At 64.2% G+C, this 83,559-nt stretch carries 73 protein-coding genes (1 of these 73 only partly in view); 30 read left to right on the top strand and 43 right to left on the bottom strand.

Annotated features, from left to right (window positions below; translation table 11 throughout):
- Window positions 1-189 precede the first annotated feature (189 nt).
- From M9H71_RS09175 to M9H71_RS09100, 16 genes are all read right to left on the bottom strand, one after another.
- Window positions 190-1,032: an ABC transporter ATP-binding protein gene (locus M9H71_RS09175; protein WP_455404734.1), complete on the bottom strand. Its 843-nt coding sequence runs from the start codon at window positions 1,030-1,032 to the stop codon at window positions 190-192.
- Between the two features lie 196 nt (window positions 1,033-1,228).
- On the bottom strand, window positions 1,229-2,509 hold the full coding sequence (locus M9H71_RS09170; RefSeq protein WP_455404733.1) for an ABC transporter substrate-binding protein: 1,281 nt from the start codon (window positions 2,507-2,509) through the stop codon (window positions 1,229-1,231).
- Window positions 2,510-2,565: 56 nt separating this feature from the next.
- Window positions 2,566-3,639 carry a branched-chain amino acid ABC transporter permease gene (locus M9H71_RS09165; RefSeq protein WP_455404732.1) on the bottom strand — a complete coding sequence of 358 codons (1,074 nt, stop codon included), beginning with the start codon at window positions 3,637-3,639 and terminating at the stop codon, window positions 2,566-2,568.
- Between the two features lie 105 nt (window positions 3,640-3,744).
- Complete coding sequence (locus tag M9H71_RS09160) at window positions 3,745-4,638, bottom strand: branched-chain amino acid ABC transporter permease (protein ID WP_455404731.1); 894 nt, start codon at window positions 4,636-4,638, stop codon at window positions 3,745-3,747.
- A 112-nt stretch (window positions 4,639-4,750) separates the two neighbouring features.
- Window positions 4,751-6,682 carry an AMP-binding protein gene (locus M9H71_RS09155; protein WP_455404730.1) on the bottom strand — a complete coding sequence of 644 codons (1,932 nt, stop codon included), beginning with the start codon at window positions 6,680-6,682 and terminating at the stop codon, window positions 4,751-4,753.
- A complete protein-coding gene (locus tag M9H71_RS09150) occupies window positions 6,679-7,506 on the bottom strand; it encodes an ABC transporter ATP-binding protein (protein WP_455404729.1) in 828 nt (275 codons plus the stop codon). Before M9H71_RS09150 ends, M9H71_RS09155 begins: the two co-directional genes overlap by 4 nt.
- Window positions 7,507-7,790: 284 nt before the next feature.
- Entirely contained in the window at window positions 7,791-9,752 is a 1,962-nt protein-coding gene (locus M9H71_RS09145; RefSeq protein WP_455404728.1) for a glycosyltransferase family 39 protein, read from the bottom strand.
- A 56-nt stretch (window positions 9,753-9,808) separates the two neighbouring features.
- On the bottom strand, window positions 9,809-10,411 hold the full coding sequence (locus M9H71_RS09140) for a hypothetical protein (protein ID WP_455404727.1): 603 nt from the start codon (window positions 10,409-10,411) through the stop codon (window positions 9,809-9,811).
- Window positions 10,412-10,594: 183 nt separating this feature from the next.
- Window positions 10,595-11,011, bottom strand: coding sequence for a carboxymuconolactone decarboxylase family protein (locus M9H71_RS09135; protein WP_455404726.1), 417 nt, complete (start codon window positions 11,009-11,011; stop codon window positions 10,595-10,597).
- Entirely contained in the window at window positions 10,944-11,378 is a 435-nt protein-coding gene (locus M9H71_RS09130; protein ID WP_455404725.1) for a MerR family transcriptional regulator, read from the bottom strand. The genes M9H71_RS09135 and M9H71_RS09130 overlap by 68 nt, the downstream gene beginning before the upstream one ends.
- A gap of 102 nt (window positions 11,379-11,480) precedes the next feature.
- Entirely contained in the window at window positions 11,481-12,176 is a 696-nt protein-coding gene (locus M9H71_RS09125) for an ABC transporter ATP-binding protein (RefSeq protein WP_455404724.1), read from the bottom strand.
- Entirely contained in the window at window positions 12,176-12,925 is a 750-nt protein-coding gene (locus M9H71_RS09120; protein ID WP_455404723.1) for an ABC transporter ATP-binding protein, read from the bottom strand. The genes M9H71_RS09125 and M9H71_RS09120 overlap by 1 nt, the downstream gene beginning before the upstream one ends.
- Window positions 12,922-14,223, bottom strand: a complete 1,302-nt coding sequence (locus tag M9H71_RS09115) for a branched-chain amino acid ABC transporter permease (RefSeq protein ID WP_455404722.1) — start codon at window positions 14,221-14,223, stop codon at window positions 12,922-12,924. The genes M9H71_RS09120 and M9H71_RS09115 overlap by 4 nt, the downstream gene beginning before the upstream one ends.
- The gene (locus tag M9H71_RS09110; protein ID WP_455404721.1) at window positions 14,220-15,167 is read right to left on the bottom strand and encodes a branched-chain amino acid ABC transporter permease; all 948 of its coding nucleotides are present in this window, start codon (window positions 15,165-15,167) and stop codon (window positions 14,220-14,222) included. The genes M9H71_RS09115 and M9H71_RS09110 overlap by 4 nt, the downstream gene beginning before the upstream one ends.
- A 129-nt stretch (window positions 15,168-15,296) precedes the next feature.
- Window positions 15,297-16,529, bottom strand: a complete 1,233-nt coding sequence (locus tag M9H71_RS09105; RefSeq protein WP_455404720.1) for a branched-chain amino acid ABC transporter substrate-binding protein — start codon at window positions 16,527-16,529, stop codon at window positions 15,297-15,299.
- A gap of 264 nt (window positions 16,530-16,793) precedes the next feature.
- Window positions 16,794-17,639 (bottom strand): uroporphyrinogen-III synthase, encoded by an 846-nt coding sequence (locus tag M9H71_RS09100; RefSeq protein ID WP_455404719.1) that lies wholly within the window; start codon window positions 17,637-17,639, stop codon window positions 16,794-16,796.
- A gap of 133 nt (window positions 17,640-17,772) precedes the next feature.
- On the opposite strand from M9H71_RS09100, the gene purU reads away from it, so the two are divergent.
- Window positions 17,773-18,636 (top strand): formyltetrahydrofolate deformylase, encoded by an 864-nt coding sequence (purU, locus tag M9H71_RS09095; RefSeq protein ID WP_455404718.1) that lies wholly within the window; start codon window positions 17,773-17,775, stop codon window positions 18,634-18,636.
- Window positions 18,637-18,639: 3 nt separating this feature from the next.
- On the opposite strand, the gene M9H71_RS09090 is transcribed toward purU, so the two are convergent.
- Together M9H71_RS09090 and M9H71_RS09085 are read right to left on the bottom strand one after the other, a co-directional pair.
- Window positions 18,640-19,227: a DUF2939 domain-containing protein gene (locus M9H71_RS09090; protein WP_455404717.1), complete on the bottom strand. Its 588-nt coding sequence runs from the start codon at window positions 19,225-19,227 to the stop codon at window positions 18,640-18,642.
- A 51-nt stretch (window positions 19,228-19,278) separates the two neighbouring features.
- Window positions 19,279-19,530 (bottom strand): hypothetical protein, encoded by a 252-nt coding sequence (locus M9H71_RS09085; RefSeq protein ID WP_455404738.1) that lies wholly within the window; start codon window positions 19,528-19,530, stop codon window positions 19,279-19,281.
- Window positions 19,531-19,820: 290 nt separating this feature from the next.
- On the opposite strand from M9H71_RS09085, the gene M9H71_RS09080 reads away from it, so the two are divergent.
- From M9H71_RS09080 to M9H71_RS09055, 6 genes are all read left to right on the top strand, one after another.
- Window positions 19,821-20,999, top strand: coding sequence for an ABC transporter substrate-binding protein (locus M9H71_RS09080; protein ID WP_455404716.1), 1,179 nt, complete (start codon window positions 19,821-19,823; stop codon window positions 20,997-20,999).
- A 144-nt stretch (window positions 21,000-21,143) separates the two neighbouring features.
- Window positions 21,144-22,010 (top strand): branched-chain amino acid ABC transporter permease, encoded by an 867-nt coding sequence (locus M9H71_RS09075; RefSeq protein ID WP_455404715.1) that lies wholly within the window; start codon window positions 21,144-21,146, stop codon window positions 22,008-22,010.
- On the top strand, window positions 22,010-23,038 hold the full coding sequence (locus M9H71_RS09070; protein ID WP_455404714.1) for a branched-chain amino acid ABC transporter permease: 1,029 nt from the start codon (window positions 22,010-22,012) through the stop codon (window positions 23,036-23,038). The genes M9H71_RS09075 and M9H71_RS09070 overlap by 1 nt, the downstream gene beginning before the upstream one ends.
- Window positions 23,035-23,787, top strand: a complete 753-nt coding sequence (locus tag M9H71_RS09065; protein ID WP_455404713.1) for an ABC transporter ATP-binding protein — start codon at window positions 23,035-23,037, stop codon at window positions 23,785-23,787. Before M9H71_RS09070 ends, M9H71_RS09065 begins: the two co-directional genes overlap by 4 nt.
- 8 nt (window positions 23,788-23,795) lie before the next feature.
- A complete protein-coding gene (locus tag M9H71_RS09060) occupies window positions 23,796-24,512 on the top strand; it encodes an ABC transporter ATP-binding protein (RefSeq protein WP_455404712.1) in 717 nt (238 codons plus the stop codon).
- 16 nt (window positions 24,513-24,528) lie between these two features.
- Window positions 24,529-25,647, top strand: a complete 1,119-nt coding sequence (locus tag M9H71_RS09055; protein WP_455404711.1) for a cobalamin-independent methionine synthase II family protein — start codon at window positions 24,529-24,531, stop codon at window positions 25,645-25,647.
- A 230-nt stretch (window positions 25,648-25,877) separates the two neighbouring features.
- Here the strand turns inward: M9H71_RS09055 and M9H71_RS09050 are convergent, their stop codons facing one another.
- From M9H71_RS09050 to M9H71_RS09025, 6 genes are all read right to left on the bottom strand, one after another.
- Window positions 25,878-26,582, bottom strand: coding sequence for an ABC transporter ATP-binding protein (locus tag M9H71_RS09050; RefSeq protein WP_455404710.1), 705 nt, complete (start codon window positions 26,580-26,582; stop codon window positions 25,878-25,880).
- Window positions 26,575-27,357, bottom strand: coding sequence for an ABC transporter ATP-binding protein (locus M9H71_RS09045; protein ID WP_455404709.1), 783 nt, complete (start codon window positions 27,355-27,357; stop codon window positions 26,575-26,577). The genes M9H71_RS09050 and M9H71_RS09045 overlap by 8 nt, the downstream gene beginning before the upstream one ends.
- The gene (locus M9H71_RS09040) at window positions 27,354-28,298 is read right to left on the bottom strand and encodes a branched-chain amino acid ABC transporter permease (protein ID WP_455404708.1); all 945 of its coding nucleotides are present in this window, start codon (window positions 28,296-28,298) and stop codon (window positions 27,354-27,356) included. Before M9H71_RS09040 ends, M9H71_RS09045 begins: the two co-directional genes overlap by 4 nt.
- Window positions 28,299-28,301: 3 nt before the next feature.
- Complete coding sequence (locus tag M9H71_RS09035) at window positions 28,302-29,174, bottom strand: branched-chain amino acid ABC transporter permease (RefSeq protein WP_455404707.1); 873 nt, start codon at window positions 29,172-29,174, stop codon at window positions 28,302-28,304.
- 166 nt (window positions 29,175-29,340) lie between these two features.
- Window positions 29,341-30,522 carry an ABC transporter substrate-binding protein gene (locus tag M9H71_RS09030; protein ID WP_455404706.1) on the bottom strand — a complete coding sequence of 394 codons (1,182 nt, stop codon included), beginning with the start codon at window positions 30,520-30,522 and terminating at the stop codon, window positions 29,341-29,343.
- Window positions 30,523-30,788: 266 nt separating this feature from the next.
- Window positions 30,789-32,099 (bottom strand): UDP-glucose dehydrogenase family protein, encoded by a 1,311-nt coding sequence (locus tag M9H71_RS09025; RefSeq protein ID WP_455404705.1) that lies wholly within the window; start codon window positions 32,097-32,099, stop codon window positions 30,789-30,791.
- A 206-nt stretch (window positions 32,100-32,305) separates the two neighbouring features.
- On the opposite strand from M9H71_RS09025, the gene M9H71_RS09020 reads away from it, so the two are divergent.
- From M9H71_RS09020 to ahcY, 3 genes are all read left to right on the top strand, one after another.
- Complete coding sequence (locus M9H71_RS09020) at window positions 32,306-33,658, top strand: hypothetical protein (RefSeq protein ID WP_164603432.1); 1,353 nt, start codon at window positions 32,306-32,308, stop codon at window positions 33,656-33,658.
- A gap of 65 nt (window positions 33,659-33,723) precedes the next feature.
- A complete protein-coding gene (metK, locus tag M9H71_RS09015; protein ID WP_455404704.1) occupies window positions 33,724-34,920 on the top strand; it encodes a methionine adenosyltransferase in 1,197 nt (398 codons plus the stop codon).
- A gap of 260 nt (window positions 34,921-35,180) precedes the next feature.
- Window positions 35,181-36,590, top strand: a complete 1,410-nt coding sequence (ahcY, locus tag M9H71_RS09010) for an adenosylhomocysteinase (protein ID WP_455404703.1) — start codon at window positions 35,181-35,183, stop codon at window positions 36,588-36,590.
- Between the two features lie 110 nt (window positions 36,591-36,700).
- Here ahcY and M9H71_RS09005 read toward each other — a convergent pair whose 3' ends face one another.
- Entirely contained in the window at window positions 36,701-39,958 is a 3,258-nt protein-coding gene (locus M9H71_RS09005) for a hypothetical protein (protein ID WP_455404702.1), read from the bottom strand.
- 496 nt (window positions 39,959-40,454) lie between these two features.
- On the opposite strand from M9H71_RS09005, the gene M9H71_RS09000 reads away from it, so the two are divergent.
- On the top strand, window positions 40,455-42,092 hold the full coding sequence (locus M9H71_RS09000) for an ABC-F family ATP-binding cassette domain-containing protein (RefSeq protein WP_455404701.1): 1,638 nt from the start codon (window positions 40,455-40,457) through the stop codon (window positions 42,090-42,092).
- A 301-nt stretch (window positions 42,093-42,393) separates the two neighbouring features.
- Here M9H71_RS09000 and M9H71_RS08995 read toward each other — a convergent pair whose 3' ends face one another.
- The 3 genes from M9H71_RS08995 to M9H71_RS08985 form a co-directional block, all read right to left on the bottom strand.
- On the bottom strand, window positions 42,394-42,771 hold the full coding sequence (locus tag M9H71_RS08995) for a response regulator (RefSeq protein WP_455404700.1): 378 nt from the start codon (window positions 42,769-42,771) through the stop codon (window positions 42,394-42,396).
- Window positions 42,768-44,816 carry a GAF domain-containing protein gene (locus M9H71_RS08990; RefSeq protein ID WP_455404699.1) on the bottom strand — a complete coding sequence of 683 codons (2,049 nt, stop codon included), beginning with the start codon at window positions 44,814-44,816 and terminating at the stop codon, window positions 42,768-42,770. Before M9H71_RS08990 ends, M9H71_RS08995 begins: the two co-directional genes overlap by 4 nt.
- 71 nt (window positions 44,817-44,887) lie before the next feature.
- A complete protein-coding gene (locus M9H71_RS08985) occupies window positions 44,888-45,076 on the bottom strand; it encodes a DUF3606 domain-containing protein (protein ID WP_455404698.1) in 189 nt (62 codons plus the stop codon).
- Window positions 45,077-45,857: 781 nt separating this feature from the next.
- Between M9H71_RS08985 and M9H71_RS08980 the strand changes: the two genes are divergently transcribed.
- The 3 genes from M9H71_RS08980 to rpsU all read left to right on the top strand — a co-directional run bounded on the left by M9H71_RS08980 (window position 45,858) and on the right by rpsU (window position 47,068).
- Window positions 45,858-46,118, top strand: coding sequence for a hypothetical protein (locus tag M9H71_RS08980; RefSeq protein WP_455404697.1), 261 nt, complete (start codon window positions 45,858-45,860; stop codon window positions 46,116-46,118).
- Between the two features lie 29 nt (window positions 46,119-46,147).
- The gene (locus M9H71_RS08975) at window positions 46,148-46,510 is read left to right on the top strand and encodes a hypothetical protein (protein ID WP_455404696.1); all 363 of its coding nucleotides are present in this window, start codon (window positions 46,148-46,150) and stop codon (window positions 46,508-46,510) included.
- Between the two features lie 252 nt (window positions 46,511-46,762).
- Complete coding sequence (rpsU, locus tag M9H71_RS08970) at window positions 46,763-47,068, top strand: 30S ribosomal protein S21 (protein WP_455404695.1); 306 nt, start codon at window positions 46,763-46,765, stop codon at window positions 47,066-47,068.
- Between the two features lie 17 nt (window positions 47,069-47,085).
- Here the strand turns inward: rpsU and M9H71_RS08965 are convergent, their stop codons facing one another.
- The 4 genes from M9H71_RS08965 to M9H71_RS08950 all read right to left on the bottom strand — a co-directional run bounded on the left by M9H71_RS08965 (window position 47,086) and on the right by M9H71_RS08950 (window position 49,420).
- A complete protein-coding gene (locus M9H71_RS08965) occupies window positions 47,086-47,868 on the bottom strand; it encodes an anti-sigma factor family protein (RefSeq protein ID WP_455404694.1) in 783 nt (260 codons plus the stop codon).
- On the bottom strand, window positions 47,865-48,374 hold the full coding sequence (locus M9H71_RS08960; protein WP_455404693.1) for an RNA polymerase sigma factor: 510 nt from the start codon (window positions 48,372-48,374) through the stop codon (window positions 47,865-47,867). The genes M9H71_RS08965 and M9H71_RS08960 overlap by 4 nt, the downstream gene beginning before the upstream one ends.
- A 30-nt stretch (window positions 48,375-48,404) precedes the next feature.
- Complete coding sequence (locus M9H71_RS08955) at window positions 48,405-48,788, bottom strand: COG4315 family predicted lipoprotein (protein ID WP_455404692.1); 384 nt, start codon at window positions 48,786-48,788, stop codon at window positions 48,405-48,407.
- Window positions 48,789-49,282: 494 nt separating this feature from the next.
- Window positions 49,283-49,420, bottom strand: a complete 138-nt coding sequence (locus M9H71_RS08950; protein WP_455404691.1) for a hypothetical protein — start codon at window positions 49,418-49,420, stop codon at window positions 49,283-49,285.
- A gap of 482 nt (window positions 49,421-49,902) precedes the next feature.
- On the opposite strand from M9H71_RS08950, the gene M9H71_RS08945 reads away from it, so the two are divergent.
- Window positions 49,903-51,174 (top strand): acyl-CoA dehydrogenase family protein, encoded by a 1,272-nt coding sequence (locus tag M9H71_RS08945; protein WP_455404690.1) that lies wholly within the window; start codon window positions 49,903-49,905, stop codon window positions 51,172-51,174.
- A gap of 170 nt (window positions 51,175-51,344) precedes the next feature.
- Here the strand turns inward: M9H71_RS08945 and M9H71_RS08940 are convergent, their stop codons facing one another.
- Entirely contained in the window at window positions 51,345-53,411 is a 2,067-nt protein-coding gene (locus tag M9H71_RS08940) for a DEAD/DEAH box helicase (RefSeq protein WP_455404689.1), read from the bottom strand.
- A gap of 301 nt (window positions 53,412-53,712) precedes the next feature.
- On the opposite strand from M9H71_RS08940, the gene M9H71_RS08935 reads away from it, so the two are divergent.
- From M9H71_RS08935 to M9H71_RS08910, 6 genes are all read left to right on the top strand, one after another.
- Entirely contained in the window at window positions 53,713-54,750 is a 1,038-nt protein-coding gene (locus M9H71_RS08935) for a diguanylate cyclase (RefSeq protein ID WP_455404688.1), read from the top strand.
- 304 nt (window positions 54,751-55,054) lie between these two features.
- Window positions 55,055-57,211 (top strand): alpha/beta hydrolase fold domain-containing protein, encoded by a 2,157-nt coding sequence (locus M9H71_RS08930; protein ID WP_455404687.1) that lies wholly within the window; start codon window positions 55,055-55,057, stop codon window positions 57,209-57,211.
- Between the two features lie 49 nt (window positions 57,212-57,260).
- Complete coding sequence (locus M9H71_RS08925; RefSeq protein WP_455404686.1) at window positions 57,261-58,475, top strand: ABC transporter substrate-binding protein; 1,215 nt, start codon at window positions 57,261-57,263, stop codon at window positions 58,473-58,475.
- Window positions 58,476-58,582: 107 nt separating this feature from the next.
- Window positions 58,583-60,271 (top strand): long-chain fatty acid--CoA ligase, encoded by a 1,689-nt coding sequence (locus M9H71_RS08920; protein ID WP_455404685.1) that lies wholly within the window; start codon window positions 58,583-58,585, stop codon window positions 60,269-60,271.
- 96 nt (window positions 60,272-60,367) lie between these two features.
- The gene (locus M9H71_RS08915; RefSeq protein WP_455404684.1) at window positions 60,368-61,081 is read left to right on the top strand and encodes a TetR/AcrR family transcriptional regulator; all 714 of its coding nucleotides are present in this window, start codon (window positions 60,368-60,370) and stop codon (window positions 61,079-61,081) included.
- Window positions 61,082-61,236: 155 nt separating this feature from the next.
- On the top strand, window positions 61,237-62,091 hold the full coding sequence (locus tag M9H71_RS08910) for an NAD-dependent epimerase/dehydratase family protein (RefSeq protein WP_455404683.1): 855 nt from the start codon (window positions 61,237-61,239) through the stop codon (window positions 62,089-62,091).
- Window position 62,092: 1 nt separating this feature from the next.
- Here M9H71_RS08910 and M9H71_RS08905 read toward each other — a convergent pair whose 3' ends face one another.
- The 4 genes from M9H71_RS08905 to galE all read right to left on the bottom strand — a co-directional run bounded on the left by M9H71_RS08905 (window position 62,093) and on the right by galE (window position 65,992).
- Window positions 62,093-62,221, bottom strand: coding sequence for a hypothetical protein (locus tag M9H71_RS08905; RefSeq protein ID WP_455404682.1), 129 nt, complete (start codon window positions 62,219-62,221; stop codon window positions 62,093-62,095).
- 74 nt (window positions 62,222-62,295) lie between these two features.
- The gene (locus M9H71_RS08900) at window positions 62,296-62,997 is read right to left on the bottom strand and encodes a fumarylacetoacetate hydrolase family protein (protein WP_455404681.1); all 702 of its coding nucleotides are present in this window, start codon (window positions 62,995-62,997) and stop codon (window positions 62,296-62,298) included.
- A 57-nt stretch (window positions 62,998-63,054) separates the two neighbouring features.
- The gene (locus M9H71_RS08895) at window positions 63,055-64,857 is read right to left on the bottom strand and encodes an ABC transporter ATP-binding protein (RefSeq protein ID WP_455404680.1); all 1,803 of its coding nucleotides are present in this window, start codon (window positions 64,855-64,857) and stop codon (window positions 63,055-63,057) included.
- A gap of 121 nt (window positions 64,858-64,978) precedes the next feature.
- Complete coding sequence (gene galE, locus M9H71_RS08890; RefSeq protein WP_455404679.1) at window positions 64,979-65,992, bottom strand: UDP-glucose 4-epimerase GalE; 1,014 nt, start codon at window positions 65,990-65,992, stop codon at window positions 64,979-64,981.
- A gap of 182 nt (window positions 65,993-66,174) precedes the next feature.
- On the opposite strand from galE, the gene waaC reads away from it, so the two are divergent.
- On the top strand, window positions 66,175-67,119 hold the full coding sequence (gene waaC, locus M9H71_RS08885) for a lipopolysaccharide heptosyltransferase I (protein ID WP_455404678.1): 945 nt from the start codon (window positions 66,175-66,177) through the stop codon (window positions 67,117-67,119).
- Here waaC and M9H71_RS08880 read toward each other — a convergent pair.
- From M9H71_RS08880 to waaF, 3 genes are all read right to left on the bottom strand, one after another.
- A complete protein-coding gene (locus tag M9H71_RS08880) occupies window positions 67,116-67,658 on the bottom strand; it encodes an HAD-IIIA family hydrolase (RefSeq protein WP_455404677.1) in 543 nt (180 codons plus the stop codon). The genes waaC and M9H71_RS08880 overlap by 4 nt on opposite strands.
- Complete coding sequence (locus tag M9H71_RS08875) at window positions 67,655-68,242, bottom strand: D-sedoheptulose 7-phosphate isomerase (protein WP_455404676.1); 588 nt, start codon at window positions 68,240-68,242, stop codon at window positions 67,655-67,657. The genes M9H71_RS08880 and M9H71_RS08875 overlap by 4 nt, the downstream gene beginning before the upstream one ends.
- Window positions 68,243-68,313: 71 nt before the next feature.
- On the bottom strand, window positions 68,314-69,390 hold the full coding sequence (gene waaF, locus M9H71_RS08870) for a lipopolysaccharide heptosyltransferase II (RefSeq protein ID WP_455404675.1): 1,077 nt from the start codon (window positions 69,388-69,390) through the stop codon (window positions 68,314-68,316).
- A gap of 183 nt (window positions 69,391-69,573) precedes the next feature.
- On the opposite strand from waaF, the gene rfaD reads away from it, so the two are divergent.
- From rfaD to M9H71_RS08855, 3 genes are read left to right on the top strand one after another with little or no spacing between them, the layout of a single operon-like run.
- A complete protein-coding gene (gene rfaD / locus M9H71_RS08865; protein ID WP_455404674.1) occupies window positions 69,574-70,554 on the top strand; it encodes an ADP-glyceromanno-heptose 6-epimerase in 981 nt (326 codons plus the stop codon).
- A gap of 22 nt (window positions 70,555-70,576) precedes the next feature.
- Window positions 70,577-72,049, top strand: a complete 1,473-nt coding sequence (gene rfaE1, locus M9H71_RS08860) for a D-glycero-beta-D-manno-heptose-7-phosphate kinase (protein ID WP_455404673.1) — start codon at window positions 70,577-70,579, stop codon at window positions 72,047-72,049.
- Between the two features lie 40 nt (window positions 72,050-72,089).
- Window positions 72,090-74,015 (top strand): polysaccharide biosynthesis protein, encoded by a 1,926-nt coding sequence (locus M9H71_RS08855; RefSeq protein ID WP_455404672.1) that lies wholly within the window; start codon window positions 72,090-72,092, stop codon window positions 74,013-74,015.
- A 22-nt stretch (window positions 74,016-74,037) separates the two neighbouring features.
- Here M9H71_RS08855 and M9H71_RS08850 read toward each other — a convergent pair whose 3' ends face one another.
- Both M9H71_RS08850 and M9H71_RS08845 read right to left on the bottom strand, forming a co-directional pair.
- Window positions 74,038-75,048 carry an MraY family glycosyltransferase gene (locus M9H71_RS08850; RefSeq protein WP_455404671.1) on the bottom strand — a complete coding sequence of 337 codons (1,011 nt, stop codon included), beginning with the start codon at window positions 75,046-75,048 and terminating at the stop codon, window positions 74,038-74,040.
- A 54-nt stretch (window positions 75,049-75,102) separates the two neighbouring features.
- The gene (locus tag M9H71_RS08845) at window positions 75,103-76,062 is read right to left on the bottom strand and encodes a lysylphosphatidylglycerol synthase transmembrane domain-containing protein (protein WP_455404670.1); all 960 of its coding nucleotides are present in this window, start codon (window positions 76,060-76,062) and stop codon (window positions 75,103-75,105) included.
- Window positions 76,063-76,245: 183 nt separating this feature from the next.
- Here M9H71_RS08845 and M9H71_RS08840 point away from each other — a divergent pair, with 183 nt between their 5' ends.
- The 4 genes from M9H71_RS08840 to murJ all read left to right on the top strand — a co-directional run bounded on the left by M9H71_RS08840 (window position 76,246) and on the right by murJ (window position 81,297).
- Window positions 76,246-77,238 carry an NAD-dependent epimerase gene (locus M9H71_RS08840; RefSeq protein WP_455404669.1) on the top strand — a complete coding sequence of 331 codons (993 nt, stop codon included), beginning with the start codon at window positions 76,246-76,248 and terminating at the stop codon, window positions 77,236-77,238.
- Window positions 77,239-77,379: 141 nt separating this feature from the next.
- Window positions 77,380-78,375 carry a Gfo/Idh/MocA family oxidoreductase gene (locus M9H71_RS08835; protein ID WP_455404668.1) on the top strand — a complete coding sequence of 332 codons (996 nt, stop codon included), beginning with the start codon at window positions 77,380-77,382 and terminating at the stop codon, window positions 78,373-78,375.
- Between the two features lie 56 nt (window positions 78,376-78,431).
- Entirely contained in the window at window positions 78,432-79,583 is a 1,152-nt protein-coding gene (locus M9H71_RS08830; RefSeq protein WP_230763105.1) for a DegT/DnrJ/EryC1/StrS family aminotransferase, read from the top strand.
- Between the two features lie 184 nt (window positions 79,584-79,767).
- Window positions 79,768-81,297: a murein biosynthesis integral membrane protein MurJ gene (gene murJ / locus M9H71_RS08825; RefSeq protein ID WP_455404667.1), complete on the top strand. Its 1,530-nt coding sequence runs from the start codon at window positions 79,768-79,770 to the stop codon at window positions 81,295-81,297.
- Window positions 81,298-81,303: 6 nt separating this feature from the next.
- Here the strand turns inward: murJ and M9H71_RS08820 are convergent, their stop codons facing one another.
- Window positions 81,304-83,109 carry a carbamoyltransferase family protein gene (locus M9H71_RS08820; protein WP_455404666.1) on the bottom strand — a complete coding sequence of 602 codons (1,806 nt, stop codon included), beginning with the start codon at window positions 83,107-83,109 and terminating at the stop codon, window positions 81,304-81,306.
- 423 nt (window positions 83,110-83,532) lie between these two features.
- On the opposite strand from M9H71_RS08820, the gene M9H71_RS08815 reads away from it, so the two are divergent.
- Window positions 83,533-83,559: the beginning of a hypothetical protein gene (locus M9H71_RS08815; RefSeq protein ID WP_110788682.1), read on the top strand. Its footprint extends 261 nt past the window's final position; 27 of the gene's 288 nt are visible here — the first part of the coding sequence; the start codon lies at window positions 83,533-83,535; its stop codon lies off the right edge, out of view.

Genomic DNA, 83,559 nt, shown 5'->3' with positions numbered 1-83,559 from the left:
GACCGGCGTAAAAACCGCCGAGGCTCTAACTGTAGCTGGATGAAAGTTCGGTGGCAGGTCAACCCGGAGAGCAGCCCCTACTCGATTTCATCAATCGTTTTAAACGTCAACGGAGATCATCCCACCTTCCGTAACAAGAGAATGGTTGGAGTGAGTTGGTTTTGCACCGACCGAAGGAAGAGCCTCAGCCTACAGCCACCTCTTCCTCCTCTTGAAACTCTTCAAGTTCTTAAAGCTCTTCCTCTGATCCCCGGCGCCGCCGAGGTAGAATTCCTTGACGTCTTCGTTGTCGCGCAGCTCGTCGGCGGTGCCGTCGAGCACGACTTTGCCTTGCTCCATGATGTAGCCGTGGCTGGCGACGGAGAGGGCGGCGCGGGCGTTTTGTTCGACCAGGAGGATGGTGACGCCGAGGTCGCGGTTGATCTGCTGGATAATCGAGAACACCTCTTTGACCAGCAGCGGCGACAGGCCCATCGAGGGCTCGTCCATCAGGATCATCTTGGGCCGGGCCATCAGGGCACGGCCGATCGCCAGCATCTGCTGTTCGCCGCCGGACAGGTAGCCGGCGAGGCCGGTGCGCTCCTTCAGTCGCGGGAAGTAGTTATAGACCATCTCGATGTCGCGGCCGACCTCGCGGTCGCTGCGGGTGAAGGCGCCGAGCCTCAGGTTCTCCAGCGACGTCATGTCGGAGACGATGCGGCGGCCTTCCATCACTTGGAAAATACCGCGGCGGACGATGCGATCTGGATCGATGCCGTCGATGCGATCGCCGTCGAACACGATCTCGCCGCGGGTGACCTCGCCGTCCTCGGTCTTCAAGAGGCCCGAGATCGCCTTCAGCGTGGTCGACTTGCCGGCGCCGTTGGCCCCGAGCAACGCCACGATCGCGCTTTGTGGCACGTCGAGGCTGAGGCCGCGCAGCACCAGGATAACGTCGTCATAGACCACCTCAATGTTGCGGACGCTGAGCAGAGGGGGGGGCGCCGTGGAGGCGCCGGGCTGCGGAGGGTGAAGTTCGGCGGCTTCCGTCATGGTGGTCCTACGTTCTCGAACTCGCTGAACTTGATGGTGGGAAATCTGCACCCCAACCACCGCCGTCACCGCCCACGAAAGCGGGGGATGACGGTTGTTTGTGTTGAGGCGCCGCGGCTCAAAGCAGACGCGGCGCACGCTTTTCAGAGTTGCACAGCTGCGCTCAGCCGCCGCTGCGCTGGGCTAGGCGTTCAGCTCACCACCCCGCCCATTCCGGTTTGCGCGGCAGGTCGACGGTCTTGACCTTTTCGAGCTTGATGGTGCCCTTGGCGATCAGGTCCTTGAGGTCGCCGTCGGTCTGGCCCGACACCTTGGCGCGGTACAGGTCGATCTTCATGGTGCCGCGGTGGTCCTTAGCGGTCCAGGTCGAGGGATTGCAGACGCCTTCCATCCCGGCCGGCACCCAGTCCTTCTTCTGATAGAAGCCCTTGGCGACGTTCTCGCCGGTGGCGCCGCCGTTCTTGGCGGCCCATTCGATCGCCTCCTTCATGTACAGCGCCGAGCACACGCCGGCGATGTAGTGCACCGGCCGATACGCGGTGCCGGCGGGATCGGACATCTTGGAGATCGCCTCGACCGTCTTCATGCCGGGCGCATTGCCGCCCCAGGCGACCGCGGTGCGCAGCGGGAAGATCACGCCGTCGGCGGCATCGCCGGCGGTCTTGGCGGCGTTCTCGTCCATGCCCCAGACATTGCTCATGAACTGGACGTCGACCCCGGCCGCCTTGCAGGCCTTCATCACGGAGATGTTGGAAGCCGCGGTGTTGCCGAGATAGGCGTAATTGGCGCCGGAGCTCTTCAGGGACAGGCACTGGGCGCTGTAGTCGCCCGGCGACAGCGCGAACACCAGCGGCGGCAGCACCTCGAAGCCGAGCTCCTTGGCCATCGCCTCGCCCGCGGCCTTCGGCGCGTTGGGGTAGGGGTGATTGGCGCCCATGTGGACGAATTTCGGCTTACCTGGCTTGCCCTTGGCCTTCCAGTCTTCCGCGGCCCACATCAGCTCGGCGCGCACGGCATCCGAGTAGGACGGGCCGTAGAAGAAATTGTAAGGCGCCGGCTTGGCCTTGCCGCTGGTGCCTTCCGGATCGGTCAGCGCCGCGGCGTAGGAGCCGGAGATGTCCGGGATCTTGTCGTTGGCGAGGAAGCCGGTCAGCGCCTCGGTGTCGGCGGTGCCCCAGCCCATGATCGCCGCGACCTTGTCGCCGCTCGACCATTTCTTGTACAGCGCGATCGCGCGCGGCACCTGATAGCCGTAGTCGTTGGTGTCGACATTGAGCTGCTTGCCGGCGACGCCGCCGTTCTTGTTGACCCAGGCGAAGGTGTCGGCGACCGCGTGGCCATAGGGCGTGCCGACGTCCGAGGTGCCGCCCGAATAGTCGGCAAGATGGCCGATCGCGATCTGCGCCTGCGCGGTCGCGGAAGCCGCGGCCATCACCAACGCCAGCGACGCCGTGCTCAAAAGGGATTTCAGTTTCATGGGTCGTCCTCCGATCGTTTTGGTCGAGGTCTTGTTGTTGTTCCCCTGCGCCAACCTCAATGCGAGAAGGGGTAGAGTTTCCAGTACGCCTTGATCTGCCGCCAGCGGTGCGCCAGCCCGTCCGGCTCGAACACCAGGAAGGCGATGATGATCAGGCCGATCGCGATCTCGCGCAGGAAGGTCAGGTTGTTGTTGAGCGCCAGCACGCGGTCGATCGCGCCGCCCTTCAGCGCCTCGCTCAGCCATTCCATCACTTCCGGGAGCAGCACCACGAAGGCGGTGCCCATCAGCGTGCCCGAGATCGAACCGATGCCGCCGATGATGATCATCGCCAGGAACAGGATCGAACGCTCGATGCCGAAGCCTTCGTTGGAGACGACGAGCTGATAGTGCCCGTACAGCGCGCCGGCGATGCCCGCGAAGAACGCCGCCAGCCCGAACGACAGCGTGCGATATTTGGTGAGGTTGATGCCCATGATCTCGGCGGAGAGATAGTGGTCGCGCACCGCCACCAGCGCGCGGCCGTCCCGGGTCCGCATCAGGTTGGTGACCAGGATGTAGCTGACCAGCACATAGGCCAGCACGACGTAGAAATACTGCTTGTCGCCCTGCAGCACCCAGCCGAAAAGCGAGAACGGATTGGCCATCGCCGGCACCGAGCCGCCGGAGAACCATTCGGCGCGCGAGAAGAAGTCGATCAGAATGTACTGCGCCGCCAGTGTGGCGATGACGAGATACAGCCCCTTCAGCCGCGCGGCGGGCAGGCCGAACACCAACCCGACCAGCGCCGCGACGATCCCGGCGAGCGGAATCGCGAACGCCACCGGGATCGGAAAATGATTGTTCAGATATGCCGAGGTGTAGGCGCCGAGCAGAAAGAACGCGGCGTGTCCGATCGAGATCTGGCCGGTGAAGCCGACGAGGATGTTCAGTCCGAGCGCCGCGATGCCGAAGATGCCGATCTGGATCAGGATGCTGAGCCAATAGCTCGACAGCAGATGCGGCGCCAAGCACACCAGCGCAATGCCGAGGATCGCCGCGTTGCGGCTGGTCTTCGTCGGGAAGATCGTGGTGTCGGCGGCATAGGAGGTGCGGAAATCGCCGGCGGGGATCAGGGGAGTATTCGCCATGGCGCTGTCAACGCTCTCTCTGGGATAAAATCATCGTCATGCGCCATCTCTCTCTTTGGGCATGATCGTTCCGGAAAACCGGTGTCCACTTTTCCGCGATCATGCCTAGATCCGCTCGATGTCCTTGGTGCCGAACAGGCCGTAGGGCTTGATCATCAGGATGATGATCAGCACGTAGAACGGTGCGATTTCGTAGAGATTGCCCCAGTGCAGATATTCGCTGTCGACATACTGGGCGATATTCTCGAGCAGGCCGATGATGATGCCGCCGAGCACGGCGCCGCCGATCGAATCCAGACCGCCGAGGATCGCTGCCGGAAACACCTTGATGCCGTAGGCCGACAGCCCTGATGAGACGCCGTTCACCACGGCGACGACAACCCCGGCGACCGCCGACACCGTCGCTGAAATCGCCCAGGCCATCGCGAACACGCTCTTCACCGAGATTCCGAGCGATTGCGCGACCTGCTGGTTGAACGCTGTCGCCCGCATCGCCAGGCCGTATTTCGACACTTTGAAGAACCACGCCATACCGATCATCATCGCCACCGAGACGACCAGACTCATCACGTAAACGGTCTGGATCTGCAGGCTGCCGATCGTGATCGATTGGGTGGCGAACACTTGCGGGAACGGTTGCGGACTGACGCCAAAGATCCACTTCAACGCCGCCTGGAATACGGTCGACAGAGCGATCGTCACCATGATCACCGAGATGATCGGCTCGCCGATCATCGGCCGCAGCACCACGATCTGCACCGCGATGCCGAACACGAACATGAACACCAGCGTCAGCGGCATCCCGAGATAGAACGGCACCTGATATTTGGCGAGCAGCGCCCAGCACACCCAGGCGCCGATCAGCAACAATTCGCCCTGAGCGAAATTGACGACCTGGGTGGCCTTGTAGATCAGCACGAAGCTCATCGCGACCACGCCGTACAGCGTGCCGACCACGAGGCCGTTGACGAGAAGCTGGATCAGGAGGGTGGAGTTCATCTTCTTGCCTCCCACGTCATTGCCGGACTTGATCCAGCAATCCATCTTCTTTGAACGATGGATGCGCGGGTCGAGCCCGCGCATGACGCCTTCACACGTTGCGCTGCCGTGCTCATTCCGCCGCCTCCGCGTGCGCGGCGCCGCTGCCCAAATCCACGACCTTCAGGGAGGTGCGGATCCGCTGCGTCGTGCCGTCCTGGAACTGGATGGTGGTGTCGACCGGGATGTCGCTCTGGCCGCCATAGATGCCGTCGATGATCTCGGCGTATTTCTCGTTGATGACGCTGCGGCGGACCTTGCGGGTGCGGGTCAGCTCGCCGTCGTCGGCGTCGAGTTCCTTGTAGAGCAGCAGGAACCGCGCGATCCGCTGTGCGGGCGGGAGCGTGGTGTTGACGCTTTCGACCTCCTTGCGCAGCAGCTCGTAGACCTCCGGGCGCGAGGCGAGGTCGGAATAGGTGGTGAAGGAGATCCGCTTCCGCTCCGCCCATTTCGAGATGATCGAGTAGCGGATGCAGATCATCGCCGCCAGCATGTCGCGGCCGGCGCCGAGAATCACCGCCTCTGCGACGTAAGGCGAGAATTTCAGCTTGTTCTCGATGTATTGCGGCGAGAACCGCTCGCCGTGCGACAGTTCGGCGAGGTCTTTGATGCGGTCGATGATGACGAGCTGTCCGCCGGCGTTGAAATAGCCGGCGTCGCCGGATTGCATCCAGCCGTCCTTGATATCGGCAGTCGAGGCCTCCGGATTCTTGTAGTAGCCCAGGAACATGTTGGGATGGCGGACCACGACTTCGCCGATGCCCTGAACGTCGGGGTTTTCGATCTTGATTTCGATGTCGGCGCCCATCGGCACGCCGGTGGTGTCGGGATCGACCGCGTCCGGCTGGTGCAACGTATAGGCGCCGAGCAGCTCGGTCTGGCCGTACAGCGTGCGCAGCGGCACGCCCATCGCGCGGAAGAACCGGAAGGTGTCAGGTCCCAGCGCCGCGCCGCCGGTCGCGGCCGAGCGCAGCCGCGTGAAACCGAGCCGATCGCGCAGCGCTCGGAATAGCACGGCGTTTGCGAAGGCCGAGTGTCTGCCCTGCTCCAGCGCAGCGAGACCGGCTTTCATGCCGGTGTCGTACAGCCGCTGCTTCAGCGGCGAAGCGTCCATCACCCGCGCTCGCACGTCCGCGGCGATGCCTTCCCAGACGCGAGGCGCGAACAGCACGAAGGTCGGCGCGATCTCGCGAAAGTCGTTCATCAGGGTGTCGGGCTCTTCGACGAAGTTGACCTTCATCCGGCACAGCAGCCCTTTGCCGAGCGCGTAGACCTGCTCCATGATCCACGGCAGCGGCAGCACCGAAACGTATTCGTCGTCGGGCCCCTTGGGATCGAAGCTCAGATAGGTTGCACAGTGCCGCAGCACGCGGCCCGCGGCGAGCATCGCGAGCTTGGGATGCGCCGTGGTGCCGGAAGTGGTGCACAGGATGGCGACGTCCTCGCCGCCGGTGGCGTCGACCAGGCGGTCGTAACCTCCGGGCTCTCGCGCCGCACGATTGCGTCCCAATTCGGCTAGTTTATCGGCGGGCAGCAGCCGCGGGTCGTCGTATTTGCGCATGCCGCGCGGGTCGGAATAGACGATGTGCTTGAGGTGGGGCGCGCGCTCGGCCAGGACGAGCAGCTTGTCGACCTGCTCCTCGTCCTCGGCGAATACCAGCGCCGCCTCGCCGTAGTTCAGAAGATAATCGGCTTCTTCGTCGAGTACGTCCCGATACAGCCCGAGGCTCATCGCACCGATCGCATGGGTGGCGATCTCGGCCGCGACCCAATCGGGGCGGTTGTCGCCGATGATGCCGATCACGTCGCCGCGGCCGAGCCCGAGCTCGACCATGCCGAGCGCGAAATCGTGGACCCGCTTGTGATAGTCGGCCCAACTGTACTCGCGCCACAGCCCGAGGTTCTTTTCACGCAGCGCGATCTCGCCACCGAATTCGGTTGCGTTGAGGCGGAGCAGCTTTGGGAAGGTGTCGGCTGCCGCGACGCGGCCGGCGTAGTCCATCATGTCGCGTGCTCCGGAGCGGAGCTGCGCAGCGACGCTGCGTCTGGATCGACCAGCAGCTCATCCTCTTCGCCGAGATAGGCGCGCCTGACGTGCGGGTCGGCGAGTACCTCGGCGGGGTCGCCCTCGGCGATCTTGCGGCCGAAATCCAGCACCACCACGCGGTTCGAGATGTCCATGACGACGCCCATGTCGTGCTCGATCATCACCACCGTCATGCCGAACTCTTCATTGAGGTCGACGATGTAGCGGGCCATGTCCTCCTTCTCTTCGAAATTCATGCCGGCCATTGGCTCGTCGAGCAGGATCAGTTTGGGTTCCAGCGCCATCGCTCGGGCGAGCTCGACCCGCTTGCGCAAGCCGTAGGACAGCGTGCCGGCGGTCGCCTTGCGCACCGACTGCAGGTCGAGAAAGTCGATGATCTCCTCGACCTTCTGGCGGTGCTCCAGCTCTTCGCGCCGGGCGCCGAACCAGTACAACGCGCCGGTGAGGAAGTTGTTCTTGAGCAGGTGGTGGCGGCCGACCATGATGTTGTCGAGCACGCTCATGTGGTGAAACAGTGCGAGATTCTGGAAGGTGCGGCCGATGCCGAGCGAGGCACGGGCGTTCGGCTTCAGCCCGGTGATGTCGCGTCCGCGAAACAGCAACTGGCCTGCACTCGGCTGGTAGCGGCCGGAGATACAGTTGACCACTGAGGTCTTGCCGGCGCCGTTCGGGCCAATGATCGAAAACAGCTCGCCGTCGTTCACGGCAAAGCTCACCTCACTCAGCGCGCGGACGCCGCCAAAGCGCAACGACACATTGCGCACTTCCAATGCGTGTTCCAAACCCCGTTTCCTCCCGGGCACCGGCCGGCGCGTTGCTCGCGCCTGGATGTGATGCCGCAGCGTTCTTTGAGGCTCGCCTTGTTGCCAGGCGATGCCGTCGCTCAGCTAAGCCTATTCCGGCGACCAGACCAACGATATTCGACTATTTGAGTTTTGGAAGAGAGACTCGACGCAAGCCTGCGGACAAAGCCGGCTATCGTTACCAGCGACGCTGACGAATCGCCGAATGAGCGACGGGATGCCGCAGGGGATGCGATGCTTATCGCGTTGCAGCAATCCGCTCGCTAACGGCGGCGCCAGATCGTTGCGGTCGCATCTCCGATCGGGAGTGCGTAGCTGTTGCCACGAACGCAGCAGGTCTGCTCAGCCATGGCGTCCATGATCCCGACCATGTTGGCATGAACCCAGCCGAACGCAGGGCTTTCGTTGCGGCTGTGAGGCGCATCGATCGTCACGACGACATCGGCGGTCGCATGTTCGATGCGGTCGGCCATCAACGCCCGCGCCGCCTCGCGCGAGGGGACGCCTGCAATGAACGGATCGTCGACGATGGTGTGGCAGCGGCAGTGCTCGCGGATCACCCAGGCGAACAGCTTGCTCATGCCAAATGTGGTGAACATCGCCACTTCGCGCGCGCCGTTCAGCTCGGGCAGATAGGGGCGGATCAGCTCCAAGTCGCTCGGGCCGGATGCATCCTGCAGGGCATAGACCGAAGCGGCCTTCGGCGTCGGCGAAGCAAGATGGAGGACGAGCAGCGCGGCGGCCACCGCGCCGCGCCAAACCGGCGACAGCCAGGCGCGTGCCAGGGTCAGCAGGACGCCGGCTCCCGCACCGGCGCAGATCCACACCGCGAACACCCAGGTCGACATGAAACGGCCCTGGTGCTGCGGATGCACGATCACGCCGACCCAGGCCAGCAGGGCGAACACGAATACTGCCCGTGCGCCGGGCGTCAGCTTCGGGATCGCGATCGCGCCGATCAAGGCCAGGGCGATGGCGATCGGAGCGAGCCACGGCACCTGGTGGAAGCCATCGGCAAACACGGTCCAATAGAATTGGCCTCCCTTGATCAGGCTGTAATTGGGGTCGACGTTGTTGGCCGGGCCGACGAACCACAGAAATTTCGATAGTCGATGCGGCAGCAGAAACGAGATCGCGATCGGCGTCAGGTGCCAATACAGCATTGCCCGTCCAGCGGTGCCGAGCGTGCGGTCGATCGCGCCGCGATGCCGGAGCCAGGTGAGCGACCACCATAGAAACACCAGGGCGTAGGCTGCGGTGGTCAGGTTCTCCGGCGGATACAGCGATACCGAGCGCCCGAACAGGTCCAGGGCCATTGGCCCCTGCGCGTAGATCGCCGCCACCAAGCCGGTCACCAAGGCAGCCAGGATCAAGAGAGGGGAGCCTACGGTCGCTTTGAGCACCGTCCGCGCGTTTGTTGCCGCCCAGACCGTCCGCGCCCCTGTGGCGATCGCTCGCCAATGGCTGGTGACGTAGGCGACCGCCAGCGGTGCGATCAGGAGTCCCCAATAGTTGCCCTTGTGAAAGAACAGCACGGTCAGGATCAGTGCCAGCAGTCGCCAGCGCCCGGGCGAATCCGGCTTGGTCTCGGCGTGCAGATACGCCCACAGTCCCGCCGCCGACAGTCCGGCACCGAGCCCTTCCAGCATGACGTCGGTGCTGATCAGGCGGAAGGTCGGGCTCGCAGCGGTGAAAATTACGGCGACCGTCGCGGCGAACAGGCCGCTCGAGCGGTCGGCGAACAGCCGGCGCGCGATCAGCCAGACGAAGGCGACCGTCATCACCCAGCCGATCAGGCTCGGCACGACGCCGAAGCGATGGTCGATGCCACCGAGCAGCAATACGCCGGCGAGCACCAGTCCGTGGAAGGGCGGCCAGACCTTGGCCTTCTCAAGTTCGCTGAAGAACCATCCAGGCTCGAGGCCGCGGGCTGCCAGCGCCAGATCGAGCCCGAAGCTGTAGTGCGAGTTGCGGTCGTGGTAGAAGCCACGCCATAGCAGGTCGGGCGCTTGATCGTAGTTCGCGTACATTGCCCCGGCGATGCCGATCGCCGCGGCGAGCAGGATCAGGAATGCGGCTATCTCGGGCCAACGGCGAGTCGCGCCGAACGCCGGGCTCGGCACTTCTGCCGGTGTATAGGTCGTTCCGTCGTCCTGCCGCCCAACATAGACCATCGAGATCCCCAGCGATGGCGGCGCCGCTGCAATGTGAGCGACCGCAATCACCTGATATCACGCCCGAGGCGACGGTGATAAGGCAGGGATGTTTCTCGAATTCTCCGTTAGTGTCGGGATAGTGGTGCGCTGGATGAGTGGCCGGTCGGTTCTGTGAACAGCCGCGAGAACACCATCCCGATGAAGATCGAGATCATTGCGGCGCTGAACGCGTTCATCGACAGCAGGCCGGCGTATTCGGCCGGTTGATAGATGTGCGGCGGCGGCTCGTAGCGATTGTGCAGGAACAGATAGGCCGCGACCGGCAGGCCCGCGAGCGGGAGCATCAACAGCCGCTCGCTGGGACGGAACAGGACGCTGGCGAGCATCGCGCAAGGCAGCAAGAACAATTCGACACCGGAGGGCACGCCGAGCAGCCAGGTGCAGAAGATGGTGTTTCCGGTCGCCACCAAGGACAATGTCACGCGTCCGAGCCGCGAATTTGCCCGCGCCAGGGCCGGCACGGCGAGGAACAGCGGAAACGACAACAGCGTCAGCAACAGCCACGGCATTCCGCCGGTGCCGGCCACGAACGCGACGTAGAGCGGATAGAACGGGCCGTTGCCAGCCAGCACGAGCGCCACCAGATTGCCGGCGGCGGCGAGCGGATCGGAATTGTCGGCGTAGGCGCGAAACCAGTCGGTGGCGCGCATCAGGGCAGGTGGCAGCATCAGGCTCACGATCGATCAGCGGGTAAACCGAAATGGTAGCCTGGAAACCGTCCGTCGGCAAAGTGTCGCAGGAGAGCGAGGTACTCCGTCTTCATTGGTCTCTGCGTCAGATCGATTGGCTTCGCCAGCAAGATACAGCGGCTGCTGTCAGCCCCTCACGGGGCAGGACACGAACGAGATTGGTCATGCCGAGTGGTTTGGGCTCGCTGCGGCGCCGGCATCGAACACTTCCTTGGCTGCGAACAAGCCGTTCAGTGCCGCGGGGAAGCCGGCATAGACCGCCATCTGCATGATGATTTCGGTGACCTCTTGGCGGCTGAGCCCGACATTCAGGCCGGCCTGGATGTGAACCTTGAGCTGCGGCGCGGCGTTGCCCATCGCGGTCAGCGCGGCGATGGTCGCGATCTCGCGTGCGCGCAGGTCGAGGCCGGGGCGGCTATAGATGTCGCCGAACGGGAACTCGATCAGATAGCGGGCGAAATCCGGCGCGATCTCGGCCAGCGAGTCGACGACCTTGTGGCCGGCCTCTCCGTCAATCGCCGAGAGCGCGCGAAGGCCGCGCTCGAATCTTTCGTGCTGGTCGGTCGTGAATGGCGTCATCGTCGGTCTCCACCTTGCTGGCGCCGGCCGCATAGCCGGCGATCTTGGTGTCGAGGACGGTCAGGCAGGCCTGAAGTTCGGCGACATGCGCCTGAACCTTGTCACGGTGCTGCTGCAGCAGGATGCGACGCGCGTCTTCGGTTGCGGCTCCGCGTGCGCGCAGTCTGGCGTAAGCCAGCATATCCCGGATCGGCATCCCGGTAGTCTTGAGACGACCGAGAAACGCTATCCAGACCAGGATCGACGCGTCGTAGTCGCGCTGGCCGGATGAATCGCGAGAGGCGCGGGGCAACAGCCCGATCCGCTCGTAATAGCGCAGCGTGTGGGCCGTCAGTCCGGTTCGCCTCGCGAGGTCTCCGATCTTCATGGCCCGCTCTGTCCGTCACGACGCTCTGTTGCTACAGGTTAGAGCGCACTCCAAGTCAAGCGCAAATCGCTAGCGGATGGAGACGGCATCAGGGCCTCGGGCTCACACCTCCAGCCATTCCTTGCGGACGGCGGAGTTGGCCTTCAGATCGTCGGGGCTGCCTTCGAACACGATCTTGCCATGGCCCATCACATAGACCCGGTGCGAGATCCGCATCGCGATCGACAGCTTCTGTTCGACCAGCAGGATGGCGACGCCGCGTCGGGCGATCTCGGCGATCAGGTCGCCCACTTGCTGTACGATAATCGGCGCCAGCCCTTCGGTAGGCTCGTCGATCATCACCAGTTCGGGGTTGCCCATCAGCGTGCGGCAGATCGTCAGCATCTGCTTCTCGCCGCCTGACAGCACGCCGGCCGGGGTGTCGGCGCGTTCCTTGAGGTTGGAGAACATGTCGAGCATGTCGTCCAGCCGCCACTTGCCGGGATCGCGCGGATTCTTGACGCCGAGCATCAGATTCTGCCGGACGGTGAGGCCCGGGAAGATGTCGCGATGCTCGGGCACGTAACCGAGGCCGAGATGCGCGATCTTGTAGCTCGGCAGCCCGGCGATGTTCTTGCCCTTGAACAGGATGCTGCCGTGCGGCGGCACCTCGCCCATGATCGCCTTGACGGTGGTGGAGCGGCCGACGCCGTTGCGGCCGAGCAGGCTGACCACTTCGCCGGCGTCGATATGCATATCGACGCCCTGCAGGATGTGGCTCTTGCCGTAATAGGCGTGGAGATCCTTGATCTCGAGCATCAGGCCGCTTCCTCGCCGAGATAGGCTTCCTTGACCTTCGGATTGCCGCGGATTTCGTCCGGCGTTCCCGAGGCGATGATCTGGCCGTAGACCAGCACCGAGATCCGGTCGGCGAGGCCGAACACCACGCTCATGTCGTGCTCGACGATCAGCAGCGTCCGGCCTTCGGTGAGGCGGCGGATCAGGGTCACGGCACGTTCGGTCTCGGCATTGCTCATGCCGGCGGTCGGCTCGTCGAGCAGGATCACGTCGGCGCCGCCTGCGATGGTGATGCCGATCTCGAGCGCGCGCTGTTCGGCATAGGTGAGCAGACCCGCCGGCACGTCGCGGCGCGAGGTGAGGTGGATGTCCTCGAGGATCTGGGCGGTGCGTTCGCGCACCACCGGAAGATTGTCGACGTTCTTCCAGAACGCGTAGCGGTGTCCGGTCGCCCACAGCACGGCGCAGCGGAGATTTTCCCACACCGTCATGTTGGCGAACACGTTGGTGACCTGGAACGAGCGGGACAGCCCGCGGCGGTTGATCTGGAACGGCTTCATCCCGGCGATCTCTTCACCGCGCAGCAGGATGCTGCCGGTGGTCGGGCGCATATAGCCGCTGATCAGGTTGAAGGTGGTCGACTTGCCTGCGCCGTTGGGGCCGATCAGCGCATGGCGCTCACCCTGCGCGATCGTCAGGTTGATGTTCTGGATGACCTTGGTGACGCCGAAGCTCTTTTCGACGCCGCGGAGTTCGATCGCGGTGCTCATAGGGCGTGAACCTTGGCGCGGGCGGCGGTGAGGGTGGTGTCCCAGGTCTCGCCGACCCGGCTCCAGGCCCGCCGTGCGAGCAGGAAGCCGCCGACGATCAGCACGGCCGCGGTCACCCAAGTTATCGGGCTGGCGGCGTCGAACGGGATGCCGAACGCCTGGATATGCGGATCCTCGTTGGGATTGACCGTGTAGTGCACGATGGTCTCGATCATCAGCATTAAGCCGACGCACAGCGCCAGGGTCGGCAGCGCGGCCATGGCGTAGCTCGGCAGCATCCGGGTCAGCATCCCGGCGCGGACCAGTGGCCGGTGCATCATCAACAGGCCGGTGATGCCGCCGGGCGCGAACAGTACCACGGCGATGAAGAACAGGCCGAAGTAGAGCTGCCAGACCTGGGTCAGGTCGGACAGGCCGAGCGACAGGATGGTGACGAAGATCGCGCCGACGATCGGACCGATGAAGAATCCGATGCCGCCGATATAGGCGGCGAACAGCACGGTGCCGGACTGCACCGCGCCGAGATAGGCCGAGTTGGCGATCTCGAAATTGATCGCCGCCAGCGCGCCGGCGATGCCGGCGAAGAAGCCGGAGAAGCAGAACGCGATGTAGCGAACCACGTGCGGGTCGTAGCCAACGAACTGCACCCGCTCCGGGTTGTCGCGCACCGCGTTGCACATCCGGCCCAGCGGGGTGCGGGTCAGCGCATACATCGCGATGATCGCGATCAGCGTCCAGGCCGCGATCAGGTAATAGATCTGAATCTGCGGTCCGAACGACAGTCCGAACACTTTGAACAGCTTGGTGCGGTTGGCCGAAATGCCGGCCTCACCGCCGAAGAAGCTGCGCAGGATCAGCGCCGAGGAGGCGACCAGTTCGGCGAGGCCGAGCGAGATCATCGCAAACGCGGTGCCGGATCGCTGCGTCATCACCCAGCCGATCAGCGCGGCGAAGAACAGCCCGGCTACGCCGCCGATCAGCGGCACCAGCGGCAGCGGTATCGGCCATTTGTGGAAGCCGAGAATGTTGATGGCGTGGATCGCGAGGAAGCCGCCGAGGCCGTAATACACCGCGTGACCGAACGACAGCATGCCGGTCTGGCCGAGCAGGATGTTGTACGACAGTGCGAAGATAATCGAGATGCCGACCAGGCTGAAGGTCGTCATCGAGCCGCCGGAGGTGAACACCTTCGGCAACAGCAGCAGCACCAGCGCGGTGAGGATCCAGATCCCGTAGAATTTCACGCGGTCGGACAGCGTCGGCCGGGGCGGCGCGACGCTGGAGGCGAGGTCGGTCATGTTTCGCGGGTTCCCAACAGCCCCATCGGCCGGAAGATCAGAATGAGCACGAGCAGCAGATACGGCATGATCGGCGCGATCTGCGCCACCGTGACGTTCCAGATGTCGTTGAGCCAAGTGGTCGCCAAATCGGGGCCGAGAGGGCCGAACAGCGAGGCGGGCGATGCATTGATCGAAACTGCGAAAGTCTGCAGCAGGCCGATCAGCAGCGAGGCGATAAACGCGCCGGGCAGCGAGCCGAGGCCGCCGACCACGACGACGACGAACAGGATCGGGCCGAGCAGCGCCGCCATGTTCGATTGCGTCACCAGCGACGGCCCGGCGATTACGCCGGCGACCGCGGCCAGCGCCGTGCCGACGCCGAACACCAGCATGAAGATGCGTTCGACGTTATGGCCGAGATGGCCGACCATGTGCGGATGGGTCAGCGCCGCCTGCACGATCAGGCCGACACGGGTCTTTTTCAGCGCCAGCAAGAGCGCGATGAAGATCACCACCGAGACCGCCAGCATGAACATCTTGTAGGCGGGGTAGTTGGTCGAGAAGATCGTGAATGCGGGGAAGTCCAGAATGTCGGGCTGGCGGTAGTCGACCGGCACCTTGCCCCAGATGATGCCGACGATCTCTTCGATCGCGAAGGCGAGGCCGAAGGTGAACAGCAGCTCGGCGACGTGGCCGTTCTTGTGGACGCGGCGCAGACCGAAGCGCTCGACCGCGGCGCCGATCGCGCCGGCGAGCAGGGGAGCAATCAGCAGCGCGGGCCAGAATCCGAACCAGTGGCTGATCTGAAAACCGAAGAAAGCGCCGAGCATGTAGAAGCTGGCGTGGGCGAAGTTCAGCACCCCGAGCATGCTGAAGATCACCGTCAGGCCGCTCGCCATCAGGAACAGCAGCATGCCGTACAGGACGCCGTTGAGAGTTGAGATGACGATCAGCTCGAGCATGATGGGATTGGGCTGCCTGACGATATGAGGTCGTCATGGCCGGGCGTGTCCCGGCCATCCACGTTCGTTGGGTATTCACTGGAGACGTGGATGCCCGGCACGAGGCCGGGCATCATGGGTGCGGAGGCTTTACGGCCGGTCCATCTTGCAGGTGGTCGGCACGATGGTCTGCTGGGTGTCGACCTTGGCGACCTGAGTCCAGCCCCAGCCGGTGTTCTCTTCGTCGAACTGGCCCGGCTTGATCTCGCCGAACGAGGAAATGTAGATCGGCTGGAAGAACTGGTGGTCTTCGGCGCGCATGAAGCCCTCACCGCCGTCCAGCACCTCGAACTTCATGCCCTCGAGCGCCTTGCCGACCTTCACCGGGTCGAGCGACTTGGCCTTCTCGGCGGCTGCAGCGAACATCCGCATTTCGTTGACGGCGCGCGGATACCAAAGGCTCAGGCCGACCTTGGCCCGGAACGCCTTCTCGTAATCCTGGGACGCCTTGTGGTCGACGTTGGCGAAGCCTTCGGTGATCTGGAACACCTTGTGGTCGAGGCCGGCCTGCTTGATCGCGGTCGGGCCGCCGGCGCCGCCGGCATAATAGGTGTACCAGTTGACCTTGAGGCCGGCGTCGGCGGCAGCCTTCAGCAGCAGCGCGATGTCCTGACCCCAGTTGCCGGTCACCACCGAGTCGGCGCCGGACGCCTTGATCTTGGCGATATAGGGCGCGAAGTCGGTGATTTTCAGCAGCGGATGCAGCTCGTCGCCGACGATCTGAATGTCCGGGCGCTTCTTCGCCAGCATCGCCCGCGCGGTCGAACGCACCGACTGACCGAAAGAGTAGTCCTGATTGATCAGGTACACTTTCTTGATCGCAGGCGTGTCCTTCATATAGTTGGTCAGCGCCTCCATCTTGATGTCGGAGTTCGCGTCCCAGCGGAAGTGCCAGAAGCTGCACTTGTCGTTGGTGAGCACCGGATCGACCGCGGCATAGTTGAAGTAGAGCACTTCCTTGCCGGGATTGCGCTCGTTGTATTTGGTGAGGAAGTCCGACAGCGCGCCCGCGACCGAGGAACCGTTGCCCTGGGTGACGTAGCGCACGCCGGCGTCGATCGCCTTCTGCGCCTGAATCAGGCTTTCCTGCGGATTGGTCTTGTTGTCGAGCGGGACGATCTCGACCTTCTTGCCGAGGATGCCGCCCTTGGCGTTGAGCTCGTCGGCCAGATACTGGAACGTCTTCAGGCCGCCTTCGCCGACGCTGGCACCACCACCGGACAAAGGATCGATGTAGCCGAGCTTGACGGTCTCTTGCGCGACCGCCACTGAGCCGAGCATCGGCAGTGCGATGGCAACGGCCGCGAGCAGAGTTTTCCGCATATATCAGTCCTCCCTGAAACTTTGTTCGTTTGATCGTTGGCTTGGTGTTAGCGCAGATCAGTCATGCGTTTCAACCGCCGTCTGATGGTAAGTGGAAATAAGTAGAATGTTGTGAGTGACAAAAAGCGGAGCGACGTGTGATCGGTAGCTCGTTGCCGAGGATCACGCCGTGCCGTCCAAAAGATGGACAAAGCTCTTTCCTCAAATTCCGCTTAATGGAAATGCCTAATGTCGAGGCGCTGCGGTCCGGCAACGGGACGCACATCATCGAGCCTCGGCACCATCCTTGCGGCGACTGCCGAGCGCGACGATCATCGCGCTGATCAGCGGCTTCATGAAGAACGCCTCGTTGGCGGGGGTGATGGCGGGCGTGAAGCCGCGTGCAGCGAGTTCCTCGCTCACCACCGGCCCCACAGAGGCGATCGGCGTGAGGCGCAGCGCTTCGCGCAAGCGCTCCTCGCAATGGTGCGCCTTGGCGACATCGAACAATCTGCGCACCTGCCCGGAACTCGTCAGCGCCAGCGCATCGACGCGGCCCTGCGCCATTTCGTCGATCGCTGTCACCACCGTATCCTCGGCGGCACGGGCGTCGTAGGCATAAGGCAGCACCGCATCGACTGTCGCGCCTTGGTCCGCAATCGCGTCGAGCAGTCCGGCGTGATCGCGTTCGGGATAGAGCTGCACGCCGACGCGACGGCCGGCGAGCTCATAACGTTTCAGCGTTGCGGCGACGCCTTCCGAAGTCGGCGCGTCGGCGGTCACCTGCGGTTCGAGGCCGATCTCGCGCAAGGCCCGGCCGGGCTTCGGCCCTCGGATGAAAGTCCGCGTTCGGCCGACAGCGCTTATGAAGGCCTGTTCCCGGCCGGTGGCGCGAGCGAGCTTTGTCAGCCGCCGCAGCCCCTCGCCGGTGAGCAGCACCAGGTCGTCGAACGGCTCGGAGGTGAGCCGGTCGATCCAGGCCGAGACCGGCGCCGGGTCCGGCGCGTCGCAGATCTGGAACATCGGGCATTGCAGGACATCGGCGCCCTGGTCGGCCAGCAGCCGGGCGAATTGGGCCTCTTCGCGGGTCTCCAGGATCAGAATACGGGTGCCTTGGAGCCGTCCGGCCATTGAATTGCTCGTCCTTCGCCCTTTGTCGAAGCATCTTGCGCCGGCCAGCGGGATTGGCGCAAGCGATGCGGCGGTGCTACAGCAGGGCACCGCAACGAGTTCCAGCGCCCACGGCGCTGCTACCAAGATCGCCATGCCCCATCATCAATACGTTCTGACCCTGTCCTGTCCGGATCGCGCCGGCATCGTTTCCGCCGTGAGCACGTTCCTGTTCGATAACGGGCAGAACATCCTGGACGCGCAGCAATACAACGATACCGAGAGCGGCCACTTCTTCATGCGGGTGGTGTTCAACGCCGCCGAGAAGGTGATTCCGCTGGCGGCGCTCCGGACCGGTTTCGGCGTGATCGCGGCGAAGTTCACGATGGGCTGGCACATGCGAGACCGCGAAACCCGGCGCAAGGTGATGCTGCTGGTGTCGCAGTCCGACCATTGCCTGGCGGACATTCTGTATCGCTGGCGGGTCGGAGACCTGCACATGATCCCGACCGCGATCGTCTCAAACCACCCGCGCGAGACCTTCAGCGGCTTCGATTTCGGCGAGATCCCATTCTACCATTTCCCGGTGAACAAGGACACACGGCGGCAGCAGGAGGCGGCGATCACGGCGCTGATCGCGCAGACCCACACCGATCTGGTGGTGCTGGCGCGCTACATGCAGATCCTGTCGGACGAGATGTCGGCGCGGCTGGCCGGCCGCTGCATCAACATTCACCACTCGTTCCTGCCGGGCTTCAAGGGTGCGAAGCCGTACCACCAGGCGTTCGATCGCGGCGTCAAGTTGATCGGCGCCACCGCCCATTACGTCACCAGCGCGCTCGACGAAGGGCCGATCATCGATCAGGACGTCGAACGCATCAGCCACCGCGACACTCCGGCGGATCTGGTGCGCAAGGGCCGCGACATCGAGCGGCGGGTGCTGTCCCGGGCGCTGCATTATCACCTCGATGACCGGGTGATCCTCAACGGCCGCAAGACGGTGGTGTTCACCGACTGAGGCCTATTTCACCGGCAGCGTGGCCGCGAGCTCGCGGGCGACGCGGTTCGGCAGCACCAGTCCGGCGAGCTTCCAGCCCGAGCCGGCGAAGTGCAGCCTGATTTCGCTGTAGGCTTCGGCCTCGCTGGTGTCGCTGATCCGGACCGCGAATTCGACCGGCTCGACGAAGCGGAACCGGTCGAGCGTCGCCAGCACGTTCTTCGTATCGATGGCGCCGAGCTGCGGCAGGCCGATGATCGGCGGCAGATCCTGGACGCCCTGGAGCTTGCCGGTCTTGAGCAGCTTCGTCAGGTTATCGGGCGTCAGCATCTTGGCGATCATCGCATTGGCGAGACCGAGGCCGGCGGCGCGCACCAGCATGCGTTCCGTGGCGCGCACCTCACGGGTCTGTCCGATCCGGTCGAGATAGGCCGCGACGATCTGGTCGGCCAAGGACTGCGTCAGCGATTTGACGTCGGTGCGGGCGATCACCGCGGCGCCATCGCCGCGCCGCACCGCATCGGCGAGGCCGCCGAGCGACACGAACGCAGAGCCGAGATAGATTCCGAGCAGAATGACGAGCGCGGCGAGGCCGCCGAAGAACCAGCGCATGGTGTCCAGACTCCGAGAGGCGGGAGGAGAGGACGACCGCTGGCGTTCGTCCTACCGGGCGGTCGCGCTTGGCGCCGGGTGACCGGATTCAGCGGCCTTGGCCGCTTCGAGCTTTTCCCGCTCGGCCGCCGGCATTTTCCGGAGCCGTTCCTGCTCCTGCATATAGGCTTCGTACTTGGCGGTACCAGGGCGTGGTGGCGCGTCCGGCGGCAGCCCGCCCGCCCACTGCGGCACATAATCTGCCATGCCTACGGTCAGCGCGCTGTTGATGCTGCCGCAGCCCGTCAGCCCGCACAGCATCATCACGGCGCACGCGGCCCGCAGTCCACCAACCCACCCAAATTTTATCGACACATCGGCCTCGTTCGTCGCCGGCCGTAAGGAGCCGGCGCTGCTGTTTACCGCGTCCCCGCGATCGCACCAAACCGCCGCCTGCTATCTGTTGGCGGCATACCTGTTATTGCGCCATCATTTCAGTTTCCGTGGCAATGATAAGGCGTGAGGGGACAGCGCTGCGCGATGTCGGTTATGGTGGACGGATAAAGCCTCGAAAAAGAGGCGAGAAACAAAACTCAGAGGAAAAGGAAGCATCCATGCGGATAGGCAGACGAACGCTGTTGCAGGCCGCCTGCATCGCTCTGGCAGGCGCCGCGCCGATCGCGGTGGCGCATGCCGAGGACACCGTGAAGATCGGCCTGATCGTGCCGATGACCAGCGGCCAGGCCTCGACCGGCAAACAGATCGACAACGCCGTCAAGCTGTACATGAAGCAGCACGGCGACACCGTCGCCGGCAAGAAGATCGAAGTGATCCTGAAGGACGACGCCGCGGTGCCGGACAACACCAAGCGGCTCGCGCAGGAATTGATCGTCAACGACAAGGTCAACATCATCGCCGGATTCGGCATCACCCCGGCCGCGCTGGCGGCGGCGCCGCTGGCGACCCAGGCCAAGGTGCCCGAAGTGGTGATGGCGGCCGGCACCTCGATCATCACCGAGCGCTCGCCTTACATCGTCCGCACCTCTTTCACGCTGCCGCAATCCTCGACCGTGATCGGCGACTGGGCGGCGAAGAACGGCATCAAGAAGGTGGTGACGCTGACCTCCGACTACGCGCCCGGCAACGACGCGCTGAAGGCGTTCAAGGAGCACTTCACCGCCGGCGGCGGCCAGATTGTCGAAGAGGTCAAGGTGCCGCTGGCGAATCCGGACTTCGCCCCGTTCCTGCAGCGCGCCAAGGACGCCAAGCCGGACGCGATGTTCGTGTTCGTGCCGGCCGGGCAGGGCGGCAACTTCATGAAGCAGTTCGCCGAGCGCGGCCTCGACAAGTCGGGCATCAAGGTGATCGGCCCCGGCGACGTGATGGATGACGACCTGCTCAATAGCATGGGCGATGCCGCGATCGGCGTCGTCACCGCGCACATCTATTCGGCGGCGCATCCGTCGGAGAAGAACAAAGCGTTCGTCGAAGCCTACAAGAAAGACTACGGCCAGCGGCCGGGCTTCATGGCGGTCGGCGGCTACGACGGCATTCGCCTGATCTACGAAGCGCTGAAGAAGACCGGCGGCAAGGCCGATGGCGATTCATTGATCGCGGCGATGAAGGGCATGGCCTGGGAAAGCCCGCGCGGGCCGATCTCGATCGACCCGGAAACCCGCGACATCGTCCAGAACGTCTATATCCGCAAGGTCGAGAAGGTCGACGGCGAGCTCTACAACGTCGAGTTCGACAAGGTCGACGCGGTCAAGGACCCGGGCAAGACGAAGAAGTAAGCGACTGCGCGCTCCGATTTGGCTTTCGTCATTTCGGGGCGCGCGTAGCGCGAGCCCGGAATCTCGCTCAATAACCTCTGGATTCCGGGTTCGCTCGCTGGCGCGAGCGCCCCGGAATGACGACAGCGAAGTGATTGCGAGCCCATGACCCTGCTCACCATCCTTTTCGACGGTGTCGCCTATGGCATGCTGCTGTTCGTGCTCGCGTGCGGGCTGGCGGTGACGCTCGGGCTGATGAACTTCGTCAACCTCGCCCATGGCGCGTTCGCGATGGCCGGCGGCTATGTCTGCGCCGTGCTGGTCAACCAGGCCGGCTGGCCGTTTCTCGCGGCGCTGCCGCTCGCCTTCCTCGCCAGCGCCGCGATCGGTGCGGTGCTGGAGCGGCTGCTGTATCGGCATCTGTATGCGCGCTCCCACCTCGATCAGGTGCTGTTCAGCGTCGGGCTGGTGTTCATGTCGGTCGCCGCCGTCGACTACATCATGGGTTCGTCGCGCGTCTTCATGCAGTTGCCGGAGGCGCTGCAAGGGCAGATTGATCTGTTCGGCGTCGGCATCGGTCGCTACCGGCTGATGATCATCGTGATTTGTGGCCTGCTGACGATCGGGCTGCAATTGACTCTGGCCAAGACCCGGTTCGGCAGCCGGCTGCGCGCCGCAGTCGACAATCCGCGCGTCGCGAGCGGTCTCGGCATCAACGTGCCGCAGGTGTTCGCGTTGACCTTCGCGTTCGGCTGCGGGCTGGCGGGCTTCGGCGGCGCGCTGAGCGCCGAGATCCTCGGACTCGATCCGTATTTCCCGCTGAAGTTCATGATCTACTTCCTGATCGTCGTCACCGTCGGCGGCTCGTCGTCGATCACCGGGCCGTTCCTCGCCTCGCTGCTGCTCGGCATCGGCGATGTCGCCGGCAAATACTATCTGCCCAAGCTCGGGCCTTTCGTGATCTACACCATCATGATCGTGATCCTGATCTGGCGTCCCAACGGCCTGTTCGGCCGCGCCGCGGCACGCTGATGACCATGTCGCCCCCTCCCGAAATCGTCGGCTTCCATGCCCGCCGCAGCGCGCGCTGGCACTGGGCCGAATTCGCGTTCTGGGCCGTGCTGATCGGCTGCGGCCTGCTGTTTCCGTCGCGCTATCTGATCATGACCGAGATCGTGCGGCTCGGCCTGTTCGCGCTGTCGCTGGATCTGATCCTCGGCTATGCCGGCATCGTCTCGCTCGGCCATGCCGCATTCTTCGGCGTCGGCGCCTATGGCGCCGGTCTCCTGGCGCTGCACGGCATCGTCGGCGAGCCGGTGCTGGCGCTGCTGGTCGCCGGCCTCGCCGCCGCGGTGCTCGGCTTTGCCACCAGCTTCCTCGTCATCCGCGGCGTCGATCTCACCCGGTTGATGGTGACGCTCGGCATCGCGCTGCTGCTTGAGGCGTTGGCCGAACGGTTCTCCGACATCACCGGCGGCACCGACGGCCTACAGGGCATCGTAATGCAGCCGCTGCTCGGCATGTTCGAGTTCGACCTCTTCGGCAAGGTCGGGTTCTGGTACACCCTCGCGGTGCTGTTCGTGCTGTTCCTGCTGGCGCGGCGGGTGGTGCACTCGCCGTTCGGCCTGAGCTTGCGCGCGATCCGCAACAATCCGCTGCGTGCCTCGGCGGTGGGCATCCCGGTCAACGCCCGACTGGTCGCGATCTACACCTTCGCGGCGTTCTATGCCGGCATCGCCGGCGCGCTGTTCACCCAGACCACCCAGCTCGCCTCGCTCGACGTATTTTCGTTCGAGCGTTCGGCCGATCTGATCCTGGTGCTGGTGCTCGGCGGCACCGGCTATCTGTACGGCGGACTGATCGGCGCTGTGGTGTTCAAGCTGCTGCAGGAGACGTTCTCGATCCTGACGCCGCAATATTGGCTGTTCTGGATCGGGCTGGTGCTTGTGGTGATCGTGATGATCGGCCGCGAGCGGCTGCATCGCTGGGTACTGTTCCTGCCGCGCAGCATCGCGCGTGCGGTGCGGGGCAGCACGCCCTCGGCGGGAGGCGCGGAATGACTCTGGCGCTACAAACGATTGGCCTCGAAAAGCACTTCGGCGGTCTCGCCGTCACGCGCGATCTGTCGCTCAATGTCGAAGCCGGGGCACGCCATGCCCTGATCGGCCCTAACGGCGCCGGCAAGACCACGGTGATCAATCAGCTCACCGGGGTGCTCAAGCCGAACGGCGGCCGCATCCTGCTCGAAGGCCACGACATCACCCACATGCCGGTGCACAAAAGGGTGCTGCGCGGGCTGTCGCGCACCTTCCAGATCAACCAGCTCTATGCCGATCTGACGCCGCTCGAGACGATTGGTCTCGCGGTGTCGGAGCGCTCCGGTCACGGCAGCGACTGGTGGCGGCGGATGGGCACCCGCGCCGATATCAACGGCGAGATCGCCGAGAATCTCGAGCGCTTCAAGCTGCTCGACGTGATGAACGAGCCGACAGGCACGCTCCCCTATGGCAAGCAGCGCCTGCTGGAAATCGCGGTGGCGATCGCCACCAAGCCGCGGGTGCTGCTGCTGGACGAGCCTGCCGCCGGCGTGCCGGAGAGCGAGCGCCATGACATTCTCGCCGCGGTCGCCGGCCTGCCGCGCGAGGTGACGGTGCTGCTGATCGAACACGACATGGACCTGGTGTTTTCGTTCGCCGACCGGATCTCGGTGCTGGTTTCGGGCGCGCTGCTGACCGAAGGCACGCCCGAGGAGGTCGCGCGCGATCCGCAAGTGAAGGCGGTGTATCTCGGCGAGGATGCCCATGTTTGAGCGTGTCAATGTCTGATCTTCTGACCATCGACAAGCTCCGCGCCGGCTACGGCGAAGCGGTGGTGCTGCCGTCGATGTCGCTGCGCCTCGCCGAGGGCGAAGTGCTGGCGCTGCTCGGCCGCAATGGTACCGGCAAGACGACGCTGATCAATTCGATCGTTGGCGTCACCCGCCGCTTCTCTGGCACCATCGCGGTCGGCGGCATCGACGTTACCGCGCTGCGCCCCGATCAGCGGGCGCGTGCCGGGATCGGCTGGGTGCCGCAGGAGCGCAACATCTTCAAGTCGCTGACCGTCGAAGAGAATCTCACTGCCGTGGCGCAGCCAGGGCCGTGGACGGTGGCGCGGGTTTACGAGATGTTTTCGCGGCTGGAGGAGCGCCGCAGCAATTTCGGCAACCAGCTTTCCGGCGGCGAACAGCAGATGTTGGCGATCGGCCGTGCGCTGACGCTCAATCCCAAGGTGCTGCTGCTCGACGAGCCGACCGAGGGGCTGGCGCCGATCATCGTTGACGAATTGCTAACCGCGCTCGGGACCATCACCCGATCCGGCGGCATTTGCTCGATCATCGTCGAGCAGAACGCGCGAAAAATCCTCCAGCTCGCCGATCGGGTTGTGATATTGGAGCGCGGCTCGATCGTGCATGATGCGGCGAGCGCAGCGCTAAAGGACGATGCTGCGACGCTGGAGCGCTATCTGGGTGTTTCCGGCGGAGCCAAGAGCTGACCTTGGGGAGTAAATGATGCAGAGAACAAAGCCACCGTTCCGCGCCGACGAGGTCGGCAGCCTGCTGCGACCGCAGAAGATCAAGGAAGCCCGCGCCAAGCTGGAGAAGGGCGAGATCACCGCCGCCAATCTGCGCGAGATCGAAGACATCGAGATCGAGAAGGTCGTCCACAAGCAGTCGGCGATCGGGCTGAAGCTCGCGACCGACGGCGAGTTCCGCCGCTCCTGGTGGCACTTCGACTTCCTCAGCCATCTGACCGGCGCCGAGCTGTATCATCCCGAAACTGGCATTCAGTTCGCCGGCGTCCAGACCCGTAACGACTCGATCCGCGTCGTCGGCAAGCTCGACTTCCCCGACGATCATCCGATGCTCGACCACTTCCGCTTCTTGAAGAAGCACGCCGAGATCGCGCATGTGACGCCGAAGATGACGATTCCGTCGCCGGCGGTGCTGCACTTCCGCGGTGGCCGCAAGGCGATCTCCAGCGAGGTCTATCCGGATCTCGACGGTTTCTTCGAGGATCTGGCCAAGACCTATCGCAAGGCGGTGAAGGCGTTCTACGACGCCGGCTGCCGCTATCTGCAGTTCGACGATACGGTGTGGGCCTATCTGTGTTCGCAGGACGAATTGCAGAAGGCGCGCGCCCGCGGTGACGATCCGGACAATCTGCAGCAGATCTATGCGCGTGTGATCAACTACGCGATCGCCGACCGTCCGTCCGACATGGTGATCACCACCCACGTCTGCCGCGGCAATTTCCGCTCGACCTGGATCTCGTCGGGCGGCTACGAGCCGGTGGCCGAGACGCTGCTCGCCGGCATCAATTACGACGGCTACTTCCTGGAATACGATTCCGAGCGCGCCGGCGGCTTCGAGCCGCTACGCTTCCTGCCCAAGGGCAACAAGGTCGTGGTGGTCGGCGTCATCACCTCGAAGTTCGGCGAGCTGGAGAGCAAGGACGCGATCAAGCGCCGGCTCGAAGAGGCGTCGAAATTCGCCCCACTGGAACAGCTCGCGTTGTCGCCGCAGTGCGGCTTCGCCTCGACCGAAGAGGGCAATATCCTGTCCGAGCAGGAGCAGTGGGACAAGCTGCGCCTCGCGGTGGAAGTCGCTTGGGACGTCTGGGGGAAGTAGCGGCCGTTCCGACCTTGGACCTGCGTGATGGCCGGGCTCGTCCCGGCCATTGCGTTTCGAACGAGCCCCGTCATTCCGGGGCGCTCGCGAAGCGAGCGGACCCGGAATCTGGAGATATTGAAGCGACGCCGGGTGCACCACAACCGCGGGATTCCGGGGTTCGCGAGCTAGTGCTCGCGCCCCGGAATGACGGTGTGGGGTGGAATGAGGGCGTCCCTGATCGATCGCCTTCAATCGATCCCCAGATACGCAGCCTTCACCTTCGGATCGGTGAGCAGTTCTGCGGCCGGCCCTGTGTGCACGATGCGGCCGGTTTCGATCACGTAGCCGCGGTCGGCGATTTCGAGCGCGGCGGCGGCGTTCTGTTCGACCAGCAGGATGGTGATGCCGCTTCTGCGCATCGCCGTCACGGCGTCGAGGATCTGGTCGACCAGGATCGGCGACAGCCCGAGCGAGGGCTCGTCCAGCAATAGCAGTTTGGGTTTGCCCATCAGCGCCCGGCCGATCGCCAGCATCTGCTGCTGGCCTCCGGACAGGCCGCTGGCCTGCTGGTCGCGCTTGTCCTTCAGGATCGGAAACATCGCATAGACGCGCTCGCGGTCGGTCTCGATGCCGTCGTCCTTGCGCAAGTAAGCACCGAGCCGGAGATTGTCGGCGACACTGAGCGGCCCGAAAATCTGCCGGCCCTCGGGCGATTGCGTGATGCCGAGAGCCACGCGCTTGTGCGGCGGCAGCTTGTCGATGCGCTGGCCGAGAAAACGGATTTCGCCGCCGGACACCGGCTGCACGCCGGACAGCGCTCGCAGCAGCGTGGTCTTGCCGGCGCCGTTGGAGCCGATCAGCGCCACGACTTCGCCGGCACGCACCTCGAGGCCGATGCCCTTGAGCACGTCGATCCGGCCATAACCGCTGTGCAGGTTCTTCACCTCAAGCACGCGCCGCCTCCCGCGCGCCGTGGCGGCCGAGATAGGCTTCCGCCACCAGCGGATTATGTCGCACCTCGTCGGGCGTGCCTTCGACCAGCATCCGGCCCTGATTGAGTACCAGGATGCAATGCGAGATCTTCATCACCAGCTTCATGTCGTGTTCAACCAGCACCACCGCGATGCCTTGGTCGGCGACGCGGCAGATCAGGCGGTCGATTTCCTCGGTCTCGACCGAATTGCACCCGGCCGCCGGTTCGTCGAGCAGCAGCACCCGCGGCTCGGCGGCGAGCGCGCGGGCGATCTCAAGCCGCTTGCTGGCGCCGTATGACAGGGAGCCGGCCGCGACGTCGGCATCGTCGCGCAGGCCGACCTGATCGAGCAGCGTGAGCGCAGCGGCGCGGGTGGCGCGGTTTTGCCGGGTCACCGAGGGCAGCCGCAGCAGATCGGCGAACAGGCTGCAGCGCTCCTGCAGATGCCGGCCGACCATCACGTTCTCGGCGGCGGTCATGCGGTGGAAGATCTGCAAATTCTGGAAGGTGCGCGACAGTCCGCGCGCGGCGAGTTCGTCCGGCGGCAGGCCGGTGACGTCACGGCCGTCCAGCTCGATGCGGCCGTGATCTGCGGCGTACATGCCGGAGACGACGTTGAACAGTGTGGTCTTGCCGGCGCCGTTGGGGCCGATGATCGACAGGATTTCGCCGGGCGCGACCGAGAAGCCGACGCCATCGATCGCCTTGACCCCGCCGAACGCGATGCCGACATCGCTGACCTTCAGAAGCGTCATCGCCGCGTCCTCATGGTCAGCTTCGCCAGCATCGGCACCATGCCGTCACGCATGAAGATCATCGACACGATGATGATCAGACCGAGCAGGAAGTGCTCGTAGTCCTGAAACACGGTGAGCAGTTGCGGCAGCACCACCAGCACCGCGGCACCGACGATGCTGCCGACGATCGAGCCGAGCCCGCCGAGCACCACCATCGTCACCAGCTCGACCGAATGCAGGAAGCCGGCCTGATCCGGATTGACGAAGCCATTCATCATCGCCAGCGCCGAGCCGGCAATCGAGGCGTACACCGCCGCAATGACGAAGGCCTGTAGCTTGAAGCGCTCGACATGCACGCCTGCGGTGCGCGCGGCGATCTCGCTGTCGTGCAGGGCGCGAAAGGCGCGCCCGGTGGGGGTGTCGTCGAGGTTGAGTGCGAACCAGGTGCCGATCAGCAGCAGCCCGGCCGTGATCCAGTACCAGGTGGTCGAGCCGGAGACGCGCCAGCCGAACAGGCTGAGATTCGGCACCGGCATGCCGTCAGGACCGCCGGTCCAGCCGCTCTCGGTGGTGATGACCATCGCCACCAGCACGCCGAGCCCGAGCGTGGCGATGGCGAGATAATGCCCCTTCAGCCGCAGGATCGGCCGGCCGACCAGAAAGGCGAGCAGGGCGGAGAGCAGGGCGCCGACCAGCACTGCGAGCAGCGCGTTGAGGCCTAAATGCGCCGGCCCGATCGCCACCGCGTAAGCGCCGATGCCGAAGAATCCGGCATGGCCGAGGCTGACCTGGCCGGCCTTGCCCATCAGAATGTTGAGGCCGATTGCCGCCAGCGCCGACACCCAGACCAGCGCGGCGACGCGGAAGTAATAGCTCGACGGAAACAGCAGCGGCAGCACCGCCATCACAAAAGCGAGCACGATGAGAATGGCGGACCGGCGGCCGAGCAGGTTCAGCATCACTCAGACCCGCTCGACTTTACGGCGGCCGACCAGTCCCTGCGGCGCGACGAACAGCACCGCGAGGATGACGATGAAGGCGATGGCGTCCTTGTAGGTCGACGATACGTAGCCGGCACCGAAGGATTCGAGCAGTCCGAGCAGCAATCCGCCGATCACCGCGCCGAGCGGGTTGCCCATGCCGCCGAGCATCGCGGCCGCAAAGCCCTTCAGCGCCAGCAGCGTGCCGACGTCGTAGCTGGTCAGCGTGATCGGGGTGATCAGGATGCCGGCGATGGCGCCGATCGCCGCCGAGCCGCCGAACGCAAGCGCCATCACAGTGGCGACGTTGACGCCGACCAGCCGCGCTGCGAGCCGGTTGGCGGCGGTCGCGATCACCGCCTTGCCGATCAGCGTCCGCTCCATCACATAGTACAGAGTCAGCACCACCAGCGCCGCGCCGCCGAGCACCCACAGACTCTGCGGCTGGATCACTGCACCGAGCAGGTGGATCGGCGCGTCGCCGGAGAATGCCGGCAGCTTATGGAACTGCTTGTCGAACACGATCTGCGCCGCGCCGCGCAGCAGGATCGAGGCGCCGATGGTGATGATGATCAGCGACACCGCCGAAGCGCCGCGCGCCGGCGCGATCGCCAGCCAATACAGCAACAGCCCGACGACAATCGCGACGATCACCGCCAGCAACGCCGCCAGCGGCAGCGGCACGCCGGCCGCATAGGCGAACACCGTGACCATGCCGCCGAGCATGACGAATTCGCCCTGGGCGAAATTGACGACGTCGGCAGCGTGATAGACCAGCGTGAAGCCGAGCGCGACCAGCGCATACACCGCACCGACGGTCAGTCCCGAGATCAGGAATTGCAGAAGTTCGGACATGGCGCCGGAGTGACTTTCGGGTCGATTGAACGCGTGGCAGATCGCCAAGGACACTCGTCATTCCGGGGCGCGCGTGAAACGCGCGAACCCGGAATCTAGAAGTTGTCAGGTCGAGATTCCGGGTTCGCGGGCTGGTGCTCGCTCCCCGGAACGACTCCCGACTTGCTCAGCTTCCCGGCGTGACCAGCGTCCAATCGCCGTTCTTGACTTCGAGCATCCGGAACGCCGACAGGTCGAGGCCGAGGTGGTCAGTCGGCGACATGGTGACGATGCCGCCGGTGCCGACGAAGCCCTTGGTCTTCTCGATCTCGTCGCGGACCTTCTTCGGATCGGTCGACTTCGCGCGCTTCATCGCATCGACCAGGATGTAGAGGCCGTCGTAGGCGTGGCCGCCGAAGGTCGAGACCGGCTGCTTGGTGGCGTCTTCGTAGGTCTTCTTGTAGTCGGTCACGACCTTCTTTTGCGGATCGTTGTCCGGCAGTTTGTCGGCGACCAGCAGCGCCGCGGCCGGCAGGCGGACGCCTTCGGCAGCCGGGCCGGCGAGCTCGATGAAGCTTTTCGAGGCGACGCCGTGGCTCTGATACAGCGGCGTCGACGACATGCCGAGCTGCGCATAGTTGCGGGTGACGATCGCTGGGCCCTGACCGAAACCGGGATTGACCACCGCCTCGACGCCGGCGGTATTCTTGATCTTGGTGAGCTGCGCCGTCATGTCGCTGTCGCGCGGGCCGTAGGTTTCTTCGGCCGCGATGCTGACGCCGTAGTTCGGCGCGACCTTGAGGCACTGCGCGCGCATCGACGAGCCGAAGCCGTCGGTGCCCGAGATCATCGCCACCTTGGTGAATTTGCGCGCCTTGATGTTCTCGATGATCTTCTCGCACGCCATCTTGTCGGTGTGCGGGGTCTTGAACACGTATTTGCGCACTGGATCGATGATCTCGACAGCACCGGCAAACGAGATGAACGGGATCTGCGCTTCTTCGAACACCGGGATCATCGCCATTGTGGTGCCGGTGGTCGAGCCGCCGATCATCGCCACCACCTTGTCGTCCTCGACCAGCCGGGTGGCGAAGGTGCGCGCCTTGTTGGCGTCGCCGCCGTCGTCATAGACCACGAGTTCGATCTTCTGGCCGTCGACGCCGCCCGCCGCGTTGATCTTGTCGACATACATCTTCAGCGTCTTGTCCTCGGGATCGCCGAGAAACGACGCCGGGCCGGTAATCGACAGCACCGAGCCGAGCTTGATGGTCGAAGCCGCCAAAGCGGCGTGCATCAGCGAGAAGCTGGACAGCGCCAGAGCCGTCGCGCCAACGGCGACGCTGCGCAGGACATGCGTGTAGTGAGCCATGAATCCGTTTCCTCCGTTGCAGGCTCGCGCTTCTTCCGAGCGTCTTAGCCTGATCCAATCCTGGTGCTTTATACGACGCCGACCGCGCCGATCGCACCTTATGCTTTCTGCTGATCGTAAAGCTTAACCGAACGGTCGGTCAATAGTGTTGCGCGAAGGCGCGCGAGAACGACCGCGCGCGGCGCGCGATCGGATCGGAGCAGGGAGGGGATCGAGCAGCATTGCCGCAGGGAGCGGCGCGCACTCAGAAGCGTTGATGCGCGTGACTACGCGTCGCCGCGGCCGACGCTATGATAGCTGAAGCCGTGTTCGGCCATTTCGGCGGGGCGGTAGATGTTGCGCAGGTCGACCACGATCGGCTGCGCCATTGCGTCTTTCAGCCGCGGCAGGTCGAGCGCGCGGAATTGCACCCACTCGGTGACGATCACCAGAGCGTCCGCGCCCTTGGCGCAGTCGTAGGCGTCTTCGCAATAAGTGATGTCCGGCAGCTCCGACTTGGCGTGGTCCATGCCGGCGGGATCGAACGCCTTCACCTTGGCGCCCATGTCGAGCAGGCTGGTCACGAGCGGAATCGACGGCGCCTCGCGCATGTCGTCGGTGTCCGGCTTGAAGGTGAGGCCGAGCACCGCGACGGTCTTGCCGCGCATGTTGCCGCCAAGCGCCGCCGACACTTTGCGGGCCATTGCGCGCTTGCGGTTATCGTTGACCGCCATCACCGCCTCGACGATGCGCAACGGCGCTTCGTAATCGAGGCCGATCTTCACCAAGGCGCGGGTGTCCTTGGGGAAGCACGAGCCGCCAAAGCCGGGGCCGGCGTGCAGGAATTTCGAGCCGATCCGGTTGTCCATGCCGATGCCGCGGGCGACGTCCTGGACGTCGGCGCCGACCTTCTCGGCGAGGTCGGCCATCTCGTTGATGAAGGTGATCTTGGTCGCAAGGAACGCGTTCGCTGCGTATTTGATCAGCTCGGCGGTGCGCCGCGCGGTGTACATCAGCGGGCCCTGGTTCAGCGACAGCGGGCGGTAGATTTCGCCCATCACCTTGCGGGCGCGCTCGTCGGCCGTGCCAATCACGATGCGGTCGGGGAATTTGAAGTCGCGGATCGCCGCACCCTCGCGCAGGAATTCGGGGTTTGAAGCGACCGCCGCGTCGGCGGTGGGATTGGTCTCGCGGATCAGCCGCTCGACCTCGTCGCCAGTGCCGACGGGGACCGTCGACTTGGTCACGACGACCGTAAAGCCCTTCAGGGCTGCGGCGATTTCCTTTGCTGCGGCATACACATAGGACAGGTCCGCGTGGCCGTCACCGCGCCGCGACGGCGTCCCGACGGCGATGAACACCGCATCCGCTTCGCCCACCGGGGCGGTGAGGTCGGTGGTGAAGTCGAGCCGTCCGGCCTTGACGTTGGCCGCGACCAGCTCGTCAAGTCCCGGTTCGAAGATGGGAATTTCGCCCCGATGCAGGGCCGCGATCTTGGCCTCGTCCTTGTCGACGCAGGTCACTTGGTGGCCGAAATCCGCAAAGCACGCCCCGGACACCAGCCCGACATAACCCGTTCCGATCATCGTGATGCGCATGGCTCGATCCGTCCCGTGAGGCGCCCGGACCAGCCGGACTCGCGCGCGTCTTACCAGATCGATTGCTGTTTCCCAATGACAGTCGCGTGGCTGCTGGCCGGACTTTGCACCGATTTATCGATGGCAACCGTCCGAACGTTGCGCTTTCAGCGGTGGGAAATGCGTGCTAGGAAGCCGGACCGATCGGAAACTGCCCACCCGCCCGCATGAACAACGACCAGCTTCTCAGCCGGATTTCCGACTACTGCCGTCAGGCCGGGATGGCCGAGACGACGTTCGGCCGGCGTGCGGTCAATGATGGCAAGCTGGTGCATCGACTGCGCGAAGGTAAACGTATCACGCTGGATACGTTGGAGCGGATTGAGGCTTTTGTTGCTGCTGGGCTGGGCGTTGCGCCGCCGCCGCGGGGGCTGGTGGTGCCGCTGGAGCGGCGGGATCCGCGCAGCAACTTCCGTTTCTTCGAGAACCGGCAGAAATACCTGTTGTTCGTCCATACCTGCGGCGAGAAGCGGGTGGTGGCGGATCGAGTGGCGCTGGAGCTCGCCAACATCCACCCGCGGCCTCCGGCACTGCGGGTATTCGATGCCGGCTGCGGTGATGGGACGGTGCTCGCGCGGGTGCTGCGGGCGATGCATGGGCGGTTTCCGCAGATGCCGTTCTATATCGCCGGCAAGGAACTCAGCCTTGAGGATCTGCGGCTGACGCTGGAGAAAGTGCCGGACCGGCTGTTCGAGCACCCGGCGTCGGTGTTCGTATTCACCAACATGAAATATGCCGAGGCGCCGTGGCTGACGCCGTCCTCGCCGAGCGCCGCCGCCGGGATGATCTGGCACGAGGTGGCGCTACGCGGGGCTTCGTCCGGCGAGTTCGAAACCCAGATCGCCGAGCTGGCGCCGTTCCTGCAGGACAACTGGCGCGCCAATGTCAGCCCGCGCACCGGGATGCCGGTCTATGAGCGCCCGGTCGCGATCGTGCTGTACCGCGAGGACCACCGCTTCCTGCTCGACGCGGTGATCCCGCGCGCCGGCCGGACCGAGGCGAATTTCGACCTGATCATCGCCTCGCAGCCCTACCGGGCGAAATCATCCGTCAACTTTCGGGCCAAGCGGATCATCGCGCCGCTCGCCCGGGCGCTGCGCGCCGGCGGACGGCTGATCGGAATCCACTCTCATGGTCGCGATCCGGGATTAGAAATCGTCCAGGCGATCTGGCCGGACGAAAACCCGTTCTCGGTCAGCCGCCACGAATTGTTGCGCGCGGTCAAATACGAGCTGGGCTCGGCTGGTAGAGACCTGAACTTCAATGCCTATGCCGATAGTCGCTCGATCTTTCGCTATGATATGGAGGCACTGCCCAATGAGGTCACCGGACCGATCGGCAATTCGACCGCCTTTGCCGCCTGGAATGCCGCGGTGTATGTCGCGCAGATCGAGGACGACCGGCTCACGGAAGTGACCCGGGACGGCCAGTACTTGGAAGCCACCAGAGAGGTTCTGCGCAAGCATAGCGGTCTCTGGTTCAACGATGAATCCTACGTCATCTCGCGCCGGCGCGACTGACATCTATCAGGATAGTTATCTTTCACCAAAACACCGCCGAACGTCCGGCGGACAAGGGGTTACTGATGCGCGCGTCTTATATGTTCACCAGTGAGTCGGTGTCGGAAGGGCATCCGGACAAGGTCTGCGACCGGATCTCCGACGAGATCGTCGATCTGTTCTATCGCGAAGGGCCGAAGGCCGGCATCGATCCGTGGGCGATCCGCGCCGCCTGCGAGACGCTGGCGACGACCAACAAGGTGGTGATCGCCGGTGAGACCCGCGGCCCGGCTTCGGTGACCAACGAGCAGATCGAGAGCGTGGTACGCGCCGCCATCAAGGACATCGGCTACGAGCAGGACGGTTTCCACTGGAAGACCTGCGACATCGAGATCCTGCTGCATCCGCAGTCGGCCGATATCGCGCAGGGCGTCGACGCGCTGCAACCCGGCACCAACAAGGAAGAGGGCGCCGGCGACCAGGGCATCATGTTCGGCTACGCCACCAACGAGACCCCCGATTTGATGCCGGCGCCGATCTTCTACGCGCACAAAATCCTGCGCCTGATCTCGGAAGCCCGCCACTCCGGCAAGGAGAAGATTCTCGGGCCCGACTCCAAGAGCCAGGTGACGATCCAGTACGAGAACGGCAAGCCGCAATACGTCCGCGAGATCGTGGTGTCGCATCAGCATCTGATCGAGGATCTGACTTCGAACCAGGTTCGCGACTGCGTGGAGCCCTATGTGCGTCAGGCGCTGCCCGACGGCTGGATTACCGACAAGACGATCTGGCACATCAACCCGACCGGCAAGTTCTTCATCGGCGGCCCGGACGGCGACTCCGGCCTGACCGGCCGCAAGATCATCGTCGACACCTACGGCGGCGCGGCGCCGCACGGCGGCGGTGCGTTCTCCGGCAAGGACCCGACCAAGGTCGACCGCTCGGCGGCTTATGCGGCGCGCTACCTCGCCAAGAACGTCGTCGCCGCCGGTCTCGCCGACAAGTGCACCCTGCAGCTCGCTTACGCGATCGGCGTGGCGCGGCCGCTGTCGATCTACATCGACACCCACGGCACCGGAAAGGTCTCCGAAGACAAGCTCGAGACCATCGTGGCCGAGGTGATGGACCTGACCCCGCGCGGCATCCGCACCCACCTCGACCTCAACAAGCCGATCTACGCCCGAACCTCGTCCTACGGCCATTTCGGCCGCACCCCGGACGCCGACGGCGGCTTCTCCTGGGAGAAGACCGATCTTGCCGACGCCATGAAGCGTGCGGTGTAAGTGAGAAAGTAAGCCCAAAGCCGGCGTCTTCACCTCTCCCCGCACGCGGGGAGAGGTCGGCCCGGCGAAGCGCAGCGAAGTCGGGCCGGGTGAGGGGGCGTTTCAGCGCAGCCGAGCCTCTCGGCCTCGCGGCGACGCCCCCTCACCCCACCCCTCTCCCCGCGAGCGGGGAGAGGGAGCGCAAATGCACTGCCTCAAACTGCCCGATTCAGTTCGTAGTGCTCAGTTCCGCTGACACAGACATCAGGAAACCCATCCGCATGACCGCCAAGTTCACCGACTACATCGTCAAGGACATCGGCCTCGCCGATTTCGGCCGCAAGGAGATCTCGCTGGCCGAGACCGAAATGCCCGGCCTGATGGCGACCCGCGAGGAATACGGCCCCAAGCAACCCTTGAAGGGCGCCCGCATCGCCGGCTCGCTGCACATGACGATCCAGACCGCGGTGCTGATCGAGACGCTGACCGCGCTCGGTGCCGAGGTGCGCTGGGTGTCGTGCAACATCTACTCGACCCAGGACCACGCCGCCGCCGCGATCGCCGCCGCCGGCATTCCGGTGTTCGCCGTCAAGGGCGAGAGCCTGAAGGACTATTGGGACTACACCGCCAAGCTGTTCGACTGGTCGGACGGCGGCACCCCGAACATGATCCTGGACGACGGCGGCGACGCCACCATGTTCGTGCACCAGGGTCTGCGCGCCGAGAACGGCGACACCATGTTCCTCGATCAGCACAATTCGGAAGAAGAAGAGATCTTCTTCGCGCTGATCAAGCGCATCCTGAAAGAGAAGCCGAAGGGCTACTTCGCCACGCTCGCCAAGAACATCAAGGGCGTGTCGGAAGAGACCACCACGGGCGTGCATCGTCTGTACGACATGGAGAAGGCCGGCAAGCTCTTGTTCCCGGCGATCAACGTCAACGACTCGGTGACCAAGTCGAAGTTCGACAACCTCTATGGCTGCCGTGAATCGCTGGTCGACGGCATCCGCCGCGGCACCGACGTGATGCTGTCGGGCAAAGTCGCGATGGTCGCCGGCTTCGGCGACGTCGGCAAGGGCTCGGCCGCTTCGCTGCGCCAGGCCGGCTGCCGCGTGATGGTGTCGGAAGTCGATCCGATCTGCGCCCTGCAGGCGGCGATGGAAGGCTACGAAGTGGTGACGATGGAAGACGCGGCGCCGCGCGCCGACATCTTCGTCACCGCCACCGGCAACAAGGACATCATCACCATCGAGCACATGCGCGCGATGAAGGATCGCGCCATCGTCTGCAATATCGGCCACTTCGACAACGAGATTCAGGTCGCCACCCTGAAGAACATGAAGTGGGACAACATCAAGCCGCAGGTCGACGAGATCACCTTCCCGGACGGCAAGCGGATGATCCTGTTGTCCGAAGGGCGCCTGGTGAACCTCGGCAACGCGATGGGGCACCCGAGCTTCGTGATGTCGGCGTCGTTCACCAACCAGACGCTGGCGCAGATCGAGCTGTTCCAGAGCCAGGGCAAGTACGAGAAGAAAGTCTACGTGCTGCCGAAGACGCTCGACGAAAAGGTCGCCCGCCTGCACCTCGCCAAGATCGGCGTCAAGCTCACCGAGCTGCGCAAGGACCAGGCCGACTACATCGGCGTCAAGGTCGAAGGCCCGTTCAAGGCGGATCACTACCGGTATTGATAGTTAAAGTAGTCATGGCCGGGCTTGACCCGGCCATCCATCGGACAACAACGAAGCCCCGGAGCAATGCTGCGGGGCTTTTCGTGTAAAAGTACAAGGTCCCACGAATACTAGCCGTCATCTTTGGCGCGCTTTGGCTGTCCTCGAATTCGGAGTGCCAGCATTTCCACGTCATGCTCTCGCACACTCGCTGCATCCTTTATCGACAAGCCGCGCTTGGCCAATGCAAGCTCGGTTATCAATTCAGGCTTTCCATTCCGGATGATCGCAGGCAGTATGAAGTACATGCCGTAGGCACGGTGCATTCTCAGAAACTGCTCTAAGTTTACCGAGCTGTCCGGCGTCATGGTCATCGAGCGAGTACTCATCACAATCGTCTCGTTTGATTCAGATTCGCCCCTATCAGGCAATCTCGAAGCCACTAGAACGACGTAGTGCGTTTCGGGCTGGTCGATGAGTCGTCGGATGACGGAAATATAGATGTCGTCACTCTCATCGCGATTGCCAAAGCGCTGCCGCCACCGCTCGAAAATTTTGCGGCCGGCTTCCTCATTCTCGAACATGAATGCCATGCCGGGCGGGTTGCCGGGACCTGCCTGAAAATAAGAGATTCCTTTCCAGCCAGCCTTATCCCAAGCATGAACATCAATGACAGAGCGCACGCTAAAATCGCGGTGGCTCCGCATTTTTTGTGGCTTGTCCGTTGAGGTATTGGTGGCTTCGGTGTCTTCCTCCTCGAGGGGAGGCTTTAGTTCGATATGAGTGATTTGCGGCCGGATCTGTATCGGATACTCATGTCGGACCGCAGCTTGCCATTCCGACATGCGGGTCAAATTGCGCGACGTCACTCGGTGATAACTATTCACAGCCGCTGCAACCATTGCCATGCGAGAGTCCACCGCCTCATCGCCGTAAAGTCTCTCCAAAAGCTCTTCCAAATTCTCGAATACGCAAGTAGTGCCGAGAACGTGACCCGACGCGAGTGCGAGGAACTTTCTGATCTCTGCTTGTTGGCCGAAGTCGGTTGGCTTTAGGTTCCTAGGCCATCTGACCGTTGCCGTCATTTCCAGCGCATTTACGTCTATTGTAGGAGCAGAAATTTCGGTATCGGATTGAAGCTCGATCCTGAAATTCTCGGTGTGCGGCATGACGCTCTGGTCGACCACTGTTGCCAGGAAGGCTTCAATGGAGCCCAGTAACATCTCGGCAATCACGGTCAATAAGTCGCTTCCATCGAAGGTTACCTTGACAGTCATCCCAAGGATAATCGCAGAAAGGCTTTGGCTTCCATGTCCGTTTAGGATCATGGGGGCTTTCGTTTGTTTCGCAATGGGCTGGCTGGCAAGAATGTCAAACATTCGCGCCATGCCTTCATCCGACTCCTCTTTCGGCGCGCTGCCGTCGTCGCGGAGGACCTTGGAATGACCGAGTGAAAAAAGCAACGCGGCCCGCGCTACAAATAGTTCAAGACCTTCCAAGACGTCGGGAAGCGCTGTCATCTGGGCCAATTCTTCATCCGTTAGGTTCAGGATTATGCTGCCAAACGCGTATTCCAGTTCCTGAAGATCGCTGCGTACTCGTTCCTTGGACTCATCCGTAAGTGGCAGGGCTGCGATCGCACCGTGCAGCGTCTGAACTGCAACGAGGAAGTCTGGAACGTGGCGAAGCCCCAATGCAATCCATGCCCATACTTTCATAGTGGGTACGAAATTCATTGGGATGGTGCTGTCTTCCTCCCCTTCAATCACAATCGATGCCGCCGCCATAGTGCAGGTGGCCCGCGCCGCCCAAAGCAGGCCTGCAGCACGATAGGCCAACATCAGAAGGTGGAGCGCTTCGACAAGCTGTTCTGTATGTTCTTTCTTGCTAAGGCCGATCGCCGCCTTCCCAAGAAGCCGGATTATGTCGATCCGGTTAGAGAAGTCGAGTTGTTGGGCTCGCTTGAGCAGCACCATCGAACCCTCTGCCTCGCTCGATCGCTTGGCGACAAAATTGGCGACGCGCTCGACAAGCTGGTTGTATTCAGGATCGTTTCCAGAAACGTTGCCTAATAGCTCGATCATCGAGACTAGGCGTTCGGCGTTGAATTCGCCAAGGCCTGTAGCTCGGTCCAGTATGTCAGCATAGCCGCGCCAGATTTCCGAGAAATTTTCACGCTTATCATCGAGCAAAACGAAATTCTGCCGGACGATTAGAATTAATGTCTCCGCTTCCAAACTGTTGTTTGGCCTCTCTTTGTTTGCGGCAACTTTTTCAAGCACTTTCCGGAGCGACGCCGCACGCTCATCGAGCTTGGCGGCATCACGTGTCAAATGCCTATGAGTTACGGAATTCACAAGTAGCTGGAATAGATTGCACAGGAACTCGAGGTTGGCCGCGTGGTCGCTCTGCAGCGCCATTTTTTCAAAGGCGCTGTATGAGTCGTTCAATAGTTTCACGTCGTCGAACCACCAAAATGCTGTCCAGATGTTCTCGTATTGCGCTTCAAGTTTCTGGCGATACGTGCCGTCTTCGTTTGCTAGCCGGATAGCGCGGGCAAAGCGTCCTTCCGTTTCGAAGCGGGGCCGTTCGAGGCCTCTCGATAACTTTGCGGCAATCAGGGCCTCACTGACCCGTTGTCGTTCCATGCCATTAAAAGAGTCGGTCCCAGTTAGTGATCTTTCAATTGCATCGAGTTGACGGGCCCGAGAGTAGTCCGTTGGACCCAATTGCAGCGGGTCGCTTTTTTCTTCTCCAACCTTGAGGTAGTTGAAAGCCAGATCCTTCCTGTCATTATCGATTACTTCCTTTTTGATCCAAGAGCGATCGTGGATCGTGACAGGAATCCCGTAGTGTTTTGTAAGTTCTGCTTCTACTCGTGCGCGGTCTTTGTCTTTCGCGTACCTTGCGGTGACGCAGATAATGCGGTCATATGGGCGCCCCGTATCGACGATGCCTTTGACATCGTTGCGAGCTTTTTGAGCCCATGTCTTCTTTGCGCTGAAGGCAAAAGCCCATTTCTCGCGGCCACTATTCGGCTCGCCCATGTAGAAGCGCGAGATTTCGTCCGCGACAGGAAAGGTTTCGGAGTCGGCCTTACTGTCACCGCCGCCCTCAGGCCCCGTTTGAGCTCGCAGATTCGGGCATATTGCCCGCTCGCATAGCTTTCGTGCGAAAAGCTCAAATTCGTGGGTCTCGTTGCGGCTGGTGAGCGTTTCAAGATGGTGGTCCAGCGTAGCTGCATCTAGCACGTAAAGCACGCGGTCTTCTGTGTCTGAATAGTATTCAGGGCGAAGTTGTCTCATGAACCGAGAGGGCGAGAGCTTCTTAAATGGAGCTTCCGCCGCGTCGTCACTTGCTTTCGAGTTTTTGGGGGAATGCTTGATCATAGTATCGTCCCGCATCGAAATCATTCAGCCGCTTTGATATCCAGGAGGGCTGTGCCTGATGAAGACAGGGCGCGCGTCTAATGTCGCGTTAGGCAGAACGAATCGTTCTCTAACAGGGAAGCGATCCATATTACTGGATCGTACGCGAGGTGTGACTATTTCAAACGGTAATAATCGTGCGCGGCTGCCGTAACCCGGGGGCGTTGGTGATCCGCCACTGCGCACCAAGACAAGCCCTTCCGGCTGTTCGGGGTGTTGCGCCTTCGGTTGATCCACCCTGCGGGCTACGGGTTGCCGCAGTGGCGCCCGGACTGGCTACGCTCGTCTCTTGACTGCGATCGTCGGTGCGATCGAACGACCACGCCGGAATGCTTGATCGGGCGATGGGAGCGCCCTAGATACAGGCTCTGCTCCTTCTGACCGTTTGGAACCGCGACGATGATTTCATCCCGAGCCGCATCGCCGACCCGCCTTGCCTCTGGGGAGTGTCATCCTCATGTCCGCGCCAATCGTTCTCTCCAAGCTGACTCTCGCCACGCCTGGTGGCCGACCTCTTCTCACTGACCTGGATCTCAGCTTTGCGCGCGAGCGCACCGGCCTGATCGGGCGCAACGGCGTCGGCAAGTCGTCGCTGCTCGCGGTGATCGCCGGCGAGCGCGCCGCGTTGGCCGGGACCGTCACGGTGGCCGGACGGATCGCGATGTTGCGCCAGACAGCCCAGCCTCGGCCCGGCGAGACCGTCGCCGACCTGTTCGGCGCGCGCGACGCGCTGGCGTTGCTGCGCAAGGCAGCGCAAGGCGAGGCCGCGCCAAGCGAACTGGACGAAGTCGATTGGACCATCGGGCAGCGCATCGTGGCGTCGCTGGCGCGGTTCGGTCTCGACGTCGATCTCGACGTCGGTCTTGCGGCTCTGTCGGGAGGCCAGGCGACGCGCGCGCGCCTCGCCGCGCTGACGTTCTGCGAGCCGGATTTCGTGTTGCTGGACGAGCCTACGAACAATCTCGATCGGGGAGGTCGCCGCGCCGTGCTCGACCTGCTCGCCGGCTGGCGCGGGGGAGCGATCGTCGTCAGCCATGACCGGGAGTTGCTTGAAACGGTCGATGCTATCGTTGAACTCACATCGCTGAGTGCGTCGCGCTACGGCGGCAACTGGAGCCACTATGTCGAACGCAAGGACATAGAATTGTTGGCGGCAACGCGCGATCTGGCGGAGGCGGAGCGGCGTCTGGCCGAGACCGACCGCAAGGCGCAAGCCGCGGTCGAGCGACAGGCGCGGCGCGACGGCGCGGGCAAACGCAAGCAGGCGCAGGGCGACTTGCCGCGCATACTCCTCGGCGCGCGCAAGGATCGCAGCGAAGATACTGGCGGCGCCGGCGCGCGCACCGCATCGCGCCAGCGTGTCGAAGCGGTGGCCGGCGTCGATCTCGCCCGCCAGCGTGTCGAAGTGCTGCAGACGCCGTCGGTCGTGCTCGCGCCGACCGGTCTTGCCGCCGGCAAGACGGTTCTCGCGCTCGACCGTGTCAGCGTGGGCTATCAGCCGCTTCGGCCGGTGCTGAGCGATCTATCGCTGTCGATCACCGGCCCGGAGCGCATCGCGATCGTCGGGCATAATGGGACGGGCAAGACGACCCTGCTCAAGCTGATCAGCGGCGAACTGCGTCCCTGGCGTGGCGTCGTCCACGTCACGTCGCGTCTGGCGGTGTTCGATCAGCAGCTCAGCCTGCTGCGTCCGTCGGACTCGGTTCTCGCCAACTATCAGCGGATCAATCCGGATTCGGACCTCAACGCCTGCCGCGCGGCGTTGGCGCGGTTCCTGTTTCGTGGCGACGCCGCGCTGCAGATCGTCGGCCAGTTGAGCGGCGGCCAGGTTCTGCGCGCCGGGCTTGCCTGCGTTCTTGCCGGGCCGCAGCCACCTTTCCTGCTGGTCCTCGACGAGCCGACGAACCACCTCGACCTGGACTCGATCCGCGCAATCGAGGCCGGCCTCATTGCGTATGACGGCGCTTTGGTGGTCGTCAGCCACGACGAACAGTTCCTCGAGGCCATTGGCGTGTCGAGCCGAATCGATTTGAACGCGAGGTCGTGTGGTGCATCGAGGTCGCGAAATCCTGTTCCTCGAAGGGGAGCTCCGTGATTCCGATCACCAGCTGATCGCGACGGCCACAGCAACTGCGAGAGCGATTGCATTGTCCGAAGGCCGCCAGTCCGCCGAGCCCGCGTAAGCGGCGCGATACACCGGATTTGGAAACGTTCGCCGCCGGACCCGCGCTGATCCCGGCGTCGGCGGTCTGCGGGTCAGCTCGTCGCCACCGATTCACTAGCCTGCGCGTTCCAGGCGCTCCGCAGCGTGATGGCCATGGTGCCGGCGACGGCGAGCGCCACCACCGTTCCGCCGGCGGTTGAAGCCGCGACATCCACCGGTCGATCGAACGGCGTCAGGCCGTGAAGCTGCGCATCGCGGCGATCACCAGCCGCTCGTCGTAGGGCTTGGGCAAGAACTTGCAGCGGGCGGGAAGATCGACTTCGCCGGCATCGACATGGCCGGAGGTGACGATGATGTCGATCGGCGGCCAGCGGTGGCGGATCACGGCCGCGAGCCGGATGCCGTCGATCCCGCGCGGCATGTCGATGTCGGTGAAGACGATGCGGATGTCGAGCCGGCTTTCGAGAATTCGGATCGCCTCGGTGGCGTCGGCGGCTTCCAGCGCGATGAAGCCCGCTTCCTCGACCATGTCCACCGCGGTCATGCGCAGCAGCGGTTCGTCTTCGACGACCAGAACGATCAGGCGGGTGTTTGTTTCGTCGGTTGTCACCGGTTTTCTCCCGCGTTGCGTTCCTGCACCTGCGAGAGAGGGGCTGAGAAGTCGGCTTCGAAGCCACTGGTGAGGTAACGGAGCTCGACGCCTCCGGTTCCGATTAAACCGAGCTGGATCAGCCGCGATCCAAAACCTTTGTGGGTCGGCGGCGTCAGCGCCGGCCCACCGGTCTCGCGCCATTCCAGGATCAACTGCTCGTCGGCTACTTTCCAGCTAATGGCGACGCGGCCGGTGGGCGCTGACAGCGCGCCGTATTTCAGTGCGTTGGTCGCCAGCTCGTGCAGCAGCAGTGACGACGACAGCGTCGTGCGTGCGCCCAGGCTGACCGCGGGGCCGCTGATCGTGAACCTGTCCAGTCCCTCGACGGCGCCGACCACGCCTCTGACGACTTCGCTGATCTTGGCCGCCGTCCAGTGCTGTTGCAGGAGTGCCATGTGCGCGGTCGACAGCGCCTGCAGCCGCGCGTTGAACGCTTCGACCGGCGCCTGATCGGGGATCGACCGCAGCGTCTGCCGCGCGATCGCCATCACCATCGCCAGCGTGTTCTTCATCCGGTGGCTGAGTTCGAGATTGAGGGTGCGCTGCAGCGCTTCGGCATCCAGACGCCCGACTCCGGCGGCGAGGCGGTCGCCGGCATTGCGGAGAAAGGCCAGATCGTCGTCGCTCCAGTCGCGCGGTTCGGCGACGTGGACGAAGAACAGCGCGGTCGAGCCGTCGTGGTTATGAATCGGGATCACCACCAGCGATCCGATACCTGCATCGCCCTTTGCTCGAGGAGGATGCTCATCGGGCGAAGCCGGCGACACGTCCGCAACCACGACAGGCTGCTTGGTCGCGTTCGCAGTGGCGAATGCGGGCTGATCGGACAGCGCGTGCCGTCCCGCGAGGCTGGCATAGCCTTCGGCGGACCAATCGTTCTCGATGACGATGGAGTCCTCGCCGGAATCGACCCGTCCGAAGCCGGCGCGGACGGCGCCGAGCGCGCGGCCGACGATCTCCGACGCCGCGCCGGTCATGTCCTGGATCGTGGTCAGTGAACGGAGCTGATCGCCCATTTTCAGGATTGCGTCGCTGCGCAGCTCGCTGCGGCGTTGCGCGGTGATGTCGCTGAACAGGATCGCGACCAGCCGATCGCCCGGCTCGCCGACGCGGAAGGCGTGAACGTCGAACCATCGGTCGTCCAGCGCCTTGGCCGGCTTCTTGAAACGGGTCGGTTCGCCGGATCTTGCGACTTCGCCATAAGCATCGAACCAATATTGTTCGTGGCCGGGCGCGAGCTGGCGCATCCACTTGCCTTCGACATCGGCGAGGCCGGTCTGCTGCACGAACGCCGAATTGGTCTCGACAAACCGATAGTCCGATGCGGCGCCGTCCGCACCGAACGCCATCTCGATGATGCAGAAACCGGTATCGATCGAATCGAACAATGCGCGGTAGCGGTCGTCGGACGAGCGGCGCGCGGCTTCGGCATCCTTCCGTTCGCGTATTTCTGCTTCGAGCTGCCGAGCGTGCGCGTCCTGCTGCCCGATCACCCGGCGCATCTCGAGCTGGGTCATCACCAGCCGGGCGAGAACTTCCAGCGTCAGTCGCTGATGATCGGAGATCCCCGCCGGCCGCGGCTCGCGATCGAGCACGCAGACGGTGCCGAGCGGCAGGCCTTCGGGCGTCTTGAGCAAGGCGCCTGCATAAAATCGCAGGCCGCCGGGCGCGGTGACCAGCGGATTGCCGGCGAACCGTGCGTCCTGCCGCGTATCCGGAACGACCATGGTGCCGCTTTGCACGATCGCGTGGGCGCAGATCGAGACATCGAGCGGCATCTGCCGCGTGCCGAGCCCGATCTCTGCCTTGAACCATTGCCGGCCGCTGGCGATCAGGTTCACCGCCGCAATCGGCGCGTCGAACGTTTCCGCGGCGAGCCGGACGATGTCGTCGAAATCATGCTCGCGCGGCGTATCGAGAATGCCGTAACGCTCCAGCGCGAAAATCCGCTCCTGCTCGTCCCAATGCAATGGAGATGGCGGCCGCGCATCTGCCTCGCTCATGCGGCGGCTCTCAACGCGGATGACCTGCGCCAATGCGAGGGAGCAAGCGGCCACATCTTCAGGATATCCGATTAGTTCGCGAGCTTGAGGTGAGTCGCTTCCTTGACCAGCGCGGCAATCGAATGGCCCGATTTCTCGACCGCATTGGCGAATTCGGCCTCGGACAGCTTGAGGCGCTTGCGCAGCACTTTGACCTGAACCTTGTCGTTCAGATCGACCGAGTTGCGGGACTGGGCTGGCCTGGACCTGTGTCTGTTCATAAATGGTCCCTTTCGACCGCGCGGGCTGAGGTCTGAACCCGCGGCGCGCTCGGGGGCGCCGTGGCTGCAATCGGCACGACGATACGCCCGTCGCGCGAACTCAACAGTCCGGCCGACACCGCGTTCCCTGACGATCGGGAATTATCTTGATCGCCCCGCACGTATGGCTGAGCCGTCAGTGCCGGTCTCGACGCGTTCGGGCTGCCGTCAGCGCATCAGAATCGAAACGACGGCCACCACGATCAGCAGCGCCGGCACCACGATCGGCGGCACCAGCCAGTCCTTGAGTTTATTGTCTTGGGGCATCTGATCTTTCGTTGTCCTTGTCGAAGCCGAGCTCCGAAAAGGTGTTCCAGCGGCGGCCACAGGCGATGCAGTGCCACGCGTTGGTGGCGTGGCCTTCGGAATAACTCGATCCGGTCGGTGCCGTGATGGTCTGTCCGCAGCTACAAACGTCGGTTCCGAGCGGATTGGACGAGCGGCGGTGCGGGCGGGCAAAGTGAATCGCCAACCGCCGATGGAACTCGCGAAGCACATGGAGTGGGGAATTACTAACGCCGATGATGTCGCTCCCTCTGAGGCGGGAGCACAGGCGTGTCTCTCAGTCGCCGTAAATCCACATCAAGCTGCGCGGCGATGATGATTGCGTAGCACGTCGGCTCTCGCGTAGCAATCGCGGTTGTCCGTATTGGCTTCGATCGTCAGTGCGGCGCTGCAAATGGGCGTGTGTGCGAGTTCCCGCAAGCCGCTTTAACGCTAGGAGATTGCCGGGCGCGCGCGTATGCTGATTAGTATCACCGCCTCTCGCGTGGCATTTACCGGTGATGAGAACGCCGGTCGCGCTCCCGCCCATTGCCTGGGAGTGCGCATGTGCGACCGATGCAGTAAATTCGATGATCTGGTGACCAGGCTGAGGAGCTTGGAAAATCCCACGATGGATGTGTACGTCGACGCCTTGGTGCGGGTGACCATCCAGGATCTCGAACGGCAGAAGCAGAATTTGCACTGCGCGCAGATCGATGCCGTCTCGATACCGATCTGACGGCGGCGATAGCCATCTGGGAGCCCGATATGTCCGGCGAAGACGATCACGACCTGACCAGCGACTTCCTGCAATCCGAGGATATGAAGGAAACTCGCGACTATCTGTCGCGTGGTCGCCTGCTCTCGAAGGTCAGCGACGCCGAACTCGGCGAGAGGTGGGTGGAGACGTTCAAGGTCTGGCTGAGAGGCGAATTCTTGATCGCGCTGCGCGACATGAACGACGCGGCGGCCGAACTCAGACTGCGCAACGTCGACATTCCGTATGATCGGGTCGAGTCGGAGATGGAGTCGATCGAGCGCGCATTCATTCAATTCGCGCCCGACGCCAGGACCAGCGTCGACCAGCGGATCGAGGAGTTCCTGCTCGCGCGCCGCAAACCCATCAATTGAGTGTTGCGTGCGTACAGTCGGCCTCGCCGACGGGGACTGAAGCCGCCCTGCACCGGGGAATCGATTGACACGGGTGCAGGATAGTGGTCACGTCGGAACCAGCATAATGCATCTCTGCGACGCCGAGATGCCGATCGTTCGACGCTGCGGATGCAGACGTCGCGAGACTCCCGAAACTCGCAAATTGGCTCCCGCGCAGGTGGACTGCGATGCGGGGCCTGCTGCAGTTCGCGGATCATCAAGGAGGAATGATTGCAGGTACTCGTCCGGGATAACAACGTCGATCAGGCGCTCCGCGTTCTCAAGAAGAAGATGCAACGCGAAGGCGTGTTCCGCGAGATGAAGCAGCGGCGCTCTTACGAGAAGCCGTCGGAGCGCAAGGCGCGCGAGAAGTCGGAAGCCGTCCGCCGCGCCCGCAAGCTGGCGCGAAAGAAGGCGATCCGCGAAGGCTTGCTGCCCGCGCCGCCGAAGAAGAAGCCGTTCGAGCGGAAGGCGCCCTTGCCGGAGATCAAAGAGCGCGTCGGCCAGACGGGCGCACAGCCTTCGGCCCACAGCTAAACAAACCGCCGCCCGCGCTACAACGCCTCGTATTGCTGATAGATCGCGCGGGCGATGCCGAGCAGGTGGTCGCGGTCGGTCTGCGCCACCACGGCATAGGACAGCTTGGCGTCGATCCAGGAAAACGCGGACAGCGTGCCGGAGCGTTCAAACTGGAACGCGCTCGGCTCGGCGTCCCCGCCGGGCCGCACATAGACGGTGACGCGGCGGCCGTTGGCGTCCTCGTACATGAACTGCGCCGCCGGGGCATCCGCCGCCGGCAGCAGCCGGCCGCCGATCAGCTTCAGCCCGAGCGCGTCGAGCTTCGGCGCGGTCAGCCGGCGGCCGAGCCGCCGCGACAGCCATTGCACCAGATGCGCTTCCTGATCGGCCGCGACCTCGACCGGATGTGCGACCTCGACCGCATAGGTCCGCCACGCCACCATCGCCGCGTCGGCGACCGGCGCTTCTGCGACGGCAACGGGCGCACGGTGCCAACGCTCGGACGCCAGCCAGCCGCCGGTCCCACCGATCAGCAGGAAGGCCAGCGCCGCCGCAACGGCGCCGAGTCGTTGCCCGAACCAGGCGCGGCGCGACGCTCGCACATGCGCGATTCTGAGCCGGGCAGGGATCGGTTCGGCCGCGACCGCCGACAGCCGGGCGCGCAGATCGTCGCGATCGGCGATCTGGCCGGCGATGCGGCGGGCGGCCTCGGCGTCGGATTCCAGATAGGCTTCGATCTCCGCGCGCCGCGCGGCATCGAGCCGGCCGTCGACATAGGCCTGCAGATCGTCCTCGCTGAGAGGGCGACGGGCGCTCATTTCACTCTCCTCAACACGGTGGTGCGGCCGGCCTCGACGCTCTGGCGCAGCGCCTCTCGGGCGCGGCTGAGCCGCGACATGATGGTGCCGACCGGCACGTCGAACACCCGCGCGGCCTGCTCGTAGCTCAGCTCCTCGACGCCGATCAGGAGCAGCAGCGAGCGTTGATCTTCCGGCAAATCGTCCAGCCGCGCCAGCGCATCGCGCGCGATCAGGCTGCGCTCGGGGCCGGCGGTGCCGTCGGCGAGCGTGCCGCGCGAGTCGATATCGACCGCGCTGCCGCGCCGGATCGCGCGGCGGCGCTGGTCGAGATAGAGATTGCGCTCGATCGCGAACAGCCAGGCGCGCAAATCGCCGCCCGGCCGCCGCAGCCGCCAGCGCATCAGCGCTCGCTCCAGCGTGCTCTGGACGAGATCGTCCGCGGCGTCGCGATCGTGCAGCAGCGCCCGCGCATAGCGGCGCAGGCTAGGTATCAGTGGCTCGATCTCGGCGGCGATCTCGTCCAAGGCTGACTCGTCCAGGCCGGTTTCGTCGGATCAGGGCTTGGCGATATGCCAGGCGCCATTGAGGAAGCCGTCACCGGTCGTGTCGCCCGGCTTGGTATCCTTGGTCCAGGCATACAGCGGTTTGCCCTTGTAGGCCCACTGCTTGGCGCCGTCATCGCGCGTGATCACGCTCCAGTCGCCTGAGGCTTGTGCGCTCGCGGTGACGGTCAGCGGCGGCCAATTGGTCGCGCACGGGCCGTTGCAGGCCGACTTGCCGCCGGTGTCCTTGTCGAAGGTGTAGAGCGTCATGCCCTTGGCGTCGACGAGCGCCTTGCCTTTGGCGGTGTCGGCGACTTTAGCGGGCGCAGCGGCCTGCGCGAATGCCGCGGTGGCGGCGAACACGAGGGCGGATGCCAGTGTGAGCGTGCGGATCATCGTCTCTCCTTCAGTTGGGTGGATCCGAAAGCAGAGACGCCATCGCGCGGCAGATATTCCCGGGATCCGCGATCACGACGCCGTGATCGGCGGTGCGTGTCGCCGGGATGCTTAGCGCGATGCCGGGACCATCGCACAAACAGGTTGCCGCTACGGATATCCCTGCACTCGTTGAAGTGGGGCGGTCTTGGCCGCTCGGCTGCGACGGGAATTGTTCGACGTGGAGTTCGGCGGTGCGGCTGACATGGGCCCGGAAACACATCGGGGCGTCGTGCCGGAACAACGATCACGCTCGGGTCGAGCGAATTCGTCGGCAGAGCGCGCCAATCAGGCGTGGAATCAATGCAGCGAACGTGATTCCACCGCCGCCGGGCGGGCGATGCACCCGTCACGGCTGACGATTGAAAGTGATCGAAGGGAGGGCGTATTTCGATCTCGAGGGCGTTTGCTCGATGCGCGTCGTCGGACGACGAACGCGAACGATCTCCGCCCGGTTATTTCTTCTTTTTGCCGGAGTCGAAGGAGGGCTGCCAGCCGCCTGGCTTTTGGCTCGGCGCCGCGGCGATCGTCTTGGCCTTTTCCTTCTTGGGTTTCTTGGCTTCCCGATTACTCTTCTGCTCGCCTTTGGCCATCGCCATCTCCTGTTTGATCGAATGAGGCAGCAACCTGGTTGCTGATATCGGCGCAAGCTTATGTCGTTCGACGACTCACCTCTCGGCGTCGATCGGCACACCGTGCGCCGATTAGTCGCGAGTATCCATGAATTTCGCTGGCGCAGCGCGCTCAGAGCCGATGATCGAGGCTGGCCTCACTTGCACGCAGCGCAAGGATCGGGGCTGCGCCGGTGCAGACGAGGAAGTTCGGCTCGTCAGCATTGCAATGGCTGCTTACGTCGGCTTGTGAAGGATCTGCCGTGCAGCAGCGAGCAGGTGGTCTTGCGAGATATCGTTGGCGATTGTCCGGCTGCCGGAATTGGCGGCGGCGCGCGATCGCTTGTCGGTAGGGGCGCGCAAAAAACCGAAAGACAACTCCATTCTGCGACGTCTATAACGATCGAGCAGCCATCCAGGCGGGATGGTCGCCAACGCTCAAGAAAAGCAATAGGGAGAACAATATGCAGACGGCCTACGTCCCCCGCCAGACCCCTTACACGCTCGCGCCCGAAGACGCGCTCAACGATCTGCGGATGAGCGAAGCGGTTCGGCCGCTGTACGACCACGTCAAGAAGTTCATCGCCGACGTCGTCGAGCCGATGCAACACGAGTTCGAGATCGCCGAGGCGAAGAACCCGAACCGCTGGTCGTTCAGCCAGGAGCAGCTCGATCTGCTCGGCAAGGCCAAGGCGCAGGCCAAGGAAGTCGGTCTGTGGAACTTCTTCCTGCCCGACGCCGAGACCGGCGAGGGCCTCAACAATCTCGACTACGCCTACATCGCCGCCGAACTCGGCAAGGCGCCGCTCGCCTCCGAAGTGATGAACTGCTCGGCGCCGGACACCGGCAACATGGAAGTGCTGGAGCGCGTCGGCACCCCTGAGCAGAAAGAGAAGTGGCTGAAGCCGCTGCTCAACGGCGAGATCCGTTCGGCCTATGTGATGACCGAGCCGAACGTCGCTTCGTCCGACGCCAAGAACGTCTCGACCTCGGCCGTGCTCGACGGCAACGAGTGGGTGATCAACGGCGAGAAGTACTACATCTCCGGCCTCGGCGATCCGCGTTGCAAGATCATGATCGTGATGGTCAAGACCGATCCGACCGCGGCGCCCAGCAAGCAGCAGTCGCAGATCCTGGTGCCGGTCGACACCCCCGGCGTCGAAGTGCTCGGCCCGATGCACGTCTTCGGCCACGACCACGCACCGCGCGGCCATATGCACATGCGCTTCAACAATGTCCGCGTGCCGAAGGAGAACATCCTGCTCGGCGAAGGCCGCGGCTTCGAGATCTCTCAGCTCCGGCTCGGCCCCGGCCGCATCCATCACTGCATGCGCACCATCGGCAAGGCCGAGAAGGCGCTCGACCTGATGGTGGCGCGCGGCCTGACCCGCGAGGCGTTCGGCAAGAAGCTGGCGCATCTCGGCGGCAATCTGCAGATCATCGCGCAGGCGCGCTGCGAGATCGAAGCGATGCGGCTGATGGTGCTGAAGGCCGCCAAAGCGATGGACGTGCTTGGCAACAAGGAAGCGCGCGTCTGGGTCAGCATGGTCAAGGCGATGGTGCCGGAGCGCGCCTGCAAAATCATCGACCAGGCGATCCAGATGCACGGCGCCACCGGCATCTCGCAGTGGACCCCGCTCGCCGAAATGTACACCGACGTCCGCCACCTCCGCTTCGCCGATGGTCCGGACGAGGTGCATTGGATGGTGGTCGGCCGCCACGAGCTGACGCTGTAGACGCTTCATCGATCGTGGACTTGGCCGTTTTTAAGGGCCTCGAGTCGCCATCTGCGAGTAACGACAACAAGGCCGGGGGCATCGCCTCCGGCCTTGTTGGTTACGTCATGCCCCGGCCGTGCCGGACTGTGAAGCGCTGGCGAGGTGTGGAGCCGCGGTGGCTCTGCGCCTCAACGAAATGCCTTCTTCGCTTTTTTCTTGAAGGCCGGACTCTTGGCTGACGGATCGGCGCGGCGGGCCTTGCTGACATAGGCCGGTTTGTCGTCGCGCGACTTGGGCTTCTTTTTGAAGCCGTCCTTCTTGAACCCGTCTTTCTTGAAGCTCTCGCTCTTGTGGCCGTCCTTGGCGGGAGGGAAGCCTGCCTCCTTGAGGCGGGCTTCCTTGCTGCGCGACGGCCGCTGATCGCCGAACGTGCGGCCGCGCGGATCGTCCTGTGCGGCATCGACCAGTGGCGTCCACGAATCCGGCCGCTTGCTGCGGCGCGTCTCGCGCTGCGACTTCGTCCCCTCGTGCGGCTTGCCGGCCGGCCGCTCGTCGCGCGGCGGAATCGGCTTGGCACCGATCAGAGGCTCGATGCGGATGTTGTCGTCCTTGTCCGGGCGCTTGATCTGCGCGGCGAACGCCTCCGCGGCCGGCGCCGCGATCTCGAATTCGGTGGTGGTGTCGAGGATGCGGATTGCGCCGATGTCCTGCCGGGTGATGCCGCCGCGGCGGCAGATCATCGGCAGCAGCCAGCGTGCTTCGGCATTCTTGCGCTTACCGATCGCGGCGCGAAACCAGACGCCGTCGGACATGCTGTGTTTGTCGCCGGCCTTCGCGGCACGCGGCCGCGGAGCCTTGTCGCGTGGGCCGTAGTCGCGCTCCTCGCGCTGCGGGCGCTCGCCTCTGGCCGGGGCGCGATCGTCGCGGCCTCGGGCCGGGCGTTCGCCGGGATCGAGAATGTCTTCGGGTGAGGGAAGCCGAGCGCGGTACAGCCGCGCCAGCGCGATTGCGATCTGTTCGGGCGTGCGTTCCGCCAGCAGCGCCGTCGCCAGCGTCTGATCCTCCGGCGTCGCCTCCTCGGTGAACAGCGCGTCCTGCATCATGCGCTGCTGGTCGAGGTTGCGGATCTCGTCGGCCTGCGGTGCAGTACCCCAGTTCGCCTCGATACCGGCGAGGTTCAGCAGCAGCTCGGCGCGGCGCCGCCGGGCCGGCGGCACTAACAACACACTGATGCCCTTGTTGCCGGCGCGTCCGGTGCGGCCGGAGCGATGCTGCATCACCTCTGCATCGTTCGGCAGCTCGGCGTGGATCACCAGGCCGAGATTCGGCAGGTCGATGCCGCGCGCGGCGACATCGGTCGCGACACAGACGCGGGCGCGGCCGTCGCGCAAGGCGTTCAGCGCGTTGGTACGTTCATTTTGGGTGAGTTCGCCGGATAGTGCCACCACCGCGAAGCCGCGCTCCAGCAGCGCCGTCTGCAGATGGTTCACCGCACTGCGGGTATTGCAGAACACGATCGCGGTCGGGGATTCGACATAGCGCAGCACGTTGACCACGGCATGCTCGACGTCGCTCGGCGCGATGCGGATGGCGCGATACTCGATGTCGGCGTGACCGCCTTCGGCCCCTTCGACCTCGATGCGGAACGCGTCGTGCTGATAAGTTTTCGCCAGAGCGATGATGCCGCGCGGCAGCGTCGCCGAGAACAGCAGGGTGCGGCGGGTTTCCGGCGTGGTCTTGAGGATGAACTCCATGTCCTCCCGGAAGCCGAGATCGAGCATCTCGTCGGCCTCGTCGAGCACGACGGCCTTGAGCTGCGAGACGTCGAGCCGGTTGCGGCGCAGATGGTCGCACAGTCGCCCCGGAGTACCGACCACGATGTGGGCGCCTTCGGCCAGCTCGCGCTGCTCGCGCCGCGGGTCCATGCCGCCGACGCAGGAGACGACGCGTGCGCCGGCGTGGCGATACAGCCAGTCGAGCTCGCGGTGCACCTGCAGGGCCAGCTCACGGGTCGGCGCCACGATCAGCGCCAGCGGCGCGGTGGCCGCCGCGAACCGTTCGGCCTCGCCGAGCAGATCGCGGGCGATCGCCAGCCCGTAGGCGACGGTCTTGCCGGAGCCGGTTTGCGCCGACACCAACAGGTCGCGATCGGTCGCGTCCGGCGCCAGCACGGCGCCTTGCACCGGCGTCGCTTCGAGATAATTGCGTTCCGCCAAAGCTCGTGCGAGCGGCGGGGGACTGGTCGGAAATGTCACGAACGACGACCTTCTGGGCGATCACGCCGATTGGGAAAATCCCGTCCCGGCTCTTCTGAACGAGCCCTTGAACGATGCACGGCCGCGGATGGCCGACGATGACGGGAGACTGGCCCGCTTTAAGCCAAATGGACGCAAAGCGCCAATCATTCGTGCGCTCGGAGCCCTCGCGCTGCCGCGGCGGCGTTCACGGGGCGTTAACGAAACCCCGTAATTGCCCCTGGAGGTTCAGGAGTTGTTTTCCGTTGTCGTGCAACCCGTGGTGTAAGTGAGTCACTGGCGGGTCGCGGAGATCGTGACAATGCACAAAAGACTGACGGGGGAAATGCACCACATCGCGCAGGCTCCGGACGATCCGGAGATCGCGCGGGTGCGCTGCGAGCTGGCCGAGGCCCGGCAGGCGCTGGAGACGCTGTACGCGGCGCTCGACAATGTCGATGCCGGCCTGCTGATCCTCAACGAGGAGCTGCGCGCGGTCTACAGCAATCCGGTGCTGCACCGGATGTTCAGGGCCAACAGCGCCGAGGAGATCCGGCAGAATCGGCCGCTCTATGCCGAGATGCTCGCCGCCGCCGCGGAGGCGGTCGCGGTCGATCTCGACGATTACGTGGCGCGGCGGCTGGCCTGGGTGCAATCCGGCGATCCGAAGCCGACGGATCTGGCAATGACCGACGGCACCGCGCTGCGCTGCCACCTCGCGGTGCTCCCGGGCGGCGGCCGGATGCTGGTCTACAGCGACGTCACCGACATCGTCCGGAATGCCGAGGAACTGGAGCGGCTGGCGACTACCGACGGTATGACCGGGGTCTACAACCGTCGCCACTTCCTGACGCTGGCCGACCGCGAATGGTCGCGCGCCCGGCGCTACGATCGGGCGATGTCGTTCCTGATGATCGACATCGATTACTTCAAGGCGATCAACGACGGCTTCGGTCACCAGGTCGGCGACGAGATGATCGTGCATCTCGCCAGACTGGCGCGCGACTGCAAGCGGGATTGCGACGTGCTGGCACGGCTCGGCGGTGAGGAATTCGCTCTGCTGCTGCCGGAGACCGATCTGGCGCAGGCGGAAGTGGTCGCAGAGCGACTGCGCCGCGAGGTCGCCACCAACGCTCTGGTGGTCGCCTCGCATGCGATCCCGGCGACGGTGAGCATCGGTGTCGCCACGGCACTGCCGGGAATGAAAGATGTCTCCGACCTGATGAAGGCGGCTGACCAGGCTCTCTACGACGCCAAACACGCCGGCCGCAATCGCGTCATCTGCCGCGCCTGCCACGATCCGGCGCCGAGCCTGGTGCCGGCCCCCACGTCGCGCTGCGAGGCAGCGACGATGAGGTGAGTGGCGGGGTCAGCCCCTCAGTTTCTGCGCCTTCACGATCGCCTCCTGAAGCCGCTCGCGATGGTGCCGCCAGCCGCTCGATGTCGAGACCATCGCCTCGACCGTCGGACAGTAAGAGAACTCCAAAAAGCCGGTCCGCATCCGCCTGAAAGCCCAGAGATCGGTCCTGGGCCGCGTCCGATGTTGGGTTTCCCCTCCTCAAGTACCTGCGGTCGACGGTAGCCCTTTGCGCCTGATGGCTTGACGCCACTGCATCGCATCACTATTCGTAATCTTACGAACGTTCGTTCGTAAGCCCACCGAGATGGGCGAAACATGGGGAGAGCGGCGCATGCGCGTCATTATCGTTGGGGCAGGGATCGCCGGCATGACGGCCGCCATTGCCCTTTCTCAGAAGGGCCATGAGGCGGTGGTGCTCGAGCAGGCGCCCGAGCTGAAGGAGATCGGGGCCGGCATTCAGCTCGCCGCGAACGCCGTTTGGGTGTTGCGCGAACTCGGGCTCGAACAGGCGGTCGCCGATGCGGGCGTCATCCCGCAATCCTACGAGCTGCGCGATATCGCCAATGGCAAGCTGCTCAGCCTGTCGCCGCTCGGCGACATCGGCGCCAGGCACTGGGGCGCGCCGCTCTATAACATCCACCGCGCCGACCTGATCGATCTACTGGCCCGCGCAATGCCGGCCGGAGCGCTACGGCTCGGCGCGCAGGTCTGTTCGTTCGACCAGGACCAGGCCGGCGTTACCGTGCGGCTGGCGTCCGGCGAAGAGGTTCGCGGCGATGTGCTGGTCGGCGCCGACGGCATCCACTCGGTCATCCGCAAGCATCTGCGCGGCGACGAGCCGACGCATTTCTCCAACATTCTGATGTGGCGCGCGCTGATCCCGGCCGCCAAGCTCCGGCACGTCAATCTCGAGGAGAAGGGCAACTACTGGTTTGGCCCGGGGCGCACGCTGATCACCTACTGGGTGCGGCCGAACAATCTCTACAGCATTCTAGCTTCCGTTCCGGCCACCGAAGTGCAGCGCGAATCCTGGACCGAGAGCGGCGATATCGACGATCTGCACCGCTCGTTCTCGGACATCGAGCCGCGGGCACGAAAGATGATGGAGCAGATCGAAACCGGCTTCATCACCGGCATGTATTATCGTGATCCGATCGATCGCTGGACCTATGGCCGCGTCACCCTGATGGGCGACGCCGCGCATCCGATGGTACCATTCCTGGCGCAGGGCGCCGCGCAGGGCATCGAGGATGCATGGACGCTGGCGACAGTGTTGTCGTCCCACAAGGAGGCGTCGCAGGCGCTGCAGGAATACGAACAGCGCCGCCGTCCGCGCACCACCCGCGTACAATCCGGCGCGCGCGCCATGGTCAAGCTCACCCACGAATCCGATCCGGCGCGCATCCGCGCCCGCGATGGCCGCTGGAAGGGCATACAGCACGTCGATCCGATGACCGAGACGACGTGGGGATTCGTCTGGGGTTACAACGTCGTCGAGGCGGTGAAGCGCCCGGCCGGCGAGGTGCTCGGCCTGTCGGCGACGCGCGAGGGCAAGACCCTGAAGCGGCCTGAAAGCCAGCATGCGTTCGCGCTGTGGAAGAGCGCGTTCTCGCCGGAGCAGGTCGCGCGCGGCCACGACGGCTTGCGCGAAGGCTACGAGGAGTTTCTTGCCGCCAACTTCCCGCTCGCCAAGGATGTCGCCGTCGAACAGCTCGAACTCCGCGGCGTCCCGGCGTTCCGGGTTTCTGCGGCGAAAAAACAGGACGATGCACCGACCTTGCTGCACTTCCACGGTGGCGGCTACGTGCTCGGCTCGGCACGCGGCTCGCTCGAATACGCGCATCGGCTCGCCGAAACCGTCGGCGGCAGTTGCGTCACCGTCGACTATCGGCTGGCCCCTGATCATCCCTATCCGGCCGCGATCGACGATGCGCTCGACGCCTATCGGGCGCTGCTCGACGCAGGCATCTCCGCGTCGTCGATCATCCTGAGCGGAGAATCCTCTGGCGGGGGTCTGGCGCTTGCGCTCGCGCTGGCGCTCAAGACCACCGACGATCCGCAGCCCGCGGGCATCATCGGCGTCTGTCCGTTCGCCGATCTCACCTTGCGCGGCGAAAGCGTGTCGAAATTCGCCGGCGACGATCCCGCCGCCAACCGCGACATGCTGACTTATCTCGGCGCGTCCTACTTCCAGGGCCACGAGCCGACCGACCCGCTGGTGTCGCCGCTGTATGGCGATCTCTCCGGCCTGCCGCCGATCTATCTGACTGCCAGCGAAGGCGAGGTGCTGCTCAGCGACACCACGCGCCTGATCGAACGCGCCAAACAGGCGGGTGTCGATGTGACGTCGCGGACCGTCGACGACTCGGTCCACGTCTATACGATCTTCCCGTTCCTGCCCGAGACCGTCGCCACGATGCAGGAGATCGGGACGTGGGCACAGCAGCGGCTGCGGCGCTGAGCGGCGGCGCCGTCTTCAATCAATAAAACAACACATAGGGTGAGAAACGATGAGAACCTTCGCAGGGTCTGTCTTCGCGTGCGCGGTGTCGTGTGCGCTGGCTGGGCCAGTACACGCGCAAACCCCGGGTATCTCCAATAACGTCGTCAAGATCGGCGTGCTCGGCGACATGTCAGGCGTGTTTCAGGATCTGAGCGGCGCGAACTCCGAGGCGGCCGCCCGCATGGCGATCGACGATTTCGTCAAGAATGAGAAGCCGCCGTTCAAGGTCGAGCTGGTCGTCTCCGACCACCAGAACAAGCCGGATATCGCAGTCAGCCGAGTCCGTGCGTGGTACGACGTCGATGGCGTCGACATGGTCACGGACGCGATCAATTCGGCCGTCGCGCTGGCGGTGTCGGGCCTCACGCGCGAGAAGAACCGCGTGCTGATGGTGACGGGTGCGGGGACCACCTCGCTGGTCAACGAGCAGTGCTCGCCCAACACCGTGCTCTATGCCTGGGACACGCACGGCATCTCCAACGCGCTCGCAGGGTCGATCACGCGCGCCGGCAAGAAGAACTGGTATTTCCTGACAGTCGACTACGCACTCGGCCAGGCGATTGAAAGGGACGCGACCCAGGCCATCGTGGCGGCGGGCGGCAAAGTGATCGGATCGCGCAAGCATCCGACCGGCACCGCCGACTTCTCGTCCTTCGTGCTGAGCGCGCAAAGCGCGGGGCCCGATGTGATCGGACTCGCCAACGCCGGCGGCGATCTGATCAACTCGGTCAAGGCCGCGCGCGACTTCGGCATCACCCAGACGCTGGCGCCGCTCGCAGCATCGCTCACCGACGTGCATGCCATCGGCCTCGACGCCGCGCAGGGCATGATCCTGGTCGAGGGCTTCTACTGGAACCGCGACGATGAATCGCGCGCCTGGAGCCAGCGCTTCTTCAAGCAGCGCAATCGGATGCCGATCATGCTGCAGGCGGGCCTGTATTCGGCGATCACCACCTATCTCAAGGCGGTCAAGGAGACCGGCACCGACGACGCCAAGACCGTTCTCGATCATCTCAAGAAGACGGAGATCAACGACGTCTTCGCCAAGGGTGGGCGGATTCGCGAGGATGGCCGTATGATTCACGACATGTATGTGCTGGCGGTGAAGAAGACGACAGACTCCCGCGCCGCCTGGGACTATGCCGACATCCGCGAGACTATCCCGGGCAGCAGCGCCTATCCGCCGCTGTCGGAATCGAAATGTTCGCTGGTGAAACAGTGATCGGCGCGATCGAGCGCTGATCGGAGCCAGAGCAACGCGGCCCACGGCTGGACCCAGCCGCGGGCCGATGATGTCGAGACACGTAGAGCGAAACACGGATTGAAGTGATGCGACACGACAAGCGACTGCTGAAGTCTTGGCCGCCTCGTTTGCCGGCGGCCGTCGAGCCGCCGGTCACATCCCTGTGGGACAATCTCGCCGTCAGCGCCGCCCGCTATCCAGACCGTACTGCGCTCGGCTTTCTCGGCAGCAGTCTGACCTATCGGCAGCTCAAGGACAGCGCTGAGCGGCTGGCGGGGCGGTTGCGCACCTTGGGCGTCGTCCCGGGTGACCGCGTGCTGGTGGTCATGCAGAACTGCCCGCAGCTGGTGATCGCGCATCTGGCGATCGCGAGGGCAAATGCGGTCACCGTGCCGGTCAATCCGATGAGCCGCGCAGGAGAGCTGCACCACTACATCACCGACGCGCAGGCCAAGGTGGCTCTGACCACCGGAGACCTAGCCGAAGGCCTGGCCGCCGCCAGCAATGCCATCGACAGCGGCCATCGGCTGCAGCATCTTATCGTCAGCCAGTTCGCCGACGCGCTGCAAGAGGACGCATTGATCCCGCCGCAATGGCGCGACTGGCTGACGACGCAGCACGCCTTACCGAGCCTCGTCCAAGGCTCAGTGCATGCATGGCGAGATGCAATCGCGGCCGACGATCCGCTGCCCGAGCTGCTCGTCGGCCGCGACGACTTGGCGCTGCTGCCCTACACCAGCGGTACCACCGGTCTGCCGAAAGGTTGCATGCTGACCCATGGCAGCGTGACGCACAACGCGATGACCACCATGTTCTGGATCGACGGCACGCCCGAAACGGTCAGCCTGGGGGTGTTACCGATGTTTCACATCACCGGCCTGGTGTGTGTGATGCATGCCGCGATCTACGCTGGCGCCACGCTGATCATCATGCCGCGCTGGGATCGCGACGTAGCGGGCCGTCTGATCTCGCAGCATCGCGTCAGCCATTGGTTGTCGATTCCCACGATGATCATCGATCTGCTGGCGAGCCCGAATCTCGATCAGTACGACTTGTCGAGCCTGGTGCAGATCGGCGGCGGCGGCGCAGCGATGCCGCAGGCGGTTGCCGAGCGCTTGCGCGAGCAGTTCGGACTCGACTTCGTCGAGGGCTACGGACTGACCGAGACGTCCGCCGTCACGTTGATGAACCCTTGCGACGCGCCCAAGCTGCAATGCCTCGGCATTCCGTTCATCAGCGTCGATGCGCGGGTCATCGATCTCGAGACCGGGCAGGAGGTTGCCGACGGCGAGCAGGGCGAGATTGTCGTGCACGGGCCGCAGGTGTTCCAAGGCTACTGGCAGCGGCCGGAAGCGACCGAGCAGGCGTTCATCAGCATCGAGGGCAGGCGTTTCTTGCGCACCGGTGATCTCGGTTATCGCGACGAAGACGGCTACTTCTTCATTACCGATCGGCTCAAGCGGATGATCAATGCCGCCGGCTACAAGGTCTGGCCGGCGGAGCTGGAAGCATTAATGTTCCGGCATCCCGGCATCCAGGAGGTCTGCGTCATCGGCTCAACTGATGCCTATCGCGGTGAGACGGTCAAGGCAGTGGTGGTGCGTAGACCGTCCCACGCCGATCTGACCGAGCAGGACATCATCGCCTGGTGCCGCACGCAGGTCAGCGCCTACAAGGTGCCACGCATTGTCGAGTTCAAGGATGCGCTGCCAAAGAGCGCCTCGGGTAAGGTGATGTGGCGCGCCCTACAGAGCGCGGAGGCCCCGGCGCAGTAAGCCTTCGCGCCGCCGTCAGAGGCGGTGCGGTTGCCAGCTCCTGGCGGCTCGGTTAGCTCTGGATGCGGGCCGCAGCGGCCCTTGGAGCATGCCGGGATGAGTTCGACTGAGATGAAGCGCACGAGGACGGGCGCGCGGGTGCCGCCCGACGGTCCGACCTTGAGCTATCTCGGTGACCTTGTCGACGAGGGCGCGATCATCGGTCAGCCGGACTCGCCCGCCAGCCGGATGCGGATCCGCATCCTGCTCACCGCGATCGCGCTGTTCGCCGAACGCGGCTACGAGACCTGCAGCATGCGTACGATCGCCAGCGCGGTCGGCCTGCGTGCGCCGACGCTGTACAACTACTACCCGTCGAAGGAGGCGCTGCTGGTCGCGGCGGTCGATTTCGGCATGGATCACTTCTTTGGTTACGTCCTGAAGGATATTGAGCAGATGCCGCGCGGTGAGCGCCTGCTCGAAATCGCACGGCGCCACGCCACCTACAAGCTCCGACACCAGATCATCGCCCGCGCCAACGACCGGCTGATCGATCCGCAATTTCTGAAGCTGTTCTTTTCCGAACAGGACCGTGCGCATTTCGGCCAACGACTGGATCGCTATCGCTATACCATCCACGATCTCGTCACTGACTTCGTCGGCGACCACGATCGGGTAGATCCGATGTTCGTGACGCTCGCCATCATGAACCAATGGGACCGTGCCGCCTATTGGTTCAACCCTGATGGCAGGCGGACATTCGACGAGACGCTTGATCAGATCCTGGTGCTCACGTTCCGGTTGTTGAATGTCGATTTGGCAAAGGGGTAGGCAGAGGAAAAGCGTGGTCGAGGTAAGGGGCATTTTGCTGGCTACGGTCTGAGGGTGGACGAGAGCGTGGGCAGACAAGTGCAGCTCGGCAGATTTCGTGGTAGCCGAACAGAATCGTCGCCGTCCCGTGCGGGCGGCGACCTTTAGGAGCCACAATGACCGCCTCTAAACCTTTCGTCATCGGCGCCACCGGGATGGTTGGTGGCGCGATCGTTCGTCGGTTGATTGCGCAAGGGGCGCAGCCGGTGGGGCTGTCGCGTCGGCCGCGGCCCCGGGGCGATGGTGTGAATTGGGTTGCGGGAGATCTTGAAAATCTCGGCGGCGTCGCGCTGCCGCCGCTGGATGTGGTGTTCGCCACTGCGCCGGTCGGGCGCGTCGCCGATGCGGTGCCGGTGCTGGCCGCGGCCGGGATGAAGCGGCTGGTGGTATTCACCTCGACCAGCATCGAAACCAAATGGGACACGCCCGACCCTAAAGAGCGCGCCTTCATTCGTGACTGGGGCGCCGGTGAATCGCGCGTGATCGCGGCCTGCGCGGGGCATGGCGTCGGCTGCACGGTGTTGCGGCCGACCCTGATCTATCTTGAAGGCCGCGACGGCAATGTCAGTCGGATCGCCGGGCTGATCCGGCGTTTCCGCTTCTTCCCACTGATGGCGGGCGGTGAGGGACTGCGCCAGCCGGTGCATGCCGACGATCTTGCCGCCGCCGCGGTCGCCGCCGCCGCGCGGCCGCACGCGATTGGCAAGACCTACAATCTGCCGGGCGGCGAGACCCTGAGCTATCGTCAGATGGTCGGCAGGATCTTCGACGGGCTCGGCCTGCCGCGGATCATCGTGCCAGTGCCGGATTGGGCATGGCGGATCGTTCTGCCGGTCGCGGTCCGCATCCTGCCCGGGCTGTCGGCAACCATGGCCACCCGGATGGCGAAGGACATGACCTTCGACGCCGGCCCGGCCGCCGCCGACCTCGGCTTCCAGCCGCGCGGGTTTCGGCCGCAGTTCCGATCCTGATCTAATGCGTGGCGGCGAGAGTAATTGGCGCCTGGCCGCGCCAGCTCAGGCCGCCGGCATTTTGAGCGCTGGCCAGGAATGCCAGGGTCGCGAATACGGCCAGAAGGTATCTTCCGAAGTCGGACATCATCGCGGCAGCTCCTGACGGCCCCGCCGCGATATTCCTGATTTATGGTTAATCATCGGCTAACGCCGGTCGACCCGTCAGCCCGGCTGGCCGATCGTGATGCTGAGCGTGCCGATGCCGTCGACGCCGCAGGCGATGGCATCCCCGGGCGCCAGCGCCGCGACGCCGGCCGGGGTGCCGGTCATAATGATATCGCCGGCGGCGAGCTCGACCTGCTGGGAGAGCTTGGCGATGATCTCCGGCACGTTCCAGATCATTTCGGACAGATCGCCGGTCTGCCGCTCGGTGCCGTTGACCGACAGCCAGATCTTGCCGGTGGCCGGATGGCCGATCTCGGAGGCCGGCCGCAGCGCGCCGCACGGCGCCGAGGCATCGAACGATTTGCCGATCTCCCAGGGCTGCTCCTTCTTGCGCGAGGCGATTTGCAGGTCGCGGCGGGTGAGGTCGATGCCGACCGCGTAACCCCAGACTTGGTCGAGCGCCTTCTCCACGGGAATGTTCAGGCCGCCGCTCTTCAGCGCCACGATCAGCTCGACCTCGTGATGCAAATCCTTGGTCAGCGGCGGATACGGGATAGTGGTGCCGTCGGGGGCGACCATGTCGGCGTGCTTGGCGAAGAAGAACGGCGGCTGGCGCTCGTCGTTGCCCATCTCGCGGACGTGCTCAAGATAGTTGCGGCCGACGCACCAGATCCGGCGCATTGGAAAGCGGTCGCTCGTCCCGGCAACGGCGAGAGTGGGCTGCGGCGGCGGGGCGATCACGAAACCGGCGTTGCTCATGAGTGTCTTTCGCAAGCTAAGGGGACGAAGAGGCGGGAGCGGATTCGGTCCATCAGGTTAGGCGGAGGCTTCGGCCGGCGCCAGAGGCGTCGCGTGGCGCTGCTGCAACCGGAAGAACGAGGCATAGCGCCCGCCGCGGCGCAGCAGGTCGTCGTGCTGGCCCTGTTCGACGATCTCGCCGGCCTCGACCACCAGGATGGAATCGGCATGCATGATGGTGTGCAGCCGGTGTGCGATCACGATCGTGGTGCGGCCGCGGGCGAGACGCTCGATCGCTTCCTGCACCAGCTTTTCCGACTCCGAATCGAGCGCGGCGGTGGCTTCGTCCAGCAGGACGATCGGCGCATTGCGCAATAGCGCGCGGGCGACCGCGATGCGCTGGCGCTGGCCGCCAGATAGTTGGGCGCCATGCTCGCCGACCGGCGTGTCGTACTGAAGCGGGAAGTTCATAATGAAATCGTGCGCGCAGGCTGCCTTGGCGGCGGCCACGATCTCGTCGTCGGTGGCGCCGAGCTTGCCGAACGCGATGTTGGCGCGGACGGTGTCGCGGAACAGATAGACGTCCTGTCCGACGTAAGCGGTCTGCTGCCGCAGCGACTCGCGCGAAACCGTCGATGTCGACTGCCCGTCGATGCGGATCTCGCCGGACTGCACTTCGTACAGGCGCAGCAATAGCGCCAGCACCGTCGACTTGCCACCGCCCGACGGCCCGACCAGTGCGGTCGTCTGACCTGGCTCGGCGACGAAGCTCATATGGTTGAGCACCGGCTCGTCGGGCCGATAGGCGAACGAGACGTTGTCGAACTGGACGCGCGCGTCGGTGAGTTGCAGTGCCGGCTTGTGGCTGTCGTCCGGCTCGCTCGGCGGGCTGTCGATGATCTCGAGCAGCATCCGCGCGCCGACCAAGCCGCTGTTGAGTTCGATGTTGAGCCGCGCCAGCCGCTTCGCCGGTTCATAGGCGAGCAGGAACGCGGTCAGGAACGAGAAGAACTCGCCGGGCGTTGCGCCGGTCGCCACCACACGGTAGCCGCCGTACATCAGCGACGCCGCCACCGCGAAGCCACCGAGCGTCTCCATCAGCGGGCTGGAGCGGTTCGACACCTTCGCCATCTTATCGGCGTTGGCCTGCACCGCGGCGATATTGGCGTCGATCCGGTCGCTCATGGTCTTTTCGAGCGAGAACGCCTTCACGGTGCGGATGCCCTGCAGCGATTCCTGCATCGTCTCGAGGATCTGCGCGTTGCCAGTGAACTGCGTGAGGGCCAGTCCCTTCACCCGCTTCACCAGCTTGCGCACCACGAACGCCGCCGGCGGCGCGACCAGAAGGCCGAACAGCGCCATGAACGGGTCCTGCACCACCATCACGATGACGAGGCCGATCAGCGACAAGAAATCACGGCCGATCGCGTTGATCAGCAGGTTGAGCACTTCGGTGACGGAGTTGGCGCCAGCCGTGAGGCGCGCGAGGAATTCGGACGAATGCCGCTGCGAGAAAAAGCCAATGCTCTCGTTCATCAGCTTGTGGAACATCCGCCGCTGATTGTTGGCGAGGATCGCATTCTTGATCTGGGTAAGGATCACCGACTGCCCGTAGGTCGCAGCACCCTTCAGGGTGAACACCACCAGCGTGACGATCGACCAGAACATGATGCCCTGGAGGTCTCGATCGACATAGGCCTGGTTGATGACCTTGCCGAGCAGAAAGGCCGAGCCTGAGGTTGCGGCGGCAGCGATCGCCATCAGGCCGAACGCGAGCGCGTAGCGCCGCCAATAGGCGGACGCCTGTTCCATCACCAAGCGGCGGATGAGCTGCCACGCGCCATAGGGGTCGTCAGTAATCTTGCGTGGGGCTTCGGTCATTCCCGCGTTCCATCGACGGCGTCGAACAAGGGTCGCGCGCGAGGAAGGCGTGCGTCTCGGCGGAGTCCTTGCCCCCGCTGGCCCGGATTTTCAAGCCAAAACGGCGGAACCGGCGCTGCGGTCAGGCTGGAATGGCTTGCAATTCAATCCCTTGGCGCATGCGCACCAGCTTTTGCTCCCATGCCAGCGCATGCGTGGCGATGGTCTCGAGGTCGTCGTAATGCGGCGTCCAATCGAGTGTGCCGCGGATCCGGCTGGAGTCGGCGACCATCGTCATGATGTCGCCGGGGCGGCGTCCTGCGGAAGCGACGGCGAAATTACGCCCCGCCACGCGTTTCACAGTGTCGATCGTTTCGAGCACCGAATAGCCGCGGCCGTAACCGCAGTTCAAGGTCACCGGCTTGCCGCCGGCGCGCAAATAGTTGAGCGCGGCGCAGTGGGCCTGCGCGAGGTCGGTGACGTGAACGAAGTCGCGTATGCAACTGCCGTCGGGTGTCGGATAATCGGTGCCGTAGACGTCGATCCGTCTGCGCTGACAGGTGGCTGCCTCGACGGCGATCTTTAAAAGATGCGTGGCGCCGGCGGTGGCAAGGCCGATCCGCGCGTGCGGATCGGCACCGGCGACGTTGAAGTAGCGCAGTGTCACGTAGTTGATGCCGCAAGCGATCGCCGCATCATGCAGCATGATTTCGGTCATCAGCTTGGAGCGGCCATAGGGTGACGCCGGGCGCGTCGGCGCGTCCTCTCCGATCGGAACCTGATCTGGATTGCCGTACACGGCTGCGGTCGACGAGAACACGAGGGTCTTGACGCCGCGCCGCGCCGCGGCACTCAAGACACTGCGCGAAACCGAGGTGTTGTTGCGATAGTAGGCGAGCGGATCGCGCATCGATTCGGAGACGATCACCGAGCCGGCGAGATGGATGATGGCGTCGACTTGGTGCGAGGCGATCACGCCGTCGACCAGATTTTCGTCGCCTGCATCGCCGATGAACAGCGGCACGCCTTCGGGAACGAACTGCGAAAAGCCGGTCGAGAGATTGTCGATCACCACCACGCTTTCGCCGGCCTCGACCAGCGCCAGAACCGTGTGGCTTCCGATGTAACCGGCGCCGCCGGTGACGAGTACGGTCATCGTGGTTTCCGTCCAAGCTGCAGGTTCGTCGAACGCATCAGAGCCAGTCTGTCGACAAACAATGGAATTGCGGTATAGCGGGGCCATCGAATGCGCGAATTGCCAGCGGTTTCGCCGGGGATTCGACTCTATGGTTGTCAATCTGTAACGAGGACCGCGGCAATTGCGGGCCTTCTGCGTCAATGTCGGACATCCTCATCGTCAAGACCTCTTCGCTCGGCGACGTGGTGCACCAGATGCCCGCGATCACCGATGCTGCGCGCGCGATGCCGGGCTTGCGGATAAGCTGGGTGGTGGAAGAGGCGTTCGCGCCGCTGGCGCAGCTCCACCCTTCGGTTGCCGAGGTGATCCCGGTGGCGACGCGGCGCTGGCGGTCACATCTGACGAGCCGCGCCACCTGGCGCGAAATCGGCGATTTCAACAGCCGATTGCGTGAGCCGGATTTCGATCTGGTGATCGACACGCAGGGCCTGATCCGCTCGGCGGTGATCGCCAGGCTGGCGCACGGCGAGCGCCACGGCTACGACGCGCAGAGCATCCGCGAGCCTCTGGCGTCGCGGTTCTACAACATCCGTCATAGTGTCAGTCGGGCGCTGCACGCGGTGGCGCGCAACCGTGAGCTCACTGCTCTGTCGCTCGGCTATCGTCCCCCTGACGAGATCGACTACGGACTGATCAAGCCGGCACGCAGCGGTGACGCGCCTAATGCGCTGCTGCTGCACGGCACTTCGCGGACGTCGAAGGAGTGGCGCGCCGAGGATTGGATCGAGACCGGCCGTTGGCTGCACGCGCGGGGGCTGCAGGCCGTGCTACCTTGGGGCACCGAGACCGAACGGCAGACCGCCGAATTGCTGTCGAACCAGATTCCTGGCAGCCGCGTGCTGCCGCGTCAGCGGCTTGATCTCACCGCGGGCGTGATCGCCGGCGCTTCAGTGATAATCGGCGTCGACACCGGCCTGTTGCATCTTGCCGCCGCGTATCGGGTGCCGCTGGTCGGCATCTATGTGGCGACCGATCCGGGATTGACCGGGCCGGTCGGCAGCGGCGCGATGCGGGTGCTCGGCGGCAAGAGCGGTGGCCCATCGGCGCAGCAGGCGATCGAGGCGGCCGAGCAGTTGCTCGGTTAGTTGGATGCAGCGGTGCGCTGCATCTCGATCAGCACCTGTTTGACGAAGCCATCGATATCTTCGCTCTCGAAGCGAAAGCCGGGAATGCCGGCAGCTTGTGCTGCTTCGATATCGCTTGCGCTGTCGCCGATCACGAAGCTGCGCGTCATGTCGACCGGCCAGGCCTTGGCGAGATCCAGGATCATGCCGGGCCCCGGCTTGCGATGCTCGCAGGCGACCCGATAGGCGTCGATCGTTCCGTCGACATGATGCGGGCAGAACCGGACATCGTCGATCTGCGCGCCTTGAGCCCGCAATTCATCCTGCATCCAGCGATGCAAGGCACGGACGTCGTCCTCACTGAACATGCCGCGCGCGACGCCGGACTGGTTGGTGATGATGAAAACGTAATAGCCGGCGGCGTTAAGCCGCCGGATCGCTGCGGCGATGCTCGGCATCCAGCGCAGGCGCTCGCGCGTGCCGACATAGTGGTCGTTGTAGTTGATGACGCCGTCGCGATCGAGGAAGGCGGCGGGCCGGCGCGGCGCGGACGCGGTCATGGCGCCGGCGCGCCGAGCGCGGCTTCGATCTCGTCGCAGATCGCGTGTGCTGCCATCAAGTGGATTTGCTGAACCAGCGCAGTTTCGGGGCCCGGCGCGATCAGAACATAATCGCACAGCGCGCCCATCGATCCGCCGCTCGGGCCGGTCATGCCGACGGTGACGAGGCCGCGCTGCCGTGCGACCTCGAGCGCCGCCAGGATGTTCGGCGAGCGACCGGAGGTTGTGATGCCGATGAAGACGTCCCCCGGCTGGCCGAGACCTTCGACCTGCCGGGCGAACACCCGCTCGAAGCCATAGTCGTTGGCGATCGCCGTGAGTGCCGAGGTGTCGGTGGTCAGCGCCACCGCCGGCCAGGCCGCTCGCTCGCGCTTATAGCGACCGATAATCTCGGCCGCGATGTGCTGGGCGTCGGCAGCGCTGCCGCCATTGCCGGCGAGCAGAATCTTGCGGCCCTGCTGCAGCGCCTTGATCGATGCCGCTGCGATGGCCCGCGACGCGGCCAGCAGAGTTGCATCGCCGGCGGCAGCAGTCATCGCGGCAAGCGAGAGCTGGAAATGGGCGGCGATCTTGTCCTGGCTCACGTTACACCTGAAGGCTGAAGCTGAAGCCTCGATAAAGCGCAGGGGCCGGCCCGGCGCAAGCCGTGCCGCGGTCAGATCGCGGGCGAGATACCGGCGGCCTGGAGCGCACGCAGCGCCGCCGTCGTCACGTCCTCCACCGCGATATCGCGCATGCAGCGGTGGTGCTCCATTCGGCAGATCGGCTTGTGGCAGGGCCGGCACGGGATGTCCCCGGGCGCCTGGATCACCGTCTCGATCGGGTTGAGCGGAGCGTAATGCCAGGGGCTGGTGGGGCCGAAGATGCCGATGGTCCGGCTGCCGATTGCCGCCGAAACGTGGAGCAGGCCGGAATCGTTGGAGATCACCAAGTCTGCAGCCGCCAGCGCCAGAATGCCGTTGCGCAAGTCTGTTCCGGTCAGGTCGCGGACCCGCTCGCCGCCGGCCGCGACGATCTCTTGCGCCTTGGCGGTTTCCCCCGGGCCGCCGACCACCCAGACTTCGAAACCGCGCTCGGTCAACGCTTTCCCGGCTTCGACGTAGTAGCTCCAGCGCTTCGCCGGCCCGACGGCGCCGGGCGCGAGCGCCACCACGGTCCGGCCGTGGAGGCCGTTGGCCTGCCGCCAGGCCGCGATCTCGGCCGTCGGCACCTGAAGCTGCGGTTCTGGCCAGTCCAGCGGCAGTTCCAGCAGCGGCGGCAGCGCCAGCGCGGCGCAGCGGTCGATCATCCGCGGCAGCGCCTTCTCACCGCGCCGCCAGTCATTGAGCAGACCGAACCGGACCTCCCCGATGAAGCCTGTGCGTTTCGGGATGCCGGCGAGCCAGGGGGCTATGGTCGATTTGAAGGTGCGCGGCATCACCACGGAGGCGCCGTAGTGCTGCTGCCGCAGTTTCGCGGCCAGCGCTCGCTCCTGAGACAGCGAGATCTTGCTGCGCGGCAGATCCCACACGATTCCCTGGCGCACGCCGGGCATATAGTCGACCAGCGGCGCGCACAGAGACGTGGTGAGGACGTCGACCGGCCGGTTCGGCCAGCGGTCCTTCAGCACCCGCACCACGGTGTGACAGCGCACGAAATCACCGATCCACATGTAAGGCACCAGCAATACTGGGCTGGTCTCGTTGCGCTCAGGGGCAGTCGCCAGGCTGGCTTTGAGTGATTCGTAATTCATCGCTTGTTCTGCTGCCCTGCCGGGCAGGGAGGGGTCGGCCCAGCCGGTTAGCGCCTGCCGCGGCCCACGTCCAGCCGCCATTTCGCGTCGGACCCGTTCCGCATGCACAGCAATTCAGAGATGAAGTTGCCTGCCTGGACGGAGTGGGGCAAAGGTGGCCCCGCAAATTGAGGCGGAGAAGTCATGCTGCTGGTCACCGGGGGCGCCGGGTTCATCGGATCGAATCTGGTCGCGGCGCTGAACGAGGCCGGGCGGGCCGACGTGGTGGTGTCGGACTTTCTCGGTCATGACGGCAAGTGGAAGAACCTTGCCAAGCGGCAGCTTGCCGATTTCGTGTCCCCGGCGGAGCTCGCCGACTGGCTGAAAGGGCGCAAGCTCGACGCCGTGTTCCACATGGGGGCAATCTCTGCGACCACCGCCACCGACGGCGACCTGGTGATGGAGAGCAATTTCCGGTTGTCGCTGCGGCTGCTCGACTGGTGCACCCAGACCGGCACGCCGCTGATCTACGCCTCGTCGGCAGCCACCTATGGCGACGGCGAGCACGGGTTCGACGACGATGTCTCGCTCCCCGCGCTTAAGAAACTGCGGCCGATGAACCTGTACGGTTGGAGCAAGCACCTGTTCGACCTCGTGGTCGCCGAGCGAGCCGCCAAGGGCGACAAGCTGCCGCCGCAATGGGCCGGCCTGAAGTTCTTCAACGTGTTCGGCCCGAACGAATATCACAAGGACACCATGGCCAGCGTGCTGGCGCGGCGGTTCGACGACATCAAGTCCGGCCGAGTGGTGCAGTTGTTCAAGTCGCATCGCGACGGTATCGCCGATGGCGACCAGCGTCGTGACTTCATCTATGTCGATGACGTGGTGCGGGTGATGATGTGGCTGTTCAACTCACCCACTGTCAGCGGCATCTTCAATGTGGGCACCAGCCACGCCCGTAGCTTCCGCGACCTGATCCTGGCGGCTTACGCCGCGCTCGGCACGCCGCCACAGATCGAGTACATCGATATGCCGGAACAGATTCGCGGTAGCTATCAGTACTTCACCCAAAGCGAAGGCGACCGGCTGCGCGCCGCAGGCTACAACGGCGGCTTCACCCCACTCGAAGAGGCTGTCGCGTCTTACGTTACGGGTTACCTCGACCGCAGCGATCGCTTCCGCTGATCGCGCAACCGTTTGGATTCGGATGTTCAGCTTCGACGCCCTGCTGCAAACGATCGCTCGTCAGACCGTCCTGTGCGTCGGCGATCTGATGCTCGACGAATTCGTTTACGGCGAGGTGTCGCGGATTTCGCCGGAGGCCCCCACGCCGGTGATTGCCGTTCAGCGCAGCGAGACGAATATCGGCGGTGCGGGCAACGTCGCCCGCAACATTGCGGCGATCGGTGCACGCTGCATTTTTGTTGGTTTGATCGGGGATGATGTTACCGGTCGGACGCTTGAGGCCGAACTCGCCAGCGAGCCGCGGATTGAGCCGGTTCTCGTCCGAGATTCTTCGCGGCCGACGACCCGCAAGGTGCGCTTCGTCTCCGAGCATTTCTCGACCCACATGCTGCGTGCCGATTGGGAGACCGCGTCCGCAGCCAGCGGGGAAGTCGAGCAGCGTTTGCTCGAAGCGATCCTGCCGCAGCTTCCGCGGGCGGACATTGTCCTCCTCTCGGACTATGCCAAGGGCGTGCTGACCGCGCGAGTGATTCGCGAGACCATCGATGCCGCTAAAAAACTCGGCAAGCGGGTCATCGTCGATCCGAAAAGCGCCAACTTCGGGATCTATCGCGGCGCCACGCTATTGACGCCGAACCGCAAGGAATTCTCCGCTGCGACACGCAGCGCAGCGGCGACCGACGCTGAAATTGCCGCAGCGGCCCAAGACGCGATGGCGATTACCGAATGTGAGGCGATGCTGGTGACCAAGAGCGAGCACGGCATGACGCTGGTGCCGCGCGGAGGCGAGCCGATTCACGTACCGGCTCTACCGGTAAAGGTTCGAGACGTCTCCGGCGCTGGCGATACGGTGGCGGCGGTGCTGGCGGTGGTGCTGGCCTCTGGAGCGAATTGGGCCACCGCGATGCGGGCAGCGAGCGCCGCCGCGGCTGTGGCGGTGAGCAAGAACGGCACCGCGGTGGTGACGCCTAGCGAACTGCGCCGACGGGTCCTGCCGCATGCCTCGCTGGCGGCGGAAGAGAAGATAATCGGTGGCGACGCCGACCTCGACGAGCGGTTGAAACAGTGGCGCCGCGAAGGTCTGCGGGTCGGCTTCACCAATGGCTGCTTCGACATTCTGCATCCCGGCCACGTCAAAGTGCTCACCGCGGCGCGCGGCGCCTGCGATCGACTGATCGTTGGCCTGAACAGTGACGCCTCGGTGCGACGACTGAAGGGCGAGAGCCGCCCTGTGCAGCACGAACGCGCCCGCGCCGAAGTGCTGGCCGCGCTGGAGGCGGTCGATCTGGTTGCGGTCTTCGAAGAAGATACACCGCTCCGGCTGATCACGCGGATCGAGCCGAGCGTGCTGGTCAAAGGCGGCGACTACACCCGTGAACAGGTCGTCGGGCACGAGATCGTCGCAGCTAAGGGTGGAGAAGTGATGCTGGTGGACGTCCTGCCCGGATTCAGCACGACCTCGCTGGTGGCGCGAGCACGCAAGGGGCAGTCCTGACCATGGTTGCCGTCCCGGATCATCGCGAGAAAGACGCGCAATGATGACGTCGATCCGGTCGTTCACCTACCGCAATTGGCTGATCGCGCTGCATGATCTGCTGGCAACCGCGACCGCAGTGCTGCTCAGCTTCTATTTGCGGTTCGACGGCGAAAACCTGCTGGACCGCCTGCCGTTGCTACTGAAGATCCTGCCGTACTTCGTGGTCTTCAGCTTCTTCGTCTGTTACCTGTTTCAGCTAACCACCACCAAGTGGCGGTTCATCTCGATCCCGGACCTGCTCAACATCCTGCGGGCCGCGAGCGTTCTGACGATCACACTGCTGGTGCTGGACTATATTTTCCTTGCGCCGAACATGTACGGGACGTTCTTCCTCGGGAAGACCACGATCGTTCTGTACTGGTTTCTCGAGGTGTTCTTTCTCGCCGGCTCGAGGCTGGCGTATCGCTACTTCCGCTACACCCGCACCCGTAACAAGGCGCGCAGGATGGATGCGGCGCCGACGCTGCTGATCGGCCGCGCCGCCGATGCCGAGGTGTTCTTGCGCGCGGTGGAGAGCGGCGCGGTCCAGCGGCTATGGCCTGTCGGCATCCTGTCGCCCGCGTTCTCGGATCGCGGCCAGACCATCCGCGGCCTTCCGGTACTTGGCGGCATCGATGACCTCCACAACGTGATTGCCGACTTCGCGCATCGGAACAAGCCCATCGAACGCGCGGTGATGATGCCCTCGGCCTTCGATGCGGAAGCTCAGCCGGAATCGGTCCTGATGCGTGCGCGCAAGCTCGGGCTGACGGTGAGCCGCTTGCCGTCGCTGGAGGAAAGCCGCGACACGCCCCGCCTGGCTCCGGTCGCGGTCGAAGACCTGTTGCTACGTCCAAGCGTCAAGATCGACTACGACAGGCTCGAAGGTCTGCTGAAAGGCAAATCGATCGTGGTCACCGGTGGTGGCGGATCGATTGGTTTCGAAATGTGTGACCGGGTGACGACATTCGGTGCCGCTCGATTGCTGGTGATCGAGAACTCGGAGCCGGCGCTTTATGCGGCGATGGAGAAGCTCTCCGCTAAGGTCAGCAAGACCAAGGTCGAAGGCCGAATCGCTGACATCCGCGATCGCGAGCGAGTGTTCGAACTCATGGGCGCTTTCAGGCCCGATCTCGTGTTCCACGCCGCGGCGCTCAAGCATGTGCCGATCCTTGAGCGCGATTGGGGCGAGGGCGTCAAGACCAACATCTTCGGCTCGGTGAATGTCGCGGACGCGGCACGCGCCGCCGGCGCCGAGGCGATGGTGATGATTTCGACCGACAAGGCGATCGAGCCGGTCTCGATGCTCGGCCTCACCAAGAGGTTCGCTGAACTATATTGCCAAGCGCTCGATCGCGAACTCGCCGCTACTCCGGATGATAAGCCGCTGATGCGGCTGATCTCGGTGCGCTTCGGCAATGTGCTGGCGTCGAATGGCTCGGTTGTGCCGAAGTTCAAGGCGCAGATCGAGGCTGGCGGTCCCGTCACAGTGACGCATCCGGACATGGTGCGGTACTTCATGACCATTCGCGAGGCATGCGATCTCGTCATTACGGCCGCGACCCATGCCCTCAAGTCGCAACATGCCGACGCATCGGTGTTTGTGCTCAGCATGGGCCAGCCGGTGAAGATCGTCGAATTGGCTGAGCGGATGATCCGGCTGTCCGGTCTTCAGCCGGGCTACGATATCGAGATCGTATTCACCGGTGTTCGGCCGGGGGAGCGGCTGCACGAAATTCTGTTCGCAGAGCACGAGCCCACCACCGAGATCGGTATTCCGGGCATTATGGCTGCGTGTCCGAACGAGCTGCCTTTGCCGACGCTGCGCCAGGGGCTTGCTGCGCTCGAGCGAGCAATCGCGGCTGATCGCTACGATGAGGTCGTCGCGATCTTGAAGGGCGCGGTGCCTGAATTTCGGATCGAGCCGACGGCGCCTGCGTCATAGCTTTGAGCGTGCAACTCGGGCGTCACGCTCTGCGGCGCGCGAACCGCATCAACAGGACTGCAACGATCGCCCCCCCCATGGCAATCAGCACGCCATCGGCGGTGACGGAATTCAGCACGATTGATGCTGTCGCCAGCGCCGCCAGCGTCAAATTCGTCAGGCAGATAAGTCCCACGATCTCGCGGACCGCGAATCCGTTGTCGGTGGCCCGCTGATAAAAGTGCGAACGATGTGCGAGCCAGAACGGCTCACGCCGGAGTATTCTCCGGAGCAGTGTGACGGTGCTGTCGGCAAGATAGTACAGCGGCAGCAGGAGCGCGGCTGCGGCATGTCCCTGCAGGGCGACCTGCAGCAGGCACCAACCGAGCAGAAGCCCAATTGGCAGACTGCCGACGTCGCCTAGAAATACCTTGGCGGCGCCGGGCCGGTTGAAGGGCGCAAAGCCGAGCAACGCTCCGCCGAGAGCTGCCGCCAGCAGCACCGGCGACTGTGGCAGCGCGCCGAATACCCCGAACACAACAAGGGCTAAAGTCACTGGCACGCCCTCGGCGACCGTCATCCAGTCGAGCCCGTCCATGAAGTTGACGAGGTTGACGAACCATAGGCCCCCGATCAACAGGGCGGAGCGTTCGAGCCAAAGCGGCAGAGCCTGAATGATCTGCTGGTCGGCGGGCAAGGTAACCACCACTACTCCGACGCACAGCGCCTGCAGCGCGAAGCGCGGCAACACCGAGATTGGCCGGATGTCATCCACTGCGCCGACGATGCTGATCACGATCGCCACGGCGAATAGTGGCAGAAGCGCCAGCAGCGCGGGAGCCGAAGGACTAATGGCAATCGCGGTAACGACCAGGGTGGCGGCGACGACTGCAATTCCGGCGCCTTGGGGGGTTGGTATCTTGTGGGACGAGCGTGCATTTGGGCGAGCGAGCGCGTACCGCGCCAGTAGCGGCATCAGCGCCCAAACGAGTACGTAGCATCCAACGGCTGCTGAGATGATGGTGAGCAGCAAGACGATATCTGCCCCGGTCATTCGCTGCCCCCGGCGCTGTAATGCAAAGCGCCGTCCGCGCTAAGTCGCATCGAGCTACTCCGGAACCTCGATGGGGGCGTCACCCTTTCCTGCCTTTTCGGCGCTCGCGATCCAGATCAGCCCGCCGATGCCGCCGACTACGAAATACACCGCGCCGAACAGCAGCGAGACCGCGACGCCGTCACCGGGGTTGAGGCCGGCGTAACCGAATGCCAATCCCATGCTGGCTTCGCGAACGCCCCAACCCGCGATTGAAATCGGGATCATGGTGATCAACATGATCGGGGGAACGAGTTCGAGCAATTGCATGAAACTTGTCGGCGCTTCGATAGCTCGGGCTACGCACCAAGCAATCACCACCGCCAGGATCGTAATGACCAGGGAAGTGATGACGATCATCGTTGCACTTTGCAGGGTCGAGAGCACTTTCACGGCGACCTCGGAGCAGGCGCGCATATGGCGAGTGGCCCAGATTCGGTCAAGCAGGCCGAACCGTAGAAAAGGCAAAGCCAGGAAGACGACACCGGCACCGAGAGCTGCGAAATCCAGCAGCATCAATCCGAGGCGCCCGTCGGCATCGCCGATCAATCGGAGTGTCCACGGAAGCGTCACGAAGATCATCGCCGACAACGCGATCAGGCCCATCGCACGATCGACGAACACCGAATAGGTCGCGGCACGCCAGCCGGCGCCGGCACGGGCCAGCAGCCAGACACGCACCGCGTCGCCCCCGATCGCGGACGGCAGCGTCTGATTGAAGAAAGCCCCGATCATCGTGTAGCGCATCGATCGCGCGGTCGTCAGGGGCGCCTCGCAGCATTCACCGATCGCCTGCCAGCGCAGGGCGTTGACGAACAGTTGAAAGATCGTGGCTGCGACGGCCAACGCCAGCCAGCCGAAGCTGCTCGCGTCGATCCGTGCGGCGAGGGCGGCAAAATCGGTCTTTCGGAGCGCCAGATACAAGAGCGCCACTGAAACCAGGATCTTGGCTGCTGAAAGCAGAAACCGGCGCATGAGAGATCGCTGGGGTCGGAAGTTAACAGATCGTCAAGAGCGAGCGGCGCCCGGCCGGCGCGAAAGCCGCCGTCTTGGTAGGGACTTGCGTCCGATCTGGCAATAGCACCTCGGTTCCCCTTGCCGCTGTGGTAGCCGGCTGGCTAAACATGCGCGCATTGGATCGCAAGGGGCGGGGACGATATGGCAGAGAAGGCGGTCCTGGTCACGGGAGCAGCAGGCTTCATCGGCTTTCACGTTGCCCGGGAACTGCTGGAGGCTGGCCATGCGGTCGTTGGCTTGGACAGTCTCAACGCCTATTACGACCCGGCACTCAAGCAGGCTCGGGTCGATCTGCTGACCCCCTATCCTGGTTTCAGCTTCGTTCGCGCCGATCTGTCCGGTCGGGCGGCAATCGCGGAGCTGTTCGCAAAACATCGATTTCCGGTGGTGATCCATCTTGCCGCCCAAGCTGGAGTTCGGCACTCGCTCAGCCATCCGCACGATTACGCGGACTCCAATCTGGAGGGCTTTCTTAACGTGCTGGAAGGTTGCCGTCACAATGGCTGCGGCCACCTGATCTACGCGTCCTCATCATCAGTCTACGGCGCCAACACCAAGCTGCCATTCTCGGTTGATGATCCCACTGACCACCCGATCAGTCTGTATGCCGCGACCAAAAAAGCCAACGAACTGATGGCGCATTGTTACAGCCATCTGTACCGGCTGCCGACCACAGGCCTACGGTTCTTCACAATCTATGGACCATGGTACCGGCCGGATATGGCGCTTTACCTGTTCGCCAGGGCCATCACCGAGGGCTGTCCGATCAAGCTGTTCAACCACGGCAAGATGCGGCGCGACTTCACCTTTATCGACGACGTGACCCGTGTGGTGGCGCGGCTAATGGAGCTCGCGCCGACCGGACAGCCGGGCCTGAACAGCGGCGCGCCGGCTCGGGTCTACAACGTCGGCAACCACAGCCCGGAAGAGTTGATGCATGTGGTGTCGCTGCTTGAGGGGGCGCTTGGGCGTTCGGCGATCAAAGAGATGCTGCCGATGCAGCCCGGCGATGTCCCGGAGACCTTTGCGGACGTTGACGCGCTGGTCCGGGACGTCGGCTTCCGGCCCTCGACACCGATCGAAGAAGGAATCCATGCCTTCGTCGCCTGGTTTCGGCACTACCATCGCGTGTGACTTATTGCGTCTAATTCGCGTCTTGGCTGATCGGTGTAATTTACTGAATCAAAACGTGTTTGGGAAAGTTTCCCGAACATTCGCCACATCTGTGGCCGCATGGTAGGAAGCCGCACCTTCAATTTCCCAAGGCGCGATGCCATGACGTCAAGCACTGAACCGTCCAACACTCCCTCGCTCCGGATTGGCGTGATTGGCGCTGGGGTGATGGGCACCAACCATGGGCGTGTGCTTGCTGGGCTGCCGGGCGTTTCGCTGGTCGGGATCGTCGATCCGCTACCGGAACACCGCGACCGCGCGGTCGAGCTGATCGGCTGTAAGACCTTCGCAACGCTCGACGAATTGCTGCTGGCCGGGGTCGATGCCGTGACCATCGCGGCCCCGACCCATCTGCATCACGAAGTGGCGCTGACCTGCATCGGTCGCGGTATTCACGTATTGGTCGAGAAGCCGATCGCCTCGACGGTGGCCGAGGGCCGCGAGATCGTCGCCGCCGCCAAGAAGGCCGGCGTCACCCTGATGGTCGGCCACGTCGAACGCTTCAATCCGGCGGTCGCGGCGATCAAGCAGGCGATTCGCGACGAGGACATTCTGTCGATCGGCATCACCCGGGTCGGCCCGTTCCCGCCGCGGATGTCGAACGTCGGCGTGGTGATCGATCTGGCCGTCCACGACATCGACCTGATCCGCTGGTTCACCGACTCGGAGATCACCGAGGTGCAGCCGCAGCTTTCGAGCGCGATCGCCGAGCGCGAGGACATCGCGCTGCTGCAGTTCCGCACCGCTTCGGGCGTGCTCGCCCACATCAACACCAATTGGCTGACCCCGTTCAAGGCGCGCACCGTGACGGTCGCGACCCGCGGCAAATATGTGATGGGCGACCTGCTGACCCGTCAGGTCACCGAGTGCTTCGGCTTCAAGGCCGACGGCAGCTATTCGATGCGGCACCTGCCGGTCGGGCACGACGAGCCGCTGCGCGCCGAGCTGATCGCCTTCGTCAATGCGGTGAGCAGCAACGGTCCTCCCGCCGTCACCGGCGAGGAGGGCGTCGCCAGCCTCGAAATCGCGATCCAGTGTCTCGATCAGCCCGCACGGCCCGCGGCGACCGCCGCTGCGCCCCGCCGCGCGGCCGGTTAGCCCAAAGCGCGACCGATCTTCAGCGCATTCCCGTCATTCGAACCCGGCAAGGCCCCATGAATCAGCATCTCCGCAACGACCCGGTGCCCTTCATCGATGTCGGCGCTCAGCGCCGCAGGTTGGGGGCCGGCATCGACGAGGCGGTCGGCAAGGTGCTGAACCACTGCCAGTTCCTGAACGGTCCCGAAGTGATCGAGCTGGAGGCGAAGCTTGCTGCCTTCGCCGGCGCGCGCCATGTCGTGACCTGCTCCAGCGGCACCGATGCGCTGTTGATGGTGCTGATGGCCAAGGGCATCGGCCCCGGCGACGCCGTGCTGTGCCCGTCCTTCACGTTCTGCGCAACGGGTGAAGCGGTGGCGCTGACCGGTGCGACGCCGCTGTTCGTCGACGTCGACGAGGTCACCTTCAACATCGATATCGCATCACTGAAGCGCGGCATCGGTACGGCGAAGAAGCTCGGCTTGAAGCCGCGCGCGATCATCCCGGTCGACCTGTTTGGTCAGGCCGCCGATCACACCGCGGTCGGCGCCGTTGCGGCGGATGAAGGGCTGTTCGTGCTCGACGACGCGGCCCAGGGCTTCGGCGCCAGCCATCGCGGCCAAAAGCTCGGCAGCTTCGGCCTCGCCACCGCCACCAGCTTCTTCCCGGCCAAACCGCTCGGCTGCTTCGGCGATGGCGGCGCGATCTTCACCGACGATTCCGAATTCGCCGAGGCGCTGAAGAGCGTTCGCGTCCACGGCCAGGGCAGCGACAAATACGACAACGTCCGGCTTGGCCTCACTGGCCGTCTCGACACCATCCAGGCGGCGATCCTGCTGCAGAAGCTGACGATCTTCGAAGACGAGATCGCCGCGCGCAACGTCGTCGCCGAGCGCTATTCGGCAGCGTTGGCCGATGTCGTCACCGTTCCGCGGCTCGCCGAGGACTGCACCTCGGTGTGGGCACAGTACACCATTCGGTTGCCGCACGGCGTCGACCGCGACGGTTTTGCCGCGGCGCTGAAGGCGCAAGGCATTCCGACCGCGATCTACTATCCGAAGTCGATGCACCAGCAGACCGCGTATCGCGGCTTCCCGGTTGCCGACGGCGGCCTGCCGGTGTGCGAGCGGCTGTCGCGCGACGTCATCGCCCTGCCGATGCACGCTTATCTCGATGCGCCGACACAGGATCGCGTCATCCACGCCGTGCGCGGCGCGCTGGGGCGGTAAGGCCGTTAGCTGCCGTCATTCCGGGGCGCTCGCGATAGCGAGCGAACCCGGAATCTCTGCCTTCACCACATCGGGACTCCGGGTTCGCGCCCTGACGGGCGCGCCCCGGAATGACTCCGCGGTGAGGGGACTGTGGCCAGCCATTCCTGTTTTGCGGTCTCGCCACTTCCTGTAGAAGCGGGCCATGCTCAAGCGCATTTTCACCGTCGGCGGCTTCACTTTGCTGTCGCGCCTGACCGGGTTTGCCCGCGACATCATGCTGGCGGCGATCCTCGGCGCCGGTCCGGTGGCGGATGCGTTCTTCGTCGCGCTGCGGCTGCCCAATCATTTCCGGGCGATCTTTGCCGAAGGCGCGTTCAACGCCGCTTTCGTGCCGGCTTACGCGCACGTCCACGGCGAAAAGGGCGAGGCCTCCGCCAAGCTGTTTGCCGACCGCATCTTCACATTGCTGTTCATCTCGCAACTGGTGTTGCTCGCCGTCGCACTCGCCTTCATGCCGCAGATGATGAGTATCCTGGCGCCCGGGTTCACCGACGATCCGGAGCAGCGCGCGCTGGCGATCGAGCTGACGCGGATCACCTTTCCGTATCTGCTGCTGATCACCCTGGTGACGTTGTACGGCGGCATCCTCAACGTGATGCAGCGCTTCGCCTCGGCCGCCGCCGCCTCGATCTTCCTCAACATCTCGATGATGGCGACGCTGGCGCTCGCCGCGTTCTTCCCCAGCGCCGGTCACGCCGCGGCGTGGGGTGTGCTGATCTCCGGCCTGCTGCAATATTGTCTGCTCGCCGGCGACCTGTCGCTGCACGGTGGCCTGCCGCGGTTCTCCAGGCCGAAGCTCGACGAGGATGTCCGCGCGTTCTTCCGCGCGCTCGGGCCGGCGACGGTCGGTTCGATGGGCACCCAGATTGCGCTGTTTGCCGATACCATCATCGCGACCTTCCTGCCGGCCGGCGCGCTGTCGGCGTTGTATTATGCCGACCGGCTCAACCAGTTGCCGATCGGGGTGATCGGCATCGCGATCGGCACCGTGCTGCTGCCGGAGATGTCGCGGCAGCTCACCGCCGGCGACGATGCCGGCGCCAAGGCGTCGCAACGCCGGGCGTTCGAATTCACGCTGCTGTTCTCAGTGCCGTTCGTCGCGGCCTTTCTCACCGTGCCGGACGAGATCATGCGGGCGATGTTCGCGCGCGGCGCCTTCACCCGTGCCGACGCGATCTCGGCCGGCACAACGCTCGCCGCCTATGCGATCGCACTGATTCCATTCGTGCTGATCCGCAGCGCGGTGGCGCCGTTCTACGCCCGCAAGGACACCGCGACCCCGGTGAAGGCGGCGCTCACCGGCGTCGCCACCAACGTGGTGCTGAAATTCGCCCTGATGGGCTCGCTGGCGCAGGTCGGCCTTGCGCTCGCGACCGCCGCGGGCGCCTGGATCAATCTCTTGTTGGTGATCTTCTTCTCGGTACGCGCCGGCTATCTCGAGTTCGACCGCGAACTGGTGCGCGCGATCATCAAGTTCGGCATCATCGGCGTGCTGCTCGGTGCCGCGCTGTGGCTGACCGCCTGGTTCGCGCCGCCATATCTTGCGCTGCTCCCGGCGCTGCGCAGCGAGGCCGCGCTGGCGCTGTTGATCGCGGTCGGCGCCGTGGTCTACGGCGCCGCGATCCTTGTGCTGTTCGGGCCGCGCTGGATCAAGCGCCTGCTGCGCGGCTGAGCGGCGTCACGCCGCGGTGGTCGACCGCACCAGATTGGTGACGTCGGAATACACCTGCAGCACCGGGTTGATGAAACGGTGCGCCTTGTTCTTCGACACGATGGTGTCGTGCATCACCAGATGGTCGATGCCCGTCGTGAGGAAGCAGCCCATCGCGTCGCGCGGCGTCTCGACGATCGGCTCGCCCTTGATGTTGAACGAGGTGTTGACCAAAACCGGCACGCCGGTCAGAGCCTCGAATTCCTTCAGGATGTAATAGAGGTCGGGCGCGGTCTCTTCGTCCACCGTCTGCACCCGCGCTGAGCCGTCGACGTGGACAACGGCCGGAATCTTGTCGCGCCACGCCGGCGCCACCGGTTTCGCCATCAGCATGAACGGCGAATCGCCTTTGCCCTCGAAAATCTCGTCGGCGCGCTCCTTCAGGACGATCGGCGCGAACGGGCGGAACGGCTGGCGGTGCTTCACCCGGCTGTTGAGAATGTCCTTCATCTCGGCTCGGCGCGGATCGGCGAGCAGGCTGCGATGGCCGAGCGCGCGGGGGCCGAATTCCGAGCGGCTCTGGAACCAGCCGATCACCTTCTGGTCGGCGAGCAGGCGCGCCGTCTCCTTGTAGACCTCGCTGGAGCGAACGATGTTGATCTGCGGCTTGACGAAGAACCGCTGCGTCGCTTCCTCGACCTCGGCGTCCGAATACGGTCGGCCGATATAGGCGTGCTTCATCTCGAAGCCACGCTGCTTCTGCTGGATCACCAGATGGCCGTAGTAAGCGCAGCCGATCGCGATGCCGTCGTCGCCGGCTGCCGGCTGGATCCACACGTTCTCGAAGCCGGCCTCACGGGCGATTCGGCCGTTGGCGACGCAGTTCAGCGCCACGCCGCCGGCGATGCACAGGTTCTTGGCGCCGGTGGTCTCGCGCAGCCAGCGCGCGCGTTCCAGCAGCACCCGCTCGGTGTCGTCCTGCACCCGCCAAGCGAGATCTTCCCAGTGCCGCATCGAGGGGTTGTCTTCCCACTTGCCGGCGCTGTCCATGATGTAGGGCTGGTTCAGTTCCGGCGTCCAGCGCGGCACGGTGAGCTTGTTGTTCTCGAATTGCAGCATCGGCGGGATCGCGTCGGGACGGCCATAGGGCGCCAGCCCCATCAGCTCGCCGCATTTGTTCCAGTCGCCGAACACGTAGGTCGAGGCGCGGCTGTAATACGCACCCAGGCCCGGCATGTTGTAGAATTCGTCGCTCAGGAAGCCGCGCTCCGGCTCCATCCAGACCTTCTTCAGGCATTCCAGCTTGGTGCCGCTGAATTTGTAGTAGCTCTCGGATTCGCGTGCGAGCGGCGAGGCGTCGTCGCCGGGGAACGCTTCGTCGACATCGGCGCGGTAGCTGCCGACGCCGTCGACGATCATCACCACGCCCTCCTCGAACGGGCACGGCGCGAACGCGCTGTAGGCGTGCGCCAGATGATGCGAGATCGTCGCGACCTTGTTGGTCTGATTGCGGAACAGCGGGTGCTTTCCGGCTTCGCTGCGCTCGTATTCCGGCAGAAAGCCCGGCATGTCCTGGAAGATCAGACGGTCTTCCATCTCTGGCACCGGCAGAATGTAGCAGTTGCGCACCACCAGATCGACGTCCGCCATGGTGATGCCCTCGGCGCTCAGGCAGTAATCGATCACCTCCTTGTAGAATCCGGATGCGTGCTTCTCGCGGGTGATGCGTTCCTTGGCGATGCCGAAGGCGATCTCGCCGTCGCGCAGCAGGACGGCACTGACGTCGTGGTCGTAGGTGTTGAGGCCGAGAACGTAGGTGTGCTGACGGGACATGGGCTACTTTTCTGAAAGTGCGGCTTCACCGCGGACAAAGGCGAAGGGGCGTCTTGTTCTGAGTGTCGATCCGCACCTGGATGCGGTTCACTTGAATTGCAATATAGCTTGCACGCGAAACTTGGACATGCCGAGGCATTCGCGCCGATCTGGCGGAACATAAGTGGATATCGTCATTGCCGCACCGCACGCGTGCCACAAATGCACTGTTCACTCCGTTGCGGAACAACTCTCGCGGTTGCTCGTTGAGTTGCCTCAAGTTCAATCGCGGCTTGACCAAAACCGTAGCTTGATCATAACCTTGGCGCCCAAGGCCGATGACGGGGACGCTTCGATCCCCGTGCATTTGAACCGTCTTCCCGCACAACCGCACCAACGACGGGACACACGGTAACCTGCTCAACGACCGGGAGAAGAATCCATATGGCTCAGACTGCTTCCAAGGCCCGT

Source organism: Rhodopseudomonas parapalustris (genome assembly GCF_053772255.1).
The sequence above is the reverse complement of the archived record's forward strand: the minus strand, read 5'-3'. Positions and strand labels throughout refer to the sequence as shown.

What these genes read in the sequence shown, in the direction of transcription:
- M9H71_RS09175 (WP_455404734.1), bottom strand. Translation starts at nt 1,032, where the DNA reads ATGACGGAAGCCGCCGAACTTCACCCTCCGCAGCCCGGCGCCTCCACG.
- M9H71_RS09170 (WP_455404733.1), bottom strand. Translation starts at nt 2,509, where the DNA reads ATGAAACTGAAATCCCTTTTGAGCACGGCGTCGCTGGCGTTGGTGATG.
- M9H71_RS09165 (WP_455404732.1), bottom strand. Translation starts at nt 3,639, where the DNA reads ATGGCGAATACTCCCCTGATCCCCGCCGGCGATTTCCGCACCTCCTAT.
- M9H71_RS09160 (WP_455404731.1), bottom strand. Translation starts at nt 4,638, where the DNA reads ATGAACTCCACCCTCCTGATCCAGCTTCTCGTCAACGGCCTCGTGGTC.
- M9H71_RS09155 (WP_455404730.1), bottom strand. Translation starts at nt 6,682, where the DNA reads ATGATGGACTACGCCGGCCGCGTCGCGGCAGCCGACACCTTCCCAAAG.
- M9H71_RS09140 (WP_455404727.1), bottom strand. Translation starts at nt 10,411, where the DNA reads ATGCTGCCACCTGCCCTGATGCGCGCCACCGACTGGTTTCGCGCCTAC.
- M9H71_RS09135 (WP_455404726.1), bottom strand. Translation starts at nt 11,011, where the DNA reads ATGACGCCATTCACGACCGACCAGCACGAAAGATTCGAGCGCGGCCTT.
- M9H71_RS09130 (WP_455404725.1), bottom strand. Translation starts at nt 11,378, where the DNA reads ATGAAGATCGGAGACCTCGCGAGGCGAACCGGACTGACGGCCCACACG.
- M9H71_RS09125 (WP_455404724.1), bottom strand. Translation starts at nt 12,176, where the DNA reads ATGCTCGAGATCAAGGATCTCCACGCCTATTACGGCAAGAGCCACATC.
- M9H71_RS09120 (WP_455404723.1), bottom strand. Translation starts at nt 12,925, where the DNA reads ATGAGCACCGCGATCGAACTCCGCGGCGTCGAAAAGAGCTTCGGCGTC.
- M9H71_RS09115 (WP_455404722.1), bottom strand. Translation starts at nt 14,223, where the DNA reads ATGACCGACCTCGCCTCCAGCGTCGCGCCGCCCCGGCCGACGCTGTCC.
- M9H71_RS09110 (WP_455404721.1), bottom strand. Translation starts at nt 15,167, where the DNA reads ATGCTCGAGCTGATCGTCATCTCAACTCTCAACGGCGTCCTGTACGGC.
- M9H71_RS09105 (WP_455404720.1), bottom strand. Translation starts at nt 16,529, where the DNA reads ATGCGGAAAACTCTGCTCGCGGCCGTTGCCATCGCACTGCCGATGCTC.
- M9H71_RS09100 (WP_455404719.1), bottom strand. Translation starts at nt 17,639, where the DNA reads ATGGCCGGACGGCTCCAAGGCACCCGTATTCTGATCCTGGAGACCCGC.
- purU (WP_455404718.1), top strand. Translation starts at nt 17,773, where the DNA reads ATGCCCCATCATCAATACGTTCTGACCCTGTCCTGTCCGGATCGCGCC.
- M9H71_RS09090 (WP_455404717.1), bottom strand. Translation starts at nt 19,227, where the DNA reads ATGCGCTGGTTCTTCGGCGGCCTCGCCGCGCTCGTCATTCTGCTCGGA.
- M9H71_RS09085 (WP_455404738.1), bottom strand. Translation starts at nt 19,530, where the DNA reads ATGATGCTGTGCGGGCTGACGGGCTGCGGCAGCATCAACAGCGCGCTG.
- M9H71_RS09080 (WP_455404716.1), top strand. Translation starts at nt 19,821, where the DNA reads ATGCGGATAGGCAGACGAACGCTGTTGCAGGCCGCCTGCATCGCTCTG.
- M9H71_RS09075 (WP_455404715.1), top strand. Translation starts at nt 21,144, where the DNA reads ATGACCCTGCTCACCATCCTTTTCGACGGTGTCGCCTATGGCATGCTG.
- M9H71_RS09070 (WP_455404714.1), top strand. Translation starts at nt 22,010, where the DNA reads ATGACCATGTCGCCCCCTCCCGAAATCGTCGGCTTCCATGCCCGCCGC.
- M9H71_RS09065 (WP_455404713.1), top strand. Translation starts at nt 23,035, where the DNA reads ATGACTCTGGCGCTACAAACGATTGGCCTCGAAAAGCACTTCGGCGGT.
- M9H71_RS09060 (WP_455404712.1), top strand. Translation starts at nt 23,796, where the DNA reads ATGTCTGATCTTCTGACCATCGACAAGCTCCGCGCCGGCTACGGCGAA.
- M9H71_RS09055 (WP_455404711.1), top strand. Translation starts at nt 24,529, where the DNA reads ATGCAGAGAACAAAGCCACCGTTCCGCGCCGACGAGGTCGGCAGCCTG.
- M9H71_RS09045 (WP_455404709.1), bottom strand. Translation starts at nt 27,357, where the DNA reads ATGACGCTTCTGAAGGTCAGCGATGTCGGCATCGCGTTCGGCGGGGTC.
- M9H71_RS09040 (WP_455404708.1), bottom strand. Translation starts at nt 28,298, where the DNA reads ATGCTGAACCTGCTCGGCCGCCGGTCCGCCATTCTCATCGTGCTCGCT.
- M9H71_RS09035 (WP_455404707.1), bottom strand. Translation starts at nt 29,174, where the DNA reads ATGTCCGAACTTCTGCAATTCCTGATCTCGGGACTGACCGTCGGTGCG.
- M9H71_RS09030 (WP_455404706.1), bottom strand. Translation starts at nt 30,522, where the DNA reads ATGGCTCACTACACGCATGTCCTGCGCAGCGTCGCCGTTGGCGCGACG.
- M9H71_RS09025 (WP_455404705.1), bottom strand. Translation starts at nt 32,099, where the DNA reads ATGCGCATCACGATGATCGGAACGGGTTATGTCGGGCTGGTGTCCGGG.
- M9H71_RS09020 (WP_164603432.1), top strand. Translation starts at nt 32,306, where the DNA reads ATGAACAACGACCAGCTTCTCAGCCGGATTTCCGACTACTGCCGTCAG.
- metK (WP_455404704.1), top strand. Translation starts at nt 33,724, where the DNA reads ATGCGCGCGTCTTATATGTTCACCAGTGAGTCGGTGTCGGAAGGGCAT.
- ahcY (WP_455404703.1), top strand. Translation starts at nt 35,181, where the DNA reads ATGACCGCCAAGTTCACCGACTACATCGTCAAGGACATCGGCCTCGCC.
- M9H71_RS09005 (WP_455404702.1), bottom strand. Translation starts at nt 39,958, where the DNA reads ATGATCAAGCATTCCCCCAAAAACTCGAAAGCAAGTGACGACGCGGCG.
- M9H71_RS09000 (WP_455404701.1), top strand. Translation starts at nt 40,455, where the DNA reads ATGTCCGCGCCAATCGTTCTCTCCAAGCTGACTCTCGCCACGCCTGGT.
- M9H71_RS08990 (WP_455404699.1), bottom strand. Translation starts at nt 44,816, where the DNA reads ATGAGCGAGGCAGATGCGCGGCCGCCATCTCCATTGCATTGGGACGAG.
- M9H71_RS08985 (WP_455404698.1), bottom strand. Translation starts at nt 45,076, where the DNA reads ATGAACAGACACAGGTCCAGGCCAGCCCAGTCCCGCAACTCGGTCGAT.
- M9H71_RS08980 (WP_455404697.1), top strand. Translation starts at nt 45,858, where the DNA reads ATGCTGATTAGTATCACCGCCTCTCGCGTGGCATTTACCGGTGATGAG.
- M9H71_RS08975 (WP_455404696.1), top strand. Translation starts at nt 46,148, where the DNA reads ATGTCCGGCGAAGACGATCACGACCTGACCAGCGACTTCCTGCAATCC.
- M9H71_RS08965 (WP_455404694.1), bottom strand. Translation starts at nt 47,868, where the DNA reads ATGAGCGCCCGTCGCCCTCTCAGCGAGGACGATCTGCAGGCCTATGTC.
- M9H71_RS08955 (WP_455404692.1), bottom strand. Translation starts at nt 48,788, where the DNA reads ATGATCCGCACGCTCACACTGGCATCCGCCCTCGTGTTCGCCGCCACC.
- M9H71_RS08950 (WP_455404691.1), bottom strand. Translation starts at nt 49,420, where the DNA reads ATGGCCAAAGGCGAGCAGAAGAGTAATCGGGAAGCCAAGAAACCCAAG.
- M9H71_RS08945 (WP_455404690.1), top strand. Translation starts at nt 49,903, where the DNA reads ATGCAGACGGCCTACGTCCCCCGCCAGACCCCTTACACGCTCGCGCCC.
- M9H71_RS08935 (WP_455404688.1), top strand. Translation starts at nt 53,713, where the DNA reads ATGCACAAAAGACTGACGGGGGAAATGCACCACATCGCGCAGGCTCCG.
- M9H71_RS08930 (WP_455404687.1), top strand. Translation starts at nt 55,055, where the DNA reads ATGGGCGAAACATGGGGAGAGCGGCGCATGCGCGTCATTATCGTTGGG.
- M9H71_RS08925 (WP_455404686.1), top strand. Translation starts at nt 57,261, where the DNA reads ATGAGAACCTTCGCAGGGTCTGTCTTCGCGTGCGCGGTGTCGTGTGCG.
- M9H71_RS08920 (WP_455404685.1), top strand. Translation starts at nt 58,583, where the DNA reads ATGCGACACGACAAGCGACTGCTGAAGTCTTGGCCGCCTCGTTTGCCG.
- M9H71_RS08915 (WP_455404684.1), top strand. Translation starts at nt 60,368, where the DNA reads ATGAGTTCGACTGAGATGAAGCGCACGAGGACGGGCGCGCGGGTGCCG.
- M9H71_RS08910 (WP_455404683.1), top strand. Translation starts at nt 61,237, where the DNA reads ATGACCGCCTCTAAACCTTTCGTCATCGGCGCCACCGGGATGGTTGGT.
- M9H71_RS08905 (WP_455404682.1), bottom strand. Translation starts at nt 62,221, where the DNA reads ATGATGTCCGACTTCGGAAGATACCTTCTGGCCGTATTCGCGACCCTG.
- M9H71_RS08900 (WP_455404681.1), bottom strand. Translation starts at nt 62,997, where the DNA reads ATGAGCAACGCCGGTTTCGTGATCGCCCCGCCGCCGCAGCCCACTCTC.
- M9H71_RS08895 (WP_455404680.1), bottom strand. Translation starts at nt 64,857, where the DNA reads ATGACCGAAGCCCCACGCAAGATTACTGACGACCCCTATGGCGCGTGG.
- galE (WP_455404679.1), bottom strand. Translation starts at nt 65,992, where the DNA reads ATGACCGTACTCGTCACCGGCGGCGCCGGTTACATCGGAAGCCACACG.
- waaC (WP_455404678.1), top strand. Translation starts at nt 66,175, where the DNA reads ATGTCGGACATCCTCATCGTCAAGACCTCTTCGCTCGGCGACGTGGTG.
- M9H71_RS08880 (WP_455404677.1), bottom strand. Translation starts at nt 67,658, where the DNA reads ATGACCGCGTCCGCGCCGCGCCGGCCCGCCGCCTTCCTCGATCGCGAC.
- waaF (WP_455404675.1), bottom strand. Translation starts at nt 69,390, where the DNA reads ATGAATTACGAATCACTCAAAGCCAGCCTGGCGACTGCCCCTGAGCGC.
- rfaD (WP_455404674.1), top strand. Translation starts at nt 69,574, where the DNA reads ATGCTGCTGGTCACCGGGGGCGCCGGGTTCATCGGATCGAATCTGGTC.
- rfaE1 (WP_455404673.1), top strand. Translation starts at nt 70,577, where the DNA reads ATGTTCAGCTTCGACGCCCTGCTGCAAACGATCGCTCGTCAGACCGTC.
- M9H71_RS08855 (WP_455404672.1), top strand. Translation starts at nt 72,090, where the DNA reads ATGATGACGTCGATCCGGTCGTTCACCTACCGCAATTGGCTGATCGCG.
- M9H71_RS08850 (WP_455404671.1), bottom strand. Translation starts at nt 75,048, where the DNA reads ATGACCGGGGCAGATATCGTCTTGCTGCTCACCATCATCTCAGCAGCC.
- M9H71_RS08845 (WP_455404670.1), bottom strand. Translation starts at nt 76,062, where the DNA reads ATGCGCCGGTTTCTGCTTTCAGCAGCCAAGATCCTGGTTTCAGTGGCG.
- M9H71_RS08840 (WP_455404669.1), top strand. Translation starts at nt 76,246, where the DNA reads ATGGCAGAGAAGGCGGTCCTGGTCACGGGAGCAGCAGGCTTCATCGGC.
- M9H71_RS08835 (WP_455404668.1), top strand. Translation starts at nt 77,380, where the DNA reads ATGACGTCAAGCACTGAACCGTCCAACACTCCCTCGCTCCGGATTGGC.
- M9H71_RS08830 (WP_230763105.1), top strand. Translation starts at nt 78,432, where the DNA reads ATGAATCAGCATCTCCGCAACGACCCGGTGCCCTTCATCGATGTCGGC.
- murJ (WP_455404667.1), top strand. Translation starts at nt 79,768, where the DNA reads ATGCTCAAGCGCATTTTCACCGTCGGCGGCTTCACTTTGCTGTCGCGC.
- M9H71_RS08820 (WP_455404666.1), bottom strand. Translation starts at nt 83,109, where the DNA reads ATGTCCCGTCAGCACACCTACGTTCTCGGCCTCAACACCTACGACCAC.